Origin of the sequence: Peptoniphilus sp. HMSC075B08, from assembly GCF_001815405.1 — a bacterium.
Classification (GTDB): domain Bacteria; phylum Bacillota; class Clostridia; order Tissierellales; family Peptoniphilaceae; genus Peptoniphilus_A; species Peptoniphilus_A harei.
Genome location: NZ_KV820448.1, coordinates 191292 through 277809 on the forward strand (window position 1 = coordinate 191292; position 86518 = coordinate 277809).

Annotated in this window: 78 protein-coding genes, 3 pseudogenes and 1 other annotated feature (1 of these 82 running past the window's edge); of the genes and pseudogenes, 13 read left to right on the forward strand and 68 right to left on the reverse strand. The window is 31.8% G+C overall.

Going from position 1 to position 86518, the window contains the following annotated elements; genetic code table 11:
- The 4 genes from rny to HMPREF3023_RS04545 all read left to right on the forward strand — a co-directional run.
- Positions 1–317: the 3' portion of a ribonuclease Y gene (gene rny, locus HMPREF3023_RS04530; RefSeq protein WP_070701166.1), read on the forward strand. Its footprint begins 1219 nt before the window's first position; 317 of the gene's 1536 nt are visible here — the last part of the coding sequence; its start codon lies off the left edge, out of view; its stop codon occupies positions 315–317.
- Positions 318–366: 49 nt separating this feature from the next.
- Positions 367–1365: a tyrosine recombinase XerC gene (locus tag HMPREF3023_RS04535; RefSeq protein WP_070701169.1), complete on the forward strand. Its 999-nt coding sequence runs from the start codon at positions 367–369 to the stop codon at positions 1363–1365.
- Between the two features lie 12 nt (positions 1366–1377).
- The gene (locus HMPREF3023_RS04540; protein ID WP_070701171.1) at positions 1378–2031 is read left to right on the forward strand and encodes a copper amine oxidase N-terminal domain-containing protein; all 654 of its coding nucleotides are present in this window, start codon (positions 1378–1380) and stop codon (positions 2029–2031) included.
- Between the two features lie 659 nt (positions 2032–2690).
- Positions 2691–4412: an Rqc2 family fibronectin-binding protein gene (locus HMPREF3023_RS04545; protein ID WP_070701172.1), complete on the forward strand. Its 1722-nt coding sequence runs from the start codon at positions 2691–2693 to the stop codon at positions 4410–4412.
- An 18-nt stretch (positions 4413–4430) separates the two neighbouring features.
- Here HMPREF3023_RS04545 and HMPREF3023_RS04550 read toward each other — a convergent pair whose 3' ends face one another.
- The 42 genes from HMPREF3023_RS04550 to HMPREF3023_RS04755 form a co-directional block, all read right to left on the reverse strand.
- The gene (locus HMPREF3023_RS04550; RefSeq protein ID WP_070701174.1) at positions 4431–4766 is read right to left on the reverse strand and encodes a YerC/YecD family TrpR-related protein; all 336 of its coding nucleotides are present in this window, start codon (positions 4764–4766) and stop codon (positions 4431–4433) included.
- Between the two features lie 101 nt (positions 4767–4867).
- The gene (locus HMPREF3023_RS04555; RefSeq protein ID WP_070701176.1) at positions 4868–5518 is read right to left on the reverse strand and encodes a DNA repair protein RecN; all 651 of its coding nucleotides are present in this window, start codon (positions 5516–5518) and stop codon (positions 4868–4870) included.
- A 4-nt stretch (positions 5519–5522) separates the two neighbouring features.
- Entirely contained in the window at positions 5523–5756 is a 234-nt protein-coding gene (locus tag HMPREF3023_RS04560) for a hypothetical protein (protein ID WP_070701178.1), read from the reverse strand.
- Entirely contained in the window at positions 5757–7208 is a 1452-nt protein-coding gene (locus HMPREF3023_RS04565) for an AAA family ATPase (RefSeq protein WP_070701180.1), read from the reverse strand.
- Positions 7205–8185 (reverse strand): metallophosphoesterase family protein, encoded by a 981-nt coding sequence (locus HMPREF3023_RS04570; RefSeq protein WP_070701182.1) that lies wholly within the window; start codon positions 8183–8185, stop codon positions 7205–7207. Before HMPREF3023_RS04570 ends, HMPREF3023_RS04565 begins: the two co-directional genes overlap by 4 nt.
- 11 nt (positions 8186–8196) lie before the next feature.
- Positions 8197–9249, reverse strand: coding sequence for a recombinase RecA (recA, locus tag HMPREF3023_RS04575; protein ID WP_070701184.1), 1053 nt, complete (start codon positions 9247–9249; stop codon positions 8197–8199).
- Positions 9250–9251: 2 nt separating this feature from the next.
- Positions 9252–10487 (reverse strand): competence/damage-inducible protein A, encoded by a 1236-nt coding sequence (locus HMPREF3023_RS04580; protein ID WP_070701186.1) that lies wholly within the window; start codon positions 10485–10487, stop codon positions 9252–9254.
- A gap of 8 nt (positions 10488–10495) precedes the next feature.
- Complete coding sequence (pgsA, locus tag HMPREF3023_RS04585) at positions 10496–11029, reverse strand: CDP-diacylglycerol--glycerol-3-phosphate 3-phosphatidyltransferase (RefSeq protein ID WP_070701188.1); 534 nt, start codon at positions 11027–11029, stop codon at positions 10496–10498.
- Positions 11026–12342 carry a 30S ribosomal protein S12 methylthiotransferase RimO gene (gene rimO, locus HMPREF3023_RS04590; protein ID WP_070701190.1) on the reverse strand — a complete coding sequence of 439 codons (1317 nt, stop codon included), beginning with the start codon at positions 12340–12342 and terminating at the stop codon, positions 11026–11028. Before rimO ends, pgsA begins: the two co-directional genes overlap by 4 nt.
- Positions 12335–14701: an FtsK/SpoIIIE family DNA translocase gene (locus HMPREF3023_RS04595; RefSeq protein WP_083315513.1), complete on the reverse strand. Its 2367-nt coding sequence runs from the start codon at positions 14699–14701 to the stop codon at positions 12335–12337. Before HMPREF3023_RS04595 ends, rimO begins: the two co-directional genes overlap by 8 nt.
- A gap of 38 nt (positions 14702–14739) precedes the next feature.
- Positions 14740–15171, reverse strand: a complete 432-nt coding sequence (gene dut, locus HMPREF3023_RS04600; RefSeq protein WP_070701192.1) for a dUTP diphosphatase — start codon at positions 15169–15171, stop codon at positions 14740–14742.
- A 55-nt stretch (positions 15172–15226) separates the two neighbouring features.
- Complete coding sequence (locus HMPREF3023_RS04605; protein WP_083315514.1) at positions 15227–17338, reverse strand: polyribonucleotide nucleotidyltransferase; 2112 nt, start codon at positions 17336–17338, stop codon at positions 15227–15229.
- A 43-nt stretch (positions 17339–17381) separates the two neighbouring features.
- Positions 17382–17648, reverse strand: coding sequence for a 30S ribosomal protein S15 (gene rpsO, locus HMPREF3023_RS04610; protein WP_070701196.1), 267 nt, complete (start codon positions 17646–17648; stop codon positions 17382–17384).
- A gap of 115 nt (positions 17649–17763) precedes the next feature.
- Positions 17764–18672: a bifunctional riboflavin kinase/FAD synthetase gene (locus HMPREF3023_RS04615; protein ID WP_070701199.1), complete on the reverse strand. Its 909-nt coding sequence runs from the start codon at positions 18670–18672 to the stop codon at positions 17764–17766.
- The gene (gene truB, locus HMPREF3023_RS04620) at positions 18669–19559 is read right to left on the reverse strand and encodes a tRNA pseudouridine(55) synthase TruB (protein ID WP_070701201.1); all 891 of its coding nucleotides are present in this window, start codon (positions 19557–19559) and stop codon (positions 18669–18671) included. The genes HMPREF3023_RS04615 and truB overlap by 4 nt, the downstream gene beginning before the upstream one ends.
- Entirely contained in the window at positions 19556–20530 is a 975-nt protein-coding gene (locus HMPREF3023_RS04625) for a DHH family phosphoesterase (protein ID WP_070701203.1), read from the reverse strand. The genes truB and HMPREF3023_RS04625 overlap by 4 nt, the downstream gene beginning before the upstream one ends.
- The gene (gene rbfA / locus HMPREF3023_RS04630; RefSeq protein ID WP_070701205.1) at positions 20523–20876 is read right to left on the reverse strand and encodes a 30S ribosome-binding factor RbfA; all 354 of its coding nucleotides are present in this window, start codon (positions 20874–20876) and stop codon (positions 20523–20525) included. Before rbfA ends, HMPREF3023_RS04625 begins: the two co-directional genes overlap by 8 nt.
- Positions 20876–23137 carry a translation initiation factor IF-2 gene (gene infB, locus HMPREF3023_RS04635; RefSeq protein ID WP_070701207.1) on the reverse strand — a complete coding sequence of 754 codons (2262 nt, stop codon included), beginning with the start codon at positions 23135–23137 and terminating at the stop codon, positions 20876–20878. The genes rbfA and infB overlap by 1 nt, the downstream gene beginning before the upstream one ends.
- 24 nt (positions 23138–23161) lie before the next feature.
- Complete coding sequence (gene rnpM, locus HMPREF3023_RS04640) at positions 23162–23425, reverse strand: RNase P modulator RnpM (RefSeq protein WP_070701209.1); 264 nt, start codon at positions 23423–23425, stop codon at positions 23162–23164.
- A gap of 25 nt (positions 23426–23450) precedes the next feature.
- The gene (nusA, locus tag HMPREF3023_RS04645; protein ID WP_070701211.1) at positions 23451–24749 is read right to left on the reverse strand and encodes a transcription termination factor NusA; all 1299 of its coding nucleotides are present in this window, start codon (positions 24747–24749) and stop codon (positions 23451–23453) included.
- 11 nt (positions 24750–24760) lie between these two features.
- Positions 24761–25222 carry a ribosome maturation factor RimP gene (gene rimP / locus HMPREF3023_RS04650; RefSeq protein WP_070701213.1) on the reverse strand — a complete coding sequence of 154 codons (462 nt, stop codon included), beginning with the start codon at positions 25220–25222 and terminating at the stop codon, positions 24761–24763.
- A gap of 104 nt (positions 25223–25326) precedes the next feature.
- Positions 25327–29577 carry a PolC-type DNA polymerase III gene (locus HMPREF3023_RS04655; RefSeq protein WP_144019628.1) on the reverse strand — a complete coding sequence of 1417 codons (4251 nt, stop codon included), beginning with the start codon at positions 29575–29577 and terminating at the stop codon, positions 25327–25329.
- A 4-nt stretch (positions 29578–29581) separates the two neighbouring features.
- On the reverse strand, positions 29582–30637 hold the full coding sequence (gene ispG, locus HMPREF3023_RS04660; protein WP_083315515.1) for a flavodoxin-dependent (E)-4-hydroxy-3-methylbut-2-enyl-diphosphate synthase: 1056 nt from the start codon (positions 30635–30637) through the stop codon (positions 29582–29584).
- Positions 30634–31644, reverse strand: coding sequence for an RIP metalloprotease RseP (gene rseP, locus HMPREF3023_RS04665; protein ID WP_070701215.1), 1011 nt, complete (start codon positions 31642–31644; stop codon positions 30634–30636). The genes ispG and rseP overlap by 4 nt, the downstream gene beginning before the upstream one ends.
- 9 nt (positions 31645–31653) lie before the next feature.
- On the reverse strand, positions 31654–32436 hold the full coding sequence (locus tag HMPREF3023_RS04670; RefSeq protein WP_070701217.1) for a phosphatidate cytidylyltransferase: 783 nt from the start codon (positions 32434–32436) through the stop codon (positions 31654–31656).
- A gap of 2 nt (positions 32437–32438) precedes the next feature.
- Complete coding sequence (locus HMPREF3023_RS04675; protein WP_070701219.1) at positions 32439–33164, reverse strand: isoprenyl transferase; 726 nt, start codon at positions 33162–33164, stop codon at positions 32439–32441.
- Between the two features lie 45 nt (positions 33165–33209).
- On the reverse strand, positions 33210–33767 hold the full coding sequence (gene frr / locus HMPREF3023_RS04680) for a ribosome recycling factor (RefSeq protein WP_070701221.1): 558 nt from the start codon (positions 33765–33767) through the stop codon (positions 33210–33212).
- 9 nt (positions 33768–33776) lie between these two features.
- Positions 33777–34481, reverse strand: a complete 705-nt coding sequence (gene pyrH, locus HMPREF3023_RS04685; RefSeq protein ID WP_070701223.1) for a UMP kinase — start codon at positions 34479–34481, stop codon at positions 33777–33779.
- A gap of 16 nt (positions 34482–34497) precedes the next feature.
- On the reverse strand, positions 34498–35142 hold the full coding sequence (gene tsf, locus HMPREF3023_RS04690) for a translation elongation factor Ts (protein WP_070701225.1): 645 nt from the start codon (positions 35140–35142) through the stop codon (positions 34498–34500).
- A gap of 71 nt (positions 35143–35213) precedes the next feature.
- Entirely contained in the window at positions 35214–35987 is a 774-nt protein-coding gene (gene rpsB / locus HMPREF3023_RS04695; protein WP_070701227.1) for a 30S ribosomal protein S2, read from the reverse strand.
- A gap of 248 nt (positions 35988–36235) precedes the next feature.
- Positions 36236–36778, reverse strand: coding sequence for a rubrerythrin family protein (locus HMPREF3023_RS04700; protein WP_070701229.1), 543 nt, complete (start codon positions 36776–36778; stop codon positions 36236–36238).
- A 113-nt stretch (positions 36779–36891) separates the two neighbouring features.
- On the reverse strand, positions 36892–37959 hold the full coding sequence (prfA, locus tag HMPREF3023_RS04705) for a peptide chain release factor 1 (RefSeq protein WP_070701231.1): 1068 nt from the start codon (positions 37957–37959) through the stop codon (positions 36892–36894).
- An 8-nt stretch (positions 37960–37967) separates the two neighbouring features.
- Positions 37968–38798 carry a peptide chain release factor N(5)-glutamine methyltransferase gene (prmC, locus tag HMPREF3023_RS04710; protein ID WP_070701233.1) on the reverse strand — a complete coding sequence of 277 codons (831 nt, stop codon included), beginning with the start codon at positions 38796–38798 and terminating at the stop codon, positions 37968–37970.
- Between the two features lie 42 nt (positions 38799–38840).
- A complete protein-coding gene (gene rpmE, locus HMPREF3023_RS04715; protein ID WP_005956574.1) occupies positions 38841–39044 on the reverse strand; it encodes a 50S ribosomal protein L31 in 204 nt (67 codons plus the stop codon).
- A 138-nt stretch (positions 39045–39182) separates the two neighbouring features.
- Complete coding sequence (rho, locus tag HMPREF3023_RS04720; RefSeq protein ID WP_070701235.1) at positions 39183–40619, reverse strand: transcription termination factor Rho; 1437 nt, start codon at positions 40617–40619, stop codon at positions 39183–39185.
- Between the two features lie 8 nt (positions 40620–40627).
- Complete coding sequence (gene glpX, locus HMPREF3023_RS04725) at positions 40628–41593, reverse strand: class II fructose-bisphosphatase (RefSeq protein ID WP_070701237.1); 966 nt, start codon at positions 41591–41593, stop codon at positions 40628–40630.
- A gap of 1 nt (position 41594) precedes the next feature.
- A complete protein-coding gene (gene fsa, locus HMPREF3023_RS04730; RefSeq protein WP_070701239.1) occupies positions 41595–42248 on the reverse strand; it encodes a fructose-6-phosphate aldolase in 654 nt (217 codons plus the stop codon).
- 3 nt (positions 42249–42251) lie between these two features.
- Complete coding sequence (gene ispF, locus HMPREF3023_RS04735; RefSeq protein WP_070701241.1) at positions 42252–42728, reverse strand: 2-C-methyl-D-erythritol 2,4-cyclodiphosphate synthase; 477 nt, start codon at positions 42726–42728, stop codon at positions 42252–42254.
- The gene (gene ispD, locus HMPREF3023_RS04740) at positions 42725–43426 is read right to left on the reverse strand and encodes a 2-C-methyl-D-erythritol 4-phosphate cytidylyltransferase (RefSeq protein ID WP_083315519.1); all 702 of its coding nucleotides are present in this window, start codon (positions 43424–43426) and stop codon (positions 42725–42727) included. The genes ispF and ispD overlap by 4 nt, the downstream gene beginning before the upstream one ends.
- Positions 43427–43430: 4 nt before the next feature.
- The gene (locus HMPREF3023_RS04745; RefSeq protein WP_070701245.1) at positions 43431–44873 is read right to left on the reverse strand and encodes a peptidoglycan D,D-transpeptidase FtsI family protein; all 1443 of its coding nucleotides are present in this window, start codon (positions 44871–44873) and stop codon (positions 43431–43433) included.
- Positions 44866–46131 (reverse strand): FtsW/RodA/SpoVE family cell cycle protein, encoded by a 1266-nt coding sequence (locus HMPREF3023_RS04750; protein ID WP_070701247.1) that lies wholly within the window; start codon positions 46129–46131, stop codon positions 44866–44868. Before HMPREF3023_RS04750 ends, HMPREF3023_RS04745 begins: the two co-directional genes overlap by 8 nt.
- Before the next feature lie 4 nt (positions 46132–46135).
- Positions 46136–46576: an FHA domain-containing protein gene (locus HMPREF3023_RS04755; RefSeq protein WP_070701249.1), complete on the reverse strand. Its 441-nt coding sequence runs from the start codon at positions 46574–46576 to the stop codon at positions 46136–46138.
- A gap of 125 nt (positions 46577–46701) precedes the next feature.
- Here HMPREF3023_RS04755 and HMPREF3023_RS04760 point away from each other — a divergent pair, with 125 nt between their 5' ends.
- Entirely contained in the window at positions 46702–47310 is a 609-nt protein-coding gene (locus HMPREF3023_RS04760) for a regulatory protein RecX (RefSeq protein ID WP_070701251.1), read from the forward strand.
- Positions 47311–47607, forward strand: coding sequence for a GIY-YIG nuclease family protein (locus tag HMPREF3023_RS04765; RefSeq protein ID WP_070701253.1), 297 nt, complete (start codon positions 47311–47313; stop codon positions 47605–47607).
- 36 nt (positions 47608–47643) lie between these two features.
- On the opposite strand, the gene HMPREF3023_RS04770 is transcribed toward HMPREF3023_RS04765, so the two are convergent.
- The 11 genes from HMPREF3023_RS04770 to HMPREF3023_RS04820 all read right to left on the reverse strand — a co-directional run bounded on the left by HMPREF3023_RS04770 (position 47644) and on the right by HMPREF3023_RS04820 (position 57989).
- Positions 47644–49476: an ATP-binding protein gene (locus tag HMPREF3023_RS04770; protein ID WP_070701255.1), complete on the reverse strand. Its 1833-nt coding sequence runs from the start codon at positions 49474–49476 to the stop codon at positions 47644–47646.
- Between the two features lie 8 nt (positions 49477–49484).
- Positions 49485–50429: a DNA double-strand break repair nuclease NurA gene (locus tag HMPREF3023_RS04775; protein WP_070701257.1), complete on the reverse strand. Its 945-nt coding sequence runs from the start codon at positions 50427–50429 to the stop codon at positions 49485–49487.
- Positions 50426–51220: a 16S rRNA (cytidine(1402)-2'-O)-methyltransferase gene (gene rsmI, locus HMPREF3023_RS04780; RefSeq protein ID WP_070701259.1), complete on the reverse strand. Its 795-nt coding sequence runs from the start codon at positions 51218–51220 to the stop codon at positions 50426–50428. The genes HMPREF3023_RS04775 and rsmI overlap by 4 nt, the downstream gene beginning before the upstream one ends.
- Positions 51217–51906, reverse strand: a complete 690-nt coding sequence (locus tag HMPREF3023_RS04785) for a tRNA1(Val) (adenine(37)-N6)-methyltransferase (protein ID WP_070701261.1) — start codon at positions 51904–51906, stop codon at positions 51217–51219. Before HMPREF3023_RS04785 ends, rsmI begins: the two co-directional genes overlap by 4 nt.
- Entirely contained in the window at positions 51903–53081 is a 1179-nt protein-coding gene (locus HMPREF3023_RS04790; RefSeq protein WP_070701263.1) for a CapA family protein, read from the reverse strand. Before HMPREF3023_RS04790 ends, HMPREF3023_RS04785 begins: the two co-directional genes overlap by 4 nt.
- Entirely contained in the window at positions 53078–53689 is a 612-nt protein-coding gene (locus HMPREF3023_RS04795) for an epoxyqueuosine reductase QueH (RefSeq protein WP_070701265.1), read from the reverse strand. The genes HMPREF3023_RS04790 and HMPREF3023_RS04795 overlap by 4 nt, the downstream gene beginning before the upstream one ends.
- A 42-nt stretch (positions 53690–53731) precedes the next feature.
- Entirely contained in the window at positions 53732–54487 is a 756-nt protein-coding gene (gene lgt, locus HMPREF3023_RS04800; RefSeq protein WP_070701267.1) for a prolipoprotein diacylglyceryl transferase, read from the reverse strand.
- Positions 54484–55143 carry a deoxyribose-phosphate aldolase gene (gene deoC, locus HMPREF3023_RS04805; RefSeq protein ID WP_070701269.1) on the reverse strand — a complete coding sequence of 220 codons (660 nt, stop codon included), beginning with the start codon at positions 55141–55143 and terminating at the stop codon, positions 54484–54486. Before deoC ends, lgt begins: the two co-directional genes overlap by 4 nt.
- Complete coding sequence (locus tag HMPREF3023_RS04810) at positions 55143–55868, reverse strand: YebC/PmpR family DNA-binding transcriptional regulator (protein WP_070701271.1); 726 nt, start codon at positions 55866–55868, stop codon at positions 55143–55145. The genes deoC and HMPREF3023_RS04810 overlap by 1 nt, the downstream gene beginning before the upstream one ends.
- A 112-nt stretch (positions 55869–55980) precedes the next feature.
- Complete coding sequence (locus HMPREF3023_RS04815) at positions 55981–57291, reverse strand: sensor histidine kinase (protein ID WP_070701273.1); 1311 nt, start codon at positions 57289–57291, stop codon at positions 55981–55983.
- Positions 57285–57989 carry a response regulator transcription factor gene (locus HMPREF3023_RS04820; protein ID WP_070701275.1) on the reverse strand — a complete coding sequence of 235 codons (705 nt, stop codon included), beginning with the start codon at positions 57987–57989 and terminating at the stop codon, positions 57285–57287. Before HMPREF3023_RS04820 ends, HMPREF3023_RS04815 begins: the two co-directional genes overlap by 7 nt.
- A gap of 134 nt (positions 57990–58123) precedes the next feature.
- On the opposite strand from HMPREF3023_RS04820, the gene HMPREF3023_RS04825 reads away from it, so the two are divergent.
- The 4 genes from HMPREF3023_RS04825 to HMPREF3023_RS04840 all read left to right on the forward strand — a co-directional run bounded on the left by HMPREF3023_RS04825 (position 58124) and on the right by HMPREF3023_RS04840 (position 62182).
- A complete protein-coding gene (locus tag HMPREF3023_RS04825) occupies positions 58124–59020 on the forward strand; it encodes an ABC transporter ATP-binding protein (RefSeq protein WP_070701277.1) in 897 nt (298 codons plus the stop codon).
- 4 nt (positions 59021–59024) lie between these two features.
- On the forward strand, positions 59025–59780 hold the full coding sequence (locus HMPREF3023_RS04830) for a hypothetical protein (RefSeq protein WP_070701279.1): 756 nt from the start codon (positions 59025–59027) through the stop codon (positions 59778–59780).
- A gap of 9 nt (positions 59781–59789) precedes the next feature.
- Positions 59790–60503, forward strand: coding sequence for an ABC transporter permease (locus HMPREF3023_RS04835; RefSeq protein WP_070701281.1), 714 nt, complete (start codon positions 59790–59792; stop codon positions 60501–60503).
- A 63-nt stretch (positions 60504–60566) separates the two neighbouring features.
- Positions 60567–60809 (forward strand) — a binding site (T-box leader).
- A 92-nt stretch (positions 60810–60901) separates the two neighbouring features.
- On the forward strand, positions 60902–62182 hold the full coding sequence (locus HMPREF3023_RS04840; protein ID WP_070701283.1) for an O-acetylhomoserine aminocarboxypropyltransferase/cysteine synthase family protein: 1281 nt from the start codon (positions 60902–60904) through the stop codon (positions 62180–62182).
- A 144-nt stretch (positions 62183–62326) separates the two neighbouring features.
- On the opposite strand, the gene HMPREF3023_RS04845 is transcribed toward HMPREF3023_RS04840, so the two are convergent.
- The 4 genes from HMPREF3023_RS04845 to HMPREF3023_RS04860 all read right to left on the reverse strand — a co-directional run bounded on the left by HMPREF3023_RS04845 (position 62327) and on the right by HMPREF3023_RS04860 (position 69231).
- The gene (locus HMPREF3023_RS04845; RefSeq protein WP_070701285.1) at positions 62327–65683 is read right to left on the reverse strand and encodes a DEAD/DEAH box helicase family protein; all 3357 of its coding nucleotides are present in this window, start codon (positions 65681–65683) and stop codon (positions 62327–62329) included.
- A 14-nt stretch (positions 65684–65697) separates the two neighbouring features.
- Positions 65698–66849 carry a restriction endonuclease subunit S gene (locus tag HMPREF3023_RS04850; RefSeq protein ID WP_070701287.1) on the reverse strand — a complete coding sequence of 384 codons (1152 nt, stop codon included), beginning with the start codon at positions 66847–66849 and terminating at the stop codon, positions 65698–65700.
- Positions 66849–68318 (reverse strand): type I restriction-modification system subunit M, encoded by a 1470-nt coding sequence (locus HMPREF3023_RS04855; protein ID WP_070701289.1) that lies wholly within the window; start codon positions 68316–68318, stop codon positions 66849–66851. Before HMPREF3023_RS04855 ends, HMPREF3023_RS04850 begins: the two co-directional genes overlap by 1 nt.
- 172 nt (positions 68319–68490) lie before the next feature.
- Entirely contained in the window at positions 68491–69231 is a 741-nt protein-coding gene (locus tag HMPREF3023_RS04860) for an AAA family ATPase (protein WP_070701291.1), read from the reverse strand.
- A 111-nt stretch (positions 69232–69342) separates the two neighbouring features.
- On the opposite strand from HMPREF3023_RS04860, the gene HMPREF3023_RS04865 reads away from it, so the two are divergent.
- Positions 69343–70809 (forward strand): helicase HerA-like domain-containing protein, encoded by a 1467-nt coding sequence (locus tag HMPREF3023_RS04865; protein ID WP_070701293.1) that lies wholly within the window; start codon positions 69343–69345, stop codon positions 70807–70809.
- 55 nt (positions 70810–70864) lie between these two features.
- Here HMPREF3023_RS04865 and HMPREF3023_RS04870 read toward each other — a convergent pair whose 3' ends face one another.
- From HMPREF3023_RS04870 to HMPREF3023_RS04895, 6 genes are all read right to left on the reverse strand, one after another.
- Complete coding sequence (locus HMPREF3023_RS04870; protein ID WP_070701295.1) at positions 70865–72115, reverse strand: YkvI family membrane protein; 1251 nt, start codon at positions 72113–72115, stop codon at positions 70865–70867.
- 229 nt (positions 72116–72344) lie between these two features.
- Positions 72345–74270 carry a vWA domain-containing protein gene (locus tag HMPREF3023_RS04875; protein ID WP_070701297.1) on the reverse strand — a complete coding sequence of 642 codons (1926 nt, stop codon included), beginning with the start codon at positions 74268–74270 and terminating at the stop codon, positions 72345–72347.
- 14 nt (positions 74271–74284) lie between these two features.
- Positions 74285–75490, reverse strand: coding sequence for a hypothetical protein (locus HMPREF3023_RS04880; RefSeq protein ID WP_070701299.1), 1206 nt, complete (start codon positions 75488–75490; stop codon positions 74285–74287).
- Positions 75487–77565, reverse strand: a complete 2079-nt coding sequence (locus tag HMPREF3023_RS04885; RefSeq protein ID WP_070701301.1) for a P-loop NTPase family protein — start codon at positions 77563–77565, stop codon at positions 75487–75489. The genes HMPREF3023_RS04880 and HMPREF3023_RS04885 overlap by 4 nt, the downstream gene beginning before the upstream one ends.
- 87 nt (positions 77566–77652) lie before the next feature.
- A complete protein-coding gene (locus HMPREF3023_RS04890) occupies positions 77653–79446 on the reverse strand; it encodes an oleate hydratase (RefSeq protein ID WP_070701303.1) in 1794 nt (597 codons plus the stop codon).
- Positions 79447–79545: 99 nt separating this feature from the next.
- Positions 79546–80136 (reverse strand): TetR/AcrR family transcriptional regulator, encoded by a 591-nt coding sequence (locus tag HMPREF3023_RS04895; RefSeq protein ID WP_070701305.1) that lies wholly within the window; start codon positions 80134–80136, stop codon positions 79546–79548.
- 150 nt (positions 80137–80286) lie between these two features.
- On the opposite strand from HMPREF3023_RS04895, the gene HMPREF3023_RS04900 reads away from it, so the two are divergent.
- Positions 80287–81294, forward strand: coding sequence for a potassium channel family protein (locus tag HMPREF3023_RS04900; protein ID WP_070701307.1), 1008 nt, complete (start codon positions 80287–80289; stop codon positions 81292–81294).
- 56 nt (positions 81295–81350) lie between these two features.
- Complete coding sequence (locus HMPREF3023_RS04905; protein WP_083315516.1) at positions 81351–82262, forward strand: DMT family transporter; 912 nt, start codon at positions 81351–81353, stop codon at positions 82260–82262.
- Positions 82263–82588: 326 nt separating this feature from the next.
- On the opposite strand, the gene HMPREF3023_RS04910 is transcribed toward HMPREF3023_RS04905, so the two are convergent.
- From HMPREF3023_RS04910 to HMPREF3023_RS04925, 5 genes and pseudogenes are all read right to left on the reverse strand, one after another.
- A complete protein-coding gene (locus HMPREF3023_RS04910) occupies positions 82589–82912 on the reverse strand; it encodes a DUF5301 domain-containing protein (RefSeq protein WP_246829183.1) in 324 nt (107 codons plus the stop codon).
- Positions 82913–83229: 317 nt separating this feature from the next.
- Positions 83230–83532: pseudogene (locus HMPREF3023_RS04915) on the reverse strand (ABC transporter permease); the annotation flags it as partial.
- Between the two features lie 154 nt (positions 83533–83686).
- Positions 83687–85546 (reverse strand): group II intron reverse transcriptase/maturase, encoded by a 1860-nt coding sequence (ltrA, locus tag HMPREF3023_RS04920; RefSeq protein WP_070701309.1) that lies wholly within the window; start codon positions 85544–85546, stop codon positions 83687–83689.
- Positions 85547–86271: 725 nt separating this feature from the next.
- Positions 86272–86400, reverse strand: a pseudogene (locus tag HMPREF3023_RS09210) (Maff2 family mobile element protein); the annotation flags it as partial.
- Between the two features lies 1 nt (position 86401).
- Positions 86402–86518 (reverse strand): annotated as a pseudogene (locus tag HMPREF3023_RS04925) (single-stranded DNA-binding protein); the annotation flags it as partial.

An 86518-nucleotide genomic window follows, 5' to 3' on the forward strand; every position in this document is an offset into this window, starting at 1 on the left:
AATCAGTATTAGTTCAAGCAGCAGATGCAATATCTGCAGCAAGACCAGGTGCTAGACGTGAAACAGTAGAATCCTATATCCAAAGATTGGAAAAACTTGAAGAAATTGCAAATGAATTTGATGGAATTGAAAAATCCTATGCTGTTCAAGCTGGACGTGAAATTCGTATAATTGTAAAACCTGAAAAAATATCTGAAGCAGAGATTACTATCACTGCTAGAGAGATTGTTAAGAGAATAGAAGCAGAGCTAGATTTCCCAGGACAAATTAAAGTAAATGTCATAAGAGAAACTAGGGCTGTTGAATACGCTAAATAATTAAGAACCTGACTTTTGTCAGGTTTTTTATTTTATAGGAGGTGATAGCTTGATAAATTCGAACTTAATTGATGATTTTTTAGATTACATGAAATCAACTAAGGGAGCTTCTGATAATACAGTGAAAGAGTACTATTATGATCTTAGGATGTTTGTAAGGTTTATAAAGAGAAGAAAGGGTATTGTAGACTCAAAGGTTGATTTTGACGACATAACTATTGAAGACATTAGTCCTGAACTTTTGGAAAGTGTAACAAAACAAGATGTCTATGCTTATAATGCTTTCTTGGAAAGAGAAAGGAAGATATCTAATAGGTCCAAGTTTAGAAAAATCTCTTCAATTAGGAGTTTTTATAACTATCTCCATGCAAAGATTGATATAATAAAAATTAATCCTGTTATAGATATAGATATGCCCAAGGTGGAGAAGACTCTTCCAGTTTATTTAACTTTAGATCAAAGTTTAAATTTATTAAGAACAATTGAAGAATCTAAGAGTAAGCCTCTCTATAAAAAAAGAGATTATGCTATAGTTACTTTGTTTTTAAACTGTGGAATGAGACTTTCGGAACTAGCAGGTATAAATATTTCTCATTTACAAGAAGATAATACTCTAAAAGTTATTGGAAAGGGTAACAAGGAAAGAGTCATTTATTTAAATGAAGCTTCAATTTATGCTATTGAGGAATATTTAAAAGTACGTCCTCAAATTAAGGATGATGCTTTATTCTTGTCAATGAGACAACAAAGAATGAGTAATAGGTCTATTCAACATATGATAGAAAAACATATGAAAAATTCTGGACTGGACACTAAAAAGTATTCTGTCCATAAGCTTAGACATACTGCAGCTACGCTTTTATATGAATATGGAAACGCTGATATTAGATCACTTCAAGAAATTTTGGGACATGAGTCTGTAAACACTACTGAGATATACACCCATGTTAACAAAGAAGCTTTGCGAAAAATGGTGGCATCAAACCCTCTTTCAAATTTAGATTTAAAAACTAATGCTTCAAAAGACAATGAAGAGAAGAATCAATAAAAAGGAGATTTTATGAAAAACATTAAAAAATTATTAGGAATTGGAATTATGTCCGCAGTTTTAAGTACATCTGTTTTTGCAGCTGGTAAATTACCTAAGGAAGCAGCTGATAAGGATATAAATATTTATATTAATGATAGTATACAAAATATACCTGAAGATATGGGTAGTGCATATCTTGACAAGACTAACGATAGGGTAATGGTGCCGGTTAGATATATAACAGAAAACCTTGGCGCTAATATAAACTTTTATCAAAGAAAGGAAACTAAAACTAGTGGTATCTTAATAGGAGCCATAGATGTTTTAGTTGAACTGGATATAGATTCAACTAAGGCAAAGGTAAATAATGGAGGAAATGAAAGTATAGTTAATTTAGATTCTCCTGCAATACTTTATGATGGAAGGACCTATGTTCCAATTAGATTTATTTCTGAAACTTTAGGCCTTAATGTAGATTGGAAGAATGATTCAGTTTATATTTCTGGAAATTTTAAAACTAAGGGAAAGAGATATAATTATGAAGAGGATAATAAGGATCTAGATAAGAAGGATAATGAATTAAAAGAATTATCTAAGGAAGATTCTAAAGATTTAAAAGATCTAAAGAATACAAAAGCTGAGTTAAATAAGTCTAATAATGAGAAATCACTATTTGATTTTTAAAATATATTCCGTTGAGTGAGAGGGGAACCTCTTAAAAGCTAAAAAAATCTTATATAAAAGAAGAAAAAATTAGTCACAAAATAATAATTTTGTGACTAATTTTTATGTTTTTTTAGATTTTTATCTTGTAGCCCTCTTTTTTTAGAAAAATCTTAAATTTACTATTTTTTGATTTTCACCATTTTACTACCTACTTTCTATAATTTTTTATCCTTCTTAATTATATTTTGTTTTTATTGTTTAAGTTATTATTCTTTTTAATTTTGCATTTTAAAGCCTTAACTTAAATTTATTTTCATTATATTCGCATCTATTTTAGTCTTATACTATATCTTTTTAAACTTGCACTATATCTTTCATTAAATTAGATTTTTTAGCTTGTGAAATCATTTAATATTAAGATTATTTAATATATTATAGTTATACATAAACTTCCTTTATTATAATGTTTCCAGTCATTATATTTTATCAAGTAAATAATGATACCCTATTAAATAATAAATGATAATAATTTTTAATTTATACCTTTATTATTTTTTATAATCTTCTTTCAATTTTACTTCTCCACCTATAAAATCATTTTCTATACATATGTTTAGATTATCTGTTCTTTTTATTCAATAGCTATAATATGTTATAATTACTCTCAGGTGATAATTATGTCCTTAGATGGTACAGTAGTAAAAAGTTTAGTATATGAAATAAATAATTGTGTTAATGGTGGTAGAATAGATAAAATTTACCAAAGTGACAATAACGATTTATTAATTAATATAAGGGCTAATGGTAAAAGAGAAAGGCTCTTTATTTCCATTTCTGGTAGCCCTAGAATGTATTTTAGTGAAGAAATCTTTGATAGTCCGCAGAATCCACCGGCATTTTGCATGCTTCTTAGAAAACATCTTGAGAATAATCAAATACTCGCTGTTAATCAATATAAGATGGATAGGATAGTTGAAATTCATGTAAAATCTCGTGATGAACTAGGGATGTACAGTGAAAAGTCTCTTATAATTGAACTTATGGGTAAACACTCCAATGTTATTCTTATTGATAATGAAAGTAAAAAAATTATAGACTCTCTAAAAAGAGTTAATTTTAATCTTTCAAGCGTTAGAGAAGTTCTACCTGGTTTAACTTATAATGAAGAAGATATATCAAGTGGCCTTAATCCCTGTGATACAGACTCAATAATTGATCTGATTAAGACTTCTCAAGAGAACCTTAATCTAAAATCTTTCTTTTTAAAGAACTTTACAGGTATAAGTCCACAAATGTGTAGCGAGATGGAGTATAGATCAGATATTGATTTTAAGAGAAATATTTCTTCACTTAATGAAGAAGAGATGGAAAACTTAAATAAGAATTTCCTTAGTATCTTTAAGGATATTAGAGACAATAAATTTTCTCCAATAAAAATCATTAGAGATGATGTCTTTAAAGACTTCTATTCAATTGATCTAGAATCATTAAGTGATTATGAGAAAATAAAAGTTGAAATGGTCTCTCCCCTTCTAGAAGAATTTTATAATTCAAAATTTTTAAGGGATTCTTTAGGATCCAAGAGCAAAGAGCTTAGAAAGGCTGTTAAGAAGCATATAGAAAAAACTAATAGGAAGATATCAAACCAAGTAAATGAACTCAATGCTGCCCTAAATAGAGACAAGTTTAAAGTTTATGCCGATCTTTTATCTTCAAATTTTCATAGAATTGAAAAAGGTGAAAGTTCTGTCACAGTAGAAAATTTTTATAATGAAATGGAAGAAATGAAAATTCCTCTTGATCCTAAATTGGATGGGCCTTCTAATGCCTCTAAATATTATAAGAAATATTCAAAGCTGAAAAATGCAGCTGTTTTTCTAAGTGAACAAATTGAAATCGGAAAGTCTGAAGTGGAATATTTAGAATCTATATTATTAAATATCGACTTCGCAGAGACTCCTGATGAGATTGATGAATTATACGAAGAGTTAGAAAAAGAAGGTTATCTAAAGAAGAAAAAAAATAATAAAAAGAAGAAAAGAAAAGACTCTCAAGAAAATTATCTTGTTATAAAAACAGAAGATGGATTTGATATTTACATTGGGAAAAATAATAAACAAAATGATTATTTGACTCTAAAAAAAGCTAGAAAAAATGATCTATGGTTCCACGTAAAAGATGCTCCAGGATCACATGTAATTTTAAAAAATGATAATAGGGATTTCTCAAATAGTGCAATGATGACTGCAGCAAAATTGGCTGCTAAGTATAGCTCATTATCCAAATCTCAAAATATACCAGTAGACTATACCTTCAAGATAAATGTAAAAAGACATCCTGCAAAAAAACCAGGTTTAGTATCTTATACAAATTACAAAACAATAAATGTAAACATATAAAAAAGAATAAGGTATTCCTTATTCTTTTTCTTCATCTTCATCTTCATCTTCATCTTCATCTATAAAGTTTAGTCTTTGTAAAACTAATTTATATCCATCAGATCCATAGTTTAAAGATCTATTAATTCTAGATATAGTAGCAGTTGAAGCTCCAGTTTCAGTTTCAATTTCATGATAAGTTTTATTCTTAACTAATAGTTTAACAACCTGAAGTCTTTGTGCAATTGCTTGTAATTCTTTAACTGTACAAATATCTTCAAAAAATCTATAACATTCTTCTAAGTTTTCAAGTAAAAGAATAGCTTCAAACAATCCATCTACATCTTTATTTTTTAACTTTGAGTCGTAAATCATTGTATTTCCTCCTGACTTGTAGTTTTCTAGCATATAATACATAAACGCCCTTTATGTTCATTAATATATTAACAATTTTACTTGCTAAAGTCAAGAAAATATTACTCTTGATAAGGGCTAACTTCACTGATTCCGCCCTTATTTTTTACATAAAATGATTTGTCTGAAATTTGTGACAAATGGGGATTATGTGTTACCATAATAATTTGTCGGTTAAAAACATTTGACGACTGTTTCAAAAATTCACCAAGATTGAAAATATAATCATTACTTACGTGCTTCCCAGGCTCGTCTAATATTAAAGGTCCTGATAAGCTAGGTTGATTTTGTTGTAAGAAAGCAATTCTAAGAGCAAGTGAAATAATATCTACAACTCCACCACCACGGGCTATCTCAGGTTTGGTTTTTATACTATAACCTTCAGAATAGTTAGATTGCACAAAGAATTCGGCTATGGGTACAGATCTTGCTTCAGATAGTTCTATTAAAAACTCAATATCTGTTTCAAAAATAAATTGAAGACATTTTGTAACAGTATCTTCAATTTGCCTTTTAGATTGTTCTCGAGCAAATTCAGAGGTTTTTTGAAATAATAGGGATACTTGACTTAAAATTTCACTATATTTCTCTTTTTCTTCAAGACTTTTTTCAATTTTTTCTAATTGATCCTCTAAAATTTCAATTTTCCCCTCATCATTTAATATCTTATTATTTAATTTATTTAAATTTAAATCCAATTCCTTTATGTCCAAAAAATCACAACCTTGGCATTAAGTCATTGGCTTCGTTAAAGAGCTTATCAATTTCATTTTTTAAATTAGATATTTCCTTTTCTAAATCTTCTGGTTTAATACCTAGTTTTTCAATCTCAAGTAAAATATCTTTTTTTTGAGAATTTAATTGTTCAAGTCTTGCCTCAGACTTATACTTCATATTTTTTAGTCTGTCTAATTCTTCTTTTAAATTTTTTAAATTTTCTTCATAATTCATTTAATCATTCCTCAAATGGTATTTTATATGCTCAATGGACTCATTATTTATTTCACTATAGCAGAAAGGACAAACTCCAATCTCTAGAATAGTATTTTCATAAGATTCAGTATAATTTTTTATGCTACTCTCAATATCTTTAAGATTATTATTTTCTAATATATAATTATTTTTTATTCCTTCCAAATTACTAGAAAAGTCTTTTAACAACATGAAAGACCTTATCTTTTCATTTAATTCATTAGATATTTCTTCAATATTTGTATTATTATCAAAAGCTTTAATGTAATTATATCCATAATTTAATTTATCAGTAACTTTTGAGAGGATTTCCTTTTCTGAATAAAGTTTAAAATATATGCTTATTTTATCTTCTAAAAAACTAACGATATCAGTAAGTCGTTCTCCATTTTTAAATAAATCTATATTATTTTTAGTTTCCTTGATTAAATCAAGGTTAGACTTATATTGCTTATAAAGGCTTGTATATGAATTTAATTTAGCTTGCTTGTATTCAATCTCTTTAGATTTTTCATATAAAATATCAATATCATTTAACTTCTCTAAGTTTTGTGACAAAATTTTTGCTTCCGAATCAGTTTTATTAAGCTTTGATAAATAAGATTCATAGGCATTACACCTTATTAAATTGGCTTCAATTTTTGGGAGTGTATTTTCAATAGTTTCTATATTGCTAAATTTTTCAATAAAGTCACGAACTTTTTCTATCTCAAAACTATTTATATCGTATTTTTCTTTCAAGTTAGATGCTAAATTTAGTTTGTCCTTTAGACCTGCAATCTTTTCTCTAATTTCGGAGATCTTTTCGAATTTTTCTTTATAGTCTTTTACATAGTCATATTCTTTTAATTGGTCTTTGATATTATTTCTATTGGATCTTAGACCTTCTACTTCTTGATTAATTCTTTTATTATCTCTTACAACAGTTCTAAGAGCATCATCGACATAGTTAACCCCAATAAGCCTTCCTATTGCTGAAGCCCTCAATGAAGCTTGTTCATTAAGTAGAAAAGGTCCATCTAATTGTTCAGCTATATTTAAAATGCTTTTATTGTTGGAATTATCAAGTGAGACCCTATACATCTGAGTTGCATCTGTAATTTCTTTTGGTACATCTAATCCAAAACCCTCAAATCTCATTTCTTCACCTTGAGCATCAAGTAGATAATATGAATTTTTTGAAGGAGTTCTAGATCTTTCTACAACTACTCCATTGGAGAAAACAATTTTAACTGAGACATCCTTCTCTCCTTGTCTAATAAAATAGTCTCCTCTGGGTTCATTATAAAGGGCCCATTTTATTGCCCTTAAGATAGCAGTTTTTCCAGCATCAGAATTTCCTAAAATAACATTTAGGCCTCTGTCAAATTCAATTTCTGTATGACCGTGAGATTGAAAATTTATAAGTTCAATTTTTTTTATATAAATCATGAGTATCTACCCTCATTAATTTGAGCTTCTTCTACCCTTTTAAGGGCTTCTTTTTTTATTTCTTCACTTATATTTTCACTTTTAGATATCCTTAAAAGCAATTCGAAAATATCAAGACTCTTATAATTTGTGGAGGCTTCGATACTTTCTTTAAACTCTGCCATTTTTATTCCCTTAAATTGATGCCTTTCCATTTCTGACCTATCAAGAACTTCTTCACCGGGCTTGGCAGATTTAAGATATCTTTCTTTTATTTCAATTTTGTCGTCTAAGGTAATAATATCCACCTTAGGCTTTCTCTTAATTTCTATTTTGGAGTTTGAAATTCTAATTAAGGCACCTGGATTTACAAAAAATTTATTATCAAGCTCCTGAGTTTTAAATCCAAAATGGTAATGTCCCCCTAAGGTTATATCTGCTTTTGTATCTCTAATCTCATCTATAAGTGTATGAGAAACCTCTTTAATAAAAGGTTTGTCAATTAAAAAACCATGTGTCATATGTATTGCATACTTACATGAGTCATCAACCTCATCAACTATATAATTACTCCTGTTGGAAGTGTCATCCATAGAGTATATATAAGGAGATCCAGTTAATTGAACTCGTAGATTATCCTTTTCTAGGATTATCTTTTTGTAATTTACAAGATTCATAATTCCCAAATTGCATAGAAGCCCTAACATGGTTCTATCTAAGGTGTCAGGGTTGTGACCAAAGATGTCATGGTTTCCACTTATTATATAAATTGGAACACCGTAGGATTGGAAAATTTTTGCAAAATCAGAGACGATAGAGACAGAAACATCAGGTCTGTCAAATAAATCGCCTCCATGTAATACAAAATCAATTTTTTCTTCTTGAATAATACTTGAAATTTCTTTTAATTTCTCTTTTAAAGTTTCACAATAATCATCTAGTCTGTTCTTTGGGCTAGTTCCCCTAATGTGAGTATCTGTTAAATAAAGTAATTTCAATAAATCACGCCTTATTCTTCATTAGTAGTTGATGTATCTTCTTCATTTTTTTCATCATCAGGAAGTAGGTTATAGTAAACTCTTACTTTATGATCGATTTCTTTTAATATATCAGGGTTTTCTTCTAAGAAATCCTTAGCATTTTCTCTACCTTGACCTAGTCTTTCTTCTCCATAAGAATACCAAGCTCCAGCTTTTTTAACAATATCAGCTTCGGCAGCAACGTCAAGAATATTTCCTACACTAGAAATTCCCTTACCATACATAATATCAAATTCTGCTTGCCTAAATGGTGGAGCAATCTTATTTTTAACAACCTTAACCCTTACTCTATTACCAATAATTTCATCGCCTTTTTTGATGTTTTCAGACTTTCTAATATCAAGTCTTACAGATGAGTAAAATTTAAGGGCCCTACCACCAGTAGTAGTTTCAGGGTTACCAAACATTATTCCAACTTTTTCTCTAAGTTGGTTAATAAAAACAACTGTACACTTTGATTTATTAATTGCTCCTGTTAATTTTCTTAGGGCTTGAGACATAAGTCTTGCTTGAAGTCCTATTTGTGCCGCTCCCATATCTCCATCTATTTCTGCTTTTGGAACAAGAGCTGCAACAGAGTCTATTATTATTAAATCAACTGCATTAGATCTTACAAGAGCTTCTGTTATTTCTAAGGCTTGTTCACCAGTATCAGGTTGAGAAATTATTAAATTTTCAACGTCTACACCAAGATTTTTTGCATATCCAGGGTCAAGAGCGTGTTCTGCATCTATAAAAGCTCCAGTGCCGTCCATTTTTTGAGCTTCAGCTAACATATGAAGCGCCAAAGTAGTTTTACCTGAAGACTCAGGACCATAAATTTCAATAATTCTTCCCTTTGGTATACCACCAATTCCAAGGGCAATATCCAGGGCAAGTGATCCTGTTGGAATAGCATCAATGTCAAGCTTTACATCGTCTCCAAGAATCATTACGGATCCTTCACCATATTGTTTTTCTATTTTTGATAAAACATTGTGAAGAGCTTCTTGCTTTTCTTTACTTAAATTGCTTTCTTTCATAATTACTCCTTAAAATTTTTCCTTAGTAAATAAAGAATTTGTGATAAAGTCCTATTTACTGTGCTTCTACGAATTTTATTTCTATCTCCTGAGAAGAAATAATGTTTAGTATTATAATTATCTTCACCAAAATATATACATGTGAAGACATTTCCTACTTCAGTTTCAGATGAATTTGGTCCTGCTTCACCAGTAGTTGAAACTCCAATATTAGCTTGAGTTCTTTCTTTTACACCCTTAGCCATTTCATACGCTGTATTTTCACTTATTGCTCCAAACTTATCTAAAGTTTCTTTAGATACATTTAAATTTTTGTTTTTGGAACTATTTGAATAAGTTACAAAAGAAGACTCTAAAACATTTGATGCACCACTTACATCAGTAATTGCAGATGCCATCATACCACCAGTTATTGATTCGGCAAAAGAGATTTTTAAGTTATTTTTCTTTAATATATCCACAATCTGTTTTGCAACATCCTCATTATTTTCAGAATATATGTGAGTTGTAAACTCCTTATATAGGGAATTTATAGTCTGTTCTATAGAAGATTGTAGCATATATTTTTCTTGACTCTTACCAATAATCTTGACCTCAGTATGCGTTCCATGGGCAAAAGTATTTATAGAAATGCTCTTATCGAGGAAATTCATTTTCCTTATTCTATCTTCTATTATGGATTCTCCAAGTCCAATAATATCAATGGATTTAACCATTATATTGTCTTTTGTAAAGGATTTGTTTGAAAAATAATAGTCTAGCATTGGTTCCATTTCATTGGGAGGACCTGGCAGTAAGATTATTTTTTTATTGTCAAATTCTATATATTCACCTAGGGCTACTCCCCACATGTTTTCTATTTTTTCTGACCCTTCAATAAGCATAACCTGCTTTAGGTTATTAGGTGTCATCTTTCTACCAAGTCTATTAAATCTATTTTCCATTTTTTGTTTTTCATCTTCATCAATGTAGACTCTTCTTTTTAAAAACTTTGCAACAGCATCTCTTGTTAAATCATCTTCTGTTGGTCCTAGACCACCACATATAACAATTAGGTCAGATTTTTTAGAAAGATATTTTAATTCTTCTACAATGTCATCTAATCCATCATCTACAGATACTTGTCTTATAACGTCTATTCCCATATCAGTTAGTTTTTCTGATATGTATTTTGAGTTAGTATTGGTAATGGATCCAATTAAGATCTCTGTACCAACTGTAAGAATACTTGCTTTCATAAATCTCCTTAAATGTTTTCTAGGTCTAAAACTTTTTTATTTTTAATTAAATAATCCGCTCCAGAAATAATAGTAAAGATTACAGCTAAATAAAAAACTATCATTCCAGGAGTTTTAAAACTTTCTAATCCTGTTAAGAGTAAAATATTTGAAATAAGCTGTGTAACAGTTTTAAATTTTCCTAAAGGACTAGCAGCTATAGTGATATTTTCTGATGCCGCAATAATTCTAAAACCAGTAATTGTAAATTCTCTTGCTATAATAATGATTACGCCCCAAGCTGGCATCTCACCAGTACTAACTAGCATAATCATAGCAGAACAAACTAAAATTTTATCAGCTAGAGGATCTGCAAATTTACCGAAGTTAGTAACTAAGTTGTCACGTCTTGCAATATGACCATCTAAAAAATCAGTAAAAGAAGCAAGAGCAAATATTGCAGTAGCTATTAGTCTAGAATTGTTAAAATTAAAGTACATGCAAAGTACAAAAACGGGAACAAGAAGTGTCCTCATTAAAGTTAGTTTATTTGGAGTATTCATATTAATTCACCTACTAAGTCATAATCAAGACTATCAATTATTTCAACTTGGACAAAGTCTCCTATCTCAAGCTCTTTATCTGATTGAACATAAGTTACTCCATCTATTTCTGGAGAATCCATATATGTTCTTCCCACATAATTATTGTCATCAATCTTTTCTTCAATTAAAACTTTAAAAGTTTTTCCTAAATTCTTGGATAGAATTTCACCTGAAATGTCACTTTGGATAGCCATTATTTCGTTTTTTCTTTCTTCTTTAATATTATCTGGGATTTGTTCATCTAAGCTTGCAGCTCTAGTCCCCTCTTCCCTAGAGTATTCAAAAACACCTAGCTTATCAAATTTTATATCTTCAATAAAATCAACTAGTTGATCGAAATCTTCCTGATTTTCTCCTGGGAAACCAACAATAAAAGTCGTTCTAATAACAATGTCTGGTACAGATTTTCTCAAGTTCTTAAGAGTTTTTATTATATGGTCCTTACTTGTCTTCCTGTTCATATTTTTTAAGACATTATCAGATATGTGTTGAAGAGGCATATCTACGTAATTTACAAGCTTATCGTTGTTTTTAAATTCCTCTATCAAATCATCTGTAAAGTGATCAGGATAAAGATATAAAACTCTAATCCATTTTAATTCTTCTATTTTTGATATTTCTCTTATTAAATTGGCAAGTGAATATTTTGAGTATAGGTCTATTCCATAATCAGTTGTATTTTGAGCTATGAGAATTATTTCTCTTGCTCCTTTACTTACAAGATATTCAACTTCCTTATATACATCTTCTATTTTTCTAGACCTATTTTTGCCACGTAATGAAGGAATAATGCAATAAGAACAGTTATTATTACATCCTTCAGAGATTTTCACATATTCTGTTGTATTAACTTTTTCTTTTCTAATGCCTTCTAGATAAGCAGAGTTTAAATTGTCAGTCTTTACAAATAAATCACCTGATAGACTTCTATCTAAGAGCTCATTTATATATTCAATATTACCTGTTCCAAGTATACCGTCTATTTCAGGAATTTCTTTTATTAGCTCTTCAGGATATCTTTGAGCTAGACAACCTGATAGAAGAACCTTTTTACATCGACCCTCATTTTTATATTCTACTGACTCAAGTATTGTGTCAATAGATTCTTCTTTAGCCGCATCAATAAACCCGCAAGTATTTACGATTAAAATGTCGGCTTCGTTTGGATTCTCTACCATTTTATATTTATCTTTATCTAAAAGTGAGTACATCATAGAAGAGTCTACATCATTTTTTGAGCAACCCAATGTAACTATGTGGACATTATTCATCTTCATCACCTAAAATCATTTCTAATTCTTCCTTTGTTTTTAAAAGCTTACGAGGTTTAGAACCTTCGTGAGGTCCTATTATACCCAGTTCTTCCATTTGATCAACGATCCTACCAGCTCTTGAATAGCCGACCTTTAGCTTTCTCTGTATATAGGATATTGAGGCTTGCTCATCATTTACAACGAGCTCTACGGCCTCTTTAAAAAGTGGGTCTTTTTCATTATCAATCTTTACCTTTTTGTCCTCAATTGCTTGTTCTATCTTTGATTCAACAGTGTTTTTAATTTCATTATTATTTTTTACAAAATCAACAAGTCTTTCAACTTCTCTATCACTAATGAAAGCTCCTTGAATTCTTTTTGCTTTTGGATATTTACTTGGATAGAATAACATATCTCCTTTTCCAAGTAGTTTTTCAGCACCACCCATGTCAAGAATAGTTCTTGAATCTACAGAAGATGCTACGGCAAAGGCTATACGAGATGGTACGTTTGCCTTTATTGTTCCTGTGATTACATCAACAGAGGGTCTTTGAGTTGCAAGTATTAAATGCATTCCTGCAGCTCTTGCCTTTTGAGCAAGTCTTGCGATATATTCTTCAATCTCTTTTGAAGCAACCATCATAAGATCTGCTAACTCATCTACAATTATTAATATCTTAGGAAGTTTTTCATCTTCCCTTCCCTCAGCAACCATCTTTTTATTAAAGCCCTTTAAATCCCTTACGTGATTTTCAGCAAAAGCTTGATATCTTTTCTCCATCTCATCAACAGCCCAGTTAAGAGCAAAGGCTGCTTTCTTAGGGTTAGTCACTACATCTATTAAAAGATGAGGTATGCCATTATATACACTAAGCTCAACAACTTTGGGGTCTATAAGCATTAACTTCACATCTTTAGGAGATGACTTATAAATAACACTTGTAATTATTGAATTAATACATACTGATTTACCTGAACCAGTAGCACCAGCAATTAAAAGATGAGGCATGTCTTCCATGCCAGAGATTAGTACGTTGCCTTCAACGTCTTTACCTAGGGCGAGTGGAATATCAGACTTACTATTTTTAAATTCTTTGGACTCAATTAGTTCCTTGAGGCTAACAGAATCTTTCTTCTTATTAGGAACTTCAATGCCAACCACTGTTTTACCAGGTATGGGTGCTTCAATACGCAAGTCAGAACTTGCCAGAGCCATAGCTATATTGTCACTTAAACCAACAATCCTAGATAGTTTTATTCCTGGTGCAGGCTTTAATTCATAGGACGTAATAACCGGTCCACGATTTATAGCCACTACCTTTGAATCAATACCAAAGTTTTTCATAGTATTTTCAATTATTTTTCCTTTTTCAAGTACTTCATCTTTAGAAAAATTACCTTTTGATGGAATTCTCTCTAGAAGTGCTGTATCTGGATAAGTATATACAAATTCTTCTTCTTTTTTGTGTTCAATATCATCCTTTATTGTATCCACTACCTCGTCTTCAATTTCTTCTTGAGCTTTTTGAGGCGTTTCTTCATATTCTTTTAAGTTTGTATTTTCATCAATTTCTTCAAAATCATTATTTTCAGTTAGAGAATCCTCTGAATAGTCTTTAACAATTAAGTCTTCAGTAAAGTTATCATAATTTTCAGATTTTGTTTCTTCTTTAAGTTTTTGTTTTTCAACTTTTTTATTTTCTTTTAGAGCTTTTTTCTTATCCTTCTCTTCAGCCTTTAATTTTTTCTCTTTTATTTTCTCTTCACGAGCAATTTTTTTGTCATTAAAGTATTCTCCAAGGTCTTCAAAAGCCATTATTATTTGTTCCATATTAGGCCTTAACATTAAGTAAATTGAAGCAATTATAATTAGGCTGAGAATAATATAAGTTCCAAGTGAGCCTAAAAGTTTATAAGAGAAGAATCCGAATATTGCTCCGATTATACCTCCACTTCTAGTTATATCCATGTACTCTGTTGATTTTACTATTCTTTCAATTAGAGTCATGTCCATTTCTTTAGATCCATCTAAGAAAACTAAAGTGCAAAGAAGTATAATTAAAGTATAAACTATATAGGAAGACATTCGATTTTTAGTAGCTTGAAGGTTAAAGAGTATTCCCCAAAAAATAAAAAGTAAGGGGATAGCAAAGTTTGCAGAACCTGCTAAAACAGAAAATAGTTTATATACTAAGGCCCCAACGATTCCCATTCTTTGACTATATAAGCATATAAAGAAGACTATTCCAATAACTATTAGAAATAGTCCCTTAATTTCTCGTCCATTATCTATTTCAGAAGATATTTTTCTCCTATTAATTTTTTTATTATTATTTTTCTTTTTAGTTTTTTTATTTGTTTTTATATTTCTTTTCAAGAGCTAGCACCTCATTAATATTATAACAATTTGTGCCCTTAAAGACCAGTATGACCGAAGCCTCCATCACTTCTTTCGGTATCACTAATCTCCTCTACTTCAACTATATCGGGAATTTCAATTTTCATAAAAACAACTTGGGCAATCCTATCGCCATCTTCTATGACAACATCATCTCTACTCATATTAATTAGAATCACCTTCAATTCTCCCCTATAATCAGAATCAATAGTTCCAATACCATTTGGAAGTCCTAGGCCTTTTTTAAATGCTAAGCCTGATCTAGCTCTAACTTGAGCTTCATAACCTTTTTCGAATTCGAAATAAAGACCTGTTGGAACTAGCACTCTATCTAGAGGTTTTAAAACTAAATCTTCATCTAGATTAGCTCTTAAGTCCATTCCTGAAGAGCCATCTGTTTCATACTTAGGCAGAGGATGCTTACTTTTATTAATAACTTTTAATTTCATAAATTCTCCTTTAAAAAATCGCATTAAAATAAATTCTAATGCGACTTAACTTTACTTATTTATTTTCTTCTTTCTTGGAATTATCTTCTCTTTTAATAAGAGCTTTTCTTGATAGAGAAATCTTACCTGTATCTTTGGCTATGTCGATTACTTTAACTTCAACTGAATCGCCAACTTTTAATACATCTTCTACATTGTTAGTTCTTTCATGAGCAATTTCAGAAATGTGAAGGAGACCTTCTGTTCCCTTTTTAATTTCTACGAAAGCTCCAAACTTAACAATTTTCTTAACCTTTCCTAGGTATACTTCTCCGATTTCAATTTCTTTTACTATATCTTCAATGATTGTAATGGCTTCTTTAGCTTTTTCATCACTATCAGATAAGATAGAAATTTTTCCGTCATCATCAATATCGATTTTTACACCAGTTTGTTCAATAATTTTATTTATTATCTTTCCACCAGCACCAATAACTTCTCCAATTCTTTCTGGATCAATAGAAATCATGTGGATTATTGGAGCATACTTGGAAAGCTCTTCTCTTGGCTTTTCAATTGTTGTAGCAAGATGATCTAAAATCTCAAATCTAGCATCTTTTGCTCTATCAAGAGCAGTTTCAAGAATTTCTTTTTTAATACCTTCAACCTTAATATCCATTTGGATAGCTGTGATACCCTTTCTTGTACCTGCTACCTTAAAGTCCATATCTCCAAAGTGATCTTCCAAACCTTGGATATCAGTCAGTATTTTTATAACTCCATCTTCTTCAATAAGACCCATAGCTATACCTGCAACAGGAGCCTTAATTGGTACACCTGCATCCATTAGGGCAAGAGTAGAACCACAGATAGATGCTTGAGAAGAAGATCCATTAGAAGATAATACTTCTGAAACAACCCTTATTGTATATGGGAAGACTTCTGAATCTGGAATTACTGGAAGTAGAGCTCTCTCTGCAAGAGCACCGTGACCAATTTCACGTCTACCAGGAGACCTAGATGGTTTTGTATCTCCAACACAGAATCCTGGGAAATTATAGTGGTGAATATATCTCTTTGGTTTGTCATCTCCAAGTCCATCAATAACTTGCTCTTCAGAGATTGCACCTAGAGTAGCAATTGAAAGCACTTGAGTTTGTCCTCTTGTAAATAAGCCTGAACCGTGAGTTCTTGGTAGTACACTAACTTCAGAAGATAAATGTCTAATTTCATCTAGTTTTCTATCATCAGGCCTTCTTTCTTCTTCAAGAATGCCACGTCTAATTTCAGTAACTTCAATTTCTTCAATTGCAGCTGAAATATCTTTTGAGTGTTCTTCCATAAGGTCCACGAAGTGTTCTCTAATAGCTTCCTTAGCTTTTTCAGTGTTTTCTTCTCTTACAACCTTATCTTTTTCTCTAATAGCATTAACTAGTAAATCTTTACCAAAATCTTTTACCTTAGCTACAATTTCTTCGTCAGCTTTAAATACTTCGTATTCAGCTTTTTCTTTTCCAACTTCACTAGAAATTTCTTCTACAAACTCACAAATATCTTTTATAACTTCGTGACCTTCTAGAATAGCTTCAAGCATTTCAGATTCACTTACTTCTTGCGCACCAGCCTCTACCATCATAATTGCAGTCTTTGTTCCAGCAAGAGATAAGTTTATTTTAGAGTTGTTTCTCTCTTCTTCGTTAGGATTTATGATATATTTTCCGTCAATATATCCAACTTCAACTGAACCTGTAGGTCCATCAAAAGGAATATCAGAAATAGAAAGAGCAATAGAAGAACCTATCATTGCAACAATTTCAGGTGAATGATCTTGATCAACACTTAAAACAGTCGCTACTATGTGTACATCATTTCTATAACCTTCTGGGAAAAGAGGTCTAAGTGGTCTATCAATTAGTCTAGCGGATAGGGTAGCCTTTTCGCTAGGTCTTCCCTCTCTCTTGATAAATCCTCCAGGGATTTTACCAACTGCATACATTTTTTCTTCATAGTCTACACTTAGAGGAAAAAAGTCGATTCCCTCTCTTGGCTTAGAAGAAGATGTAGCTGTAACAAGTACAACAGTATCTCCATATTGTACTAAACAAGCTCCATTTGCTTGCTCAGCAACTTTTCCAACTGTTACTTTTAACTGAGAACCTGCAAGATCCATAGTATAAGTTTTTTCCATTATTTCCTCCTTCTAATAAGAAAGAGCGGAATTACCGCTCCTATTATCCTCTGATTTGTAGTTTTTTAATAAGTGTACGATATCTTTCTATATCCTTATTCTTTAAATATCTTAATAAGTTTCTTCTTTTACCTACCATTTTAAGAAGTCCTCTTCTTGAGTGGTGGTCTTTTTTGTGAACTCTTAAATGTTCGTTTAAATCGTTAATTCTTCTAGTAAGAATTGCAATTTGAACTTCTGGTGATCCTGTGTCACCTTCGTGTGTTTTAAATTCGTCAATAATAATTTGTTTGATATTTGTTTCTAACATGTTTTCCTCCTAAATTTTTTAGATAAAGCTAATCAAAGTAGGCGTCGAGGAGCGACCAACTGTGAATAGCTATTTAACCTTAAATATCTTACCATATAAAGGCTGGCTTGTAAAGTCATCTATTCCTTGTAACTAAAACATCTTTAGCAATCTGATCGAATAATTCTTCTATGGAATCAAATTTCAATTCAGGTCTTACAAAATCTAAAAGTTCAAGCTCAACAATTTCCCCATAAATATCTCTATCAAAATCAAGTATATGAGCTTCAATTTTTATCCCATCATGCTCAACAGTTGGGTTTGTACCAATGTTAGTTGAAGCTTTAAACCTCTCTCCATTTATAATAATATCTGTGTCATAAACTCCATATCTCGGAATTACAAAATTATCTACTAATTTTAAGTTGGCAGTTGGATATCCCATTTTTTTTCCAAGACCTTTTGCATGTATAATTTCCCCAATTAGCTTATAGGGTCTTGATAAAAGATCATTAGCCTCTTTTATCCTACCTTCTTCAATTAAGTTTCTTATTAGGGTCGATGAAATTTTCTCTCCATGAGATGAAATTTGATTAATAACATCAATAGTATCAAATAAATCTTTATTTTCTAATAAAAAATCCACATCGCCAGATTTTTTAAATCCATAAGTGTAATCATAACCTACAACAACTCCTCTAATTTTAAGATTATCTGCTAGAAAATCTTTTAAGAACATCTTAGGAGTGTAAGCCATAAATTCTCTTGTAAAGTTTATAAGATAAATTATATCAACTCCTAGATTTTCTAGAATTTCAAATTTAGTTTGATTTGTTGTTATAATGTCCTTTTTACCGACCTTAATAAGGTTGTCAGTGTGTTCATTAAATAACAATATGCTAGACTTAATATTTAAATCATCAGCTCTTGCAACTGCTTTATTAATTAATTCCATATGGCCCTTATGAACACCATCAAAGTTTCCTAGGGCAATAACTGAATCTTCGTCTGCTATATAATTTAAGTCAATTTCAATTATTTTCATAAATCACCTATTAATCTCTTCTTCATCTTAAGATAAGGTTTTTCATCAATAAATCTAATTTCTCCAATTCCTAAAAAAAGATTTTCGCAATACACTCTGTAATTATCAACTTCTGGCTTGTGATTAAGCCTGTAAAATTGTCCATTAAGAAATTTATTAAGAAATCTTTTGTCTAAATCAATTTTTTTAAGATTAGTTAAGGCTAAATCCATTGGTAGAATTTTTTCCTTTATTTCATCAATAGACATATTTTCAAAATCAGAGCTATTAATAGAATCCTCTATTTTAAAATTTCCAGTTCTTATTCTTCTAAGCTCTGTTAGTGTACCATAAGTGCCTAAAAAGTTCCCAATATCATTTGCAAGAGACCTTATATAAGTTCCCTTAGATACCTTAACTCTTATTAGGAATTCATCACTTCCGTTAAAATCTAAAAGTTCATTTTTATAAATCTCAATATTTCTTTCTTTTATTTCTACCTCTTTACCTTCTCTTGCATACTCGTAAAGTTTCTTACCACCCACTTTTAAAGCAGAGTAAATAGGAGGCTTTTGTGACAACTTACCAGTAAAATTTTGAAGAGCTTTTTTTATGTCTTCTTCATTGAAGATAACTTTTTCTTCTTTTAAAATATTACCAGCAATATCATATGAATCGGTCAAGATACCTAGTTTGATTTTAGCTTCGTATTCCTTGTCACTTGAAAGAATATATTCGCTTGTTTTAGTTGCTTTTCCAATAGATATAACTAGCACTCCTGTAGCCATAGGATCAAGAGTACCAGTATGACCTACTTTTTTTATCCCTAATTTGCGCCTAACCTTATAAACTAAATCATGGGATGTTATTCCTTTATCCTTGTCAAATACTAAGAGACCATCAATCATAATTCTTCTTCCGCCACTTCAACTAAATCTTTTTTTGCCTTTTTGATATCGGTGTGGTTTATTGTACCGCCTGAAGCCCTAATATGTCCTCCGCCATTAAACTTAGACGCAATTTTCGTACAATCAACATAAGATTTAGACCTAAGAGATAGCCTAATACAATCGTCTTTTTCTTTAAGGAGAACTGCAAGTTCAACAGTATCAATATCTCTAACAAATTCTACTATTCCGTCAGCATCTGACTTTGCTGCTTTAGTCTTTTCTATATCTTCTTTAGTTACTATAACTACAGCAATCTTATCTTTATCAAAATACTCAATAGAGTTCATGGCCCTAATTAACAAATCAGTCTTTTGTCTAGACCTACTTTGGTAAACATTTTGCGTAACTTCATTTATATCGATGTCATACTTAAATAAGTCTGATGCAATTTCAAAAGTTTTTGAGCTAACTGAACTATATTTAAAAGAACCTGTATCTGTTGAAAGTCCTGTAAATAAGGAAGTCGCTATTTCTTTATCTAATTGTAAATTAAGATATTTGAAAATTCTTGCAAGGACTTCACAAGTTGCTGGTGAATTTTCATCAACAATATTCAAATCAGCATAATTCTTATTACTAAAGTGATGGTCAATATTAACAGTTTTTTTAGACTTGTTAAATATTTCTTTCACCCTATCTCCCATTCTATCTTCATCTGAAGAGTCAAGAGCAATAAATAAATCGAAATCCTCATCAATATTTTCTGGACTTTTTGAATAAGAAAGATTTGGTAAAAATTTAAAATGGGATGGAACACTGTCATCTAGTATAAAGACTGGATTTTTACCAAGCTTATTAAGCATGCCAAGCATTGCAGTAGCAGATCCTAAGTTATCTCCATCAGGATTTAAGTGAGATGCAACTGCAATACTATTGCTATTATCTATTAAATTTTTTAATTCAGAGGATAATTCCTTTAGATTAATCATTTTTGTGATTTACCTCATCTATAAGTTTATCTAATTCCATAGCTCGTTCAATAGAGTCATCCTTAATAAAAATGAGTTCTGGCATCGCCCTTAGTTTAACCCTATTAGCCAATTCTTTTTTTATAAATCCCTTAGCTGAATTAAGTCCTTCAACTGCTTCATCCCTATCATAGTCATCTCCTAAGACAGAAACATAAACTTTTGCGAAGGATAAATCATTTGTAACTTCAACATGAGAAATACTAGTAATAGAAGGTATCCTTGGATCTTTTAACTCATTTTGAACTATATTAGATATTGTTCGTCTTACTTCTTCTGATATTCTGTTAATTCTTTTATTGTTCATTATGATCTTTCAACTTCCTTCATGATGTAAGATTCAAGAAGATCGCCTTCTTTAATATCATTAAAACCATCAATAACAAGTCCGCCTTCAAAACCTGTTGCAAGCTCTCTAGCATCATCTTTAAATCTCTTTAGAGAAGCAATGTCTCCTTCGTGAATAACAACGTCATCTCTTAGCACTTTAACCTTAGAGTTTCTTAGGATTTTACCGTTTAGGACATAAACCCCAGCAACCATTTGGTTGTTTGGAAGTTTAAATGTTTGTCTTATTTCACATCTTCCAAGGATTTCTTCTACAATATCTGGATCTAGCATACCCTTAGCTGCTTGTTCTATATCGTTAATAATTTCATAGATAACTCTGTATGTCCTAATTTCAACATCTTCAGTTTTTGCAAGTTCTATAGCATTAATATTAGGTCTAACATTAAATCCAATAACAATTGCATTAGATGCAGAAGCTAGAGTAACGTCAGATTCATTGATTCCACCAACACCTGAGTGAATTACAGAAATCTTAACTTCTTCAGTGGAAAGTTTTAGTAAAGATTGGTTAAGCGCTTCAACAGAACCTTTTACATCACCTTTTACAACAACATTAAGTTCTTTTACATCTTCTTCAGAAATTTTTTCGAATAGGTTGTCAAGACTAATCTTAGTTGTTTGACTCAATCTCTTTTCTCTAGAAATTTCTGTATTCTTATCGGCAATTGCTTTTGCAGTCTTATCATCATTAACTGCATAAATTGTGTCTCCAGCATTAGGAACATCGTTAAGTCCTAATATTACAACTGGCATAGAAGGTCCAGCTTTTTTAACTTTTTTGCCTTTATCATCTTCCATAGCTCTTATTCTTCCTGAGCAAGTACCAGATACAATAGCATCTCCAAATCTTAAAGTACCGTTCTTAATAAGAATAGTTGCCATAGGTCCCTTAGCCTTGTCAAGATTGGCTTCGATTATAGTACCAATAGCACGTCTGTTAGGATTTGCTTTTAACTCTTTCATTTCAGCTACTAATAGAATCATTTCTAGAAGTTCATCAATGCCTTCGCCAGATTTTGATGAAACTCCAACAACAATTGTGTCACCGCCCCATTCTTCAGGAACAAGATTTTCGTTCATTAATTCTTGTTTAACTCTTTCAGGGTTGCCTTCTGGTTTATCAATTTTTGTAATTGCTACAATTATTGGAACATCAGCGGACCTTGCGTGAGAAATTGCTTCAATTGTTTGAGGCATTACACCATCGTCTGCGGCTACAACAAGTATTGCTATGTCTGTAGTTTGAGCTCCCCTAAGTCTCATGGAAGTAAAAGCTTCGTGACCTGGTGTATCGAGGAAAGTTATTTTCTTTCCAGATAAATTAACAGTGTAAGCCCCTATATGTTGAGTAATACCGCCAGCTTCAGATTGAGTAACATGAGTTTTCTTAATAGAATCTAATAGAGAAGTTTTTCCGTGGTCAACGTGACCCATTACTGTTACAACAGGTGGTCTTGGTTTAAGATCTCTTTCCCTATCTTCTCTTAGAAGCCCATATTCTTCTTCAACCGATTGGTCAAGATTTGGAGCTTCAATTTCAATTTCAATTCCAAGTTCATCAGCTAGTAATATACAAGTATCTTCATCAATACTTTGGTTTTGATTTGCCATAACTCCAAGTCCAATTAGTTTTGTAATAACTGTTGATACAGACACTCCCAATTGGTTAGCAAAATCCTTTACTGTTATAGGTGCTATAACTATTATAGAATCATCTCCCTTATCTTCCTCTTCAACCTTATGTTTTGATCTAACTTTTTTCTTTGGTTTTTTCTTAGTCAAATCTCTCTTAAAGGAGTGGTTTTTATCATTATCATTTTCTTTGTTTTTAGACTTATTCTTTTTGTTATTTTTCTTTTTTTGATTAGATGAATGTTCGCTCTTATCATCATTTTTTTTATTTTCTTTATTAAAAGTCTTGTTTTTATTATCTTTTTTAAATTCTTTATTATCTGAATTGTTATTGTTTTGTTTTTCCTTATTAGGATGAGTTTTTTTCTTGTTGTCTCCCTGCTTATCATTGTTTTTCTTTTCTACAGGAGAGTCATTCTTTGAAGAATTTTTGTTATATAAATTTCTTACTCTATCTTCTTCAGCGCTATCTAATGTTGACATATGATTTTTTACAGATATTTCAAGTTCATTTAACTTTGCAATTAATTCCTTACTTGTAATACCAATTTCCTTTGCCAACGCGTGTACTCTAATTTTTGACAAATTGAACACCTCCTAAAAAGAAGCTTAATCTACAGATTCAATTAGTTTCTCATAAACTTCCTCACTAATCTCTGTCGTGAATGCCCTATTTAAAGCTTTTGACTTTATCGCTTTTTCCAAACAACTTTTGTCATTGCATAAGTAAGCTCCTCTTCCATTTGCCTTTCCAGTTTTATCTATAAAGATTTCATCGTCTTTGTTCTTTACAACTCTAATTAAATCTTTCTTTTCTTTTTGTTCTCTACAACCTATGCAAGTACGCATAGGTACCTTCCTAATTTTAGTCATTACTTACTCCATTAAATTAAGAATTTTAAATATTAACATCTTCATTTATAGAATTTGTTTCTATGCTTTCTTCATCCTCAATATTCATATCAGAGTTTTCATCAATATGAGAATCTGATTCTTCAGGATTTATTTCAGTTATTTCTAATTTTTCTTCAGTTTTTAAATTTTCTTCAGATTTTTCAAAGTCTTCAGATATTTCCTCAACTTCTTCATCAGAAAATTCTTTTTTAGCATTTTCAAATTCTTCTTTAAGTTCTTCTTCTGTTATATTTCTCTCTTCAAGGTATTCTTCAAACTGAAGATTTGATTTTATATCTATCTTCCATCCTGTTAATTTTGCAGCAAGCCTAACATTTTGACCTTCCTTACCAATAGCAAGAGAAAGTTGGTAGTCAGGAACTATTGCAAGTGCAGATTTTTCTGCTTCATTAACAAATACTTTTTCAACCTTTGAAGGGCTTAGGGAATTTGCAATAAACTTGTCTATTTCCTTCTCGAATATAACAATATCTATTTTTTCATTATCAATTTCATCAACTATTGCATTTACTCTTTGACCCTTGTATCCAACACAAGCTCCTAGAGGATCTACTTCTGGGTCTCTTGAAAATACAGCGATTTTTGTCCTTGAACCAGCTTCTCTAGAAATAGAGTATATTTCAACTATTCCTTCACTTACTTCAGGGATTTCTAATTCAAATAATCTCTTTACTAAATCTGGATGAGATCTTGAAAGGACTATTTGAGGTCCTTTTGTTGATTTTTCTACTGATAGAATCAACATCTTATATCTATCCCCGTGATTATAGGACTCACCATTAATTTGTTCACTATAAGGAAGAATTGCCTCAGTAGTTCCTAAATCAACATAAACATTGTTATAAGCTTTTCTTTGGACAAGACCAGTTATAATTTCTTTTTCTCTTTCAACGTATTCATCGAAAACAATATCTCTTTCAGCATCCTTTATTCTTTGGATTACCACTTGTTTAGCTGTTTGTGCAGCAATTCTACCAAAATTTTTAGGATGAATTTCTAGATTATATATGTCTCCAATTTCATAACTTGAGTCTAATTTCTTTACCTCTTCTAAAGATATTTGTAGTTGAGGGTCTTCCACAACATCTACAATTTCTTTAGAGGAGTATAATTTGATTTCTCCAGTTTCTCTATCCATATTTACGATTACATTTTCTGATGTACCATAATTTTTTCTATAACTAGAGACTAAGGCCGATTCCAAAGCTTCAAAGACAATTTCTTTAGAAATCCCTTTTTCTTTTTCGATTTCATTTAAAGCGTCAATAAACTCTTGATTCATTTATTCCTCCATTAAAATTTTATAGTTTGTTTCATTGATGAAATTGATTTAATTGGTATTGCCAATTCTTTCTCATCTTTCATAAAATAAATATTCTCGTCATCATATTTATCCAAAACAAAACTAAATTCTTTTTGTCCGTCTATTGGAGCATAAAGTTTTACATCAACTTCATTGCCAACATTTCTTCTATAGTCATCTTTTGTTTTAAGAGGCCTATCAAGTCCAGGCGAAGAAATCTCAAGATAGTATGGATTTTTCAAAGCTTCTAAGTTATCAAGTTTCTTTTCTAAACTTCTGCTCATTTCGGTGCAGTCATCTAAATCAATGCCTTCTTTTTTATAAATAAAAATTGACAAAAGATCATGCTTTGATCCATTTTGAAATTCTATGTCTACAATTTCGTAGCCAAGTTCTTCTGCTACCTCTTCAGCTAGTGGGTAGATTTCTCTTTTTAATTCTTTTTTATTCACTTAACACCTCACTACTAAAAAACAAAGAGTGGGCTTCCCCACTCTTTACTCTAAATATCTTACTTAATTAAATTATAACACAAATTGCTATAAATACAAGTTTTTCAAAAATTGAATAATGAAATTTGATTGGTTTCATCAAGGTCTTTTAATATTCCATTTTTTTGTAAAATTGTAATAACAGAATTCCCGGCTTTTGTTCTTTTGGAAAAATCTTCTATTGATAAATAATTAGATTTTTTTGATTCTTCTTCTATTTTGTTAGCACAGTTTTCGCCTACACCGGGTATTGCCCTAAGTGGCATCCTAATTTTTCCCTCTTCAATAGTAAATTTAGATGCTTTTGACTTATAGATATCAGGACTTAAAAATTCAAATCCTCTCGCATACATTTCAAGGGCTACTTCAGATACTCTTATCTCTCCTTTGTCCTTAGCTGTTGGTTTTTCAATATCTCTTAAAATTTTAATTCTATTTTTGAGAAAACCTGGACCTTCAATTATATTCTCTCCATTAAAATCATTTAGTTTAATAGTAAAGAAAGTTGCATAAAAGGCTAAAGGATGATTGAGCTTATAATAAGCAATTCTGAAAGAAAGCATTACATAAGCAACTGCGTGAGCCTTAGGGAACATGTACTTGATTTTCTTACAAGAATCAATATACCACTCAGGCAAATCTAAGTTTTTCATTATATTTTCTTGTTCTTCAGTTAGGCCTTTTCCCTTTCTTACTTTTTCCATAGTATCAAAGGCCATTTTATTTTCAGCACCTGCATTTATTAGATATACCATGATGTCTTCCCTTGTAGCGATAACATCTTTTAATTCAGCTCTACCAGAATCAACTAACTCTTGGGCATTAGAAATCCAAACGTCAGTACCATGGGATAGGCCAGATATTCTCACAAGATCTGCAAAGTTTTTTGGTTTTGTTTCTAGTAACATAGATATAACAAAAGAAGTTCCAAATTCTGGTATTCCTAGTGTCCCAGTCTTGCAAGAGAAAATATATTCATCCATGTGAAAGGCTTCCGCACTATTAAATATAGAAAGTGTATTTTGATCATCAAGCCTAATTGTACTAGAGTCTATTCCAGTGAAGTCCTCTAACATTTTAATAATTGTTGGACCATCGTGACCTAGTATATCCAATTTCAAGATTTTTCCATGAATAAAGTTATAATCAAAATGAGTTGTTATAACTCCTGAACTTGGATCGTCTGCTGGATATTGAATTGGTGTGAAGTCAAAAATTGAATTTGTTTTAGGAACAATCATTACACCGCCAGGGTGCTGTCCACTAGTTCTTTTACCATCAGTGATCGCCCTTGAAAGTCTGTCAATTTCAATTGGTGAGATATGCTGATTTTCAAAATATTTTTTCACATAACCATAAGCAGTTTTTTCAGCAATTTTTCCTATAGTTCCTGCCCTAAATACATACCCTTCTCCAAATAACTCTTCAGTGTATTTATGGGCTCTAGGTTGATACTCACCAGCAAAGTTTAAATCTATATCTGGTTCCTTATCTCCATAAAAACCTAAGAAAACTTCAAACGGAATATTGTGCCCATCTTTTATGAGTTGGGTTCCACATTTAGGGCATACTTTATCTGGCATGTCAACCCCAGATCCATAAGTTAAGTCTTCAGTAAATTCAGAATATTTGCAGTTAGGACAAATGTAGTGTGGTGGAAGAGGGTTTACTTCTGTTATGTCGGCCATTGTTGCAACAAAAGAAGATCCAACAGACCCTCTAGAACCTACTAGGAATCCATCATCATTTGATTTTTTCACAAGTTTTTGTGCAATAATATATAGAACTGAATAACCATTTGAAATAATAGATTTTAGTTCCTTCTCCAACCTGTCTTCAACAATCTTAGGAAGAACTTCTCCATAAATGTCATGGGCCTTTTTGTAAGTCATATCCCTTAAACTTTCATCAGAACCTTCAATAACTGGTGGATAAGTTCCATCTGGAATTGGTTTTATATCTTTAATAAAATCTTTTAATTTATTTGTATTAGTTACAACAACTTCATAGGCTTTGTCTTGACCTAAGTAGGAAAATTCATCTAGCATTTCTTCTGTTGTCTTAAAATAAAACTTTTGGTTTCTACTAGATCTTGGATCAGGTCTACCAGGTTTGCCGTTTAGGACAATTTTTCTAAGGAGGTCCTCGGACTCCTCTATATAATATGTGTCTGAATCAGCAACAACAGGAATATTTAGTTCTTCTCCAAGCTCTAAGATTTTTTTATTTATTTCTCTAATATCTTCTTGAGTATATTTTCCATCTTCAATTGACATAATGTTGTCACTTGCTGGTTGGATTTCTAGAAAATCATAGTAAGATGCAATTTTAACTAATTCTTCATGGGGACACATCCTATATATAGCATCAAACAATTCTGAATTGGCATTACCAGATCCAACAAGAATTCCTTCTCGATATTTATCTAATAAACTTCTAGGAACTTTTGCAACAAAATTAAAGTATTTCATATGCGAATCAGAAATTAACATATATAAGTTTTTCAAACCAACTTCATCTTTAACTAACAATAATAAAGAAGATTCGAATAAACGTTTAGAATCTGTGTTTTTTATTTGTTTATTTAAAATTTCAAAATTAAAATCTTCTTCATCTCTTTTAATTTTGTCAATTAACTTTATAAAAACCTCTGCTGTAGCTTCAGCATCATTAACTGCTCTATGCGCTCCCACAAGAGACACACCAAGATTTTTACAAAGAGTTCCAAGATTGAATCTCTTCATATGTGTCATTGTTGCTCTTGCCATTACAAGTGTATCAAGTATTGGATGGTTAAATTCTAAGCCATTGTTAGCATACTCTCTCCTAATAAATGAAATATCAAATTTTGCATTGTGGGCAACTAGTACGGCATCTTTAGCAAATTCATAAAATTTAGGAATAACCTCTTCTATTGTAGGTTCATTTTCAACTAAGGAGTTACTAATCCCTGTTAAATTAACAACAACTTGAGGAATTTCTTTTTCAGGGTTAATAAGTTGTGAAAATCTATCTGTTATAATACCGTCTTTTATTTTTACTGCACCAATTTCTGTAATTTTATCATTTCTAGATGAAAGACCAGTAGTTTCTATATCAAAGACTACGTAAGTATCGTAAGTTTTTCCATCTATATAGTTAGTTACAATTTTTTCCTTATCATCAACAAAATTTATGTCTGTTCCATAAAGAATTTTAAGTCCAGTTTTTTCTCCGGCCTCCATTGCTTCTGGGAAACCTTGAACGTCATTAGTATCAGTAATGCCAATTGCATCATGTCCCCAAAGTTTAGCTCTATTTGCAAAGTCAGTAAAAGATGTAACACCAGACATCTGAGACATTTTGGAATGAATTCTTAACTCTGTTCTCTTTTCATCAGAATAATCCATCCTAAGGACCTTATCTCTTTTTTCAATGTACCTAATCATAATAGTTTCACATTTTGAGAAATTATCATAGGACACATTTCCAGTAATAACAACATGGTCACCTACACCGAAGCTTTCTAAGAACTCTTCTGCCTTGTCAGGTTTTAAGAATATTTTTGCAAGAGTTGATGATGTGTAGTCTGTAATAGAAAGGGAAATCAAAAAGTTACCGTTTTTAAGTTCTCTACTTTCTAAATTAAATATATCGACTTCAACACTTACCTTTTGTGAATTTACATTAACATAAACTAGCTTTTCTATTATTCCTATATCTTTTTTTCCATAGGAGTTAGATTTTTTAATTTTCTTTTCTTTAGACTTATTTTCTATTTTTGTCTTTACTTCAATTTCATGTTTAGTAGAAATAACTTCTTCAGCTTCTTCTATTTGAGAAATAAAGTTTTCAATATTATCCTCTACAAGATCTTTTTTATCAAAATCAAATTTTATACTGAAGTTACCAAAAACTTTTAATTCATTTTCCAGATATGATGCAAACCCATTTTGACTTAAGCTATAAAATGCTTCTTCACTAGGTAGTTTTATATTTATTAAACCAATTTTATCATTTTTATTTATTAGAACATCCTTAATCCATATTTGTGATGAAGGATTGTACTTCAAAATTTCAGCATAAATTAAATCATCTTCACTTTTATAAAGAGAAGATGATTTAAAGTCAATATAAGTCTTGTATTCTTCTAAGCTTGTAGAAAAAATTTTAGAAATTTCATTCTTAAAATTTATTTCTAAATCATTTTTTGAATTAATTACAAAATAAACTTCTCCTTTATTTTTGTTTCTTCTAATTGACTCTATATAAATGTCATCTGGAACATCATTATAAGAAGAATTTAATTTTTGTAAAATATCTTTTAATAAAATCAAATTATCACCCAATTTTTTCGATTTCAGATAAAAGTTCTGTTAGTAGTTTATCTTCTGGAACTTTTTTTATTATTTCTCCCTTACGGAAGATTAATCCTTCACCATGTCCACATGCAATACCTATATCGGCCTCTCTTGCCTCACCAGGTCCATTAACAGCGCATCCCATAATTGCCACTTTTAAATTTTTATCGATCTTATAAAGTTTTTCTTCAGCCTGATTTACTATTTCTATTAAATCTACCTTAGTTCTTGCACAAGTTGGACAGGAAATTAAATCTATGCCCTCTCTTCTAAGATCAAGTGCTTTTAAAATATCTTTTCCAGCAATTATCTCATCACTAGGATCAGAAGTTAAAGACACCCTAATAGTGTCGCCAATACCTTCAGCTAAAAGAGTACCTATACCAATGGCAGACTTTACAATACCTTTTTTAGGACTTCCTGCTTCAGTTACTCCTAAGTGAAGGGGATAGTCTGACATTTCAGAAAATTTCCTATAACTTTCTATTGTTAGATTTACACTAGAAGCTTTTAGAGATACTGCTATGTCATGAAAATTATTTTTTTCTAACAATTCGATTTCTTCCATAGCACTATAACAAATGGAGGATGCATTAACTCCTTTAAATTTATCCAAAAATTCTTGTTTTACAGAACCAGAGTTAACTCCTACTCTTATTGGAATATTGTGAAACTTACAAGCTTCAATAACTTCCTTTATCTTCCAAGGAGCTCCAATATTTCCTGGGTTAAGTCTTATTGCATCTGATTCATTTTCACAAGCAGCAAGTGCTAGCTTATAATCAAATTGTATGTCTGATATTATTGGAATATTAATCTCTTTTTTAATTTCTCTAAGTGCAGCTGCATCTTCTAAATCATTAACAGCCATCCTTATTATGTCACAACCTAGTTCTTCTAGATTTTTTGTTTGTGAGACAGTTGACTTTATATCTTTAGTATCTGTGTTAGTCATAGATTGAATAGAGATAAAAGAATCTCCGCCAACTGGGACATTTCCAACATAAACTTTTTTTGTTTTTTTTCTATTTATCATTTATTAAACAACCTTCCAATATCATTAAAAATAGTTACGTAAATCATTAAAGAAAATAAAAGACTTATACCTATTAGTGAGAGTCCTTGCTCAATTTTTTCATCTATGGGTTTACCTCTAAGGGCTTCAATTAATAAAAATAAAAACTTTCCTCCATCAAGTGCAGGAATTGGGAGCAAGTTAAAAACACCAAGATTGACTGATATTAGTCCTAAAATCTGTAGAAAATTTAAAAATCCCTTTGAAGACTCTGAACCAATTAATTGTACAACACCAACAGGGCCTGATAAGTATTCCATTTTAAAAGAACCAGAAAACATCATTTTAATACTTTTTAGAATCAATTTGGACATTTCTAAAGTTCTATTTGCTCCAAGACTAATGGATTTTAATATTGAATGATCTAGCTTTGAAATGATACCAATTAAATACATCTGATTTTCTACAGAATACTCAGGTTTTATCTTTACATTTAATATATTGCCTTCTCTATTAATTTGAAAGTCCATTTCTTCTTTTTGATATTTAGAAATTATTGAATTTATATCGTATATGTCCTTAACCTTATTCTCATTAATTTTTATAATTAAATCGCCTGATTGTATTCCCGCCTTATCTGCAGGTGAGTTAGAAATAACTTTTTCAATTTCATTTGATCCATAACCTGCTATGGAAAAAATAAGGGTAAAAGCAATAAAAGCCAATACGAAATTCATAAAGGCTCCAGCTAAAACAACTGCCATTCTTTTTACGATGGAAACATTGTTAAAGGCTCTTGGGTCATGGGAGTTTTCTTCCTCGCCTTCCATAGCAACATAGCCTCCAACAGGAAGGGCTCTTAAACTATAAAAGGTTTCACCTCTTTGTTTCTGATAAATTTTTGGACCCATACCTATGGAAAACTCATTAACTTTAATTCCTGACAATTTGGCTATAGAAAAATGACCGAATTCATGAAGCATAACAACGAGTAAAAAAACAAGTAAAGAGCTAATTAAAGTAATCATTTATTCTCCTTAAATAAAATGGTACAGAATATACACGAAGGGGCTTATAAATATAAGACTGTCAAACCTATCAAGTATACCACCGTGACCAGGTAAAATCTGTGCATAATCTTTTATACCTGTGAATCTCTTAATCTTTGATGCAAACAAATCTCCAAACTGTCCCGCGATGGAAGTAAGCAAAATAATTATGATTACAACAAGATTAAGGTCGTAAATAAAATTATATTTATTTAAAAGTGTGAAATACACAGCCGTTAATATAAGAGCAAAAAAAGTTCCACCAACGGCACCTTCTATAGATTTATTAGGACTAACTCTTTCAATTAACTTGTGCTTGCCAAAAGTAGAACCTACAAAATAAGCAAAGGTATCTGTGGTAAAGGCAATTACAAAAGCAGAAATAATTATGTAAATATCATCAAGACTTCCTAGTAAATTTAAGAAAAATACTGTATAGAAGTAGGCCATACTTGTAAAGGAATAATTGCTCAAATTATAGTCTTCTAAAATTACATACAGAGAAGAATTAAAAATAAAATAAAAAACAAGGGCAAAGGTTAAGTTTTTATCAAAAATTGAGCACAAAAAAGTTACCAGAGCCCCTAAAAGTAAACTTGGCAAATAAAGTTTGATTCCTTTTTTTATTAGTGCGTTGTATAGCTCTCTTATTGACTCAAGAGTTAAAATAAAAATTGAAAATTTTATAGCATTTAATCCTAAGTAAAAAATTAAAATTAATAGACCAATACCCACTATTCCTGTTGAAACTCTTTTTTGTAAATCAGTCAAGATTATAATCCTCCGTATCTCCTATTTCTTTTTTGAAAATCATAAATGGCCTTATAGAATTCATCTTCATGAAAGTCTGGCCACAATATATTAGAAAAATAAAACTCGCTATAGGCTAGTTGATATAGTAAAAAATTAGAAACTCTAAGCTCACCACTTGGTCTTATAAGTAGGTCTAGTTCTTCTTGTTCTCTTGTATATAAATAGTCCTTAAAAGATTCTACATCAATATCTTCAAGAGATACCCTACCAGCAATAACATCTTCACAGATTAATTTGCTAGCTCTAACTATTTCACTTTGACCCCCATAATTTAGACCAATATTTAATATCATTTTATCATTTGATTTAGTTTCCTGCAATGCAGTCTCGATTAGTCTAACTATCTTATCAGGAAAGGCTTTATAATCTCCTAAGACATTTATTCTAATATTATTTTTTTTAATTTTTTCAAGTTGATTTTTAATATAGTAGGCAAGTAAATCCATTAACTTAGAAATTTCTTCATCAGGTCTCTTCCAGTTTTCAGTAGAGAAGGCATAAAGAGTTAAAGATTTAACATTGATTTTATAGGCTGCTTCTACAATTTCGATTACCCTTTGTGTTCCTTCTCTATGTCCAAAAGTTCTTGGCATTTTTCTTTTCTTTGCCCATCTTCCATTTCCATCCATTATTATGCCTACGTGTTTGGGAATATTTTCTAAATCTAATTTATCGTAATAATTCATAAAACTCCTTAAAAAAAGAGCCTTAGAATAATCTAAGGCTAAAAATTAAATTTCCATAAGTTCTTTTTCTTTTTCTTCTGCTACACCATCGATGTCTTTAATATATTTATCAGTTAACTTTTGAATATCTTCTTCATAAGTTTTTCTATCATCTTCAGATATTTCTTTAGCTTTTTCAGCTTTTTTAATATCTTCCATAGCATCTCTTCTAATGTTTCTAACAGAAACTTTTGCTTCTTCCGCATACTTTCCAACTAACTTAGTAAGATCTTTTCTTCTTTCTTCAGTTAGTTGAGGTATAACAAGTCTAATAACTTTTCCGTCATTTGAAGGAGTTATTCCCAAATCAGACTTTTGTATTGCTTTTTCAATTTCAGGAATTAATGTAGCATCCCAAGGTTGAATAGCAAGCAGTCTTGCTTCTGGTGCAGAAAGACTAGCAACTTGATTAAGTGGAGATTGTTGTCCATAATAATCAACGTAAATCTTGTCAAGCAAACTTGTATTAGCACGTCCTGCTCTTATAGACTGAAGTGATTCAGTAAGTGAGTCAACAGATTTTGACATTCTTGACTCAGTATTTTTTTTAAGATCAGATATCATAGTATCCTCCTATTTAACATTAGTACCAATGTCTTCGCCACAAACCACTTTATACATTGCATCTTCTTCATCTATTCCAAATACTTGAAGTGGAATATTGTTGTCCATGCAAAGTGTAGTAGCTGTGCCGTCCATAATTTTTAAGTTTTTATTTAAAATTTCCCTATAAGTTAGATTATCAAACTTTTTAGCATCAGGATTTATATTAGGATCGGAATCATATATACCATCTACTCCCTTTTTAGCTAAAAGAATGACATCAGCATCGATTTCAGCAGCTCTAAGCGCTGCTGCAGTATCAGTTGAGAAATATGGATTTCCTACTCCTGCTGAGAAAATAACTACACGACCCTTTTCTAAGTGTCTAATAGCTCTTCTTCTTATATAGGGTTCTGCAACTTGCTTCATTTCAATAGCAGTTTGCACACGAGTAATAACGCCTAATTTTTCTAAGGAATCTTGAAGTGCTAAAGCATTCATTACAGTGCCAAGCATTCCCATATAGTCAGATGTAGCACGGTCTATGTTGTTTTCGTCACGTCCTCTCCAAAAGTTTCCGCCACCAACAACTATTCCAGTTTCTACTCCTGAGTCATAGATTTTCTTAACTTGCTTAGCTATCAGGTTGACATAGTCTATGTCGATTCCAACTGTATTTGATCCTGCTAATGCTTCTCCGCTGAGTTTTAAAACAATTCTCTTATATTTTGGCATTTACTCCTCCAATTTGTTATCCTATTTGTTTTGCTACTTCTGCTGCAAAGTCTTCTTCTCTCTTTTCAAGACCTTCGCCAACTTCAAATCTAACAAATCTTCTAATTTTAATGTTTTCGCCAATCTTAGCAATTAAATCATTAAGAATGTCTCTAATTTTCTTGTCTGAATCTTTAATGAAGTCTTGGTCAAGTAGACAAATTTCTTCATAGAATTTTTCAAGTCTTCCTTCAACCATTTTTTCAATTACATGTTCAGGTTTGTTTTCACTTCTTGCTTGTTCAGTTAAAATATTTTTTTCGTGTTCAACTTCCTCAGCAGGAACTTCTTCACGACTAACATATTTAGGAGCAACTGCTGCGATTTGCATTGCAATATCCTTAACAAAGTTTTGGAATTCTTCGTTCTTAGCAACGAAGTCTGTTTCTGAGTTTACTTCAACTAAAACACCAATTCTTCCGCCGTGAACATAAGATTCAACAAGACCTTCAGAAGCTATTCTAGAAGATTTTTTAGCAACAGAAGCTAATCCCTTTTCTCTTAAAAAGTCCACTGCTTTGTCCATATCACCATTTGTCTCTGTTAAAGCCTTTTTGCAGTCCATCATACCTGCTCCAGATTTTTCTCTTAATTCTTTAACCATTGCTGCTGTAATAGCCATTTTAATTCACTCCTTATTTATTTTAAAAAAAGAGAGTCATAAAGGATTACTTTAGAACTCTCGAAATATCTTTACTCTTCTATAGCTGACTTTTCATCCTCAACTGCTTCTTCTTCAGAAACTTCTTGAGTGGATTCATCATAATCTGTATCTTCTATTTGACTGCCTTGTTTTCCTTCGATAACTGCATTAGCAATTGTTTCTGTAATTAGTTTAACTGCTCTAATAGCATCATCGTTTCCTGGAATTGGAATATTAACTTCTTCAGGATCACAGTTAGTATCAACAATACCGATTACAGGAATTCCTAAAATATGAGCTTCTTTAACTGCAATATTTTCTTTTTTAGGGTCTACTACAAATAAAGCTTGAGGCATACCCTTCATTTCTTTAATTCCACCTAGGAATTTTTCAAGCTTTTCTCTTTCGTGAAGTAATTGAGAAACTTCTTTCTTTGGAAGAACGTCGAAAGTTCCATTTTCTTCCATTTCATATAATTTGTAAAGTCTTTCAATTCTGTTCTTTATAGTCTTGTAGTTAGTTAAAAGACCACCTAACCATCTTTGGTTAATGTATGGCATACCACATTTAGTAGCTTCTTTTTCAATTGCATCTTGAGCTTGTTTCTTTGTACCTACAAAAAGTACTTCTCCACCGTTAGCTGCAATTTCTCTTACAAAATCGTAAGCTTCTTCTACTTTTTTAACTGTTTTTTGAAGGTCGATTATATAGATACCATTTCTTTCGGTAAATATAAATCTCTTCATTTTAGGGTTCCATCTTCTAGTTTGGTGTCCAAAGTGTACACCAGCTTCTAATAAGCTTTTCATTGAAATTACTGACATTTAAGCCACCTCCGTGTTTTTTCCTCCATTTTCATCTTTTGTCATAGGGACCAAATTGGCAACTCCAAAGACATCAGAAAATGTGTGTATTTCATATGTGCATTTCTTACCGGATAAAAGTATAACACAAGCACAGAAAATTAGCAATAAATACTTTGGTTTATAACATTTATTTTTTCTGAAATCTAATAATTAATATAATACAAAAAATCTCCCCATTTAAAATGAGGAGACTTTTTTAACAAAAATTAATAAGCAACAAATTTGCTTCCTGCGCATCCACAGATTGGACATTTATCTTCTTCTTCGAAAGTAATATATCCACATACTGGGCATAGGTAGATGTTTTCAACATCTAAATCTTTTCCAGCATCTACAGCTTCTTTAGCTGTTTCAAATCTCTTAGCATGAACTTCTTCAGCTGCTGTAGCATATTTCATTGCTCTAACAGCTTCTTTTTCTTCTTGCATTTCTGCAACTGCGATGAAAGCAGGGTACATTTGAGTTGACTCAAAAATTTCTCCGCCTCTTGCAGCTTCAAGGTTTTCAGAAGTTGAATTAATTCCAAATCCTGCCATTGAAGTTACAGGGAAATCTCCTGAAACATCTTTTAAAGCTTTAAAGTGAAGTGTAGCGTGAATTTTTTCTGCATCAGAAGTAGCATCAAAAAGTCTTTTAACATTTTTGAAACCATCTTTTTCTGCTACATCTCCCCAGATGTTGTATCTAGTACGTGCTTGAGATTCGCCACCGAATGCTGATCTTAAATTGTCACTTGTCATTTGATTCATAATATTACCCCCATAAAATTTAATAATAAAACTACCATCATTATTATAGAATATTATTAATGAAAAATCAAATAGTCTATTAAAGATATACTAAATAAATAATAATTATTTATTTAGTATATTTTTTCTAACTTTTGAGTTTGGTCATAAGTGATTAGTGCATCAATTATTTCATCAAGGTCACCGTCATTGATTTCATTTATCCTGTGTGATGTTAAGTTGATTCTATGGTCAGTTACCCTACCTTGAGGATAGTTATATGTCCTTATTCTTTCAGACCTATCGCCTGTTCCAATTTGAGATGATCTTTCCATGGACTCTTTTTCATTTTGCTCTTGTAACTTCAAATCATATAGCTTAGATCTTAAAAGTTTCATGGCCTTTTCTTTATTTCTTAGTTGTGATTTTTCATCCTGGCATGAAATAACTATTCCTGTAGGAATATGTGTAAGCCTTACAGCTGAGTCTGTTGTATTTACACATTGACCACCATTTCCTGATGCACGAAAAACGTCAAACTTAATTTCTGTTGGATCAATTTCTATGTCAACGTCTTCAGCTTCAGGTAATACTGCAACAGTAGCTGTAGATGTATGAATCCTTCCTCCACTTTCAGTTTCTGGAACTCTTTGAACCCTATGAACACCTGATTCATATTTTAGTCTTGAATATGCCCCATTTCCAATTATCATAAAGACAATTTCTTTATATCCACCAATTCCTATTTCATTTGATGACATAGTCTCAACTTTAAAGCCACATCTTTCAGCGTATCTAACATATTGTCTATAAAGAACTCCTGCAAATAAGGCAGCTTCATCACCACCTGCACCAGCACGTATTTCTACCATTACATTCTTGCTGTCATTTTTATCCTTAGGAATCAAAAGAATTTTTAACTCATTTTCAAGTTCTTCAACCTTTTTACTTCCTTCGTTTATTTCTTCTCTTACAAGATCCTTAAAATCGTCGTCTAATTTCTCTTTTATTAACTCTTTATTCTCATTTAATGTATTTAAAGTTTCTTTATACAATCTATATTTACCAACAATAGGCTCTATTTCGGCGTGCTCAATAGCTTTTTGTTGGTAAAGTTTAGAGTTATTTATAATATCAACGTTACTAAGATCCTTTTCTAATTCTACTAATCTATCTTCAAATACCGAAAGTTTTTCGTACATAATAACCTCTACATCCTTAACTGTCCAACTACGACTCTATCCAGTTTACTCAAATCTTTAATAACTTCTACATCAAATTTATCTTCCATGAGTGCACATATATCCTTAGCCTCATCATGTCCAATTTCAAAAACCAAGTATCCTCTATCATTTAAATATTTTGGTGTTTTTTCAATTATTTTTCTATAAAAATGAAGTCCATCTTCTCCACCATCAAGGGCAAGTCTAGGTTCATGTTTTCTTACTTCAACCTGTAGCTTCTCTATTTCATCAGATTTTATATAAGGAGGGTTTGAATAAATTAAATCAAAGCTTTCCTTTATATTAGTAAACAAATCACTTTTCATTATTTTTATTCTGGAGCCTAATTTTTCTTTGTTAATTATTGAATTTTCAATTGCCTTTTTACTTATATCAACAGCTGTGACATCAATTTTTGTTTCAAGGTCAACGCTAATACTGACAATCCCTGTGCCACAACCAATTTCTAACATATTATTAATCTTGTTATTTTTTATTATTTTTAATAGGGTTTCTACGGATATTTCTGTATCTTGTCTAGGAATCAAAACATCTTTAAGAACTTTGAAGCTTCTTCCATAAAAATCTTCTTCACCTAAAATATATTGTATCGGCATACCATTTTTTCTTTTGTCTAAAATCTCAAAATATCTTTCTTCAAGTGTTGAATCTAATAGCTCACTATCATGAGCCACTAAATATGATAAATCTTTATTTAAAAGAAAGCTTAGGATTCGTCTTGTTTCATATATTGGATCAGTATATTCTAAATCTTTTAAATATTTTCTACCTTCTATTAAGGCCTCTTTAATTTCCATAAATTTAAGTAATAAAAAAGGTTAGCTAGGCTAACCTCATTGTCATTTATTTCTCTTATATCTGCTGTTGAATTTCTCAATTCTTCCGCCGTGATCAGAGAGTTTTTGCTTTCCTGTAAAGAAAGGATGACAAGCTGAACAAATTTCAACTTTTAAATCTTCTTTAACGGATCCTGTTTTAAAAGTGTTGCCACATGCACAAGTTACAGTAGCTTCTTTATAATCTGGATGAATTCCTTTTTTCATTGTATTGCCCCCTTAAACTTATTTTATAACTCAATTTTTATATTATAACACAATTTTCACTCTAGTGCAAACACAACTATTTGCTTAATTATTATATAATATTAAGATTAAATTATCAAGATTTTATTATTGGAAATCTTATCTAACAAAATATTTTTTTAAAAATTCCTTATTATTTTTAGTCTTTGAAATTGAATCTAAAAATCTTTCTGTTACATCTTCTATATTTTCTTCTGACAATTTATTTCTAAATTCATAACTAAAATCCAACTCTTCCTTGCTAAGCAAAAGTTCTTCTTTCCTTGTACCTGACTTTAATATATCTATAGCTGGGAAAATTCTTTTTTCTGATAGACTTCGATTTAGATGGAGTTCCATATTTCCTGTACCTTTAAACTCTTCAAAGATAACATCATCCATCCTTGAACCAGTATCAACAAGAGCAGTGGCAAGTATGGTTAAGCTTCCACCCTCTTCAATATTTCTCGCTGCTCCAAAAAATCTTTTTGGCTTGTGAAGAGATAAGGGATCTAGACCACCTGATAGAGTTTTACCACTAGCTGGTGTAGTTAAATTATAAGCTCTTGAAAGTCTTGTAAGGGAATCAAGTAAAATAACTACGTCTTCTTTGTTCTCAATAAGTCTTTTTGCCCTATCAATAACCATCTCAGCAACTCTGGTATGATTTTTTGGATTCTCATCAAAGGTAGAATATACTACTTCTCCCTTAACAGACCTTTTCATATCTGTAACTTCTTCAGGTCTTTCGTCTACTAACAGGACTATTAAATGAAGATCTGGATAATTAGTATTTATAGATTTAGAAATCTTTTTAAGTAGAGTAGTCTTACCTGATTTTGGTTGTGAAACAATAAGACCTCTTTGTCCAAAACCAACAGGTGCTAAGAGGTCAATAATCCTCATAGCCCTGTCTTCAGTTTCTAAATTAATCTTTTCCTTTGGATAAATTGGAGTTAGGTTATCAAAAAAAGGTCTATTAATTATTTTTGAAGGATGAAGGTTGTTCACAGACTTAATATAAAGAAGGGCATTGAAATTCTCTCCATCCTTTGGTGGAGATTTTATTCCAAGAATTTCATCACCATTTCTAAGCCTAAACTTCCTTATCTGTGATGGCGAAACATATATATCTTCTTCACTTGGAAGATAGTTAATTGTCCTTAAAAAACCATATCCATCCTGATGAAGCTCAAGAATTCCTCTTACGTAATTTTTATTGTCTAGATTTTTTAAAGTTTCTGCAGCGTTATCAGATAAATCTAGTTTATCAATTTTTTGTGATTCTTTTTTTAACTTTATTTCTTTTATAAGCTCATCTTTTTTTAAGGAATATGATTTTTCTATTTTATATTCTTTCGCCAGTTCCCTAAGTTCTGAAACCTTAAGTTTATCTAAGTCTTTATCAGCTAGTGAAGAAGCAGGAGTTTTACCTGTCTCTATAAATTCTTTTAAGTCTTCTACATTATAATTTTCAGAATTTTCAAGACCAAGGGATAAGGCTATTTTTCTCAAGTCATCTATTGATTTATTGTTTAATTCAATATTGTTAGTCATGACAAAAATTATTTAGCATAATCTGGTTTTAAATCAAGAGAGTGGACTGATCTTATAAATCTTTGTGTTCCACTTGGTAGTCTCAATACAAGAGTGTCTGTCTTTGCCTTGTTATCGCCATAGTATTTTACTCCATCAAGAATTTCTCCTGAAGTAATACCTGTAACTGAAAATATAACTTCATTTCCTTTTACAAGATCATCAATTGAATAGATTTTCTTTAAATCAGAATGAAGGTCCTTACATCTAGCTTCTTGTTTTTCATCTGTTGGATGAAGTCTTCCTTGGAAGTCTCCACCTAAACATTTAAGAGCTGCTGCAGCTATTACACCTTCTGGAGCACCACCTCTACCTATTACTAGGTCAATTCCTGAATCTTCGTAACAAGTTTCAATAGCTGTAACAATATCACCATCAGAAACTTTCTTAACTCTTGCTCCAACAGCGATAATTTCTTTTATAATTTCTTCGTGTCTTGGTCTATCAAGAACAGCAACTGTTATTTCTTCAATATTTTTGTTGAGAGCCTTAGCTACTCTTTTAACATTTTCTGAAGGAGAATCATCAAGTTTAATTGCTCCTTTAGCTTTTGGTCCACAAGCAATCTTATCCATATAGATGTCTGGAGCATTTAATAAGCATCCTTTAGGTGCTACTGCAAGTACAGCTATAGAGTTATCTGTTCCATTGGCAATTGAATTTGTACCATCAATTGGGTCAACTGCAATATCAACTTGGTCTTCCCCTTCTTTTGTACCAATTTTTTCACCAATGTAAAGCATTGGGGCTTCGTCGATTTCACCTTCCCCAATAACTACAGTTCCGTCAATATCAACTGTATCAAACATTCTTCTCATTGCGTCTACTGCTGCACCATCAGCTGCATTTTTGTCGCCTTTTCCTAACCACTTACCTGCTGAAAGGGCTGCTGCTTCTGTTACTCTTGCTAAGTTTAATGCTAAATTTCTGTCCATCTTATTTCTCCTTTGTCTTTACGCTTTTAAAATCTTCTAAGAATTTCTTTAATCCTGCGTCAGTTAACTGATGCTTAATCATTTCTTTAAATATCTTATAAGGAATTGTACCTATATCTGCACCAGTTCTTGCTACATCTTCTACATGATTTATATGTCTTATACTTGCAGCTATTATTTGAGTATGGTATCCGTACTCCTTGAAAATATAGGCAATATCTGCTACAAGATCCAAGCCTGATTCTCCAATGTCATCAAGTCTTCCCATGAAAGGACTCACATAAGTTGCACCTGCGTTTGCAGCAAGGATAGCTTGGGAAACTGAAAATATTAAAGTCACATTAGTTCTTATGCCTTCCTTACTTAAAATACTTACAGCTTTAAGTCCTTCTTCAATCATTGGAATTTTTATGACAATATTATCTGAAATTTTTGCAAGTTCTCTTGCTTCTTTAAGCATTCCATCAAGGTCAGTGGAAATAACTTCAGCCGAAATATCTCCATCAACAATTTCAGAAATTTCCTTTATAACATCCTCAAATACCCCACCATTTTTTGCTATTAAGCTTGGATTAGTAGTAACTCCTGACAGGACACCCCAGGAGTTAATTTCTTTAATTTCATCAATATTAGCAGTATCGATAAAAAACTTCATTTTTTAATCATCCCTTTCAAGTAATACTACAGCTTCTGAAGAGATACCTTCCCCTCTTCCAACAAAGCCAAGTCTTTCTGTCGTCGTAGCCTTTATAGAAATATTTTCTATGTCAGTCTTTAAAATATCTGCAATAGTCTTTCTCATATCGTCAATATGACTTGCAAGCTTAGGAGCCTGACAAGCTACAACAGAATCTATATTTCCTATTTTATAATTTTTTGACTTCATAATCTCATAAACTTTACTTAGAAGTACTTTTGAATCAATATCTTTATACTTATTGTCATTGTCTGGAAAATGATAGCCAATGTCTCTTAAGGCAAGGGCACCTAAAATGGCATCCATAATAGCATGAATAAGTATATCAGCATCAGAATGTCCCAAAAGTCCTCTTTCATAGGGGATTTCAATTCCACCGATTATAAGTTTTCTATCCTCAACTAGCTTATGAACGTCGTATCCTATTCCTATTCTCAAATTTTCACCTTCTTAACAAGTATTTGTGCAATAGACAAGTCCTCTCTTGTAGTAATTTTTATATTATCGTAAGAATTGTAAATTAATTTTACTTTTACCCCTGTTTTTTCAACTAAAGAGCAGTCATCTGTACCATAATATCCTTCTGCATAAGCCTGACTATAAGCTTTCATTATAATTTCTTTTCTGAAAACTTGTGGAGTTTGAACTTGCCATAGCCTATCTCTATTTGGTGTGTAATCTACTAGCTTACCATCTGTCGACACTTTAATTGTATCCTTAACAGGATTTGCAAGAACAGAGGCCCCAGTGTCCATTACATTTTCTATAGCTTCGTCTATTTTATCTACTGATACAAAGGGTCTTGCGCCATCATGGGTTAAGACAATATCTGTTTCATGAGGCATATTTAAAAGTCCATTATTAATAGAATCTTGTCTTTCCTTTCCACCATAAACTATTTTGTAATTCATATTTATTTTATGTTTTTTGATAGTTTCATGAACATATCTCATATCGCTTTCTTTTACAATAAGAAGTAAAAAGTCAACGTACTTGGATTTTTCAATTTTTTTAATTGTGTGAGCAAGTATTGGAATTCCATCAATTGTCAAAAACTGCTTATTTATGCCCATTTTCATTCTCTTGCCCATACCTGCTGCTGCAACTATGGCAGTAACAAATTTATCCTTATACACAGTATCACTCTTCTTCAAGTTGTAAATTATTAATAGCGTACTTTAAAAGTTCTCCTGCAATTGGAGCTGCTGCTTGAGACCCATAGTCCTTAACATTAGGAATAACTACAGAAATTGCAATTTGTGGATCATCAGCTGGTGCAAATCCAACAAACCAAGCATTATTTGTTCCTTCTTTAAGATCAAGTTGTGCAGTACCAGTTTTACCTGCAACCTTTACTCCTGAAACATAAGCTTCAGTTCCAGTACCATTGTTAACAACATTGACCATGTATTTTGTGATTTGGTCAGCATTTTCTTTTGAAGTAACTTCACTTAAGACTGTTGGAGTATTTCTAATTACATTTTTACCATCAGATGAATCTATCTTCTTAACTATGTGAGGTTGCATCATGACTCCGTCATTTGCAATAGTAGACGCAATCATACACATTTCAAGTGGTGTAACTAAAATGGTGTCATGACCGATACCACCTGCACCAAGTGCAGTCCTGTCGAAATCATTTCTTTTAAAGGTCCAAGTAGAAGTTTCCAAAGGTAGTTCAAAATCAACCTTTTTGTTAATCATATACTTCTCAGAAACTTGACCCATGACATCAATCCCCATGTCAACAGATTTCCTAACAAAGTAGGTATTAAGAGAATTTGTAAAAGCCTTTCTAAGGTCTACTCTGCCGTAAGTTTTGTTACCAGCATTCCTAAACTCTCTTCCATTGTCAATTTTTTCCATACCTTCATCAGTGTATTTTTGAGAAATTCCAGATTCTAAAATTGCAGTTGTTGTAACTATTTTATAAACAGACCCTGGTGCAAATTTGCCCTTTGTGGAACTGTTAAAAAGAGCGCCATTGTTAGCTTCATTTATCTTTTGCATATCTTTTGCAATATTTTGAGAATTGAAGTCTGGAAGAGAAACCATGGATAGGACTTCTCCTGTCTTTGGATTCATAATTACAACTGATCCTTTTTCTGATCTTGATGATAATACAGACCTGGTTTTTTCTTGTAAGTCCGTATCTGTTGTAAGGGTAATGTCATCTCCAGTGTAAGGGTCGTAATTTTTATTTATTATAGATTTGAAAGTCTTTAGTATTTTGGAGCCTTCCTTACCAACGAGATAGTCATTCAACTCTTTTTCAAGACCATATTTATCAACTATTTTGTCAGAATAACCAATAATATGAGAATAAATTATTGGCTGATTATAAATCCTATGGTAATTATATTTTTCACCATTGGAGTAAGCTAAGACTTCGTGATTCCTATCATAAAAAGTTCCTCTTTTTACAGAGTTTTCTCTTAGTTCACTTCTCCTGTTAGCTGGGTGCTTTACAATATCATCAGCCTTAAAAACAGTAAAGTAAGTTAAATATATAATTGGAGCAACTAATAAAATCATTAGAAATACAAGTAATACTAGAATTCTTTTATTATCTTTACTATTCATTGTCCACTCCTTTTTCATATTTATATGATAAATCTTCGCTTGTCACTTGTAAAATACCTAAAGCAACAAAGCTTGAAATAAGAGAACTTCCTCCATAGGAAATAAAAGGAAGAGTTAGACCTGTCATTGGGATAAGTTTTATAACTCCTCCAATGTTTAAAAAGGCCTGTACTGTAAATAAGATTGCAACTGAAAGTGCAAGAATCCTATAAAATAAATATTCTTGATTTAAGGCAATTTTAATGGCCCTATAAACTAAGAGCATATAGAGCATGATAATTCCTATACCAGTTAAAACTCCCATTTCTTCACAAATTGCTGAGAAGATTACATCGGAATAAGCAAAGGCAATTTGTTTTGGATAACCCAAGCCAATTCCTTGGCCAATAAATCCTCCTTCTCCTATACCGAAAAGAGATTGAACAATTTGTCTAGCAGAATTAACAACCTTATCAGCAGTCCAAGGATTTAACCAAATATCCACCCTATTCCTAACGTGGGAGAATAAAAAGTAGCCCGTAACAGATCCCACAGCCATTAAGCCAATATTAACAAGAATTGATTTTCTGTTCTCATCGTAGACATATTGGATAAGGGTATAAATAGCAATAAAAATTGCAGCTGTTCCTAAGTCTCTTTGAATAAATAAAAATCCCACAAAAATATATATTACTCCCATTAAGTAATATGAAGTATACTTATAATTTAATTTTTTTAATCTTGTTTGGAAAGTTGTGTAAAAAGACGCTATTAAAAATATTACTAAGATTTTAGTAAATTCGGACAACTGAATTGTTATATTTTCAGAAATTTCTATCCAGTTTTTGGCACCATACTTGGATGGAGCAAGAATGATTGTGAGCAAGAAAAATAAAATTGAAAGGCCTAAATAAAGACCTGTCATATATTCTAATCTCCTCATTGCCCTAATAATAAAATAAGTTAAATAAAAAACTAAAATGCCTGCTAAAACCCATATAAGTTGTCTAAGTCCAAGTTTTGGAGACAGCCTGTAGATGGTTATTATTCCAAGACTTAAAAGCATGGAAACTATTAAGAAAATATAATTATCGCCAGAAGAAACCCTACCTAGGACTAGGTTGGAAATATAAACTATTAAGATTAGTCCTAAAAATAAAATAACTATGTACCTATCAATATTATTGTTATTAAAAGTAAATAATAACAAAATACTTAAAATTTCAAAAATTAATAGTAAGTTTCTAGGTTTTCTCTGTTTAAAAATTTTATCTAACACATTTTCACCTTTTATCTACAAAAATAAATTGAATGAAGCCAACTCCAATTTTGTCATTGTTTTGAAGTTCAATTAGCTCATTTGGATCAATTTTTACACCATTTAAAAATGTACCATTTGCAGAACCCAAGTCCTCTAAATAATATCTTTGGTTCTTTTCACGGATTAATAAATGATTTTTACTTACGAATTTATCTTTGATGACAACATCGTTTTTAGAACTTCTTCCGAGACTAATATCGCCATCTATTACATAGTATTCCTGCATCTTAAAATTTAAGGAATCAAGTCTATTTACAACTTTTAGATAGGCATCATCAAGAGAACCACCGCCACTTGTTATGCTCTTAACATCGAGATACATTAATCTTAAAATACTAAATATAAAAAGATAAATTAAGATAATAAATACATATCTCAAAACTTGTGAGATTAATTCAAACATATTACACCTCTCAGTCTTAAACTCTATCTAATTATATACTTTTTGCTCTTAATTTTCCAATATTTTGTTAATTTAGATAAATTGGTGAATTAGAGCTTTTATGATAAAATATTTTTGGTGATAAAATGATTATTTCTAATATTATTTTTGATAAGAAAAAATTTATTATTAGCTTCGATAACGACGAAGAAATAAAAATTTCTGAAGACACCTTGGTAAACTTTGGACTATATAAGGGCCAAGAAGTTGAAGAAGAATTTGTAGAAAACTTAAAGTTTGAAGATGAGAAGACAGAAGCCCTTCTCCTATCCTATAAATTTTTACAAAGAAATAAAACTAAGAAGCAACTAGTGGATCATTTATATAAAAATAAAATTCAAAGAGAGATAATAGATACTATCTTGCCAATTCTCGAAGGAAAAAATTATTTAAATGATGAAGACTACGCAAGAAGATACCTTAACGATGCCTTAAGTATAAAAAAATATGGAAAAAATAAAACAAAATATATGCTGATGTCTAAGGGAATAGAAAAAAATGTAATTGATAAGGTTATGGAAAATTACGATTATGAATTAGAATACATGAACGCTCTTGAACTTCTAGAAAAAAGAATTTCAAAGGATGAAACTGGTCTTAAAAAAATTTATTCGGCAAAAAATTATCTTCAGGGTCGTGGTTTTGAATTCGAAATAATAAACTTCACAGTTGACGATTATCTAAGCGGTGAGTAAATGGCATCCTACGTTTATATTTTAAAGTGCGCTGATGGAAGTCTGTATACTGGCTACACAGTTGATCTTGATAAAAGATTGAAGACTCATAATCATGGAAAAGCTTCTAAGTATACAGCTTCAAGATTACCTGTGAAGATGGTATTTAGTGAAGAGTGCCTAGACAAGTCTGACGCATTAAAAAAAGAATATTTTATAAAAACTCTAACACGAGAAAGCAAAGTAAAATTAATTAAAAACAAAGCATCACTTCAAGAACTTTACGATACTTACTTAATAAAAAAATCAAAAAAATAAAGACTTAAGTTTAAATACAAACCTAAGTCTTTATTTTTATTTTATCTTATACATTTCCGTTAAAAAGTTTGTTTCTTTTTCTATTAATTCAATTTCACACAACTTATCTAAATTGTTCTTAAACTCATCATAGGACAAGTTTTCACCAGATTTTTTATTGTAATTCATAAGTGCTCCATTTAGGTTAGATGTATCTATGGGAAGCAAATCTTTTATATCTAAAAAGAACTTCTCATAAACTTCTTCGTCGTGGGATGTTAATTCGTCAAATGGATTTTCTGTGTGTGGTGAAATTGTATTAGCTGCCCTTATCCTTACAAAGGAAGTCCTCCCCTTCTTTGCTGAAGAAATGAAAACATCACCTGAGCTTAAATAAGGAAGTCTCTTTGTCTCATCCGATGACAGGTCTGTCTCTTCCCTAATTGTGTCTATGTCTGACGCCCTAACTGTCCTAAAAATTAATTTAGTATTTAATTGAGCCGTTATGGTTTCATCTAGGAGAGTTGGTCTTTGTGTTGCTAAGATTAAAAAGACACCATACTTTCTTCCCTCTTGAGAAATTTCACGCAAGATTGATTTTGAAGGTGTGTCAAAGCCCTTCGGTGCAAAGTTGTGGGCCTCGTCAGTAATTATAATAAAAGGTGGGAAGTAGTCAACTTTAACATTATTCCTATAAAGTTCATCCCTGTATTCCTTTCTCAAATAATATAACTTTGCCAAAAGATAAGTTGAAAATACATTTATCATCCTTGTGGAGCCTTGAAGTACAACTAACTTTCTTCTCTTTAATAGGTCCAAAAGCTCATCAATATTATGAGAGAATATTCCTTCTCCTTGTAGGGTCATAAGTCTCCACAAGACTCCACGGACACTCATGGAGTTACAAGTCTTATCATATCTTTCATAAATATCTAAAACTTCTTCAAGCCTATCTCTTCTTGTTTGGTCCTCTTCAATGGCTATCTCTTGTAAAATTTTATCTCTTGATCCAATTTCTTGTCCCTCTAGTAACAAGTCTAACTTATTCTTAAAGGATTCAAAACTAGCACCCTTTGAGAGCATAACATCTATTACATTGTTCATGGAATCAGTAAGAGGCGATGCAGCGGTTAAAAGGTTTTTTAAATCTCTTTTTTGCAATTCTTGAAACTTTATTCCCGTGTGAATTCCAATTTCTAGACACTTAAACTTATCACTGTAGTCCTTATCTGAAATTTCAGAATTATTTGTAAAGTCCATTTCATAATGGGGGTCCATGACAATTGTTGGTACTCCCATTTCCATTAGTTCCTCTAAGACAACTCTTAGGCCAAAGGACTTACCACTTCCTGATCCACCAAAAACCCCAATGTGGGGATATTGATGCATTGACTTGTAGTCAAATAAGTAAGGAAGTTCTCTTTGTTTTATGAATTCATTATTTTGAAAAGTTGTAAATAAATCTTTATAAATATCATCCATTCCCTCAGCAATATTATCAGTATTCTTTATAGAACCTAAGATTAGAGATTCCTTAGGAAGAGTGTCAATTAATAAATTTTTTATTTCATCAAAAATTGGTGCTCTTAAATCACTCCCTGTTAGGGGTGGATATAGAAGTTCTTCAAAAAACCTTAGCTTTGCAACATAAACTGTTTCATCTCCAACATCGTATCCCATAGATCCAAGGGATGATAAAACGTCACTGTCAATAAAGTCGCCACCAATATCAAGAGGAATAAAGCGGTTAAAAGTTTGCGAATCCACAACTTCTCCAATGATATCGCCTTGAACTGGGTCTTCAACTATTAAAAACTCATTGTTCCTAAAGTTTTTTTCCTTAGAACCAATATATACTTCTCTTGTTGTTGTAACTCCAAGTACCTTCATATCTCCTCCTATAGAGTTCTCTTATCTCTTTCAGAAATAAAAAATCTTTCATAGACATCTCTGTCCAAATATTCTTCCAAAAGAGTGGTAAGTATTTCATCAGTTATCTTTACATCCTTATCAACTATATCAAGCCATAGAGGCACTCCCCTTGATGACATAGGAGTCAATGTGTAAACAAGACCAGCAATTTCTTCGAGATATTTTTCTTGTGTATCTAATATATCAAGTCCAACTGCACCAGGGAATTTTGCTGTCCTCATAAAAGCTGATGAAAAACCTTCGCCTAATCCGTCTTTTATAAATTTTTTATTAATTTCATTTCTAATTAGAAGAGCCTCACCAGTAATAAGTCTATTAAATAATATTTCCCTATCGTAAATGCTCTCATCTATTTCTAAACTCCTAGCAATGACATTAGTTTTTAGGTCTTTTATAACACCAAAAAGTATAATGTTTTTTGCTTCACACTTTTCTCTTAATTCAGTGAATAAATCAAGACAGTTAATCTTATATCTAATAAAACCACCGTCCATCATTAAGTAGTCAAAGTCAAACTCATCTATATATTCAAGAGCCGTTTCTATTTCTATGGTGGCAAGATATTTTTGCGAAAGATTTTTGTCATCATAAATATCATTTAAAGTCGGCGTATAGACCTTATTTTTATAAATTTCATTACCATCAGTTGACTTAGCGAGTCCTTGAAAAATTTCTATAAAGTGAGGAAAGGCTCCGCCAGACCTATTGTTAGATCCGTCAACCCCAACAGTTCTCTTGTATTTGGAAAGTTTCTCTTTAGGGAACTTTTCCATTTTAATAAGTCTTCCAACATTATTTGTAAGTTCTTTTCTAAAAGCATCCTTGTTTAAGTTAAAGATAAAGTCATATTTATTCTTTAAGTTTGTGTTTACTTCCTTTAGTTGACCTTCCAGATCTTGTAAATTAATCATAGGTCCAGACTCTCCTTATAAACATCATTCTTAGGAAGATTATATTTTTTTGAAACTTCTTTTACTGCCTGAGACTTCTTCATTCCAGTTTTTAATTCTTTTTCAAGAAGTTTTTTTATGTCGTAGACCTCTTCTTCGTTATTACCTTCAAGGACAATAACAAATTCTCCCTTTTCCAAAATATCTTTTTCTAATATTTCTGATGTTGTAGACCTAATGGTCTCTTCAAAGACCTTAGTTATTTCTCTAGAAATAGAAATCTTTCTTTCTCCAAAAACTTGGTAGACATCTTGCAGAAAGTCCTTAATCCTGTGAGGAGCTTCATAGAAAATCAGTGTAAACTTTAAATCTTTTAGAGATTCAAATTCTTTTCTTCTTCCACTAGACTTACTTGAGGTGAATCCATAAAAAGTAAAGTGGTCTGTATCAAGACCTGATAAGACTAAGGCTGTTAAAGCCGCGTTGGCTCCTGGTAAAACTCTAAATTCAATATTTTCTTCTATAAGTTTTTTTACCAATACTGCACCCGGATCACTTATTCCTGGCATGCCTGCATCTGTAACAAGAGCGATGTCTTTTCCTTCTAAGTGTTTAATAATTTTTTCTGACATTTCGGCCTCATTAAACTTATGATAAGTTCTCAGTTCCTTATTAATATCAAAGTGGTTTAAGAGTTTTAGAGTCACCCTCTTATCCTCTGCATAAATTATATCCACTGACTTAAAGATTTCTATTGTCCTAAGGCTTATGTCCCCTAAATTACCTATGGGAGTTGGGCAAAAATAAATCACAAGATTACCTCATTTCTATAAATTCTTTCCATTTCTTCTGTGTAATTATCTCCTTGTCTTATGTAAAAGTCCCTGAATTCATTTCCAAAGTTAGCCTGCTTTTTTGCTATTACAATGGAATTTTTAGAATCCTTATTTAGATTTCCGTGGATGTTTACTATGTGTTTTACTCTTAGGCCAGCTAGATTAATCTTATGAATAAGTTCAGCCAACCTATAAGTTGGATAAATAATATAAAGATTTCCGGAATTTTTTAAGAGATAGTTAACTATGTAGAGACTTTTCTCAATGTCAAAAAAATGTTTGGCAGGAATAGTTTCAAATTTTATATTTTCATAATCGTAATAGGGTGGATTAAAAACCCCAGTATCAAAAAAATTTGTCTCGTAGACTTCTTTTAAATCAAAAATATTTTTCTCTATTATTTTTATTTTATCATCTAGCTCATTTGCACTTACAGATTCTTTAAAATTATCTAAGACTTTCTTATTAATATCAGTTGCATGAATTTCATCAAACCTATCCACTAGCCTTAGAGAAAGTATTCCATTGCCACATCCAAGGTCTATAGCTCTCTTCCCCTTCTTTACAAAGGAAGAGAGTATTAAAGAATCTGTAGTGTACTTAAATTCATCTTCATCCTGAAAAATTATAAAATTTGTACCTGGCACTTGGTCTTTATTCATATTTCACCTTGTAAAACCCCAAGGGCTTCCTTATATTTTTTGTCAGCTGCCTTTTGTAAGTTGGCATCTGTTACTTCACTCAATTTGCCACCAGGGATTATGTCTTGAAGTTTCACAACGTCGTAGTTAAGTCTCCCATTTGCCCTATACCTATTTACATAAGTCGGTTGAACATCATAGGACTTTAGATGAGTTACTCCACTTATATTGTCCTTTTCTATTTCAAGTTTAACAAGGGCACCTGTATCTACACCAGACTTCCTTAAGTTTTCTACCCTTTGATTAGATAAGGCATTTCCCATTGAATAAATTGTAAAATATTTTCTATTGTTAATTTCTTCGACTTCATATTTTTGCAGAACATGTGGATGTGAGCCTAAAATTATATCAGCACCATACTCATGCAACTTCTCTTTTAAGTAAATTTGTCTCTCACTTGGTTGGTAGTGATACTCATTTCCCCAGTGAGGATAAACTATTACAATATCGGACTTGTCCTTTATGTTTTTTATATCACCAGCAACATCTTGAGAAAAAGTATTGACAGAATATTCTTTATTCCTCATTAAAGAATCCATCCCATTTAAGGTGTCGGTAAAGGAAATAAGACCAATTTTTATTCCATTCTTTTCAACAACTATTCCCTTTTCTCCATCTTCAACTAAGGTTCCAAAGGATTCCATTCCACTTTCCTTAATGTGGCTTAGGGTTTCTGCAATCCCTTCAAGTCCTGTATCAAGTGAGTGGTTGTTAGCAGTAGACATAAGATCAAAGCCTGCAGATTTTAAAGAATAAATTGTTTCTTTGGGGAAATTAAAAAGTGGAAATCCTGATAACTTCCTGTTAGAATTCACTGATCCTTCAAAATTTGCAATGGCAAGATCTGCTTGATTAATATCTTCTGATATATTTGCAAAGATTGGAGTAAAGTCATAGGAATCTTCGGTCCTATAATTTTTAACAATGGGTTGATGAAAAATCATGTCACCCATGGCAAGAATCTTTACTTGTGTCTTATCTTCTTTAATTTCTTTTTTATGTTCAACTTCTTCTAGATTAGCATTATTATTTACATTTAGATTTTTAAATTTAAAATCCGTCCTATAGGCAACAAATAAACTAAGACTTAAAAAAAAGACAAGAGAAATAATAAAAATATTTTTAAAGTTCTTCAATCTTCACTCCTTGAAAATTCACATCCACAATAATCTTGCCTGTACATATTAAACTTATCAGTTAGTTCTACAGACCTTCTAAAACCATTTTTTTTCTTAAAATCTGAGAATAAATATTTTATTTCGTATTCTTTGGATAAAAAATCTCCCAATTTATTTAAAATTTGAGAATCCTTGTGAGGAGAAATGGAAAGTGTTGTTGTGAAGAAGTCATAATTGTTTTCAGCAGCAAACTCTGCTGCCTTTTCCATCCTCTGCCTATAACACTTAAAACATCTTGGACCCCCTTCTTGGTACTCTTCAAATCCCTTCACATATTCAAGAAAGTCTTGGTGATCATACTTTATAACCCTTACACCTATCTCATCTTCAAGGCCCAAATCTTTTACAAGTTGAACTTGTTCATCAGCCCTCCTATAAAATTCCTCTTCACTATCGATGTTTGGATTGTAATAAAATACATCAATGTCAAAGTATTCATTTATTCTTTCCAAGATTGCAGAAGAACAAGGACCACAACAAGAATGCAGGAGTAGCCTTGGCTTGTGATCCTTATCTATTTTCTTTATTACTTTTTCCATTTCCAAATTGTAATTTATCTTATTCAAAATATCACCTATAAAATTAGACTAGTTGCCTAGTCTAATTAATTATTTATTCTTTTGTCTACTTTTTGCTACAAATCTTATAGCTAGTCCAAAGACTACAATTGCAAGACTCACAAGTTGTGAAACTCTAAAGTCACCAATATAAAGAGAATCTGTTCTCATTCCCTCAATGAAGAATCTTGCTATACCATAAACTATAAAATAAAAAGAAATTAATTGTCCTTCAAACTTTTGCCTCTTTGAAAGATAAAAATATAAAAATAAAAATATTAAAAAGTTTACAAAGGATTCATAAAAAAATGTTGGATGAACCCTCTCTCCATTGACTAGAATTGCCCAAGGCACATCAGTCACACCACCGTGAGCTTCGCCATTGATGTAGTTACCCCATCTGCCAATAGATTGGGCAAGAGCAAGACCTGGTGCAATACAATCTGTAAGAGTCCAAAAATTTACTTTTTTAACTCTCGTAAATATATAAATTGTAAGTCCTCCAGCAATAATACCGCCATAAATTGCGAGCCCACCATTCCTGATGGCAAAAATTTCATCTAAATGTTGGCTATAATATTCCCATTCAAAGGCTACATAATAGAGTCTTGCTCCCAAAACTCCAATGATAACTGCAAATAGAGAAACATCATTTGCAATATCTTTATAAAGTCCATTTTTATAAGATTTTTTCTTTGCCATGGACTCTGTTGTAAGAATTGCCAAAAGAACTCCAAGAGCAATTAAAATTCCGTACCATTTAACTTCTAGTCCAAAAATTGTAAAGGCAACGGGATTTATATTCATAGTGACTTGCTTTCTTTGTAGATATTAACTCCAGCAGAAACACCAAGTCTGTCTGCACCCTTTTCAATCATTTCAAGTGATTTCTTATAATCTCTTATTCCACCACTTGCCTTAACCTTAACCCTATCAGATACTGACTTTCTCATAAGGGCAACATCATCTGCATCAGCACCAGAAATTGAAAAACCTGTAGAAGTCTTTACAAAATCTGCTCCTGCTTCGTCAGATAGTTCGCATGCCTTTACGATTTCTTCTTTTGTAAGAAGACAGTTTTCAAGTATAACCTTTAAGAGGGCTCCGTTGTCGTGACAAACTTTAGCAATTTCTTGAATTTCTTCTTTAACAAGGTCATATTCCTTTGACTTAAGAAGTCCAATATTAATTACCATGTCGATTTCATTGGCACCATTTTTTATGGCGTTTTCAGTTTCAAAAACTTTTACTTCTTTTGTGTTTGCACCTAATGGGAAGCCAATAACAGTACAAACTTTTACATCAGTACCCTTTAAGCTTTCGGCACATTTTTTAACCCATACAGGATTTACGCAAACTGAGAAAAAATTATATTCTTTTGCTTCATCAAGTATTTTTTCAATTTGTTCTTCTGTTGATTCTGGTTTTAATAAAGTATGATCAATAATTCTATTAATTTCCATTAATCTCTCTCCCATGAAGTAAATACATCTGTCACATCGTCATTATCTTCTAAGGCATCAATTAACTTTTCCATATTTTTAATATCTTCTTCATCATCTAAAGCAGTTTCAGTTTGAGGAATATAAGTTATATCAGACTCAATAAAAGAATGACCTTCATCTTCTAAAGCCTTTCTAACATTGTGGTAGTCTTCTGGCTCAGTCACTATTTCAAAAGCTTCTCCCCTGTCTATAACATCTTCAGCACCAGCATCAATTGCAATTAAAGTAAATTCATCTTCATCAAGGCCTTCCTTTAATACACCAAGGGAACCCTTCTTGTCAAACATAAAGGATACACAGCCTGGTTGTCCAAGATTACCTGCATACTTATCAAAAATATGTCTTACTTCTGGTGCAGTTCTGTTTCTATTGTCAGTTAGGCAATGAACCATAACAGCAACTCCGCCTGGTCCATATCCTTCATAAACAATTTCTTCGAAGTTATCGTCGTTATCTCCGCCGCCTGCTTTGGCAATGGCTCTGTCAATATTGTCATTAGGCATATTTTCTGCCTTTGCTTTATCGATGGCAACCTTAAGAGAAGGGTTGTAATCTGGATCAAGTCCACCTTCCTTAGCTGCAACAGTTATTTGTCTAGCAAGTTTAGTAAAAATTTTACCTCTTCTTGCGTCTTCCTTACCTTTTTTATTCTTAATATTATTCCATTTAGAATGTCCTGACATAAAATCACCTTTCTATATAAATCGCTATTTTAAGCATATTGACTATTATATTACAAATATTAAGTAGTCGTCAATATTATGGGCATAAGTGTAAGCTTTTATCAATTTATTTTTATTTTATATTAAAAATAAAAGAAACTTTTACACCGTCATTTAGATTCTGAACTTCCATTTTGCCCTTATGCAAATTACAAATTTGTCTAGATATAAATAAACCCATTCCATGCTTTTGGACATCTGAGAGATTTTCTTCATTAAGTCTTTTTATCACGCTCTCTTCAATGGGGTTTCCTTCATTTTTGATTGAAATAATTAATTTATTATTCATAAGCTCATAAATAATACAAATTTTTCCATCTCCATACTCGAGGCTGTTATTTAAAATATTTTCAAGCATCCTATAAAATAAATGATCATCCATTTTTATTTTTATTTCTTTATTTATTTTGTTTTCAAAAATAATTTCCTCACTTGAATTTTCATTTAAGTTATTTACAATTAACTTTCTTATAACAGAAATTGGGTCTTTATATTCAAAGTGTTTGTCACTTAGATTTTCCAAACTTTTTGTCAGATTCAAGTCCTCAATAATTCTACTTATTTTTATAACTTGATTTTCAATATTTTTGACCTCATCTAAATTTTCTTCTGTTTTAATCTCCTCCATCTCCCAAGAAATTTTTGTAAGAGGGGTTCTTATATCATGACTAATTCCCCTAAGCCAACTTGCTTGACTTTTTTTAAGATTATTGAACTTCTCATTTGCATCGTTAATAGTTTTTGAAATTTCTCCTAATTCTCCTTCTTCTTCAAGTTTTTCATAATTTTCATCAAAAATATTGCCTATTGCTTCTTGAAGTGGATTTAATTTTTTAAAAATTCTTTTAACTTCATGGTGATAAAATAAATAAACAAGTAGAGCAAACAATATTATGCTAATGAGTAAAATTAACAAATTTATTTTTACCAAATCATAGGAATAATAGTTAAAGGGAAATTTATCTAGAGAATTTTTCGGATAAGCAAGAACTAACACTCCGTCATCTACTACAAATGTAAATACAGGATAATCATTTAAGTAATACCTTGTAAATCTTACTAGGTCGGTAATTTCAAACTTATTCTTAACTTCTTCAGGCTTGTTGAAGCTTTCAATTACTTTTCCATTTTTGTTAATTCTTATAGCCCAAATATTTTTATCTTCTAAATAATTCTTATTCTCCTCTGTAAAATAAATATCTTCAACCTTATTATCCTCTTTATTCTTTTCTACAAATTCAAACACCTTACTTGGCTCTATATATTTTTTAGAAAATTTAAAACTAGAATAAAAGATTCCAGCTAAACTTGTAATCATTAAAATTAATAAAATTAATATAAATAAAACAAATTTCTTTAGTATTTTAAAAAAATAATTTAACATTCTTTATTTTCTCCAAGCAACTTATATCCCAATCCCTTTACGGTTATTATTATTTTGGGGTTAGCGGGATCTTCTTCAAGCTTATCTCTTAACCTATAGATATGTGTAATTAGTGTGTTTTCATAACCAAAGCTATCTTCCCAACACTTCTCCAATATTTGATCTATTGATACAATTTTATTTAAATTCATGGAAAGATAGTCCAAAATTTTATATTGTTTAGCTGTTAATTGTATTTCCTCGTCATTCTTTATTAACATTGCCCTCTCCCTATCAAATAAAATTCCACCAGATAAGATTATTTTCTCATTTTTATTTTGATAAGTTCTCCTAAGCACTGCCTCAACTCTCCACAAGAGGTCTTCAGGCAAAAAGGGTTTTACAATATAATCGTCAACTTCTAAATCAAATCCTTCTTTTTTGTCGTCAATACCACTTAAGGCTGACAAGACAATTACAGGCAGGTTGGATTTTTTTCTAAGATCTTTTAACAAGTCAAAACCACTCCCATCTGGAAGCATTATATCTAATATCATTAAATCAACTTTATTGTTCTTGAGTTTGAAATTTGCTTCTGCAATATTTTTTGCTGTTAAAAGATTACTGAAGCCTTTTTTCTTTAAAAAACTATACATGCTATTTATTAAGTCAGACTCATCATCAACTAATAAAATCTTCGCTTCTCTAAAAATATTCATTTCTTTCTCCTTTAAAGCAATTTTATCACAATAAAAATTGAAATTTGAAAAAGTGATGTAAAAGTAATCTAAATAAAATTTCCATGTGATAGCAACTTATTATAATGAATTTACTAAAAAGAGAGGAGAAGAAAATGAATAATATTTTAAAAATTGAAAACCTTAATACATCTTATGGAAAAAATTTAGTTTTAAAAGATATTAATTTAGAAATCAAAGAAGGAAGTATCTTTGGACTGATAGGACCCAATGGTGCTGGTAAGTCCACTCTAATGAAATCTATCCTAGGTTTAGTAAAAAAGGATTCAGGAAAAATAACTTTATACGGAAAAGAAGTTAATGAAAAAAATCAAAAGGAAACGAATAAAAATTTAGGTTCCTTAATAGAAGCCCCATCTTTTTATGACCATCTCACTGCCTATGATAACTTAGATCTTATCTGTGATATGAAAAATATAAATAAAGACAAGATTGATAAAACGCTAAGAGATGTTGGACTAATAAAAAGTAAGGACAAGAAAGTAAGAGAATTTTCACTTGGCATGAAGCAAAGGATGGGCATTGCCATCGCCCTTATTGGGAATCCAAAATTTTTAATATTAGATGAGCCCATTAATGGACTTGACCCCTATGGCATTGAAGAGATGAGGGACTTGTTCAAAAGCATTGTAAAAAATTCAAATACCAGCATCTTAATCTCGTCACATATCTTGGATGAAATCGAAAAAATTTCCACTCACATTGGCATCCTTAAAAATGGATCCTTAACTTACAGTGGTTCCCTAGAAGAATATAGAGAACTTCATCCACCAGTAATTGTCTTAAAAACCTCTGATAATATTAAAGCTTCAAAAATCCTAGCTTTATCTCAAGAAAATATAATTGACGACTATTTAGTCCTTGGTAACAAGAGTAAAGAAGAAGTTGCAAAAATAATTAAGACTCTTGTGAATGACCTTGATATTTATAGGGTTGAAAAAAGGAAAGAAAGTCTTGAAAAATTATTTATTAAAGAAACAAGTGCAAGGTGATCTCATGAAAAATCTAGAAATAAAAAAGAATAAGGGACTAAAATTAAATTTCACTCTTTTAATTTTATTTGCAATACATTTATTTTCTATCCTTATTGCCTTCAAGACAAAAGACTTTCAATCTAACAAGTATCCTCTTGCAAGAATATTAGATTCTTATCTTGCAATTTCCTTATTCTTTAATCCCATTGCACTATCATCACTTGTGAAAAAAGTAATTGAGATTGAAGAGAAAAATAATATGTGGCAAATGCAAATAAGTCTTGGCTTAAAGGTTCAGAAAATTTTATTGGATAAAATTAAAAACTTGTCCATAAAAGTTTTCTTACTCCAAATTCTTGAGTGGTTGATAATTATATTCTTAGCAAGTAAAAATATAAACTTTGAGTTAGATATGGAGATAATAAAAAGAATTGTAGTTTACTTTTTAACAACTTTATCAATTAACATTTCTATGATCTTGATCTTCACAATAATTGAAATTAAAAGTAACAAGATTTACTTCTCCCTCTTCTTTTCAATTGTTGGAGCAATGTCGGGAATAATTACAATGCTAACATCAAAGTTTTTATCACAAATAAATCCCTTTGGTCTCTTCGCCACTATTTTAAATATAAATTATGTAAAAGAAGGACAAGTTTTTATACAGACTATGAATAATATAAATTATCTCACATTGCCAATAAGTTTAATTTATATTATTCTCGCTTTAATTTACATCACAAGACTTAATAAATTTTCACTTTCAAAGGACATCTAGGAGGTATTCATGTTAAAAATAGAATTTAAAAAATTAAAATTATTTTCACTCTTAACTACAATATTAATTATTCCCCTTCTTGCAAATATCTTTGGGACAATAAACTATTTGCAAAATCAAGAAATTTTAAAAAATAAATGGGAAAGTCTTTGGACACAAACTTCCTTATTTTACTTCATGTTTTTTATAATCCCCCTTATAGCAATTATTGTTTCAAGTCTTTGGTCAGTGGAACATAAAGCCGGTCTAAAACTAATTAGAACTAGCCCAATAAAAAATATTAGTTTTATAATGGGTAAATCTATTGTTGCCCTAATACTAATAAGTTTATGTCAAATTTATTTTATAGTTTTATTTATCATGAGTGGAAAATTTATATGTGGCTTTAACATTGAAGGATTAGGTCTATACTTTTACTACATTGGGATAAGCATCCTATCTTCTATTCCAATAATTTCTATAATGAATTACCTAAGTTTGAAATTTAAGTCTTTAGGTTTAATAGTTCTTATCTCTATTTTGATTTCAATTTTTGGCTTCGCCCTTGTAGCACAAAATATATTGCCGATATTTCAAAATATTCTAGCTTCAAGCAAGCTCGCTATAGCAACAAATCATTTTGAAATAATAAAAAAAGATGAATTAATAAAAATGTTCTTATTCTCATTAGTGGAATTCTTAATATTTACAAGATTATCAAATAACTTATTGAAGTATGAATAATTAAATTTTTAAAATTAAAAAAAATATCCTTGACAAAAAAATTTTCTCAACTTATAATTCAAAACATAGACTTTGAAGAGGAGAGTACATTGTAAAAGTTTTTACAGAGAGGTTTCGTTTGGTGAAAGAAATCAAAATGGATACTTTGGAACATGGCCTTGGAGTCTTCGCACCGAGACAAGTGTTTAGGCTGCGACAGGTACGCCTGTTATAGCGTTCGGAGTATGTTGGTACTCTATGAGGTTATTTTAGCGATAAAATAATAAAAAAAGGTGGTAACACGAAGCTCAAGCTTTCGTCCTTTATGGGACGGGAGCTTTTTTTATTTTACAAAAGCTTTATATATAAACTATTTCCTTTTGAGCTGCCGACAAGTTTATAAAATCTAGGAGGATAATATGACAAAGAAAAATTTAGGAACCCTATGTGTGCAAGCAGGATATGAACCAAAAAATGGAGAACCAAGAGTTGTCCCAATTGTTCAATCAACAACTTTTAAATACGATTCATCTCAGCAAATGGCAAATCTTTTTGACTTAAAAGAAGCGGGATACTTTTACACAAGACTTGCCAATCCAACAAACGATGCAGTGGCAAATAAAATCACTGCTCTTGAAGGTGGAGTTGCTGGAATATTAACATCTTCAGGACAAGCTGCAAACTTCTATGCCCTACTAAACATTTTAAAGGCAGGTGACCACATTGTAGCTTCATCAGCAATCTATGGTGGAACTTACAACCTAATTGCCAACACAATGAAAAATCTTGGAATAGAAGCAACTTTTGTTGAACCAGATGTTAGCCTTGAAGAATTAAATAAGGCCTTTAAAGAAAACACTAAAGTTGTCTTTGGAGAAACTCTTTCCAACCCTTCACTAAAGGTACTAGACATTGAAATTTTTGCCAAGGCAGCTCACGACCACGGCGTGCCACTTATTGTTGACAATACCTTTCCTACACCAATTTTCTTGAGACCAATTGAATGGGGTGCGGATATTGTCACTCACTCAACAACAAAATACATGAACGGTTTTGCCAACTCTGTTGGTGGAGTTGTTGTTGATTCTGGAAACTTTGATTGGTCAAAATACAAGGACAAGTATCCTGGACTAACTACTCCAGACGAATCTTATCACGGAGTTGTCTTTACAGAGACCTTTGGCAAGGGAGCTTATATAACTAAGATGACTACAACATTAATGAGAGACCTTGGAAGTATTCCTTCCCCACAAAACTCATTTTATCTTAGCATTGGACTAGAAACACTTCACTTGAGAATGCCAAGACACTACGAAAATGCCCTTGCCCTTGCAAAATATTTAAAAGACCATGACAAGATATCTTGGGTTTCCTTCTCAGGACTTGAAGATGACTCACAACATGAACTTGCACAGAAATACTTGCCAGATGGATCTTGCGGAGTAATTGCCTTTGGAATAAAGGGCGGAAGAGAATCCGCAACAAAATTCATGGATGGATTAAAACTTGCAGCAGTTGTAACTCACGTAGCCGATGCAAGAACTTGCGTCCTCCACCCTGCTTCCACAACACATAGACAAATGAATGACGAAGAACTTGCTCACGCTGGCATTAGCCCTGATTTAATTAGAATGTCCGTTGGCATTGAAGATGCAGAAGACATAATCAAAGACGTAGAACAAGCTCTTGAAAACTTATAAAATTTAAAAAACTCTTTTATTTAACATTCTAACAAAAAGCTTCCCCATAAGTTTTAATCTTTGGGGAAGTTTTTATTTGTATTCATTAAATTTCTATTTATAAAAAATAAAAAAAGAGAAAGCCTAAGCCTTCCCTTAAATAATTTATGCAACTTCTGAATTGTAATTTATTTCCCTTATAATTCCAAGGATGGAGTTTAAATCATTCCTATTATCCTCAAAAATCTTGCTAATTGAGCCAAGACTCTTAAAGGGTTCATTTTGAAAATCTCTTGGGTCCAAGTAACCATTCTTCATTATATATTCCATAACAGTTGATAAAAACTTTGATTGAATATAATTTAATTTTGTGGACTTGTGAAAGTCTGCAAAAGCTTTTCTCACTGCTTCCTCATCAAGACCATTAATCTTTCTGATGAGTTTTAGAATCTTCATGTCACCAAATTCTTTTTCATAGTCTTCCCTAGTTCCCAAGTCCTCCCAAAGAATTTTTTCAAGACTAGAGATATCATCATGACTCAAGATTTCATTCCTATAAATTTTCTGCAAGACCTCATCGTCCTTGACAGAAATCTTTATATAGTTTTCCACCTTCTCCCTATAAGATGATAGGTCATTGGCGAAAAACTCAGTCCCATGTTCCTCGACAGAAATTATTGTGTCTTCAAAGTCCACATAGTATTTGGATTTAGGACCACCCTCAATTAATGGAACTAGATTCCTAATTCGCATCCTCATATCTTCAAGTTTTAAAAAGTCTATGTCCTTCCAGAAGTCTTCACCTGCAACATCAGTAATAAAATCTTTCTCATCAAAGACTGCAGGGATATTGCCATGCTTCATAATGTCATTGCAAGTATCTCTTATAAGTCTTATTAAGGACTTACTTGTTCCACCTTCAAGTATTGCAAGAGCAAGACTCAATACACTTAAATCAAACCTTTGAATCATCTCATGGTCCTTTGGCGGAATAATTATTGGTGCGACCTCATCTTCTAATTGAAGAATATCTTGATTGTTTAAGTTCGTCCAAGCTTCCATCTTCTTAAATTTACTAACGACCTCAATCCTCTTCCTCACCCTAAAGGAGTTTGTATCCAAGGCCCTTATCTCATTAATAAGTTCGTTTACATATTCATTCCTTATCTTCTTATAAGAATTCTCTTGATATTTTAAATTTTGGAGAGCCATAACAATCCTTACTTTACTTGCAAAGATTCTCTCTGAAAGAGACTTAACAAGAGGTGGATTAACTGTTGGACTTCCATCAGTAAACCTCTTGAAGTTTCCACCATAATCAAAAATCAAGAAGTCCTTCTTATCAAGTCCAGGACCAAACAAGTCATTGCAGAGTCTTGTTCCCCTACCAATCATCTGCATAAACATGATTCTTGAGAACAAGTCCTTAAAGAAAACTAAGTTCACAACTTCTGGCACATCTATACCAGTGTCAAGCATGTTGACAGAGATGGCAATTTGCGGAAGCTTATCCTTTACTGAGAACCTGTCAATTAGGTCTTGGGCATAAGTCACTGTATGAGTTATTACTTGGGCATATTCTGGTCCCTTTTCAGGATACAAGATGTCGAACCTTTCCTTTATTAGTTCAGCGTGCAATTGATTTTTGGCAAAGACAATAGTCTTTCCTATCTCATTTCCCGATGAATTTTTAATTCCCCTCTCCATCAAGTCATTGATTACAATGTCAACAGTTGAAATACTGTAGACCCATCTGTTAACATCAGATCCAGAAATATCTATGCCCTCTGACTCAGGTCCAAATATTTGATTGAATCTCTCCTTCTCTTCAGGTGGCAAATCATCATAATCAATGCCATCACTAGGAAACTCTAAAACAGTTTCAATCCTATTATAAGGAACTAAGTACCCATCTCTAACAGCTTCCTCATATTCATAAGCGTAAGTCGGATCATTGTCCTCCAAGTGAAAAATCTCATAAGTATTCCTGTCAATGTCATCTCTTGGAGTAGCAGTCAGACCAAGTACCTTGGAATCAAAATATTCAAAGACATCCTTGTACCTTTGATAGATTGACCTGTGGGCCTCGTCAATAATAATTAAATCAAAATGTCCAACAGTAAAGAGCCTGTCGCCCTTGTCATCAAGAACATTGTCAATGGAGTTAATCATTGTTTGGTAAGTAGAAAAAATCATCCTACTAGACCTTATGTCCTTGCTGTTTTTCTTGGCCTCAGTTAGGTTTGCAAGACTTAAATCAGGCAAGAGTGAGTTGAAATTTCTCATTGCTTGCTTAACTAGGGCAGTCCTGTCAGCCAAGAACAAGATATTTGTAACTGAATTGGCCTTAGTGAGAATATCTACAATAGAGATTGCAGTCCTAGTCTTACCAGTTCCCGTTGCCATAACAAGAAGAGCCGACCTACGATTATTTCTAAAGGCTTCAATGCTGGCATCAACTGCGTCTCTTTGGTAATACCTGTTTGTAATATCATCATTAATAGAATAACTTGCAAGAGACTTCTTCAAGTGTCTTCGGTCCATCAACCTTTGAAGGTCATCTTGACTGTAAAAACCAGACACAAGCCTTTGACTCTCGTCATCAGTAAACCAAGTTACAAAACCGTTGGAATTAAAGTAGAAGGGCCTTCTCCCGTATTTCTTCTCCAAGCACTCTGCGTAGAGGAGGGCCTGGTGGGCTCCAGCCTTTGGATCAACTGAAGTCTTCTTTGCCTCAACAAGAGCAAGAGGCAGACCGTCCTCTCCATAGAGGACATAATCAACATAACCCTTGCCAGAAGTGTTTGGCATTCCATCTATCTCAACTTCAAAGATGACGTTCTTGTTGATTTGCCAGCCAGCAAGTTCAAGGTCCACGTCAATAAATTCCTTGCGAGTGAGGGCCTCTGTCCTTGGGTCAATCCTATATATGATGTCAGAATTATTTTGATTTTTATTTTTGTTCTCTACTAATTTCTCTTGAAGATCATCAGGAGTTTCTTGACGTTGGTCCACAAGGGCCTTGTCAACTTTCTCTTCCCTCTTTCGATTAAGGTCTTCAGTCTCTGATTTCTTAATCTTTTCCCTTACACTGTCAAGGCTTGGAATAAGTCCTTCATCATAAGTCCTTTCAACATAAGAATCTCCATAGCAGTAGTCAATCCAGTCAACAAAGGCAAAGAGGTTCCTGAGAGAAGCAACAGCCTTTTGCTTGTCTATCTTCTTATTGGTGTGGGTTGCAAGATTGCCCAGCTTAATGATATAGAGAATTAACTCATCAAGGCCTGGGTCTATGATATCTATAAAGTCCTTGTGTCTTGTAAGGGAAGACAAATTGTCCCTGTAGGGCAGGCTAAGATCAGTGTCAACCTTGTAGACCCACTTGACTGCAAGCTCAAGGGCACGTCTTGTGGCAGAAGCAGCGTTTATTGTAGATATAATAAGAGACTTCTCGGCATCAACGCAAGCTTCTGCGAAGTCCCCGTAGTCTTTGTTATTTAATAAGAAATCAAAATTGCCCACGTCTACCTCCCTTCTCAGTCCTTAAATAAATTTCCAGAAAAAGCATCCTGCATAAGAGCGTCAAATAGATCTCCAAGTTCTTTTAAAGATGAATTCAGCTTTTTCTTTTCTTCTTCTATTTTTATTACATAGTCAGCAAATTTATTTTGTAGTTCAATTGGTGGGTTGAATATTTTAAAGTTTTTAAGTATTTTTAAGCTTAAATTTTTTTGATTGCCACCTTGGCTAAGACCTCGTAATTCTTCATATTTCGTCTTTAACAAATAAAATATGAAAGTCATGTTAGATATCTTGTTAGGAATTAGTGCAGCAACAGCTTGATTCGTAGTAGATTCAAATTTCAGAATTCCTACTTGACCACGCGTCTTTCCTTGTCCATACATTGCTATTAAAACAGTATCTTCTGGATAAATTTCTAAACTTGAATTTTTATAACCTTCTTGAGAAATATACTCCTCTGTATTGAAAATGAAATTATTGTTTACTTGATTAGACTTTATCCATGGTATATCATTTTTATTCCAATATTCATTATTTTTTCTTGATGGAGTTGAGCCACTTTTTAGTTCAAATAAGTCCCCAAGATTTACAGATTTAGTATTATACTTTTTAAACATTTCAAAAAATAAACTTTCAATTAAATCATCATAAGATTGAATTTGTTCTTTTCTTATCTCAATTAATTTTTCTATTTGTTTTAAAGTATTTACAACTTCATTCTGCTTTAACTTGTTTATTGATGGTATTTTTAAATTTTTGAGTATTGTTAAATTAATGTTGTTTTGGGCTACTCCTCTGCTTTCTTTTTTTATTTTTTCTTTTATTGATAACAGATAGTAGTAAATGTATTCGACATTATAAGAGTCATTTGTAATATTTATTCCTGCTATAGCTTGGTTCGTTGTTGCAGGTATTTTTAAAATTGCAGCCTCTCCAATCGTTGCAAAAATTGTATAAAGTATTGTTCCCTCAACAAACATTTTAGCTGACGAGTTGTTTAATCCGTCATCAGTAATAAATTCTTCTGACTTATTTACATATTTTTCTTTTAAATCAGAAATTTTTATCCATGGAATATTCCCATTTTTCCAATAAGATAAATTTGACCTTCTTGGAGTTCCCCCTGAATTAATATCAGCTATGTCGCCTAGTTTAACCCATTCCATTACATATCACCAAGCATCTTCTTTAAGTCTTCAAGCCCATCCTGGATCTCTCTTTCCAGGGACTCTATCTTCTCTATAATAACTTGAGGTGGGTCGTATTCCACTTCTTCATATTCTATTTCCTTGTACTTGTTGATGGAAAGGTCGTAGTCATTTTCTGCTATCTCTTCCTTATCAACCATAAATGACTTGCCTGTGCGAGGCTTGTCCTCTTGGTCACTTAAGTTTATGAAAGCCTCAATTATATCTGGTATGTCGTTCTCTTCTATTGGCGTCCTGTTGTCGTTAAGTGAATAGCCGTCTGCCTCCATGTCGTAGAACCAAACTTTTTTTGTGTTACCAACCTTATTGGTCTTGACGAAAATCAAAACTGCAGTAGAAACTCCTGCATAGGGTTTGAATACTCCACTTGGCATGGAGATAACTCCCCTTAAGTCATTGTTTTCCACCAATTCCTTTCGGAGGTCCTTGTGGGCTTTTGATGAACCAAAGAGAACACCGTCAGGAACAATTACTGCTGCCCTTCCTCCAGACCTTAGCATATTTAAAATTAATTCTACAAAAAGAAGCTCAGTCTTCTTTGTCTTGATATTAGCCAAGAGGTCATTGGCAACTGATTCATAATCAAGAGACCCCTTGAAGGGTGGGTTGGCAAGTATAAGGGAATACTTTGCCCTGTCCTTGTTGTCTTCTGAAAGAGAATCTTGGTATTTGATTTGGGGATTGTCTACATTGTGAAGCATCATGTTCATGGCAGAAATCCTAAGCATGGTGTTGTCCATGTCATAACCGTAGAACATGTCGTTGTGGAAGTGGTGTGACTTAGCCTGGTCATACATAAAGTCCTTGTCATTGTCACGAAGGTATTCTGATGCCGCCACCAAAAATCCCGAAGTTCCGCAGGCAGGATCACAAATGACGTCTTCTGCATTAGGCTCTACTAATTCAACCATCATCTTGATGATGTGTCTTGGTGTACGGAACTGTCCATTGGTACCTGATGTTTGAAGTTTTGATAATAGGTATTCGTAGATGTCGCCCTTGATGTCGTTGTCTTCTGTGGGAAGTTGGTCTATGGCTGTCACAACTTTTTGTAGGGTTTGTGGCTTATTGATTTGGAAGTTTGCTTCCTTCATGTATCTTGAGAAGGAAGTGTCACCATCTTCTCCCTGCAAGTTTTTTATAAAGGGAAAGATTTCTCCCTGCATGAGTTCAAACATTTCTGTTGCTGACCCAAGATTTTTAAAGACATGCCACCTGTAATTTGGCTTGTCCTTTGGGAAGATTGTCTCAAAGTCTAGGCCCAAAAGATTTGCATCTTCTTCCTTTTGAAGTTGAAGCTGGTCTAGGCCCTTCATAAATAATAAGTATGTAATCTGTTCTATATTTGTAAGTGGATTTGTCGAGCCTTCTGTCCATAAAGTTGTCCAGATTGCGTCCACCTTGTTTCTCAATTCACCTGTTAGCATAGTAACTCCTTTCCTATAATATAATTATATCAAAAATGCCAAAAATTTCTCTCTTGTGGTGGATTTCTTTCTTTTTTTTATGAAGAACTTAATGATTATTTTTTTAATTTATCAAGTCACAAGATTTACTTAGTCTATAAAATTTTAAAAAAAATAACCCGACATAGTCGAGTTATAATTCTTCATCAAATAATAAGTTCATCATTCTTTCAGGGTCATCTAAGAATGCTTTGGTCACACTATAGGAATCTGTTTCTTTATAAGTTGTCCTCTCCAGTCCATTTTCGTTAAACTCGTAGATATCTGCATTGGGATAGGCGAGGATAATTGGAGAGTGACTTGCAATTATAAATTGTGAGTCTTTTTTCACTAGTTCATCTATTACACAGAGGAGAGACATTTGTGATGTTGGTGAAAGTGCTGCCTCAGGTTCGTCTAGAAGATAAAGTCCCTTGGGTCTAAATCTATTTATGATTAAAGACCTAAAGCTCTCGCCGTGGGATTGATCATGAAGTGACTTTCCACCATAAGAGTCATAAAAATTTGCGGGACCAGACACTGCCAATTCTTCAACTTCTGTTGCCACGTTATAAAAGGATTCGGCTCTAAGAAAAAATCCATCCTCTTCTCTCCTTGGTCCCCTGGCTATTTCTAATAAGCTCCCAAGTTCTGAATGAGTTTCTTTTGTTGAAAAGTTAAAATTTTTAGATCCTCCTTCTGGGTTGAGGCCTAGGGCAACAGCTATTGCTTCAAGAAGAGTTGACTTACCGCTCCCATTTTCTCCTACAAAAAAGGTAACTGGCTTCTCTATTTTTAAATCTTGGAAATTTTTTAGTGAAGGAATGTTTCTTAAGTATGAATTTTCTTCAAAGTCTTCAGTTTTTATTTTATAAATTTCTTTTAAGTATTCCATAACATGACCTCTCAATCTTTTAGTTTATTATATCATTTATAAAATCTTATTTTATCAAGTCTTTTCTCTGTTATAATAAAATTATATTATAAAGTTATTGCGGAGGCTCTTATGGATAAAATTTTAATTGGAAAAGGAAAATCTGAAAATTATATATTTTTAAATAAAGTAAATAGGCACGGACTTATTAGTGGTGCAACAGGATCTGGAAAGACTGTTACTTTAAAAGTCTTAACTGAAGGTTTATCTGATGCTGGTGTTCCAAGTATACTTGCTGATGTTAAGGGAGATCTTGTAAATATTTCTAAGGCTGGAGAGATGAATGAAAATCTAGAGTCGAGACTTGATGAACTTGGGATATCTGATTTTGATTTCAAGCCCTACCCTCTTAACCTTTGGGATGTCTATCAAGAAGGAGGAATTCCACTTAGGGTAACTATTTCTGAAATGGGTCCTCTCATGCTTTCAAATATTTTGGACCTCAATGACACTCAAATGGGAGTTTTAAATATAATCTTTAGAGTCGCTGACAGTGAAGGTTTACTCCTAATTGATCTAAAGGACTTAAAGGAAGTTATAAATTATGTAAGTAATAACCGTGAGGAAGTTAGCAAAACTTATGGCAATGTAGCCAGTCAAAGCTTGTCCGCTATTTCAAGAAAGCTTCTCTTACTAGAAGATGCTGGCGGCGGTTTATTTTTTGGCGAGCCTGCAATTGATATTAGTGATTTTATAAAAACTGATTCTAAGGGCAGGGGTCTTGTAAATATTTTAAAGGCGGATAAATTAATTACTAACCCTCTTTTATACTCAATGCTCCTCTTGTATCTTCTTTCAGAGATTTATGAGAACTTCCCAGAAGTTGGTGACTTGGAAAAACCTAAGCTAGTCTTCTTCTTTGACGAAGCTCATTTGCTTTTTAAGAATACTCCTAATGTTTTAAAGGAAAAAATAATTCAAGTTGTAAGGCTTGTTCGCAGTAAGGGGGTTGGTGTCTTTTTTATAACACAAAATCCTTTAGATATTCCGGAAGAAGTATCTTCTCAACTTTCAAACAGAATTATCCATCAGCTAAGGGCATACTCCCCTAAAGAATTAAAAACTATTAAGTCTGTAGCTGATAGCTTTAGACAAGATGAGTCCATGGACTTAAAGGAAGAAATCATTAATTTAAGGACTGGTGAAGCTATTGTCTCCTTCCCAGATGAAGATGGCGCACCAAGTTTTGCTGACAAGGCATTAATTTTACCACCTCATTCTTCTTTTTCAAGTCTAAATGATGTTGAACTAAGGTCTCTCGTAGAATCTTCTTCTCTTTATTCAAAATACAAGACTTCCGTAGACAGAGAGTCTGCTTATGAAATTCTCAAGGAAAGGATTGAAAGAGATAAGATTGATAAAGCTAGAGAAAAAGAGTACGAACTTCGTAAAAAAGAATTGGAAAAAGAGAAAAAAGCTTCTCGTAAGCAAAAATCTTACATCGATAAAGGAATTGATTCCATGATTGGAACTATAACAAGATCTATTGGTCGTGAGATTGCAAGAGGAATCCTTGGTTCCATGAAAAAGAAAAAATAAATTAATTTAAAAGAAAAAGACTGGATGAAGTTTTAAAACCTCTCCAGTCTTCTTTTTATTCATTGTCGTTATTATTTTCATCTTCCAATTCTTCTTCTATTTCTTCTTCAACGGCTTCCTTTATTTTATCGTCGTCAATAATAGATGACTCAGCAAGTTCATTTAACTTTCTTCTATCTTTTTTGCTAAATTCTTCATCATCATCTAATTTTTTTCTTGTTAGCTCTTCCATCTGGTCACGCTTTTTACTTTCTGACTTTATTGAATCTCTCTCCTTATACCAGGCTACAACTAGAATTATAATTAAGGCAGTGCCTAAAAATCCAAGTATAGGATATAGTATTGCCATGAGTTTTTTGAAACCCATAAATGAAAGTCCAAATCCTAATAGGGTGAAAATTACTAGATTTCTTTTGAATTTTTCTTCTGTAAGAGAAAGCCTTCTCGCAGCTGAATAAAATAATGAAATTGCTGTATTAAATATCATTCCAAAGATTACTAATGACATTGCAAGCCCTAAGTATGGATTAATATTGTTTAGTATTATCTGCATAGGTATGTCTGCATCAATTACGTCATTAAGGCCTAAAAATATTGTGATTCCAACTAATCCTGTTAGTATGGCTACAAGACTACCACCTAGCATTCCCCCAACTCTTGCTTGAGATGAGTCTGTCCTAGTACCGCCTAGTACAAAGGCCATAGAAATACTTGAAATCATACAAAGTCCAAAATAGTTTATAGTTGAAAGGGCAACATTAGGTAAAGATGATGGTATTGATTTGCCAAGAGCGTCTAAGGCATTGAAATCTGGGCTAGCATTTATTATTGTATGAAATCCTCCTATTAAAGTGAAGACTAAAATCAGTGGAGTAAAAACTCCAATTACCTTAGTTACCTTTTCGAAGTCCATCATTCCCACTACAATAATTAATATTGTGCAAATTAGTGATCCAACCCAAGGCGCCAATCCAAACTGTTGATTTAAGTTTGAACCAGCTCCTGCTATCATTACAAAGCCCATTAAAAAACAATTTAGAAGCAGAGCAAAATCCATAAACTTTGTTACGAATTTTTCTGAAACTTCTTCTAAAACGTCTATGTGACTTTCAGCTATAAAGTGGCTTCCCAGTTGAAGTATAATGCCACCGACAAAAATGTGAAGTATTCCAATTGCTACTAGGCCAAAAAGACCTGGCTTGCCAAAGGAAATAAAGTACTGCATAATTTCTTGACCACTGGCCAGGCCTGCTCCTGTAAGTACGCCAACATAGGCCAGTATTATGCTTATGGTTTTCTTATTCATTTGTTCTCCTTAATCTTCTTTCAATTTATTAACCCTTATATATTACCACAATGATATTAAATTTCAAATTTACTAGTTTTATGAAGCTTTATATTTCCATGTTTACTTTAAAATTCTCCAAAATAATTAAATGTAAAGTCTCCAAAATAAAGACATACTATTATTTTACGCCATTAAGGAAAAAAATCTCTTGGTTTATAAAAGCCGAGAGATTTTTATAAATTTTAAATTATGAATGAAAAATAGACTTCAAATTTTTTTTGACAACTTTTAAAAGTTCTTCTGTTAATTTGTGGACCTCTTCTCCTAAGATAATTCCGTGAGGATATTTGAAGGAGTCATTCCAAATATAATTAAAGGTTTTACTATCAATCTGTGAGATTTTACCTATTTGAATTGCATAAATTTCTACGTCTTCCTTCACTAATTTTTTCACAATTTTTTTTGTTGCTCCAGGAAAAGTGGAGGCACCATCAGTTATTTCAAAAATTATTTTATATTCCTTTTTAGATTTTATTCTTCTTTTTTGCTCAGGGCTTATATTTTTATAGATTTCTCTAAGACAGGCTCCGTCATCTGTTGTCCCATCACTTGCATCAACTTTGACTATGGAAGAAATTATTTTACTTTTTTCTAAATCATTGGTATCGTCAAAATCCTTAATTTTGTAATGACTTTTCCCAAAGAACCAAGACTCTGTTAAAACTTCAATTTTTTGGTTAGTCTTTCCCGCTTCAATTTGCAAGTACCTATTAAAATCTTGGATAGATAAAAGACTAACTGCTAGAGTTTTTCTAGTTGCTTCGATTTTTTCTTTATTCATTGAACCAGAGTTGTCTATTAGGAATGAAATTTCGACTTTTTCTGGTAATAATTTATTTTGTGACTCTAAGAAATTTTTATCAAAAATTTTAAGATTCTTATAATTTGCCCTTTGCTCTGCCTCAACAAAATCTGGAAAACTATAAATTAAATCATTTACATTGATCTTCCCTTTTGCTTGTCTATTCTTTTCTACATTTATTTCTTTTTTTGCAGATCCAATTAATTTTTTCCAAAACTTACGCATCTCTTCTCTCTGTGTTTTTGTTTTGTTTAGGTAAAAATTATATAGATCAATTTCATCTTCACTTATTCCATAGGACTTTAAATCAGATTCATCAAAGTCATCAAGTGAAGATATATTTTTAGGTTCTTGATTTATAAGTTCTTTTAAACTTTCTTCTACATCTTCCCTACTAGACTCAAGTTTACTTCCTTGAGATTTATCTCGACTTTCTTCAAAGAACTTTTCTCCATCATTTTCGCCATCGCTAGACCTAGTTGTCATGGAATCAATTTCTTCTAACCAAAATTTTTTAAAACTTGGATATATAAAAGCTTTTATTAGAGGATCTCTTTCTACTATTCCTTTATCATCATTTATTTCTTTTATAAGTTCCTTGTTTAAAAATTCATAAATAGATTTAGATAAGACTTTTGAATCAAATTTTTCTAATATTTTAGATTTATAATTTTCATCGTCCTTATAGAGACTATAGAATAAAAAACTCTTGGAAAATCCATGATGGTTTAAATCAGAAAAGATTTCATCCTTATCTTTTGTCTCTTTCATATAATTTAAGATTTTTCCTTTTTCTTCTTCATCTCTGTACTGAGGACAAGATTCAAGAACTCTTAAAAACCTTGTATATTTATCAATTTCAAATAAAAAATCTAAAATTTCTTTTTTTACATACTCTCTCAAGTATTTTTTCTCGATTTTATTGTCTTCTTTTAAAAGCTCATTAACTTTTTTATAAATATAAAAAGTCATTTTGTCTATTTCATTCTTCCAAGCTTTTTCTCTTTCTAAATATAGAATCGCATTTTTCTTCCAATCTGGATAAAGGGCTAATTCATAGTAGATATGCCACAATACTTCACTGTTATCTAGATCTTCTTCAATAAAGACTGATAAGGGTAGATAAAGTACACCTTCCTTGGGTTTAAAGGAGAACTTTTCTAGTTTTTCTAATCCAATGTACCTAAGTCCTGGTTCTCTTGTAAAGGTAGAGAGAGATTGCTTTTGTTTTTCTATAAAACATTTGAGATTTTCTTGGGATTCTTTTTTTAATTTTCTTTCATCTAAGGATTCCTTATTAATTCCAAACATTTATCTCCCTCCCTTTAGAATAATTCTAAATTATATAATTTTTCAATTGAATCCAATTGGTCTATTTTAATATTTAAAAAATTACCATAAATATCAAGACACAAATAGGATGATGAATCTTTTGCCATTACATTTACAATAAAAAGGTCAGGTTTCGTTAGGTCCTTATTTAACTCCCATTCTCCCATTTTTTCTTCAAGAACATATGCAAGTCCGTCTTCACTCAAGAAGATACTAGTTCCATTCTTGCTTTTTATTTCAAAAAGCTTTCCCGCAATTTTTTCACTCTTTAATTTTATAAATTTATTTTTTTTGAAATTAAAGAGAGCAAAGTTTCCATCATTTCCTAAACAAGCACAATATTCTTTTTGAAGATTGAAATTTTCTAAAATCCATAATTTATTAAGAGGTCCCTCAAAGATTTTTATCTTTTCCTTCACGCTAATATGATCTGTTTTGTATTCTCCTTCTAAGAGGAAGCCCTCTCTAGTGCCCATTAAAAATTTTGAGTCTCCTATTCCCACTAAAGAGGATATTTCATCTTCTTCTATGGAAATCTCCTCCTCAATAATAAATTTAAAGTCAGAATAGTCTTCATTAAATTCTAATAGTGTAAGGTCATTTTTCAAAGTCTGTAATAAAAATTTATTATTTCCTAATTTAATCACATTTTCAAATCCCTTAAAATATGTTTTAAATTTATATATCTTTAAGCTATTAATATTCTCAAAAACACTGTCAATATCTTCATAGCTTAAGATATAAATTCCCCCACTTATGGAAAAAGCTAAAATTTTATTATCATTAATTTTTTTCATATAAATAATAAGGTCTTCAATGTTTTTAACAGCTTGACTTAATTCTATTCTTTCAACGCCTTCATCAAGTATCCTAGCAAAATGAAGTTTTTGGTTTATATAGGAAAATAAAAATATGTCTTCATCAATTTTTAAAGAAGATTTTAAATAAGATTCAGGATCAAAAGAACCTTCTAGCTTTATTGAAGTAATTTCAATCTTACTTTTATAGATATTGTCACCATAAGACCTATAATAAGACAGTAGTTCTTTCTCCATTTCCTTTTGTTTTTCTTCGAGCTCCAATAATTCGTCTTCGAAATCATCACTTACTTTCTTGCCTTTTAGTAAACTATTATTTAATTCTTCTCTTAATTTTATTAAGTTTTCTTCAAATTCTTTTGTAGTAATAGAGAACTTCATTTTCCTTCTTTTCCTAAGTCTATTAAATAATCTAATAGAAATTTAGAGTGTTCTAACTTATTTAATCTTTTATTCAAATCTTCATACTCTTCAATAGAAATATTATCTTTATCCTTGATATCATCAATAAAATCTTTAAAATAAGCTGGTAATTTTTCTCTTTTTGGTTGAGGACCAAATAAAATCCTGATCAAGTCAAGATATGATAAGGATTCAGTTTCCCCTCTTGTATATTCATAAGGCCTAGTTCTTATCTCATCATATTCTAAAGTTACTTTTCCAAGATTTTGGTTTCTAATTGTCCATCCTTCAGATTCTTTAAAGAAACCAAATCGCACAGCTTGAGATAGGATATAGGCTTGGTCTTGTGGACTTGTTATGGAACTAATGAATCCATCCCATAAGGCAAGACTCAAGTCTTTTTCTTCTCCAAGATTCCAATTATCTAAAACTCTTAAAATATTTCTAAGTGATAAAACTGATTCTTTAAGTTCAGGAATATCTTCTGATGAGTTTTCACCTTCTTCGGATATTAGTTTTCCCATAAATACTTCTTGTGTCACTCTTGAAAGTTGTGAGAGTCTAAATATTTCTTCTAAGGTCCTTCTAGGAGTTGGAAGATGGAGGTTTCCATTGTTATCTGCAAGTCTCACAAGTAATATTCTAAATAATTCATTTTTCTTATTATCACTTTGATTTTTTAAGGAACCAATAGTATTCTGATTTACATAATTATATTCTATTGTTTGGAAACGAGATTTAAAAGCTGGATTTAGTTCATTTGTACCTTCATAGCTTACAGACTCAGTCGATAGGTTTCCTGTTCCTAGGAGACCAAATCCTTTTTTTATTTTCACTGGACCAATACCTGTAACATAGGCCTTAGATCCAATTTTACTTTGAAGGATGTCATTAAGACCAATTAAGTTTTGCATGGCAATAGTGTTAAGTTCATCTATAATAACGGGTCTTCCATTTTTAACTGCCAACAAAATTTCTCTTTCAATCTTCTTAACTACAGTTCCGTAAGTTGTGTTTCTAGCTATAAAAATATCAGAAATACTATCCCAAAGTTTAGACTTAATAAGGTCTTGTTTTTCAGAGTCTAGATTTTCTAAGTCCTTACCATGGGCTTTAATCCAGCTAAAGTATTGGTCCACAACTTCATCAATTAGTTCCAAATTACTTTCATTGGAAGAAGCTTTCTCAAGAGAAAGTGTCTTTTCTACAAACATATCTTCATAAGTTAGGTTGTAGGATCCAGAAATAAAGTATGGATAGATTGCCTCTACTTCTTCACGATTACCTTCTCTTAAAAGATTTTTATAGTGCTTAAGTTTAACTTTTCTTAGTTCTTTGAATTTTTCGATAGCCTCTTCTTCAGTAGCATTAGTATTTTTTAAAAACCAATTATCTAGATCTTCTTCTAATTCTTTTTGGATAATATTTCCTATTGTAAACTCAATAGCTGCTTCTCTTGCTATTTGAGTCTTACCACTACCTAGATGACCAATTATATATACAGGGGTGCCTTGCTTTAAAGAACTTATAATTCTTTTCTTTGCATCAAGCACATACTTAACCTCTACAAGACCCTTGTTGTAACCAGTTTTAATATCTTTCATTAGTTGTCTATGATAATAAAATTCCCAGGCATCAGGTGATGAGTTTATAATCTCTTTTAATTTTCTCTCATATTCTTTTATTTTATTTATCCTGTATCTAGTGGCTAGTGTGCTTCCGAAAAAATTACTATTATATAATTCCTTATTCTTATTTCTCTCCAACTCCAAGAAAAACTTTTCATATTCAATTAAGTTTTCAAGTTCTTCTATTATTTTTCTTTGTTTATTTCTCTCTTCTTTTAAAAAATCTTGGTATTTCTTTATTAAGTGATTTTCCTGTCTAATACGATCTGATTTTTCTTCATATTTTCTAAAGTTTTTAAAAAATTCTCCTGATTCTACTTTAGAAAATTTTTCTTCAGTCTCATCTTCTCTTAAGACATCTTCGTATAATCTTTGTATTTCTTCTAAAGTAGGTATAGCTTGCTTATCCAAGTTGTTATTCTTCATGAGAATCCTCCCTAATATTCAAGTTAAAAAAAGGGCGATTTTTAAACCGCCCCAAGTTTTTAACTTTTTATAATCTATTATTAATAATTAGATTATATTAAATTCTTTTAACATTTCTTCTATATCTGTACCCTTAATAAGTTTTGCAACTTTCATTTTTTGTAATGGTGAAAGTGGAAGATGTGGCTTTTCGCCATCTGATAATGCAACCATTCCGTTTAGAAGGTATCTTAAATCATATCTTGATGCGAATACTTCTGGTACAGCTTTTTCTACTCCGCAAAGTACATAAACTGCTTCCATTGCTGTTCTTCCTGAGTATTCTGTTGTGAATACTGTATCTCTTCCTGGATCATCAAGAGTTTCTGCAAATTGTCCTAAGAAAGCAAAGTTAACTCCACCCTTTGGAACTACGTAAGGTCTGTCGCCTGATTTTCTTGGCATAAATTGAGATGTGATATAAGGCATCATGACAGGTACTGCTGTACATGTTTCAGCAAGTGCATCAATTTCATTTACAGGAACACCAATGTGGTATAACCATTCTTTTGTAATTTCCTTACCAGTACAATCTCTCATTTTCTTCTTGATGTAGTCACCTTCAACATCTGTGAATAGACCATAAACCCATACAGCAACATCATTTTCAGGTTGTTCTGGATATTGGCCTTGTCTATTAATTGTCCAAGACATTAACCAGCTTGAATCAACACAAGTTACAATACCACCTGTTACAGTTTTTCCACCATAAGGGCTTCTCTTTGTAATTTTTTCAATATATTTTGGAACTGATTCATCGTGACAAGTTACTGTACAAGATTCCCAGTTACTCTTTTCTACATCTGAGCAGAATACCTCAGGGTTACCAAAGTCATCAGATTTTTTAGCGATGTTTTTCCACATTTCCCAGCAACCAGTTTGTTCGTCACTAAGTTCTGCTGGTGTGTTGTCATCACCATAACTTGAGTTTTCTGTCATAGATCCGTTAGTTATAAATAAAAGATCATTTTCTGTTAAGTCAATAGACTTGTCATTTCCATCTTTATCTTCAGCTATGATTTTTGTTGCTACTTTTCTATTTTCTGAAATATCAAAGTCAACATCAGTTACCTTAATATTATATTGGAATTTACATCCGTGATTTTCAAGGTATTTAACCATTGGTTTTACAATTGAATTGTATTGGTCATATCTTGTAAATCTAAGGGCAGATAAATTTGTAAGTCCTCCAACGTGGTGGATAAAACGATTTAAATATAATTTCATTTCTAGAGCAGAGTGCCAGTTTTCAAAGGCAAACATTGTTCTCCAATAAGTCCAGAAGTCTGAGTTTAAAAGTCCATCTGAGAATATATCTTCTATAGTCTTATCTTCAAGTAGTTCATCTTGAGTCATGCAAAGTTCTGCAATTTCTTTAACTTGATCTTGAGTTAGATTAAATTTACCATCGTCATAACGTTCACCTTGTTTATGAGTGATACGGCAATTACTAAAGTTTGGATCGTCGTAGTTAGTGTAGAAATAAGAATCAAGAATACTCATTTCTGGGTCTTCTAAACTTGGGATTGAACTCCAAATATCCCATAGGCATTCGAAGTGAGCTCCAGTTTCTCTACCGCCACGAGCAACATATCCTCTAGTATCCATGTAGTCACCGTCAAGTGAACCACCAGGGATATCTAATTGTTCTAAGAAAGTAATTTTTTTACCTTCCATGTGAGCATCTCTAATTAAGAAACAAGCTGCAGTAAGTGCTGCAATTCCTGTTCCTACTAGGTAAGCTGATTTTTTTTCAATACCAGCTGGCTTTCTAGCCTTTACTAATCTTTGAAAATCTCCATTAGTAAGTTGTAATCTTTTATCATGAGTCTTTAGTTCCATAACATCCTCCTTCATTAATTCTTTATTATTTCTTCTATCTTTATTAAAACATTGTTCTGATAAAGTATCATCTCCCAAAAGAGGATTCTTGGGTTATTTTTACTCAATTTCAAAATTTTGGGTAAGTTTTTCTAAATTTTCACTTCGCTTTAAGGCCTCTAATATATTTCCGTCCATTAATTCTCCCAACCTGCGCGTAACTATCTTAGGATCTGTCTTCATATCAGTTGCCACCCACTGGATGAGTGATGAGCTAAGGGCACATTGGTAAAAAAATGCAATAAGTTTTATGTCAATTTCTTGAGCATTGGTATCTTTAGCAACTCTTTCAACATACTTTTTCATAATCTCTCCAGATAAGGAGAATATATATTTTTCTAATTCAATTTTATAATCAGATTCATACATATGCTTTACAACTTTTTTATTTTCTAAGATAAATTTTGTAGCAGAGATAAAACTCTCTTCCCAAGATAGGGTTTCATTAAATTCTTCAATTACATCTTCAAGTTCTTCATCAAAAATTTCTTTAACAAGTTGTGGTAAATTTTCATAATGATAATAAAAAGTTTTTCTTTCTATTTTGCATTGTTTTGCTATCTCAGTCACAGTGATATTATGTAAACTCTTTTTATTCAAAAGTTTTATAAATTCTTGCTTTATTAGATTTTTTGTATAATTTTTCGCCATAAAAGGACCCCTTTCCAATTAACTCATATATTATATAGTTTCCCATTTTATTAATTATTAAAATAGATAATTTATAATACAAATATAAGTACTTATTATTCTAGTCTTTTATATAAAATTATAATATAATCTCAATTATAGGAGAAGCTTATGGACGAAAAGAGAAAACTTAAATTTATAGGATATGCATTTTCCCTCTTGCTTATTATAGGCACCTTGGGATATAAAATTTTATTGGATGTAGATCTTGTTGATGCCTTATATATGACAGTTATAACTGTGTCTACCGTTGGCTTCGGTGAAGTTGGTACAACAAATAACGCTTCAGAAATATTTTCAGTTCTAATGATATTTTTAGGTGTAGGTATTGTTGGTTATGCATTTACAACTGTTGTTGCCATGTTTGTGGAAGGTAAGGTTTCTGATTTATGGAAGGGAAATAAGATGGATAGAAAAATTTCTTCTCTAAATGATCACTATATAATATGTGGATCAGGAGAGCTTGCAGAAGTAATAATAAAAAAATTTATATCTGAAAATTTAGATTTTGTAGTAATTACAGATAATCGTGAAGACCTAAACGATTACAGTCACCACAATATTTTAGTTGTAGAAGGACAATCAACAGAAGAAAGTGTATTGCTTCATGCAGGAGTTGAAAAGGCTAAAGGACTTTTAGCAGTTTTAGATACAGAAGTTGATAATATTGTTACAGTCCTAACGGCTAGAAACTTAAACGATAAAATATATATAATAGCAAATTCAATTACAAAATCAGGAAATGAAAAATTATTAAAAGTTGGTGCTAATAAAACTCTTTCTGCTGTGGAAATATCTGGAAATAGGATGGCTTCTTTAATGATAAGTCCTAATATAATTTCTTTTCTTGATGTAGTTACAAGAATGGGAGACGTGGAACTTGACCTTGAAGAGGTTATAGTAAAGAGGGGTTCTTATCTGGAAAATAAAACATTAATGGAAGCAGAAATTCCAAGAAAAACAGGTCTAACTGTTCTCGCTATAAAAAAGATTGAAGATGAGAAAATGCTCTTTAACCCTCCAATAGACTATACCTTTAAAATTGGAGACGTTCTTATAATCCTTGGAAGAGAAGAGCAAATTGATAAACTTAAAAATTTAGGAGATGAAATGAAATAAGTTTTAACTTATTTCTTAAAACAAAATTATATAAGAAATATAAGGAGGAAATTTTATTGGAGAAGAATAATACCATGAGAGGTTTGTTCTTTGCATCATTTGGTGCAATGAGCTGGGGTATATCAGGCGTATGCAGTCAATATCTTTTTATGAACTATGAACTAGATTCAGCTTGGTTAACAGCTATTCGAATGCTTCTATCAGGTATAGTTCTTTTAATTATATCTGCTATTAAGAATAAAGAAGGAAAAAATAATATTCTAAAAATTTGGACTCAACCAAAGGACCTTTCGTGGCTTCTTGCCTTTGCAATCCTTGGACTTTTAATGTGTCAGTACACCTTTGTAAGCGCTATAAAATATTCTGACTCTGCAACAGCAACAGTATTACAAAGTCTTAACGTGGTCATAATGATTGTATTTATGTCCATAGTTACAAAAACCAAAATGAGAGATTCACAAGTAATCGCAGTTTTTCTTGCAGTTTTTGGAACCTATTTAATCTCAACTGGTGGAAATCCTAGAAATATGACTATATCTCCTGCAGGACTTATATTTGGACTTCTATCTGCAGTTGGAGTTATAACATACACACTTTTTTCTCGACCAATCATTTCTAAATGGGGCAATATACTTGTAACTGGTTGGGGAATGTTAATAGGTGGCCTAGTCATATCTATAATAACTAAAGCTTGGATCATACCTGAGGATCTTGACTTCACAGCTTGGTTAATGATTGCAGTAATAATTATAGTTGGTACAGCTGTGGGCTTTTCTGCCTTTCTTGAAGGAGTTAAACACATTGGACCAGTTAAGGCAACCCTAATAGGATGTCTAGAACCAGCTTCCGCTACCCTACTTGCCTCAATATTTTTAGGTATGAGATTCACTCTAGTAGAATTAGCAGGATTTTTCTGTATATTGTTAACTGTCTACCTGTCAGTAAAAGATAAATCTAAAATGAACTAAAGATTCATAGCTTTAAATAAATTTTTATAAGAAAATTGTATTTGAAGATAAAAAACACCTATTTTTTGTAGGTGTTTTTTTGAACATTTTATTTTTTTACAAGAAGAACCACCGATTCTGAGTGGCTTGAGTTGTCAGTATGGATAAAATCAGAGATCTTGAGAAGGCTTGGTGTGTTGGAATAGGTCAAGGTGATAAGTTCGATAAACTCGGATGGTTGAATCTCATTATTTAATCAAATTACTACTGATTCTATCAAATGTTTCTTCTCTTAACTTCCAAATACCTGCATATGGCTGTTCAACATAACGACTGTTTTTGTCTTTCTATAAATACGCAATGCTTAGACTTTCTTCTGCATTTTTATAATGAAATTTAACGATAATATAATCCTTTATATTTGTGGGTTGATCATTAACACTTTCCTTACCGGTATCATTGGTGTTTTCCTTAATATCTTCAATTATGCCGGATATTTCTTCTTTATTCTCAATTTTCAAAATTTCTTCTGAAGTGTTTTTCATAATTTCAATTTCTTTTATTTCTTCGGCTTTTGGTAGAACTATTTTTTTATTACTGCCATTACTGCCACATGCAGTTAATGACAAAATAGTTATTAAAACGAATACTATTCCAATATATTTTTTCATGATTTTCATCTCCATTTTCGTTTTATTGTAATGCTATCTCAGTACAATTATTTTCTTTTTTAAGTCTAATTTACCCAATTTCTTTTGAAAGAATAGCTATTGCTTCCACGTGGCTTGGGTGTTAGTGTGGATAAGGTTTAATATTTCTCAAAAACCTCATATGTGGAAATATATTAATCAATAAGCATCTTATAATTATAATATCATTTTAGAACTAAAAAAACAGCCATACATAATGCTCATTGAAAGAGAAACTGGTTTAGAATTCTTTAAATTACATGGTAAAGGCTATGAGTTTAATGCTCACAGCCTTTTACTTATATACTCTTAAAAGTATTATCTGAGTTTTCGTTTATTGTTTTAAGACCACTTTTTATTGATACTAAAACTCCTGTAATCATAAATACAAATACTACTATTAGAGGGATATAATTTATATTTGCTATAAGACCTTTTATCGCAAATTCTAGTTCATAGTTGCTCCTGTAGGCTCTAAGTGCAATTCCCATAATGAACATAAAGATATAGGCTAAGAAAATATTTTTAAACAATATTTTTCCTTCTCCAAAGACCATCTTTTCCATTTGTTTTCCTGTCATACCTGTAGTGGATAGGAGTTTACCAGATAGTGATAGGTAATCCTTTGATGTTATCTCCGGATTTTCCCCCACTTCACACCGTGCATGCGACTTTCACCGCACACGGCGTTCCATCACAAGAAAGATTTTCACGTTTTAACTAAGACTTACACACTTCGTAACAAATTATTTTTTTCTAAATTAGTGGCAATCCTGCCATTTTTCTAAGCTTATTACATTTCTCGATCTGCTTGACCGTTAAGCCAAGCTCTTTTATATATTTTTGGATTGTATCTTCTTTTGTTGCATGGATAAGTATATGAACTGCTTCTGTAACAAGAATTAAGTTGCTATAACTGTCTGTACCGCCTTGTTCAAGCGGTATCTTGTGATGGCAATGTATATCGTTTGGTGTAAGTTTTACACCTGTTACCCCACATCTGCCATATTGAGCTGCAAAGAGCGAGATTCTGTTGTCTGCAAACTCTATACTCTTATCAAGTACAGGATGTCTCATCAACCAAACAAGTGTATCTACATCGATTTGCAGATTTTTATGAATAAAAGCTCTGCCCTTTACAGTGTATTTATTTACAACCTTTTTCTTGTGTTTTGCGTCCTTTGTCCTAATATATCCAACTGGAATTAGCGGATGTCCATTAAGGAAGCGAAGCTGTTTACTTTTTCCATATTTTTCTTTGATAAATCCTTTGTTTAGCGTTCCACTGGTTTTAATATCAAGTCTGTTGTTCATCTGCTTTTTAATGTGAAAGGCTATTTTAGCAAAGTCCAAACTTACATTTGTTGCTATTTGGTAGTAATTATGCAAGCCTGAAACAGTGGCATTATACTTGGCTATTGCTTTGTACTGTTCCTTTTTGTTTGCAGGTCTTTTTATATCCGCAACACATTTAGAAATATTTTCTTGTGCATTTTTCAGTGCCTTATCACTTATATGCGACTGTACAACAAACTTTTTGCCTTTTGGTTTAACCTTAAGCTTAAATCCTAAGAACTCCGAATACCTTTGTTTTAGATTTGTTATTTTAGATTTTTCTTCACTCACATTTAGTTTTAATCGGTCTTGCAACCTTTTTGTAACTGCCTGATAGGTTCTTTTTGCATCGTAGTAATTACGGCAAAATATCTTAAAATCATCAGCATACCTTACAATGTATATTTCTTTTAGGTTGCTTGTTCTTAAAGCTCTGTAAGTATGGCTTTTTATCTCTGTTCCTTGACTGTTCGTTCTCTGTTTATATGGATAATGCGTAGGCATTGTCAGCCATTGAGATGAAACCCACCAATCTAATTCGTTCAAGACTACATTAGATAGTAGCGGTGATAATATTCCGCCTTGTGGTGTTCCCTTTGTTGGTGTAATTACCTTTTTATCGGGCATAACTATGTCTGCTTTAAGCATTTCCTTAATGATACAAAGTAACTTTTTGTCTTGGATTCCTAAATTCCAAAGCTGCCTTATGAGCTTTGCATGATATACGTTATCGAAAAATCCTTGTATATCAATATCGACTACATAGTGTAAGTGCTGTATCTGCATTAGTCTTGCACATTCTGCAATAGCGTGTTCCGTACTCCTGTTAGGTCGAAACCCATAGGAACTGTCATGAAACTTGGCTTCACATATCGGCTCTAATATTTGCAAGATACATTGTTGTACAATTCTATCTACAATAGTTGGTATTCCTAAAGGTCTAATTTTCCCATTAGGCTTTCGCATTTCCGCTCTCTTTACAGGGCGTGGCTTATACCAATGAAACTGTTTTTGTATGAGAGAAATGTATTCTTCTTCATTTAGCCTTGATAGATGTTTTATTGTTCTGCCATCTACCCCAGCCGTATGACTTCCTTTGTTCCCTTTTATACTACGATAGGCAAGTTTAATATTTTCTCTTGAAGTTATCAACTCCATTAAATTTGAAAATACTTTATTATTACCGCTATCTTCATATAAATCATCAAGGACTTTTTGCAAGTCATAGTATTCCGTATAACGGATTTTGTTTTGTTTCAGTGTTTGTTTCGAAGTGGACACAGTCACCATCTCCTTTCGGATTTGATTTTCTTTGTCATACTCGAAGCTGTGTTTGTCTTAATTTCAGTTCTTGTACTTTCCTGTGACTGGTGGCTATCCCTCCACGAACTTATTATTTTCGCTTCATAGGTACTTTGCCACCACTTTCACCGAGATAAAGAATGGTTATATGCTGTTTTTTACAGTCATTTTCCCATTCAACACTTCATTAGCATTAGACTGCTTCCATGCTCTTGGCTTACCACGTTCCGACAATCTTATCTTTGAATACGTTTAGGTTCTTCCTCTAAGCCTGTGTTTAGTTTTCACCATATCGCCTGTAACGATATATGGATTTTCATAACAACCATTCTTACTCATCCACAAACACCCCATCTTTGATGGGAATTGCCGTTAGGCAAATTCAAACGTTTAGACCCTTACATTCGGAAGTACGTCAGTGCTTTGGTATACACATTCTCACCATGCGTATTCGACACCCGACATATAGGTAGCACCGTCCACCTCTGAACAGCTTTCGTGTCTGATGTTAATATCAGTCTTACGGCTACTCTCTGCCGACTTCACCGAGCTTTTGACAATGAAATAGTCTAATTTTCATTGCCAATCGGAGTATCAGTGTAGGCATTTCAGGGCGTTACCCCGTCATTCTACCTATCAGATTGCCAGTTCTCCTAAGTTTTGAACTTTCAGTCCTTCGACTTAGTGCATAAGCTTTTCACTTATGAACGTGTCGCACGGTTATCATTACCATAACCTTCCATCAAGTTGATAACTCCCCATGCTCCTAAACCTGCACCAATTGCAGTTACAATTGTCTTTAAAACTCCAACTCCAGCTGTAAAAAATTCCATATTATTCCTCCTCGTTTTCTTTCTTATTTTCTATTTTGTTTAGTGATTTAACTATAAAATTCTTGTAGACCTTATCTCCTTTTTTGTTTTCTTTGAAATATCCAAAGACATGGATTAG

Coding starts and splice junctions, on each gene's coding strand:
- HMPREF3023_RS04785 (WP_070701261.1), bottom strand. CDS start 51,906: ATGAATAAAGACCAAGTGCCAGGTACAAATTTTATAATTTTTCAGGAT.
- lgt (WP_070701267.1), bottom strand. CDS start 54,487: ATGAATATAAATCCCGTTGCCTTTACAATTTTTGGACTAGAAGTTAAA.
- HMPREF3023_RS04850 (WP_070701287.1), bottom strand. CDS start 66,849: ATGGAATGGGTTAAACTAGGCGACATAGCTGATATTAATTCAGGGGGA.
- HMPREF3023_RS04870 (WP_070701295.1), bottom strand. CDS start 72,115: ATGAATAAGAAAACCATAAGCATAATACTGGCCTATGTTGGCGTACTT.
- rbfA (WP_070701205.1), bottom strand. CDS start 20,876: ATGAACAATAAAAGAATTAACAGAATATCAGAAGAAGTAAGACGAACA.
- HMPREF3023_RS04900 (WP_070701307.1), top strand. CDS start 80,287: ATGGACGAAAAGAGAAAACTTAAATTTATAGGATATGCATTTTCCCTC.
- HMPREF3023_RS04765 (WP_070701253.1), top strand. CDS start 47,311: ATGGCATCCTACGTTTATATTTTAAAGTGCGCTGATGGAAGTCTGTAT.
- HMPREF3023_RS04840 (WP_070701283.1), top strand. CDS start 60,902: ATGACAAAGAAAAATTTAGGAACCCTATGTGTGCAAGCAGGATATGAA.
- HMPREF3023_RS04745 (WP_070701245.1), bottom strand. CDS start 44,873: ATGAATAGTAAAGATAATAAAAGAATTCTAGTATTACTTGTATTTCTA.
- HMPREF3023_RS04550 (WP_070701174.1), bottom strand. CDS start 4,766: ATGATTTACGACTCAAAGTTAAAAAATAAAGATGTAGATGGATTGTTT.
- HMPREF3023_RS04625 (WP_070701203.1), bottom strand. CDS start 20,530: ATGATTAATCTAAAGGAATTATCCTCTGAATTAAAAAATTTAATAGAT.
- HMPREF3023_RS04890 (WP_070701303.1), bottom strand. CDS start 79,446: ATGGAACTAAAGACTCATGATAAAAGATTACAACTTACTAATGGAGAT.
- HMPREF3023_RS04820 (WP_070701275.1), bottom strand. CDS start 57,989: ATGAATATTTTTAGAGAAGCGAAGATTTTATTAGTTGATGATGAGTCT.
- HMPREF3023_RS04675 (WP_070701219.1), bottom strand. CDS start 33,164: ATGAATTATTACGATAAATTAGATTTAGAAAATATTCCCAAACACGTA.
- pgsA (WP_070701188.1), bottom strand. CDS start 11,029: ATGAATACTCCAAATAAACTAACTTTAATGAGGACACTTCTTGTTCCC.
- pyrH (WP_070701223.1), bottom strand. CDS start 34,481: ATGCCAAAATATAAGAGAATTGTTTTAAAACTCAGCGGAGAAGCATTA.
- HMPREF3023_RS04755 (WP_070701249.1), bottom strand. CDS start 46,576: ATGTTTGAATTAATCTCACAAGTTTTGAGATATGTATTTATTATCTTA.
- recA (WP_070701184.1), bottom strand. CDS start 9,249: ATGAAAGAAAGCAATTTAAGTAAAGAAAAGCAAGAAGCTCTTCACAAT.
- HMPREF3023_RS04560 (WP_070701178.1), bottom strand. CDS start 5,756: ATGAATTATGAAGAAAATTTAAAAAATTTAAAAGAAGAATTAGACAGA.
- prfA (WP_070701231.1), bottom strand. CDS start 37,959: ATGTACGAAAAACTTTCGGTATTTGAAGATAGATTAGTAGAATTAGAA.
- HMPREF3023_RS04875 (WP_070701297.1), bottom strand. CDS start 74,270: ATGTTTGGAATTAATAAGGAATCCTTAGATGAAAGAAAATTAAAAAAA.
- glpX (WP_070701237.1), bottom strand. CDS start 41,593: ATGGACAGAAATTTAGCATTAAACTTAGCAAGAGTAACAGAAGCAGCA.
- truB (WP_070701201.1), bottom strand. CDS start 19,559: ATGATTGATGGTCTCTTAGTATTTGACAAGGATAAAGGAATAACATCC.
- HMPREF3023_RS04770 (WP_070701255.1), bottom strand. CDS start 49,476: ATGAAGGTACTTGGAGTTACAACAACAAGAGAAGTATATATTGGTTCT.
- nusA (WP_070701211.1), bottom strand. CDS start 24,749: ATGAATCAAGAGTTTATTGACGCTTTAAATGAAATCGAAAAAGAAAAA.
- frr (WP_070701221.1), bottom strand. CDS start 33,767: ATGATATCTGATCTTAAAAAAAATACTGAGTCAAGAATGTCAAAATCT.
- fsa (WP_070701239.1), bottom strand. CDS start 42,248: ATGAAGTTTTTTATCGATACTGCTAATATTGATGAAATTAAAGAAATT.
- HMPREF3023_RS04540 (WP_070701171.1), top strand. CDS start 1,378: ATGAAAAACATTAAAAAATTATTAGGAATTGGAATTATGTCCGCAGTT.
- rseP (WP_070701215.1), bottom strand. CDS start 31,644: ATGATTACTTTAATTAGCTCTTTACTTGTTTTTTTACTCGTTGTTATG.
- ispG (WP_083315515.1), bottom strand. CDS start 30,637: ATGATAAATAGAAAAAAAACAAAAAAAGTTTATGTTGGAAATGTCCCA.
- HMPREF3023_RS04565 (WP_070701180.1), bottom strand. CDS start 7,208: ATGATTTATATAAAAAAAATTGAACTTATAAATTTTCAATCTCACGGT.
- HMPREF3023_RS04605 (WP_083315514.1), bottom strand. CDS start 17,338: ATGGAAAAAACTTATACTATGGATCTTGCAGGTTCTCAGTTAAAAGTA.
- rho (WP_070701235.1), bottom strand. CDS start 40,619: ATGACTAACAATATTGAATTAAACAATAAATCAATAGATGACTTGAGA.
- HMPREF3023_RS04865 (WP_070701293.1), top strand. CDS start 69,343: ATGGATAAAATTTTAATTGGAAAAGGAAAATCTGAAAATTATATATTT.
- HMPREF3023_RS04810 (WP_070701271.1), bottom strand. CDS start 55,868: ATGTCAGGACATTCTAAATGGAATAATATTAAGAATAAAAAAGGTAAG.
- rnpM (WP_070701209.1), bottom strand. CDS start 23,425: ATGACTAAAATTAGGAAGGTACCTATGCGTACTTGCATAGGTTGTAGA.
- HMPREF3023_RS04835 (WP_070701281.1), top strand. CDS start 59,790: ATGTTAAAAATAGAATTTAAAAAATTAAAATTATTTTCACTCTTAACT.
- HMPREF3023_RS04830 (WP_070701279.1), top strand. CDS start 59,025: ATGAAAAATCTAGAAATAAAAAAGAATAAGGGACTAAAATTAAATTTC.
- rpmE (WP_005956574.1), bottom strand. CDS start 39,044: ATGAAAAAAGGAATTCATCCAGATTATAAAGAAGCTACTGTAACTTGT.
- HMPREF3023_RS04880 (WP_070701299.1), bottom strand. CDS start 75,490: ATGAAGTTCTCTATTACTACAAAAGAATTTGAAGAAAACTTAATAAAA.
- rpsO (WP_070701196.1), bottom strand. CDS start 17,648: ATGTTAGAAACAAATATCAAACAAATTATTATTGACGAATTTAAAACA.
- HMPREF3023_RS04615 (WP_070701199.1), bottom strand. CDS start 18,672: ATGAAAATAATTGAAATTGACTTAAATTATATAGCAGACGAAGATTCA.
- HMPREF3023_RS04775 (WP_070701257.1), bottom strand. CDS start 50,429: ATGATTAATTTACAAGATCTGGAAGGTCAACTAAAGGAAGTAAACACA.
- dut (WP_070701192.1), bottom strand. CDS start 15,171: ATGAAATTAAAAGTTATTAATAAAAGTAAGCATCCTCTGCCTAAGTAT.
- HMPREF3023_RS04760 (WP_070701251.1), top strand. CDS start 46,702: ATGATTATTTCTAATATTATTTTTGATAAGAAAAAATTTATTATTAGC.
- rpsB (WP_070701227.1), bottom strand. CDS start 35,987: ATGTCAGTAATTTCAATGAAAAGCTTATTAGAAGCTGGTGTACACTTT.
- HMPREF3023_RS04825 (WP_070701277.1), top strand. CDS start 58,124: ATGAATAATATTTTAAAAATTGAAAACCTTAATACATCTTATGGAAAA.
- rimO (WP_070701190.1), bottom strand. CDS start 12,342: ATGAATAATGTCCACATAGTTACATTGGGTTGCTCAAAAAATGATGTA.
- HMPREF3023_RS04545 (WP_070701172.1), top strand. CDS start 2,691: ATGTCCTTAGATGGTACAGTAGTAAAAAGTTTAGTATATGAAATAAAT.
- HMPREF3023_RS04855 (WP_070701289.1), bottom strand. CDS start 68,318: ATGCTAACAGGTGAATTGAGAAACAAGGTGGACGCAATCTGGACAACT.
- prmC (WP_070701233.1), bottom strand. CDS start 38,798: ATGGAAATTAAAGAGGCCTTAATAGAAGGTAGAAAATATTTAAAAGAT.
- HMPREF3023_RS04860 (WP_070701291.1), bottom strand. CDS start 69,231: ATGGAATACTTAAAAGAAATTTATAAAATAAAAACTGAAGACTTTGAA.
- HMPREF3023_RS04700 (WP_070701229.1), bottom strand. CDS start 36,778: ATGAATCAAATGACAAGTGACAATTTAAGATCAGCATTCGGTGGCGAA.
- tsf (WP_070701225.1), bottom strand. CDS start 35,142: ATGGCTATTACAGCAGCAATGGTTAAAGAATTAAGAGAAAAATCTGGA.
- HMPREF3023_RS04895 (WP_070701305.1), bottom strand. CDS start 80,136: ATGGCGAAAAATTATACAAAAAATCTAATAAAGCAAGAATTTATAAAA.
- HMPREF3023_RS04910 (WP_246829183.1), bottom strand. CDS start 82,912: ATGAAAAAATATATTGGAATAGTATTCGTTTTAATAACTATTTTGTCA.
- HMPREF3023_RS04815 (WP_070701273.1), bottom strand. CDS start 57,291: ATGTTAAATTATTTTTTTAAAATACTAAAGAAATTTGTTTTATTTATA.
- HMPREF3023_RS04885 (WP_070701301.1), bottom strand. CDS start 77,565: ATGAAGAATAACAACTTGGATAAGCAAGCTATACCTACTTTAGAAGAA.
- HMPREF3023_RS04580 (WP_070701186.1), bottom strand. CDS start 10,487: ATGAAAGCAAGTATTCTTACAGTTGGTACAGAGATCTTAATTGGATCC.
- deoC (WP_070701269.1), bottom strand. CDS start 55,143: ATGGAAATTAATAGAATTATTGATCATACTTTATTAAAACCAGAATCA.